General features: G+C 69.6%; 106 protein-coding genes, 1 tRNA gene and 1 pseudogene. 60 read left to right on the top strand and 48 right to left on the bottom strand.

The genetic code is table 11. The features are described 5' to 3' along the window. Positions 1-69: 69 nt before the first annotated feature. Positions 70-438: a MerR family transcriptional regulator gene (locus IEY55_RS09165; protein ID WP_189056132.1), complete on the bottom strand. Its 369-nt coding sequence runs from the start codon at positions 436-438 to the stop codon at positions 70-72. A 390-nt stretch (positions 439-828) separates the two neighbouring features. On the opposite strand from IEY55_RS09165, the gene IEY55_RS09160 reads away from it, so the two are divergent. Beyond that, a complete protein-coding gene (locus IEY55_RS09160; RefSeq protein WP_373289985.1) occupies positions 829-2,439 on the top strand; it encodes a peptide chain release factor 3 in 1,611 nt (536 codons plus the stop codon). Positions 2,440-2,560: 121 nt separating this feature from the next. After that, entirely contained in the window at positions 2,561-2,794 is a 234-nt protein-coding gene (locus IEY55_RS09155; protein ID WP_229686209.1) for a DUF2795 domain-containing protein, read from the top strand. A gap of 143 nt (positions 2,795-2,937) precedes the next feature. On the opposite strand, the gene IEY55_RS09150 is transcribed toward IEY55_RS09155, so the two are convergent. Both IEY55_RS09150 and IEY55_RS09145 read right to left on the bottom strand, forming a co-directional pair. Beyond that, positions 2,938-3,531 (bottom strand): hypothetical protein, encoded by a 594-nt coding sequence (locus tag IEY55_RS09150; protein ID WP_189055991.1) that lies wholly within the window; start codon positions 3,529-3,531, stop codon positions 2,938-2,940. A gap of 329 nt (positions 3,532-3,860) precedes the next feature. Then, on the bottom strand, positions 3,861-4,685 hold the full coding sequence (locus tag IEY55_RS09145) for a Cof-type HAD-IIB family hydrolase (RefSeq protein ID WP_189055989.1): 825 nt from the start codon (positions 4,683-4,685) through the stop codon (positions 3,861-3,863). A gap of 69 nt (positions 4,686-4,754) precedes the next feature. On the opposite strand from IEY55_RS09145, the gene IEY55_RS09140 reads away from it, so the two are divergent. The 3 genes from IEY55_RS09140 to IEY55_RS09130 are packed head-to-tail and all read left to right on the top strand — an operon-like array spanning position 4,755 to position 7,094. Next, positions 4,755-5,630, top strand: coding sequence for an LLM class flavin-dependent oxidoreductase (locus IEY55_RS09140; RefSeq protein ID WP_189055988.1), 876 nt, complete (start codon positions 4,755-4,757; stop codon positions 5,628-5,630). Next, positions 5,627-6,478 carry an alpha/beta fold hydrolase gene (locus IEY55_RS09135; protein ID WP_189055986.1) on the top strand — a complete coding sequence of 284 codons (852 nt, stop codon included), beginning with the start codon at positions 5,627-5,629 and terminating at the stop codon, positions 6,476-6,478. Before IEY55_RS09140 ends, IEY55_RS09135 begins: the two co-directional genes overlap by 4 nt. Next, on the top strand, positions 6,456-7,094 hold the full coding sequence (locus tag IEY55_RS09130) for an endonuclease (protein ID WP_189055984.1): 639 nt from the start codon (positions 6,456-6,458) through the stop codon (positions 7,092-7,094). The genes IEY55_RS09135 and IEY55_RS09130 overlap by 23 nt, the downstream gene beginning before the upstream one ends. A 78-nt stretch (positions 7,095-7,172) precedes the next feature. On the opposite strand, the gene IEY55_RS09125 is transcribed toward IEY55_RS09130, so the two are convergent. From IEY55_RS09125 to IEY55_RS09115, 3 genes are all read right to left on the bottom strand, one after another. Further along, complete coding sequence (locus IEY55_RS09125) at positions 7,173-8,165, bottom strand: peptidoglycan recognition protein family protein (RefSeq protein WP_189055981.1); 993 nt, start codon at positions 8,163-8,165, stop codon at positions 7,173-7,175. A gap of 164 nt (positions 8,166-8,329) precedes the next feature. Continuing rightward, positions 8,330-9,049 carry a DapH/DapD/GlmU-related protein gene (locus IEY55_RS09120; protein ID WP_189055980.1) on the bottom strand — a complete coding sequence of 240 codons (720 nt, stop codon included), beginning with the start codon at positions 9,047-9,049 and terminating at the stop codon, positions 8,330-8,332. Then, positions 9,046-10,224: a lysylphosphatidylglycerol synthase transmembrane domain-containing protein gene (locus IEY55_RS09115; RefSeq protein ID WP_229686208.1), complete on the bottom strand. Its 1,179-nt coding sequence runs from the start codon at positions 10,222-10,224 to the stop codon at positions 9,046-9,048. The genes IEY55_RS09120 and IEY55_RS09115 overlap by 4 nt, the downstream gene beginning before the upstream one ends. 309 nt (positions 10,225-10,533) lie before the next feature. On the opposite strand from IEY55_RS09115, the gene IEY55_RS09110 reads away from it, so the two are divergent. After that, entirely contained in the window at positions 10,534-11,631 is a 1,098-nt protein-coding gene (locus IEY55_RS09110) for a DegT/DnrJ/EryC1/StrS family aminotransferase (RefSeq protein ID WP_189055978.1), read from the top strand. Then, positions 11,628-12,665, top strand: a complete 1,038-nt coding sequence (locus IEY55_RS09105) for a Gfo/Idh/MocA family protein (protein ID WP_189055976.1) — start codon at positions 11,628-11,630, stop codon at positions 12,663-12,665. Before IEY55_RS09110 ends, IEY55_RS09105 begins: the two co-directional genes overlap by 4 nt. Before the next feature lie 43 nt (positions 12,666-12,708). On the opposite strand, the gene IEY55_RS09100 is transcribed toward IEY55_RS09105, so the two are convergent. The 7 genes from IEY55_RS09100 to IEY55_RS09070 are packed head-to-tail and all read right to left on the bottom strand — an operon-like array spanning position 12,709 to position 19,014. Next, positions 12,709-13,515, bottom strand: a complete 807-nt coding sequence (locus tag IEY55_RS09100) for a polysaccharide deacetylase WbmS family protein (RefSeq protein ID WP_189055974.1) — start codon at positions 13,513-13,515, stop codon at positions 12,709-12,711. Further along, the gene (locus IEY55_RS09095; RefSeq protein ID WP_229686207.1) at positions 13,512-14,126 is read right to left on the bottom strand and encodes an HAD family hydrolase; all 615 of its coding nucleotides are present in this window, start codon (positions 14,124-14,126) and stop codon (positions 13,512-13,514) included. The genes IEY55_RS09100 and IEY55_RS09095 overlap by 4 nt, the downstream gene beginning before the upstream one ends. Continuing rightward, on the bottom strand, positions 14,120-15,181 hold the full coding sequence (locus IEY55_RS09090) for an ATP-grasp domain-containing protein (RefSeq protein WP_189055970.1): 1,062 nt from the start codon (positions 15,179-15,181) through the stop codon (positions 14,120-14,122). Before IEY55_RS09090 ends, IEY55_RS09095 begins: the two co-directional genes overlap by 7 nt. Then, the gene (locus IEY55_RS09085; protein ID WP_189055968.1) at positions 15,178-16,368 is read right to left on the bottom strand and encodes a glycosyltransferase family 4 protein; all 1,191 of its coding nucleotides are present in this window, start codon (positions 16,366-16,368) and stop codon (positions 15,178-15,180) included. The genes IEY55_RS09090 and IEY55_RS09085 overlap by 4 nt, the downstream gene beginning before the upstream one ends. An 11-nt stretch (positions 16,369-16,379) precedes the next feature. Then, positions 16,380-16,856, bottom strand: a complete 477-nt coding sequence (locus tag IEY55_RS09080) for an acyltransferase (protein ID WP_229686206.1) — start codon at positions 16,854-16,856, stop codon at positions 16,380-16,382. After that, on the bottom strand, positions 16,853-17,848 hold the full coding sequence (locus IEY55_RS09075) for an NAD-dependent epimerase/dehydratase family protein (RefSeq protein ID WP_189055966.1): 996 nt from the start codon (positions 17,846-17,848) through the stop codon (positions 16,853-16,855). Before IEY55_RS09075 ends, IEY55_RS09080 begins: the two co-directional genes overlap by 4 nt. A gap of 26 nt (positions 17,849-17,874) precedes the next feature. Then, complete coding sequence (locus tag IEY55_RS09070) at positions 17,875-19,014, bottom strand: DegT/DnrJ/EryC1/StrS family aminotransferase (protein WP_189055964.1); 1,140 nt, start codon at positions 19,012-19,014, stop codon at positions 17,875-17,877. Between the two features lie 194 nt (positions 19,015-19,208). On the opposite strand from IEY55_RS09070, the gene lhgD reads away from it, so the two are divergent. Together lhgD and IEY55_RS09060 are read left to right on the top strand one after the other, a co-directional pair. Beyond that, positions 19,209-20,399: an L-2-hydroxyglutarate dehydrogenase gene (lhgD, locus tag IEY55_RS09065; protein WP_189055962.1), complete on the top strand. Its 1,191-nt coding sequence runs from the start codon at positions 19,209-19,211 to the stop codon at positions 20,397-20,399. Positions 20,400-20,908: 509 nt separating this feature from the next. Beyond that, positions 20,909-21,598 (top strand): hypothetical protein, encoded by a 690-nt coding sequence (locus IEY55_RS09060; RefSeq protein ID WP_189055960.1) that lies wholly within the window; start codon positions 20,909-20,911, stop codon positions 21,596-21,598. Positions 21,599-21,919: 321 nt separating this feature from the next. Here IEY55_RS09060 and IEY55_RS09055 read toward each other — a convergent pair whose 3' ends face one another. Next, positions 21,920-23,872, bottom strand: coding sequence for a PIG-L family deacetylase (locus tag IEY55_RS09055; protein WP_189055958.1), 1,953 nt, complete (start codon positions 23,870-23,872; stop codon positions 21,920-21,922). A 220-nt stretch (positions 23,873-24,092) separates the two neighbouring features. Between IEY55_RS09055 and IEY55_RS09050 the strand changes: the two genes are divergently transcribed. The 6 genes from IEY55_RS09050 (at position 24,093) to IEY55_RS09025 (ending at position 33,242) form a co-directional block, all read left to right on the top strand. After that, on the top strand, positions 24,093-26,156 hold the full coding sequence (locus IEY55_RS09050) for a DUF6541 family protein (protein WP_189055956.1): 2,064 nt from the start codon (positions 24,093-24,095) through the stop codon (positions 26,154-26,156). A 102-nt stretch (positions 26,157-26,258) separates the two neighbouring features. Then, the gene (locus tag IEY55_RS09045) at positions 26,259-27,365 is read left to right on the top strand and encodes a glycosyltransferase family 2 protein (protein ID WP_189055954.1); all 1,107 of its coding nucleotides are present in this window, start codon (positions 26,259-26,261) and stop codon (positions 27,363-27,365) included. Next, entirely contained in the window at positions 27,362-27,814 is a 453-nt protein-coding gene (locus tag IEY55_RS09040; RefSeq protein WP_229686205.1) for a GtrA family protein, read from the top strand. Before IEY55_RS09045 ends, IEY55_RS09040 begins: the two co-directional genes overlap by 4 nt. Beyond that, positions 27,811-30,051 (top strand): putative glycosyltransferase family protein, encoded by a 2,241-nt coding sequence (locus IEY55_RS09035; protein WP_189055952.1) that lies wholly within the window; start codon positions 27,811-27,813, stop codon positions 30,049-30,051. The genes IEY55_RS09040 and IEY55_RS09035 overlap by 4 nt, the downstream gene beginning before the upstream one ends. Positions 30,052-30,071: 20 nt before the next feature. After that, positions 30,072-31,265 (top strand): UDP-galactopyranose mutase, encoded by a 1,194-nt coding sequence (gene glf / locus IEY55_RS09030; RefSeq protein ID WP_229686204.1) that lies wholly within the window; start codon positions 30,072-30,074, stop codon positions 31,263-31,265. A gap of 3 nt (positions 31,266-31,268) precedes the next feature. After that, positions 31,269-33,242 carry a glycosyltransferase gene (locus IEY55_RS09025; RefSeq protein WP_308424737.1) on the top strand — a complete coding sequence of 658 codons (1,974 nt, stop codon included), beginning with the start codon at positions 31,269-31,271 and terminating at the stop codon, positions 33,240-33,242. Between the two features lie 282 nt (positions 33,243-33,524). On the opposite strand, the gene IEY55_RS09020 is transcribed toward IEY55_RS09025, so the two are convergent. After that, entirely contained in the window at positions 33,525-33,767 is a 243-nt protein-coding gene (locus IEY55_RS09020) for a hypothetical protein (protein ID WP_189055948.1), read from the bottom strand. 119 nt (positions 33,768-33,886) lie between these two features. Continuing rightward, positions 33,887-34,501, bottom strand: coding sequence for an SIMPL domain-containing protein (locus tag IEY55_RS09015; RefSeq protein WP_189055946.1), 615 nt, complete (start codon positions 34,499-34,501; stop codon positions 33,887-33,889). 909 nt (positions 34,502-35,410) lie between these two features. Between IEY55_RS09015 and IEY55_RS09010 the strand changes: the two genes are divergently transcribed. Then, on the top strand, positions 35,411-35,557 hold the full coding sequence (locus IEY55_RS09010; protein WP_189055944.1) for a hypothetical protein: 147 nt from the start codon (positions 35,411-35,413) through the stop codon (positions 35,555-35,557). Between the two features lie 506 nt (positions 35,558-36,063). Here IEY55_RS09010 and IEY55_RS09005 read toward each other — a convergent pair. Continuing rightward, positions 36,064-37,599, bottom strand: a complete 1,536-nt coding sequence (locus IEY55_RS09005) for a trypsin-like serine peptidase (RefSeq protein WP_189055943.1) — start codon at positions 37,597-37,599, stop codon at positions 36,064-36,066. A 246-nt stretch (positions 37,600-37,845) separates the two neighbouring features. On the opposite strand from IEY55_RS09005, the gene IEY55_RS09000 reads away from it, so the two are divergent. Beyond that, a complete protein-coding gene (locus tag IEY55_RS09000; protein ID WP_189055941.1) occupies positions 37,846-38,463 on the top strand; it encodes a phosphatase PAP2 family protein in 618 nt (205 codons plus the stop codon). A gap of 376 nt (positions 38,464-38,839) precedes the next feature. Here IEY55_RS09000 and IEY55_RS08995 read toward each other — a convergent pair whose 3' ends face one another. Both IEY55_RS08995 and IEY55_RS08990 read right to left on the bottom strand, forming a co-directional pair. Beyond that, a complete protein-coding gene (locus IEY55_RS08995; protein WP_189055938.1) occupies positions 38,840-39,622 on the bottom strand; it encodes an alpha/beta fold hydrolase in 783 nt (260 codons plus the stop codon). Positions 39,623-39,651: 29 nt separating this feature from the next. After that, positions 39,652-40,287 (bottom strand): GNAT family N-acetyltransferase, encoded by a 636-nt coding sequence (locus IEY55_RS08990; RefSeq protein WP_189055936.1) that lies wholly within the window; start codon positions 40,285-40,287, stop codon positions 39,652-39,654. Between the two features lie 69 nt (positions 40,288-40,356). Between IEY55_RS08990 and IEY55_RS08985 the strand changes: the two genes are divergently transcribed. Then, positions 40,357-40,626, top strand: a complete 270-nt coding sequence (locus tag IEY55_RS08985) for a hypothetical protein (protein ID WP_189055934.1) — start codon at positions 40,357-40,359, stop codon at positions 40,624-40,626. Between the two features lie 765 nt (positions 40,627-41,391). Here IEY55_RS08985 and IEY55_RS08980 read toward each other — a convergent pair. Then, positions 41,392-42,231: a hypothetical protein gene (locus tag IEY55_RS08980; RefSeq protein ID WP_189055932.1), complete on the bottom strand. Its 840-nt coding sequence runs from the start codon at positions 42,229-42,231 to the stop codon at positions 41,392-41,394. 835 nt (positions 42,232-43,066) lie between these two features. Here IEY55_RS08980 and IEY55_RS08975 point away from each other — a divergent pair. The 3 genes from IEY55_RS08975 to IEY55_RS08965 all read left to right on the top strand — a co-directional run bounded on the left by IEY55_RS08975 (position 43,067) and on the right by IEY55_RS08965 (position 47,797). Continuing rightward, a complete protein-coding gene (locus IEY55_RS08975; protein WP_189055930.1) occupies positions 43,067-44,917 on the top strand; it encodes an NHL domain-containing thioredoxin family protein in 1,851 nt (616 codons plus the stop codon). 204 nt (positions 44,918-45,121) lie between these two features. Beyond that, positions 45,122-45,442, top strand: coding sequence for a GroES family chaperonin (locus tag IEY55_RS08970; RefSeq protein WP_189055928.1), 321 nt, complete (start codon positions 45,122-45,124; stop codon positions 45,440-45,442). 78 nt (positions 45,443-45,520) lie between these two features. Continuing rightward, positions 45,521-47,797: a VanW family protein gene (locus tag IEY55_RS08965; RefSeq protein WP_189055926.1), complete on the top strand. Its 2,277-nt coding sequence runs from the start codon at positions 45,521-45,523 to the stop codon at positions 47,795-47,797. Positions 47,798-48,282: 485 nt separating this feature from the next. On the opposite strand, the gene IEY55_RS08960 is transcribed toward IEY55_RS08965, so the two are convergent. Further along, positions 48,283-50,115, bottom strand: coding sequence for an acyl-CoA dehydrogenase (locus tag IEY55_RS08960; protein WP_189055924.1), 1,833 nt, complete (start codon positions 50,113-50,115; stop codon positions 48,283-48,285). 189 nt (positions 50,116-50,304) lie between these two features. On the opposite strand from IEY55_RS08960, the gene IEY55_RS08955 reads away from it, so the two are divergent. Next, positions 50,305-50,454, top strand: a complete 150-nt coding sequence (locus tag IEY55_RS08955; RefSeq protein WP_189055922.1) for a hypothetical protein — start codon at positions 50,305-50,307, stop codon at positions 50,452-50,454. Positions 50,455-50,578: 124 nt separating this feature from the next. Here the strand turns inward: IEY55_RS08955 and IEY55_RS08950 are convergent, their stop codons facing one another. Together IEY55_RS08950 and IEY55_RS08945 are read right to left on the bottom strand one after the other, a co-directional pair. After that, entirely contained in the window at positions 50,579-51,310 is a 732-nt protein-coding gene (locus IEY55_RS08950) for an N-acetyltransferase (protein ID WP_189055920.1), read from the bottom strand. Between the two features lie 188 nt (positions 51,311-51,498). After that, positions 51,499-52,122, bottom strand: coding sequence for a LysE family translocator (locus IEY55_RS08945; RefSeq protein ID WP_189055918.1), 624 nt, complete (start codon positions 52,120-52,122; stop codon positions 51,499-51,501). A 106-nt stretch (positions 52,123-52,228) separates the two neighbouring features. On the opposite strand from IEY55_RS08945, the gene IEY55_RS08940 reads away from it, so the two are divergent. Next, positions 52,229-52,870 carry a GNAT family N-acetyltransferase gene (locus IEY55_RS08940; protein ID WP_229686203.1) on the top strand — a complete coding sequence of 214 codons (642 nt, stop codon included), beginning with the start codon at positions 52,229-52,231 and terminating at the stop codon, positions 52,868-52,870. Positions 52,871-52,950: 80 nt separating this feature from the next. Here IEY55_RS08940 and IEY55_RS08935 read toward each other — a convergent pair whose 3' ends face one another. From IEY55_RS08935 to IEY55_RS08925, 4 genes and pseudogenes are all read right to left on the bottom strand, one after another. After that, positions 52,951-53,283, bottom strand: a complete 333-nt coding sequence (locus IEY55_RS08935) for a YnfA family protein (RefSeq protein ID WP_189055916.1) — start codon at positions 53,281-53,283, stop codon at positions 52,951-52,953. A 210-nt stretch (positions 53,284-53,493) separates the two neighbouring features. Continuing rightward, complete coding sequence (locus tag IEY55_RS32955; protein ID WP_373289987.1) at positions 53,494-53,658, bottom strand: cyclophilin-like family protein; 165 nt, start codon at positions 53,656-53,658, stop codon at positions 53,494-53,496. A 64-nt stretch (positions 53,659-53,722) separates the two neighbouring features. Further along, a pseudogene (locus IEY55_RS32950) lies at positions 53,723-53,863 on the bottom strand (cyclophilin-like family protein); the annotation flags it as partial. 67 nt (positions 53,864-53,930) lie between these two features. Beyond that, positions 53,931-54,575: a 2'-5' RNA ligase family protein gene (locus IEY55_RS08925; RefSeq protein WP_189055914.1), complete on the bottom strand. Its 645-nt coding sequence runs from the start codon at positions 54,573-54,575 to the stop codon at positions 53,931-53,933. Between the two features lie 642 nt (positions 54,576-55,217). Between IEY55_RS08925 and IEY55_RS31960 the strand changes: the two genes are divergently transcribed. Continuing rightward, the gene (locus IEY55_RS31960) at positions 55,218-55,556 is read left to right on the top strand and encodes a DUF3995 domain-containing protein (protein WP_229686201.1); all 339 of its coding nucleotides are present in this window, start codon (positions 55,218-55,220) and stop codon (positions 55,554-55,556) included. Positions 55,557-55,624: 68 nt separating this feature from the next. Here the strand turns inward: IEY55_RS31960 and IEY55_RS08915 are convergent, their stop codons facing one another. After that, positions 55,625-56,035, bottom strand: a complete 411-nt coding sequence (locus IEY55_RS08915) for an SSI family serine proteinase inhibitor (protein WP_189055910.1) — start codon at positions 56,033-56,035, stop codon at positions 55,625-55,627. A gap of 159 nt (positions 56,036-56,194) precedes the next feature. Here IEY55_RS08915 and IEY55_RS08910 point away from each other — a divergent pair, with 159 nt between their 5' ends. From IEY55_RS08910 to IEY55_RS08900, 3 genes are all read left to right on the top strand, one after another. Further along, entirely contained in the window at positions 56,195-57,037 is an 843-nt protein-coding gene (locus IEY55_RS08910; RefSeq protein ID WP_189055908.1) for a M48 family metallopeptidase, read from the top strand. Between the two features lie 135 nt (positions 57,038-57,172). Then, on the top strand, positions 57,173-57,418 hold the full coding sequence (locus IEY55_RS08905; protein WP_189055906.1) for a hypothetical protein: 246 nt from the start codon (positions 57,173-57,175) through the stop codon (positions 57,416-57,418). A gap of 316 nt (positions 57,419-57,734) precedes the next feature. Further along, positions 57,735-58,301 (top strand): HDIG domain-containing metalloprotein, encoded by a 567-nt coding sequence (locus tag IEY55_RS08900; RefSeq protein WP_229686200.1) that lies wholly within the window; start codon positions 57,735-57,737, stop codon positions 58,299-58,301. 428 nt (positions 58,302-58,729) lie between these two features. Here the strand turns inward: IEY55_RS08900 and IEY55_RS08895 are convergent. Beyond that, positions 58,730-58,800: transfer RNA gene (locus IEY55_RS08895), tRNA-Gly, on the bottom strand. Between the two features lie 71 nt (positions 58,801-58,871). On the opposite strand from IEY55_RS08895, the gene dcd reads away from it, so the two are divergent. After that, complete coding sequence (gene dcd, locus IEY55_RS08890; protein WP_189055902.1) at positions 58,872-59,453, top strand: dCTP deaminase; 582 nt, start codon at positions 58,872-58,874, stop codon at positions 59,451-59,453. Positions 59,454-59,462: 9 nt separating this feature from the next. Here the strand turns inward: dcd and IEY55_RS08885 are convergent, their stop codons facing one another. Both IEY55_RS08885 and IEY55_RS08880 read right to left on the bottom strand, forming a co-directional pair. Further along, positions 59,463-60,461: a cation diffusion facilitator family transporter gene (locus IEY55_RS08885; protein ID WP_189055900.1), complete on the bottom strand. Its 999-nt coding sequence runs from the start codon at positions 60,459-60,461 to the stop codon at positions 59,463-59,465. Positions 60,462-60,525: 64 nt separating this feature from the next. Beyond that, positions 60,526-60,999: a hypothetical protein gene (locus tag IEY55_RS08880; protein WP_189055898.1), complete on the bottom strand. Its 474-nt coding sequence runs from the start codon at positions 60,997-60,999 to the stop codon at positions 60,526-60,528. 117 nt (positions 61,000-61,116) lie between these two features. On the opposite strand from IEY55_RS08880, the gene IEY55_RS08875 reads away from it, so the two are divergent. From IEY55_RS08875 to IEY55_RS08865, 3 genes are all read left to right on the top strand, one after another. Beyond that, positions 61,117-61,443, top strand: a complete 327-nt coding sequence (locus tag IEY55_RS08875) for a DMT family transporter (protein WP_308424740.1) — start codon at positions 61,117-61,119, stop codon at positions 61,441-61,443. 20 nt (positions 61,444-61,463) lie between these two features. Next, positions 61,464-62,060 (top strand): TetR/AcrR family transcriptional regulator, encoded by a 597-nt coding sequence (locus IEY55_RS08870; protein WP_229686199.1) that lies wholly within the window; start codon positions 61,464-61,466, stop codon positions 62,058-62,060. A 64-nt stretch (positions 62,061-62,124) separates the two neighbouring features. Next, positions 62,125-62,943: a DUF4097 family beta strand repeat-containing protein gene (locus IEY55_RS08865; RefSeq protein ID WP_189055894.1), complete on the top strand. Its 819-nt coding sequence runs from the start codon at positions 62,125-62,127 to the stop codon at positions 62,941-62,943. A gap of 239 nt (positions 62,944-63,182) precedes the next feature. On the opposite strand, the gene IEY55_RS08860 is transcribed toward IEY55_RS08865, so the two are convergent. Beyond that, the gene (locus tag IEY55_RS08860; protein ID WP_189055892.1) at positions 63,183-64,214 is read right to left on the bottom strand and encodes a S1 family peptidase; all 1,032 of its coding nucleotides are present in this window, start codon (positions 64,212-64,214) and stop codon (positions 63,183-63,185) included. 430 nt (positions 64,215-64,644) lie between these two features. Here IEY55_RS08860 and dnaK point away from each other — a divergent pair, with 430 nt between their 5' ends. Genes dnaK through IEY55_RS08840 form a run of 4 tightly spaced genes read left to right on the top strand, consistent with a single transcriptional unit; the run spans position 64,645 to position 68,864 of the window. Then, positions 64,645-66,498, top strand: coding sequence for a molecular chaperone DnaK (gene dnaK / locus IEY55_RS08855; protein ID WP_189055890.1), 1,854 nt, complete (start codon positions 64,645-64,647; stop codon positions 66,496-66,498). Next, positions 66,495-67,178: a nucleotide exchange factor GrpE gene (grpE, locus tag IEY55_RS08850; protein ID WP_373289984.1), complete on the top strand. Its 684-nt coding sequence runs from the start codon at positions 66,495-66,497 to the stop codon at positions 67,176-67,178. The genes dnaK and grpE overlap by 4 nt, the downstream gene beginning before the upstream one ends. Before the next feature lie 28 nt (positions 67,179-67,206). Next, positions 67,207-68,382 carry a molecular chaperone DnaJ gene (gene dnaJ / locus IEY55_RS08845; protein ID WP_189055888.1) on the top strand — a complete coding sequence of 392 codons (1,176 nt, stop codon included), beginning with the start codon at positions 67,207-67,209 and terminating at the stop codon, positions 68,380-68,382. A gap of 5 nt (positions 68,383-68,387) precedes the next feature. Continuing rightward, the gene (locus IEY55_RS08840) at positions 68,388-68,864 is read left to right on the top strand and encodes a heat shock protein transcriptional repressor HspR (RefSeq protein ID WP_189055886.1); all 477 of its coding nucleotides are present in this window, start codon (positions 68,388-68,390) and stop codon (positions 68,862-68,864) included. Between the two features lie 393 nt (positions 68,865-69,257). Here IEY55_RS08840 and IEY55_RS08835 read toward each other — a convergent pair whose 3' ends face one another. Beyond that, positions 69,258-70,358: an FAD-binding oxidoreductase gene (locus IEY55_RS08835; RefSeq protein WP_189056114.1), complete on the bottom strand. Its 1,101-nt coding sequence runs from the start codon at positions 70,356-70,358 to the stop codon at positions 69,258-69,260. 302 nt (positions 70,359-70,660) lie between these two features. Here IEY55_RS08835 and IEY55_RS08830 point away from each other — a divergent pair, with 302 nt between their 5' ends. The 4 genes from IEY55_RS08830 (at position 70,661) to IEY55_RS08815 (ending at position 75,069) form a co-directional block, all read left to right on the top strand. Further along, positions 70,661-71,467 (top strand): pyridoxamine 5'-phosphate oxidase family protein, encoded by an 807-nt coding sequence (locus IEY55_RS08830; protein WP_229686198.1) that lies wholly within the window; start codon positions 70,661-70,663, stop codon positions 71,465-71,467. Positions 71,468-71,594: 127 nt separating this feature from the next. Continuing rightward, positions 71,595-72,053 carry a MarR family winged helix-turn-helix transcriptional regulator gene (locus IEY55_RS08825; RefSeq protein ID WP_229686197.1) on the top strand — a complete coding sequence of 153 codons (459 nt, stop codon included), beginning with the start codon at positions 71,595-71,597 and terminating at the stop codon, positions 72,051-72,053. Between the two features lie 515 nt (positions 72,054-72,568). Then, positions 72,569-73,060: a MarR family winged helix-turn-helix transcriptional regulator gene (locus IEY55_RS08820; RefSeq protein ID WP_189055882.1), complete on the top strand. Its 492-nt coding sequence runs from the start codon at positions 72,569-72,571 to the stop codon at positions 73,058-73,060. Positions 73,061-73,137: 77 nt separating this feature from the next. Next, positions 73,138-75,069 (top strand): MFS transporter, encoded by a 1,932-nt coding sequence (locus IEY55_RS08815; RefSeq protein ID WP_189056111.1) that lies wholly within the window; start codon positions 73,138-73,140, stop codon positions 75,067-75,069. Between the two features lie 346 nt (positions 75,070-75,415). On the opposite strand, the gene IEY55_RS08810 is transcribed toward IEY55_RS08815, so the two are convergent. Further along, positions 75,416-76,990, bottom strand: a complete 1,575-nt coding sequence (locus IEY55_RS08810; RefSeq protein ID WP_189055880.1) for an alanine/glycine:cation symporter family protein — start codon at positions 76,988-76,990, stop codon at positions 75,416-75,418. Between the two features lie 362 nt (positions 76,991-77,352). Between IEY55_RS08810 and clpB the strand changes: the two genes are divergently transcribed. Further along, on the top strand, positions 77,353-79,947 hold the full coding sequence (gene clpB, locus IEY55_RS08805; RefSeq protein WP_189055878.1) for an ATP-dependent chaperone ClpB: 2,595 nt from the start codon (positions 77,353-77,355) through the stop codon (positions 79,945-79,947). 363 nt (positions 79,948-80,310) lie between these two features. Then, positions 80,311-82,080: a transglycosylase domain-containing protein gene (locus IEY55_RS08800; RefSeq protein ID WP_189055876.1), complete on the top strand. Its 1,770-nt coding sequence runs from the start codon at positions 80,311-80,313 to the stop codon at positions 82,078-82,080. 290 nt (positions 82,081-82,370) lie between these two features. Here the strand turns inward: IEY55_RS08800 and phoA are convergent, their stop codons facing one another. Next, a complete protein-coding gene (phoA, locus tag IEY55_RS08795; protein ID WP_189055874.1) occupies positions 82,371-83,777 on the bottom strand; it encodes an alkaline phosphatase in 1,407 nt (468 codons plus the stop codon). Between the two features lie 324 nt (positions 83,778-84,101). Between phoA and IEY55_RS08790 the strand changes: the two genes are divergently transcribed. From IEY55_RS08790 to IEY55_RS08765, 6 genes are all read left to right on the top strand, one after another. Then, positions 84,102-84,818, top strand: a complete 717-nt coding sequence (locus IEY55_RS08790) for a TtfA family protein (RefSeq protein WP_189055872.1) — start codon at positions 84,102-84,104, stop codon at positions 84,816-84,818. A 172-nt stretch (positions 84,819-84,990) separates the two neighbouring features. Next, a complete protein-coding gene (locus tag IEY55_RS08785; protein ID WP_189055870.1) occupies positions 84,991-85,770 on the top strand; it encodes an SDR family NAD(P)-dependent oxidoreductase in 780 nt (259 codons plus the stop codon). Between the two features lie 69 nt (positions 85,771-85,839). Beyond that, complete coding sequence (pyrE, locus tag IEY55_RS08780) at positions 85,840-86,442, top strand: orotate phosphoribosyltransferase (protein ID WP_189055868.1); 603 nt, start codon at positions 85,840-85,842, stop codon at positions 86,440-86,442. 217 nt (positions 86,443-86,659) lie between these two features. Further along, positions 86,660-87,049: a DUF2784 domain-containing protein gene (locus IEY55_RS08775; RefSeq protein ID WP_189055866.1), complete on the top strand. Its 390-nt coding sequence runs from the start codon at positions 86,660-86,662 to the stop codon at positions 87,047-87,049. Next, on the top strand, positions 87,006-87,665 hold the full coding sequence (locus IEY55_RS08770) for a TrmH family RNA methyltransferase (protein WP_189055864.1): 660 nt from the start codon (positions 87,006-87,008) through the stop codon (positions 87,663-87,665). Before IEY55_RS08775 ends, IEY55_RS08770 begins: the two co-directional genes overlap by 44 nt. A gap of 64 nt (positions 87,666-87,729) precedes the next feature. After that, entirely contained in the window at positions 87,730-88,902 is a 1,173-nt protein-coding gene (locus IEY55_RS08765; RefSeq protein WP_189055862.1) for a glycoside hydrolase family 76 protein, read from the top strand. 313 nt (positions 88,903-89,215) lie between these two features. Here IEY55_RS08765 and IEY55_RS08760 read toward each other — a convergent pair whose 3' ends face one another. Then, entirely contained in the window at positions 89,216-90,211 is a 996-nt protein-coding gene (locus tag IEY55_RS08760) for a LacI family DNA-binding transcriptional regulator (RefSeq protein WP_189055860.1), read from the bottom strand. 311 nt (positions 90,212-90,522) lie between these two features. On the opposite strand from IEY55_RS08760, the gene IEY55_RS08755 reads away from it, so the two are divergent. Both IEY55_RS08755 and IEY55_RS08750 read left to right on the top strand, forming a co-directional pair. After that, a complete protein-coding gene (locus IEY55_RS08755) occupies positions 90,523-91,437 on the top strand; it encodes a PfkB family carbohydrate kinase (RefSeq protein ID WP_189056109.1) in 915 nt (304 codons plus the stop codon). Then, a complete protein-coding gene (locus IEY55_RS08750; RefSeq protein ID WP_189055858.1) occupies positions 91,434-92,099 on the top strand; it encodes a nucleoside/nucleotide kinase family protein in 666 nt (221 codons plus the stop codon). The genes IEY55_RS08755 and IEY55_RS08750 overlap by 4 nt, the downstream gene beginning before the upstream one ends. Positions 92,100-92,417: 318 nt before the next feature. Here IEY55_RS08750 and IEY55_RS08745 read toward each other — a convergent pair whose 3' ends face one another. Beyond that, complete coding sequence (locus IEY55_RS08745; RefSeq protein ID WP_373289982.1) at positions 92,418-93,092, bottom strand: DedA family protein; 675 nt, start codon at positions 93,090-93,092, stop codon at positions 92,418-92,420. A gap of 90 nt (positions 93,093-93,182) precedes the next feature. Here IEY55_RS08745 and IEY55_RS08740 point away from each other — a divergent pair, with 90 nt between their 5' ends. Further along, positions 93,183-94,598, top strand: a complete 1,416-nt coding sequence (locus IEY55_RS08740; RefSeq protein ID WP_229686196.1) for an FAD-binding oxidoreductase — start codon at positions 93,183-93,185, stop codon at positions 94,596-94,598. A gap of 347 nt (positions 94,599-94,945) precedes the next feature. Here the strand turns inward: IEY55_RS08740 and IEY55_RS08735 are convergent, their stop codons facing one another. The 6 genes from IEY55_RS08735 to IEY55_RS08710 form a co-directional block, all read right to left on the bottom strand. Next, positions 94,946-95,680, bottom strand: coding sequence for a DedA family protein (locus IEY55_RS08735; protein ID WP_229686195.1), 735 nt, complete (start codon positions 95,678-95,680; stop codon positions 94,946-94,948). Positions 95,681-96,102: 422 nt separating this feature from the next. Further along, positions 96,103-96,321 (bottom strand): hypothetical protein, encoded by a 219-nt coding sequence (locus IEY55_RS08730; RefSeq protein ID WP_189055856.1) that lies wholly within the window; start codon positions 96,319-96,321, stop codon positions 96,103-96,105. 538 nt (positions 96,322-96,859) lie between these two features. Next, the gene (locus tag IEY55_RS08725) at positions 96,860-97,693 is read right to left on the bottom strand and encodes a class II fructose-bisphosphate aldolase (RefSeq protein ID WP_189055854.1); all 834 of its coding nucleotides are present in this window, start codon (positions 97,691-97,693) and stop codon (positions 96,860-96,862) included. 23 nt (positions 97,694-97,716) lie between these two features. Next, positions 97,717-98,856 carry an N-acetylglucosamine-6-phosphate deacetylase gene (nagA, locus tag IEY55_RS08720; RefSeq protein ID WP_189055852.1) on the bottom strand — a complete coding sequence of 380 codons (1,140 nt, stop codon included), beginning with the start codon at positions 98,854-98,856 and terminating at the stop codon, positions 97,717-97,719. Positions 98,857-98,991: 135 nt separating this feature from the next. After that, a complete protein-coding gene (locus tag IEY55_RS08715) occupies positions 98,992-99,924 on the bottom strand; it encodes an ROK family protein (RefSeq protein WP_229686194.1) in 933 nt (310 codons plus the stop codon). 48 nt (positions 99,925-99,972) lie between these two features. Continuing rightward, complete coding sequence (locus IEY55_RS08710) at positions 99,973-100,845, bottom strand: SIS domain-containing protein (protein ID WP_189056102.1); 873 nt, start codon at positions 100,843-100,845, stop codon at positions 99,973-99,975. Positions 100,846-100,983: 138 nt separating this feature from the next. Here IEY55_RS08710 and IEY55_RS08705 point away from each other — a divergent pair, with 138 nt between their 5' ends. From IEY55_RS08705 to IEY55_RS08685, 5 genes are all read left to right on the top strand, one after another. Beyond that, a complete protein-coding gene (locus tag IEY55_RS08705) occupies positions 100,984-101,769 on the top strand; it encodes a DeoR/GlpR family DNA-binding transcription regulator (RefSeq protein ID WP_189055848.1) in 786 nt (261 codons plus the stop codon). A gap of 428 nt (positions 101,770-102,197) precedes the next feature. Further along, positions 102,198-103,496: an ABC transporter substrate-binding protein gene (locus IEY55_RS08700; protein WP_189055846.1), complete on the top strand. Its 1,299-nt coding sequence runs from the start codon at positions 102,198-102,200 to the stop codon at positions 103,494-103,496. A gap of 3 nt (positions 103,497-103,499) precedes the next feature. Beyond that, a complete protein-coding gene (locus IEY55_RS08695; protein ID WP_189055839.1) occupies positions 103,500-104,462 on the top strand; it encodes a carbohydrate ABC transporter permease in 963 nt (320 codons plus the stop codon). A gap of 17 nt (positions 104,463-104,479) precedes the next feature. Further along, positions 104,480-105,391 (top strand): carbohydrate ABC transporter permease, encoded by a 912-nt coding sequence (locus tag IEY55_RS08690; RefSeq protein ID WP_229686193.1) that lies wholly within the window; start codon positions 104,480-104,482, stop codon positions 105,389-105,391. Positions 105,392-105,432: 41 nt separating this feature from the next. Beyond that, a complete protein-coding gene (locus tag IEY55_RS08685; RefSeq protein ID WP_189055837.1) occupies positions 105,433-107,310 on the top strand; it encodes a DUF5107 domain-containing protein in 1,878 nt (625 codons plus the stop codon). 162 nt (positions 107,311-107,472) lie between these two features. Here the strand turns inward: IEY55_RS08685 and IEY55_RS08680 are convergent, their stop codons facing one another. After that, the gene (locus IEY55_RS08680; protein WP_373289981.1) at positions 107,473-108,054 is read right to left on the bottom strand and encodes an RNA polymerase sigma factor; all 582 of its coding nucleotides are present in this window, start codon (positions 108,052-108,054) and stop codon (positions 107,473-107,475) included. Positions 108,055-108,114: 60 nt separating this feature from the next. Here IEY55_RS08680 and IEY55_RS08675 point away from each other — a divergent pair, with 60 nt between their 5' ends. Next, positions 108,115-108,396: a YciI family protein gene (locus IEY55_RS08675; protein ID WP_189055833.1), complete on the top strand. Its 282-nt coding sequence runs from the start codon at positions 108,115-108,117 to the stop codon at positions 108,394-108,396. A 10-nt stretch (positions 108,397-108,406) separates the two neighbouring features. Here the strand turns inward: IEY55_RS08675 and IEY55_RS08670 are convergent, their stop codons facing one another. After that, positions 108,407-109,339, bottom strand: a complete 933-nt coding sequence (locus IEY55_RS08670) for an aldo/keto reductase (RefSeq protein ID WP_189055831.1) — start codon at positions 109,337-109,339, stop codon at positions 108,407-108,409. A 425-nt stretch (positions 109,340-109,764) separates the two neighbouring features. Between IEY55_RS08670 and fbaA the strand changes: the two genes are divergently transcribed. From fbaA to IEY55_RS08650, 4 genes are all read left to right on the top strand, one after another. Next, positions 109,765-110,799: a class II fructose-bisphosphate aldolase gene (gene fbaA, locus IEY55_RS08665; RefSeq protein WP_189055829.1), complete on the top strand. Its 1,035-nt coding sequence runs from the start codon at positions 109,765-109,767 to the stop codon at positions 110,797-110,799. Between the two features lie 114 nt (positions 110,800-110,913). Further along, positions 110,914-111,339 (top strand): DUF3151 domain-containing protein, encoded by a 426-nt coding sequence (locus IEY55_RS08660; protein WP_373289980.1) that lies wholly within the window; start codon positions 110,914-110,916, stop codon positions 111,337-111,339. 10 nt (positions 111,340-111,349) lie between these two features. Next, on the top strand, positions 111,350-111,979 hold the full coding sequence (locus IEY55_RS08655; RefSeq protein ID WP_229686192.1) for an SRPBCC family protein: 630 nt from the start codon (positions 111,350-111,352) through the stop codon (positions 111,977-111,979). A gap of 170 nt (positions 111,980-112,149) precedes the next feature. Continuing rightward, a complete protein-coding gene (locus tag IEY55_RS08650; RefSeq protein ID WP_189055823.1) occupies positions 112,150-113,241 on the top strand; it encodes an FUSC family protein in 1,092 nt (363 codons plus the stop codon). 204 nt (positions 113,242-113,445) lie between these two features. On the opposite strand, the gene IEY55_RS08645 is transcribed toward IEY55_RS08650, so the two are convergent. From IEY55_RS08645 to IEY55_RS08635, 3 genes are all read right to left on the bottom strand, one after another. Then, positions 113,446-113,700 carry a hypothetical protein gene (locus tag IEY55_RS08645; RefSeq protein WP_189055821.1) on the bottom strand — a complete coding sequence of 85 codons (255 nt, stop codon included), beginning with the start codon at positions 113,698-113,700 and terminating at the stop codon, positions 113,446-113,448. Positions 113,701-113,841: 141 nt separating this feature from the next. Further along, a complete protein-coding gene (locus tag IEY55_RS08640; RefSeq protein ID WP_189055819.1) occupies positions 113,842-114,480 on the bottom strand; it encodes an HNH endonuclease family protein in 639 nt (212 codons plus the stop codon). Between the two features lie 126 nt (positions 114,481-114,606). Continuing rightward, positions 114,607-115,290, bottom strand: a complete 684-nt coding sequence (locus IEY55_RS08635) for a hypothetical protein (RefSeq protein WP_189055817.1) — start codon at positions 115,288-115,290, stop codon at positions 114,607-114,609. Positions 115,291-115,343: the final 53 nt, after the last annotated feature.

Below are 115,343 nucleotides of genomic sequence, written 5' to 3'. Positions count from 1 at the left end.
GCGGGCTCGGTTCCCCTCCGCCGACGACACTTCCCGCGCTAGTACCTGTGCGGCCGGCGTGGTGATCAGTCAGCGCAAATGCGACCGCAGCGTGGCCGCGAAGTCCTCGGCGATCCGCAGCTGGGACCGCAACTGCTGCACCCGCTCCTGGGCCGAGGACCAGAACTCGGCCAGCCGGCGCAGGTGCTTGTTTCGCTCCGGTTCCTGCTCGGCGCCGGACAACGCGTCCAGGATCGTCAGCAGCTCCCGCATCTCCTCGAGCTGGAACCCGAGCGGCTTCATCCGCTTGATCAGGTTCAGCCGCGCCACGTCGGGCTCGGTGTAGAGGCGGAACCCACCCTGGCTGCGCGCGCTGGGCGTGACCAGGCCGACCTCCTCGTAGTAGCGGATGGTGCGCAGCGACAGGCCGGTCCGCTCGGCCACCTCACCGATCTGCATCCGCCCGCCCACGAGAATCCTTTCGTCACAGCACCCGGCCATCCCCGTCCCACCCCGGTGACAACCGGTGGGTCGGACAGGGGAACCGCCATTGTGACCCAGGCCGGGCGCGGCGACCTCGTCCTTGTAGTCGCACCCGGCCGCCGGGCCCCGGTTGAGAGGGGGACCCCGGTAGCTGGCCGTCCGGTCGCCCGGTCTGGCAACGGGGTCACGAGGGACCGGGGCGCATCCGCGCCGACCCCGGGGGCATACTACCCTGACGTAAGGGTAGAGTTGTCCCAGGGTCCGGCAGTGCCGTTGGCTGACCCTTCGTCCGTGCTCCATGCCCTGCCCCGACCAGCCCCTCGCGTCCGAGAACCGTTCCCCATCCTGGCGAGCCTGCGTATGTCGATGACCACCGGTGCCACGAGCACGTCCAACGCCGATGTCGTTCGGGAGGCCGCGCGTCGCCGCACCTTCGCGGTGATCAGCCACCCCGACGCCGGCAAGTCCACGCTGACCGAGGCGCTCGCCCTGCACGCGCAGGTGATCGCCGAGGCCGGTGCGGTACACGGCAAGTCCGGGCGCCGGGGCGTGGTCTCGGACTGGATGGACATGGAGCGCGCCCGGGGCATCTCGATCACCTCCGCCGCACTGCAGTTCTCCTATGGCGACGCGGTGATCAACCTGCTCGACACCCCGGGCCACGCCGACTTCTCCGAGGACACCTACCGGGTGCTGTCCGCCGTGGACTCGGCCGTGATGTTGCTGGACGCGGCCAAGGGCCTGGAGCCGCAGACGCTGAAGCTCTTCGACGTCTGCCGGCACCGCAACATCCCGGTCATCACCTTCATCAACAAGTGGGACCGCCCGGGTCGCGACGCCCTGGAGCTGTGTGACGAGCTTCTGGAGCGGATCGGGCTGCAGCCCATGCCACTGACCTGGCCGGTAGGGGACTCCGGGCACTTCCGTGGCGTGCTCGACCGCCGGACCGGCGAGCTGATCCGCTACCACCGCACCGCCGGTGGCGCCACCATCGCACCCGAGGAGCGCATCGGCGCCGAGCGGGCCGCGGCCGAGGAGGACGCGGACTGGCTCCGGGCGTGCGAGGAAGCCGAGCTGATGGCGGCATCCGGCGGCGAGTTCGACCCCGACCAGTTCCTGACCGCCAAGGCGACGCCGGTGCTCTTCGGCGCCGCGGTGCTGAACTTCGGCGTCCGCCACCTGTTGGATCTGCTGGTGGAGCTGGCGCCGCGGCCGGCGGCGCGGCACGACGTGGACGAGCGCCCGCGTGCGCTGGACGCGCCGTTCTCCGCGTTCGTGTTCAAGGTGCAGACCGGGATGGATCCCGCGCACCGGGACCGGGTGGCGTTCGCCAGGGTCTGTTCGGGAGTGTTCGAGCGCGGGATGGTCGTGACCAACGCGGCCACGGGACGGCCGTTCGCCACCAAGTACGCGCAGCAGGTCTTCGGACAGCAGCGGAGCACGCTGGACGTGGCGTTTCCCGGTGATGTGATCGGTCTGGTCAACGCCACCGCGCTGCGCGTGGGCGACACCCTGCACGACGGGAAGCCAGCGGTGCGGTTCCCCGGGCTACCCAGCTTCGCGCCGGCGCACTTCGCGGTGGCCCGCGCCGCCGAGCTCAGCCGCTCCAAGCAGTTCCGCAAGGGCGTGGCGCAGTTGGAGCAGGAAGGCGTGATCCAGGTGCTGCGCTCGGACCGGCGGGGTGACGGGGCGCCGGTGTTCGCCGCGGTCGGGCCGATGCAGTTCGAGGTCGCCGCGCACCGGCTGGAAGCCGAGTTCTCCTGCCCGGTGCGGCTGGAACACCTTCCCTACACCGTGGTGCGGCGGCTGACCGACCCCATGCACCGGAACCTGGTCAACAGCGCGGGCCGCAGCGAGGTCCTGAGCCGCAGCGACGGTGTCGAGCTGGCGTTGTTCACCGACCGGGTCGCGCTCAACGTGGCCCAGCGCCAGTACCCCGACCTCGCGGTCGAGCCCCTGATCGCCGGTACCGAGTAGGTCGGGTAATCGTGCCCGGGCCCGGGTTTCGCGCGGAAAGGCCGGCAGGACGCAGTGACGTTCGACCCTGTTTCGGCCTGTCGGTGCAACCCTACCGCCGCGTCAGATTAGAGTCGGGCTCGTGGCGAACCCGAACCTCACCACGCCGGTGACTCGGATCGAGATCGTTGATGCAATCGGGGGCGCTTTTGTCGCCTCGCCCGTCACTGCCGCGGACCTCGTTGCCGCTGCGGATGACGCGCACGCCCGCCCGGAGGTCCTGCAGACCCTGCGGCGACTGCCCGCACGCACCTACCACTCCCTGCGTGACCTGTGGGAGTACCTCGGCGACATCCCGGTCGACGTCGAGGACTGACCGCAGCCGCGTCAGGCGCGCGATCACTCCCGGGCGTGGCCTTCCCACGCCGGGGCCGTGATCGCGTGAAACGGTTCCGGGGTGGGCACGCTTCGAGCGCCCACCCCAGGGTCCGTTGCACCCAGGAAATGTCAGGTGTGCGACTACCGGAGGGGCTTGACCTCACCGGTCTTGACGTCGACCCCGACAAAACCGTCGGCACCAGGATTGAAAATGAACAGCGGGTTTTCGATCACCGGCCACGTCAACGGGTGACGAAGAACGACGGACTTGTACGGGGCGGTGTAGCCGGCCTTCTTCAGGAGCTTGTCCGCCTGCTGGGGCTCCATGCCGATGGGCATGGTGAGGACTCGGTCGCCCAGCCACGGGTGCGGCACCACGGTGAATGGTTGAACCTCGCCGCCCACCGAAGCATCCACCAGGACCGTGACCTGCCGGTTGTCCTTGACCGCCGTGTAGACGAAGTTCCAGGTGGAGATCGACTGAACACCTCCACCCGGGGTTTTCGCCCGGACTTCCAGCAGCGATGCACCGGGGTACTGCGCGTGCACGCGCTCGGTCACGGTACTGGTGAGCTGGGAGAAGGCGAGCTTGGGTTGCTGCGCGCTGGCGGCCGACGCCGCGTTGGGGCCGTTTTGTGGTGATGAGCTCTCGGCCGCGAAGGCGCCGGCGGCGGTGGAGAACGACAACGCGGCCGTGATAGCGCCGGCGGTAATCGCGCGAACAGATCTCGACATACCCGACATACAGATCCCTTCTCGATGGCCGGACCGGAAGTGGATCTTTCTCGGGCTCTGTTGATCTCGTACAGGCCCGCCCGGGTGAGATATGCCTAACGACCATTGGCTATGGCGTGGGAGGTGGAACCGGAGTAAGCGAAAGCACGGGACTTCGGCGTGACCGGCGGCGTACCGCCGACGCTGACTCAGGTGCAGGGTTGGACAGTCCCGGTGTGCGAACGAGTGTCGTGCGCTCTCGCGGCTGATGTGCTGGGCTGGTCGGAAGGGCGAGCCGGTCCAGGACCGGCGTTCGAGGAACACAGGTCCCACAGCGCCGAAGTACCCGGTTAGAACCAGCGTTCGAGGACCTGGGCGACGCCGTCCTCGGTGTTCGGGCCGGTGATCTCGTCCGCGACGGCGAGCACCTCGGGATGCGCGTTCGCCATCGCCACCCCGTGCCCCGCCCAGGCCAGCATCGCCAGGTCGTTCGGCATGTCCCCGAACGCCACCACGTCGGCGGCGGGCACGCCCAGCCGCCCGGCGACGGCCGCCAGCCCGGTCCCCTTGGTCACCCCGGGCGGCGACAGCTCGAGCAGCCCGGCCCCGGTCGAGAAGGTGATGTCCACCGCCGACCCCAGGGTGTCCCGGGCGACGGCCGCCATCTCCACGCTGACCATGTCCCGGTGCCGCACCAGCAACTTGATCGCGGGATGCCCCAGCACCTCGGCCGGCGGCGCCTCGTCCGAATCGGCGTCCGGCCAGGCGTGCTCGTAGTCCGGCTCAGCCAGGAAGTGCCGGTACCGGTTCTCCGCCCGGAACTGCCCCGCACCGTTCGTGATCCGCTCGACCGCGAAGGCGCAGCCGGGCATCGCCTCGCGCAGGGCCAGGGCGGCGTCCTGGAGCAACACCGGCCCCAGGGTGATCGCATTCAGCACCCTGTCCTCGGCCGCGTCGTAGAGCACCGCGCCGTTCGCACACACCGCCAGGCCGCCCACCCCGACCCCCCGGGCCACCGGCTGCACCCACCGCGGCGGCCTGCCCGTGACCAGCACGAACGGCACCCCGGCCGCGGCCACCCGCCGGACGGCCGCCGCCGTGCGGGGCCGGACGCGCTCCATCGGATCGAGCAGCGTGCCGTCGACGTCCGAGGCAACCAGCGCTGGTTTCTCCACCTCACCATCCTGCCTGTGCGGCGGAAATCATGCGGCCCGATGTGAGGGGCACGACTAGGTTCCGATCACGTGCGCTTCGGTATCGTGATCCTCCCCGAGCAGCGCTGGTCCACGGCCTCCCGCCGGTGGCGCCACGCCGAGGAACTGGGCTTCGACCACGCCTGGACCTACGACCACCTGGCCTGGCGCTCGCTGGCCGATGGCCCCTGGTTCGGCACGGTCCCCACCCTGACCGCGGCCGCGCTGGCCACCTCGCGGATCCGGCTCGGCACCATGGTCACCTCGCCCAACTTCCGGCACCCGGTGGCCTACGCCCGGGAGCTGCTGAGCCTCGACGACATCTCGAACGGGCGGTTCACCCTGGGCGTGGGTGCCGGCGGTGGGGGCTTCGACGCCACGATCCTCGGCCACGACCCGCTGCCCCCGGCCCAGCGTGCGGCCCGCTTCGCCGAGTTCGTCGAGTTGCTGGACCGGCTGCTGACCGAGGACCACGTCACCTACCAGGGTGAGTACTACCGGGCGGCGGACGCCCGGACCCTGCCCGGCTGCGTCCAGCAGCCGCGGCCGCCGTTCGTCATCGCCGCGAACGGCCCGAAGACCATGCGCCTGGTCGCCCGCTTCGGAACCGGATGGGTGACGGTCGGCCCGTCCGAGCGGGACGACACCGAGAAGTGGTGGCGCGGCGTCGCCCAGCTCTCCGCCCGGCTCGACGACGTGCTGGTCGCCCACGGCCGTGACCCGTCCGAGCTGGAGCGTTACCTCGGCCTCGACTCGGCGGGCCCGGCGTTGGCCAGCGTCGAACACTTCGCCGAGGCGGCCGGGCGGGCGGCCGGGCTGGGCTTCACCGACGTCTACGTCCACTGGCCCCGGCCGGAAGGGGTCCACGCGGCCGACGAGCGGGTGCTCGAGAAGGTGGCCGCCGACATCATCCCGGCGCTGCGGTGACGGCCGGCCGGCTACGGGTTGGCGGGGCGGAGCTGGCCTGGGAACGGGCCGGCTCCGGGCCCGCCGTGGTGTTGGTGCACGGGTCGGGGGACAACCACCGGAGCTGGGATGCCGTGGCCCCGGCCCTGGCCGAGACGCACACCGTCATCCGCTACGACCGGCGGGGCCACTCGCGCAGCAGCGCGCCGCCCGGGCAGGGATCGATCCGCGAGGACGCCGCGGACCTGCTGACGGTGGTCGACGAGCTGGCCGGCGGCTCGGCCCACCTCGTTGGCCACTCCTACGGCGGTTCGGTCGTCTTGCTGGCCGCCGCCCACCGGCCCACGGCCGCACGCAGCCTCCTCGTGCACGAGCCACCGCTGTTCGCACTGGTCGACGAAGGGACGCGGGCCGAGGCAGGGCGGTGGATGCGCCAGGCGGCAGATCTCCTCGAGGCCGGCGACGCCGAGGCTGGCGCCCGAACCTTCGTCGACCACGTCGGCTTCGGCCCCGGAAGCTGGGCGGAGCTGTTCGACGACGACCTTCGGGCCACCGCGGTCGCCAACGCCCACACCTGGCTCGACCAGCACCGCGACCCGGACCGGCTCGCGGTCGACCCGTCGGCCCTGGCGGGCTCGGGCGTGCCGGTAACCGTGACGACGGGTACCGCCACCCCGCCCACCTACCGAGCCGTGGTCGCGGCGTTGCGGGAGAAGCTGCCCGGCGCCGCCGTGGCGCGGGTGCAAGGTGCGGGGCACGCCCCACACCTGAGCCACCCGGAGGCGTACGTCAACCTGCTCCGCGCCCGGCTGCGTGACGACCGGCGCTCTCGGGTACTCCCCGGACGTGACCGGGGACAAGGTTCGTGAACTGCTGAAACACGCGGGACAGACGTACGCCGAGGAGGCGGGCATCCGGCTCGCCGACAAGCCCGCCCCGCTGTACCAGCTCCTGGTGCTGACCGTGCTGCTGTCCATCCGGATCAAGGCCGATCTCGCGGTCGCCGCGGCACGCGAGCTGTTCGGGTCCGGCTGGACGACCCCGAAGAAGATGCGACAGGCCACCTGGCGGGAGCGGGTCCACGCGCTCGGCCGCGCGCACTACGTGCGCTACGACGAGAGCACCTCCACCCGGCTCGCGTCCGGCGCGCAGATGGTGCTCGACGTCTACGACGGCGACCTGCGCAAGATGCGGGAAGCAGCCGGCGGCGACGTGCGGGAGCTGCGGCGCCTGCTGAAGAAGATGCCCCGCATCGGGGACGTCGGAGCCGACATCTTCTGTCGGGAGGTGCAGGCGGTATGGCCCGAAGTGCAGCCCTACTTCGACAAGCGGGCCCTCGAAGCCGCCGCCCGTCTCGGGCTACCTCGTGATCCCGAGAAGCTCGCCAAGCTCGTGGACGACAGCGAGATCGCCTCCCTGGCTGCGGCGCTCGTCCGCACGACGCTGGACAAGCACCTCAGCGAAGAGCTGAAGATCGCAAGTTGATCGCCTTGTAGCGAAACAAGTTTCGCCAGGGTACTCCCGAACGCAGCATCGGAAGTTGTTGCGAGGCAAGGCACATGTTCAGCCTGGCATCAGCTCTGCGATGCGGTGTCGTAGCCAGTGGAGGTGACGGTAGCCGCCATCACCCGGACACTCGGTCGGGTTGACGTCGCGATGGGCGAACACCGTGTGCAACGTCAACTGTGGAAAACGCGGCGGAAGTCCGACCGTGCCACGCGGGTCCACACCGTGGATCGGGAACTTCCACGCGAGGAATGAGGCCAATGCCTCCAGTGCCGCAGGAGTCGGAGGAGTCCCACGGTGATCGCCAATCAGCGAGACACCGGTGGTGCCCTCGTTGAAGTTCAGCGCGTGCGCGCCCCACACTGCCGTGTCCAACCCACCAAAGCGTCCCTCGTAGACCCTGCCGTACCTGTCGACCAACGCGTGGTATCCGATGTCGCACCAACCAAGCGCCTGCACGTGATAAAGGTAGATCGCGCGCACGAGTTGAGGCGCTTCCTCGGGCGAGTAGTCGTTGGTGCCCGCCGAGTGGTGCACGGTCGCCGCGTAAACGTTGTCCGCATACTCCGGCTCCCAACACATCAGGCTCTCGTCGGCACCCCACTCCTCCCGCGTGATCACACCGGCGTCGTTCTTCCGCGGCGAAACGTCCCGGAGAAGCCGCCCGGGATCGATGAGCACCGCCGAAAGCCGGCCCGAAACCGCCATGTCCGCCCTGACCTGGAGTCTGGTCGCCGAACCGGTCCACACCGGCTCACTCGCCGGATGCCCTTCATCGGGCTCGATCTCGAACCAGCGCGTCCACCCCTGTCCTGGGGACCCGGCACGGATCCGCAACCCCGGGGGCCGCTGCCCCGGCCACCGCAGCCCCACCATCGAGAACTGCCGACCGTCGCCGACCTCAGCGCCGTTCCGCTCGACCAGCCCAACGTCGAGCGTGCGCAGGGGGGAGACAGAACGATCCACGCGACCAGGTGCGTGCGCTGCGGACGCCGTGGTCAGCAGGAGCACCGCCGCAAGTACCCGAAGAACCACGAACATCGGTCGCATCAGGCACCTCCCGCAGGTCCGGTGTGTGAACGGACATACCCACGGAGGGTGCGGAAATTGTGCTTCGAACGGTACGCACTCGCACCACGAAAGGTGACGTAGGGTAAAAACCGACTACTCTCCGGAATTGAATGCGAAGAGTAGTAGACGTAATTGCACGGATGTCATTCGGCGGTTGCTGTCGCAGACACCAGCGGCCGGCTGGGCTCCGCCGCGGACCACCAGGCAAAAGCTCTGGTAAGAACGCTGGGCACCGCATCGGGCAGCACGGGCTCCGCATACGCCGCCGAGAGCAGCCGAACCACGTCTTCCGCGATCCCGACGCGGGCCATTCCCGCCACGTTCACACCCCGCAACCGGGCCGGGGAGCCGTAAACCTTGGCAAAGGGCGGCACGTCCCGCGTGACCGCGCTACCCATGCCCACCATCGACCCCGGTCCAACCACACGACGTTGGTGCACGACCGCGTTCATCCCCACGTTCACGCGATCGCCGACCCGCACGTGCCCACCCAGGCTCACGCCGGCGGAAAGGGTGACCCGATCGTCAACCAGGCAGTCGTGGGCGACGTAACAACGGTTCAGGAGCCAGCAGTCCGAACCCACCCGCGTGCTGCGGTAGCTGCCCTGATGAATCGTGCTCAACTCGCGCACCACGGTCCGGGGGCCGATCTCCACGCCCGCCCACTCCGATCGCGCCTCCCAGCCCGCATCGTGTTGCGCGGTCGTCAGTTCCGGCGGTGTGCCAATGACGCATCCGGGGCCGATCCAGCAGTCATCGCCGATCCGGCACGGCCCGAACAACACCGCGTTCGGGCCTACCACGACCCGCTCGCCCAACTCGACACCGGCTCCGACCACCGCGTTCGGGTGAACCTGCGTCACGCCGTCCCCTGAACCGGCGAGGCAGCAACGGAAGAAGCGGGCACGGAAGAAACCGGAGCGGGCGCCCGCCACCGCGCCAGCAACGCGGCACCGCCCGCCATGGCCAGGTCAGCCACGGTGAACATCATCCGTGACAACGCCGCGAACGCGCCCGCCTCGACCACCGACATCCCGCTCGCCAGCAACGCGGCGACCACAACCGCCTCCCGCGCGCCCAAACCGGAGGGCAGCAAGAAGGCGAACATCCCCACAACCAAGCCCATCGCCATCGCGCCGATGCACACGGTCAGCCCAGACCATCCCCGCGCACCCAGCGACGTGGCGAGCAACCACAGATGCAGCCCGAACAGCGTGTAGGACAACAAGACCAGGCCCAGTGCGCGCAGCACCACTGGCCACTGGAGTGGACGCTCGAGCGGGGATCGGCGGAGCAGCCGCAACACCCGCGACGCACCCCAGCTCAACACCCTCGGATGCAACGCCGCCAGCCCCACCGGGAGCAGCAGGAAAAGCCAGAGCGTCTCGGGATGGTCGGTCAGCGCCACGGGCAGGGCCAGCAGGCCGAGCACCAGCGAGCCCACCACACCGATACCCACGTGCAGCAACGAAGCGGTGAAGATCCGCGCCCTGGGCAGCCCCACCGCCCGGCCCAGCTCCATCTGCAGCAGGTAGGCCCACACCGAGCCGGGCACGTACTTGCCGAGCTGGCCGACGAGCATGATCTGCGCACCCCGGAACGTGCCCACCGGCTCACCCAGGTCGTCGACCACGACCCGCCAGCTGACGGTGCCGGCGACCAGGCCGGCGAGCAGCGCGAGCATGCTCGCGACCAGCGCCGGGCCCGGTACGGCGAGCACGGTCGCCCACACCTGGTGCCAGTGGGCGACCAGCGCCCACGCCGCCCCGGCGAGGACCAGGACGAGCAGGCCGCGTCGCAGCAGGACACCCGCCTTCCCGGCGGAGGCGCCCTCCGGCCCGACCGTGTCGGCCGCTTCCCGGGCACGCGCCGACGCCGTGCCCGAGTCGGCTACCTCCGTGGTGAGTGCGGGGGTGGCGGTGGAGAGGTCACCTGACGCCGGAACGACCGCGAGTGCGCCGGAAACCGGGCTGGCCGCGCCCGGGGGCGCGGTGCGGCCGTACGCCGGCCGAGGCAGGACTGCCTGTTCGATCGTCAACGGATCCTCCGCTTCAGCCACCCCGGCGCGAACCACCGCAACAGGCACGCGATCTGGGGTGACGTAGGCCGGTTGTCCCGGGCTCGGCAATGTAGCCGAGGCCCAAAACCGGCCCGCAGCAGGTCCAGATGCCCGATGAACTGCGAAAACAGGACCCGATTGTCGCCCGTTCGGATGGAGCTTGCGGAGAAGGTCGCCTCGACTGACTAACCTTCCGTGGTCGATCGGTCGCGTACCGTGCGCGAATCGTTCGGTGCCGGCGCGCGCCGGCCACCCCTGTCGGCGGCCCCCTGCTGGAAGCGAACGAACATGATCCCAATCACGGCGGTGGACGTCCGGGACTCCGAGCCCCACGTCCTGGCGGTGCTCCGCTCCGGCATCCTCGCCCAGGGCCCGATGGTCGAACGTTTCGAGGCGGCGGTCGCCGAGATGGCCGGCACCCGGCACGCGGTCGCCGTCGCCAACGGCACGGTCGCGCTGGCCGCGGCGTTGCAGGCGCTCGGTCTGGGCCCCGGTGACGAGGTGGTGACCTCCCCGTTCACGTTCGTCGCCACCCTCAACGCGATCCTGGGAACCGGGGCCACCGCGCGGTTCGCCGACATTCGCGAGGACGACTTCTGCGTGGACCCGGACGCGATGGCGGCCGCCATCGGCCCGAACACCGCGGCGCTGCTCCCTGTTCACCTCTACGGCCAGTCCGCCGACATGGGTAAGATCGAAGCGGTCGCCGACGAGCACGGTCTGCACCTGGTCGAGGACGCTTCCCAGGCGCACGGCGCGACCTTCCAGGGCCGTCCCGTGGGGGACTTCGGAACCGGTTGTTTCTCCTTCTACGCCACCAAGAACGTCACCTCCGCGGAGGGCGGCGCGATCACCACGGACGACGACGCGCTCGCCGAACATCTCCGCCTGCTGCGCAACCAGGGCATGCGGCAGCGCTACCGGTACGAGCTTGCGGGGTACAACTACCGACTGACCGACCTGCACGCCGCCGTCGCCATCCCACAGCTGGAACGACTTCCACGCCTCGTGGCGCAACGGAAGGAGAATGCCGCCCGGCTCAGCGCCGGACTCGCCGAGCTGCCGGGCCTACGGGTTCCCCGCGAGCTGCCCGGCCGCTCCCACGTCTGGCACCAGTACACCGTCCTGGTCACCAACGACGCCCCGGTGACGCGGGACGAGCTGGCTGCCAGGCTCGCCGAGCTGGGCGTCGGCAGCGGCGTCTACTACCCCCGGGTGGTCTTCGATCACCCGTGCTACCGAGAACATCCCAATGTCATTGCGGCGGAGGTGCCGGTGGCGGCGAGAGTTGCCCGGCAGTGCTTGTCCATACCCGTGCACACCGCGCTCAGCCACGCGGATGTCGATACCGTGATCGCCGCCGTGCGTGAGGTATTCGCCGCATGAGGAGCGGCAACGGCGCCAGAGCCAGGGTTCTGCTGGTGGGCTGCGGTTCGATGGGGTCCCTGCACGCGCGCGTGATCGCCCAGTCGACGCAGGCCGACCTCGCCGCGGTCGTCGACCCGTCTCCGGTGGTCGGTCGGGCACTGGCGGAGCGCTTCGGCGTGCCCTGGTTCCCCGAGATCGATCTGCTCGACCAGGTCGAGGCCGTGGTGCTGGCGTCGTCGACCGAAACGCACCACGAGCTGGCCCAGCACGTGCTCGAGCACGACATCCCGCTCCTCGTCGAGAAACCCGTGTGCGCCGACCTGGTGTTGACCGAGGACGTCGTGCGGCTGGCCGAGCGCCGGGACGTGCCCCTGATGTGCGGGTTCCTGGAGCGCTACAACCCGGCCGTGCTGACCGCGCTACCCCTGCTCCGCGAACCGGTGCACGTCAGCGCCGTCCGGCACTCGCCGTATGCGCCACGGATCCGCACCGGCGTGGCATGGGATCTGCTCGTGCACGACGTCGACCTGGCGATCCAGGTGTTCGGCGGTGTCGAGCCCGCCATGGTGCAGGGCACGTTCGGCTACTTCCATCCGCTGTCCGGATCGGAGGCGGAGGACGTGGCCGAGGCCGTCCTGTCCTTTGCCGACGGCGCACTCGCGACCGTCTCGGCCAGCCGGATCGGCCAGCGCAAGGTCCGGTCGCTGGTGATCCATGAGGTGGGCCGGCTGGTGGAGATCGACCTGCTACGCCGGGACGTCACGCTCTACCGGCACGTCTCGCACGAGGCCGTCAGCCCGGACGGGCTCGGTTACCGGCAGCAGGCCGTCATCGAGATCCCGGAGCTGGTGTCCTCGCGGGAGCCTTTGGCCAGCCAGCTCGACCGGTTCCTCGGTGTGCTGTGGGGCCGGCTGGACGCGACGACGGAACGCCGTCGCATCCTGCCGGCGCACCGTGTGGTAGCTCGCCTCCGGGAAAGCGCCGTATGGACGTCCGAACGTGCGCGATCCGGGGTCCGCACGCAGGCTCCGGAAGGCATTGGCGTGTACTGATCGTGTACAAGTACCGTCGGCACGCGCCCGAGTCGAGTCGTGGTCAGCCGGCCGCGGTCGGCGGAGCCAGGACGGGCGCGGTCGCCTGAAGCTCCTCACTCGCGGCGACCAGCCGCGCGACCTCGTCACACAGGTCCTCGAACGAGTACCAGTCCGCACCATCGTTCCGAGCGGCGGCAACGACCGCCTCGACCGCGTCCCGCACGCCGAAGCCGGGATGCGCCGCCAGCGGACCGTCCCCGTTGTAGATTGCCTCCCGACGCGTGTCGTAGAAAGTCATCCTCGGACTGTTCAGCGCGATGTGGACCGGGTGCACGTTGAGGATCTTCAGGCCCGGGCACGCGAGGGTCCGCCGTATCGGGGAAATCTCTCCGGCCCCGGGAAACAGTCGCATCCACACGTCGTCCTCGAACCACACGGGCAACCGCACGATGCCGCTGGCGTGGACCATCGGCAGCAGATGACCGGAGAACGCCGAGGGGAACTGCGAGTCGAAGCGGATCCCGGCATCGGCCAGGGCAAGCCACGCCTGATAGCTCTCGCTGAACCCGTGCGAGCGGACGGTCCGAACCCCGGGGAGGAAGCCGGCCAAGTGCGCCACCACCGCTCGTGGATCGGAACCGTGGGAGGAGCCCGGAGCGAAGTTCGGGTGCCAGCCACGGGTGATCGCGCCGGCTCTCGCCGCCTCGTCCAGCGCCGGGGAGGGATTGGTCTGAAACACGTGCAACGGCAGATTGGCGGCATGAGCCCAGTCGAGAAGCGCCCGCGTCGCCCACTCCGGCGCCCAGTCCTGGTCGGCGGTGAGCGAGAACCGTCGTTCCGTGACCAGGTGCCCCCAGGGAGCCGTCATCGGCACGGCACACCTCCCAACTCGGCGAGCAACTCATCCGCGGAACGCACCGGCTCCGGGGAGCCGGTGCCAGGGGCGACCGGCACGAACCGCAGGGGTGGACGGCCACCGCTGACCAGATAGGCGTCGACGGCCTGCCGGTCCACCCGACCATCCCCGACGAACGGCAGGGAAACATCCGCGGGGAGCCCGAAAACCGCCCGCAGCAGGGGATCGGCGGACGGCTTGAGGTCCGCACATTCGTCCCGGGTGACGTCCCGCCCGTCCCCTCCGGGAAGCAGGCCCTCCGCGCGGAGGGCCTGCACGCAGGCACGACCATTGCTGGTCACCAGTCGGATCGGGGCCGCGAGCAGGTCAGGACGGACCAGCGGGCGGGCCGTGGAGCGGGCCCATCGCACCTCGTAGGAGTCGATCAGCGTACGCGCCCCGGCCGCACCGCGTCCGGCCGCGCACAGCGCCCGGTACATCGGAAAGATCCCGAAGTGGTGTAGGAGCACCCCCTCGGCCTCGGCGAGGGCACGCAGCCGCGCCCTCAGCTCCGCCAAATCGTCCGCAGGTGCCCCGAGATCCACGAGCGTGCCGTCGAGATCGAAAAGTGCCGCAATCACCATTGCTCGATTCGCTTGTCCGGCAGGACCGTGCGCCAGGTGCGCACCAGCTCCGTGCCAATCTTGGGCTGGGGAACGACGAAACCCTCGCCGAGTGCATGCTTGACGGCCAGATAGGGCATGTTCACCCCGGCGGCCACGGACAGTCCGATCGTGCCCGGGATGCGCGGGTTGACCTCCATCAACCGAGGCACCCCGGATGCGTCGCAGCGTAGCTGCACGTTGACCACGTAACTGAGGCCGAGCAGGCGCACCAGGTCTTCGGCCACCGCGGCCACATCGGGTCGCTCCACCACGACGGCGTGGGTGGCGAGGCCGTAGTGGGTGGAGAGCCGATGCCGGACCACGGTGGACAGCGGTCGGCCCCGGTCGCACAGCACGTCGACGCTGTACTCCTCGCCGGGCAGGTACTCCGCGAGGTGTGCGGGAGGTAACTCCTCGAGCTCGACCAGACCGTTGAGGAGGTCGTCGTAACGGATTCGTAGGTTGTCGCGGTCGAACAGGCGCGCCATGCGACCGTGCTTCGGATCGACGATCTTGACCCCGGACGCGCCCGCTCCGTGGTTCAGCTTGAACACGAACGGACGCTCCGGCCAGCCGAGCGCCACGGCACCCGCCTCGACTTGTCGCAGGCTCCGTACCGGCACATAGCGCGGGCACGGAATCCCGGCCGGGCGACACATCTCCAGCAGTGCCAGCTTGTCGTTCGCGACACCCAGCGCCTCCGGGGCGGACGTCGCGGTCACGATCCCGTGCTCGGTGAAGAAAGGTGCCCATCGGGCGTAGAACGGCTGATCCTCGGTCGACAGTGGCAGCAGAACATCGACCCGGTACTGCCCGGCCAGTCCCAGGATCGCCGCGATCAGTGCGTCGGGCTGGTTCCGCTGCGGTACGAGTGCTGCATGGTCGGCGAGGTACAGGCCGGGGGCGGACTCGCGGACGTCCACACCGACGACTGTCACCTCGCGTTCCCCGGTTCCCTTCAACGCCTCCAGAACCGACGGGAAACCGTCGTTGCCCACGCTCGTGGCCAGGACCGTGATGGGTCGCGTACTCACCGGCCCACCCCCACCATCTCCGCGAAGACCGCAAGGTGCTGGTCCACTACGGCGTCCAGCGTGAACCGTTCCTTGATGAGCTGCTGGGCGTGCTCGGCGACCTGGGCGCGAGCACCCTCCGGGTCCCGGACGATCTCGATGATGGTCTCCGCCAGGGCGAGGTCATCACCGAGCGGCACCTGGAACAGGTGCTTGCGGTCCACCAGATCGATGCCGGGAAAGTTGTCCGCCCGCACGGCGGCGACCACCGGAACCCCGGCGGCCATGCTTTCCAGGCTCGCCGTGCCCAGCCCACATCCCTCGAGGTCGTGTACCTCCAGCGCGGCCGTGGCCAGGTAGTGCGGCACCTCGGCGCGTGGCACCGCGCCGACCGGCACGATCGCCTCCCGAACCCCGAGTTGCTCGGCGAGCTGGAGGAACTCGTCGTAGTAGACGCCGCCCACCACGAGCACACGCAGGTCCGGGACCTGGCGCAGGATGGCCGGCAACGCCCGCACCAGTGGCAGCCGTGCCCGCTGCGGGATCACGTGCCCGAGTGAGACGATCAGCGGTGCGTCGCCCAGACCGTGCCGTTCCCGCACCAGCTTCGCGTTCCCGGCGGAGACCCCCTTCGGATCCACGCCGACCGGAATGTAGTGCAGGGCGCGGATGGCGTCCCGGTACCGCGCGCGGATATAGGCGTCCATGATGCTGTCCATGACCACGAACCTGGGCCGGTAGCGTTGCAGGATCGGGTGCACGAGCAGGCCGTCACCGAGCCGGAAAGCTTTCTGGTACAACGGCTTCGGGCTCTCCATCCTGGTGTGGACGCTGAGCAGCACCGGCACCCCGCGGCGCCGCGCCCACCAGCCGGTGACCCAGGTCAGGTCGAAGAACTGGCCGTGCTGGTGCACCACATCCGGGCCGAAGTCGTCCAACACCCGACGGACCTGCCGGGGCAGGGAGGGGCGCAACGTGTAGGCGATGTCGAAGTTGACCGCGAGCTTGGTCCGGGGCAGGGTCCACGACGGCAGGCGGACGATCCGCAACCCGTCCCGGGCCTCGACGTCCGGACAGTCCCGGTAGCCGGCGGTCAGTACCAGCACCTCGTGCCCGGCCGCGGCATAACCACGAGCCAGCGCCTCGGAGAGGTGGGAGCTGCCGCCCGGCCGGGGCGGGAAGAAGTTGTTGACGACCGCGATCCGCACCTGGGGCTCTCCTAGCTGAAGACGGCTGTGTGCAGGGGTTCGAAGCGCACCTCGGACCCGTCGACGACGACCCGCGCGGTGGGCCGTGCCGGCACCCCGACGGCCAACGTGCGGGCAGGAATGTCGGAGCAGACGACCGCGCCGGCACCGACGACCGCCTGGTCGCCGATCGTCACTCCCATCAGGACAACGGCGTGGGCCCCGAGGAAGACCCGGTCGCCGATACGGACGGGCGCGCGGTCGACCTCGGGGCAGGCCCGGCCGGTGACACAGCGCCGGACCGTGCTGTGCGTGTAGATGTGCACCCCGCAACTGATGTCGCACCCCGCGCCGATGGCCAGCCCGCCCGAGCCGTCGAGCACGGTGAACGCCCCCACCCAGGTACCGGGCCCGATACTGGGCTCCCCGATGATCCAGGCGTGCGGGTTGTACGGGTTGGCCGGGATACCGTGATCCACTTCTGGCTGGAGGTTCCCGTGACCGATCACGATGTGCTTGACGGTGCGGGAGTTCGCGGGAGCCGATCGGGTGCGGGTGTCCGGCGAGAACCCGCTGGGGTTCGGCGGACGAGGTCGGCCATGCCGTCCTCGATGCTGACGGTTGGTTGCCAGCCCAGGACCTCCCGGGCCCGGCGGATGTCCGCGGCCCGCCGGGAGACCAGCACGTCGCGCGGGTTGAACTCCGGTGTCACGTCCACCCCGACCGCGTCGATGAGGATCTTCGCCAGCTGGGCGACCGAGGTGTCCACTCCGGTACCGAGGTTGATCGGCATGTTGCCGCGCTCGGACTCCAGTGCGGCAACCACGCCGCGCGCGATGTCCCGGACGTGGATGAAGTCCATCGACTGCTCGCCCCTGCCGTCGATGACCGGCGGCTGCCCGTTCCGCAGGCGGGCCACGAAGTGGTTGATCACCGACGTGTAGTAGGCGGTGGGCTTCTGTCCCGGGCCGTAGACGTTGAAGAACCGCAAGGCGATCCACGAGAGTCCGCGCTGACGCTGGTAGAAGCGCAGCAGGTCCTCGCCGGCCCGCTTCGCGATGCAGTAGGGCGTCAGCGGGTTCAGCTCGTCGTCCTCGTGCATCGGGAGCTTCCGCGGCTCTCCGTAGACCGATGCCGAGGACGCGTACACCAGGCGACGGATCCGGTGTTCCGCGGCCGCGGCGAACACGTTGTGGTTGCCGACCATGTTGATGTCGATCGACTCGTACGGGTCGGCCTGGCTCTTGTTGATCGACACCGCCGCGAAGTGGATGACGTGGTCGCACCCCCGCATCACGCGGTACACGGCTCCGCCGTAGCGGACGTCCTGGTCGATCAGCTCGACCCTGCCGGTGGCGGCCAGCTCCGCCACGCGGTCGCGGTCGCCACGGAACATGTTGTCGAATATGCGGACCCGGTAACCACGCTCCAGCAACAGGGGAACGACGTGCAGGCCGATGAAGCCGGCCCCGCCGGTGAAGAGGACGGTACGGGAGGACATTCGGGGTTTTTCTCCTGTCGGCGTCGTCATCTCGGTCGGGCTGCCGCGACCGCGGCGCGGACGGCGGCGGCAGCTTGCTCCACCTGGTCGTCGGTGAGGTTGGCGTGCATGGGGATGGCCAGGTGCCGCCGGAAGAGGTCGGCGGAGACCGGGCACGGATCGGTCCGCCCGTAGACGGGCTGAAGATGTGAGGCGTAGGTCCCGAAGGTGCACTGGACACCGTGTTGCCGGAGGTGCCGGGCGACGGCGTCACGGTCCGTTTCCGGCGTCAGGGTGAGCACGTAGGACTGCCAGGGATGGGTCCGGTCGGGGAGTTCGACCGGCAGCCGCACCTGTTCCACGTCACCGAGGAGTTCGGTGTAGGCCCTGGCCACCCTTTGCCGGGCGGTCAGCAGTTCCGGGAGCCGGTCGAGCTGTGCCAGCAGGACTCCCGCCGCGACATCCGACATCCGGTAGTTGTGGCCCGCATCGGAGAACATCGGCACGGCCAACTCCACCGAGCCCGCGCGGTCCAGCGCCGGTTCCACGCCGTAGCTGTGCAGGGTGCGGGCCCGTGTCGCCAGCTCACCGTCATCGGTGACCAGGGCGCCACCCTCGCCGGCGGTGATGCCCTTGCGGCCGTGGAAGCTGAACGTGGCCACGTCGGCGAGCGCGCCGGCGGGCCGGTCGCGGTAGGTGGCACCGGCCGCGCAGGCCGCGTCCTCCATCAGGAACAGGCCGTGCCGGTCGGCGATGGCACGCAGCTCGTCGTAGTCGGCCGGCTGGCCGAAGGAGTCGACGGCGATGATGCCGATCGTGCGCGACGTGACGGCGGCGTTGACGGCGTCCGGATCGATCGTCCAGATATCCGGCCGGACGTCGACGAACACCGGGGTGGCACCCGTCCACACCACCGCGTGCCCGGTGGCGGGGAAGGTGTAGTCGGCGACGATCACCTCGTCCTCGGGCAGCGCGCCCAGCGCCAGCAGTGCAAGGTGCAGTGCGGCGCCACAGTTGGCGGTGGCCAGTGCGTGCCGGGTCCCGGTGCGGTCGGCCAGCCGCTCCTCGAACCGCCGGCAGGTCGGCCCGGCCCCGGCCAGCCAGCCCGACCGGAACACCTCGGCGACCGCGGCCAGCTCCGCGTCACCGACGGTGGGCTGGCCCAGGGGAATCGGTGGGTGTGACATACCTCTCCCGCGGGTTGGTCCGGACGGAGTCTAGGCATCATGGAGTAACGGAACCAAAACCGGATGTAGCCGAACTGCTCGGCTGCGGGCTTCGCTGCGCGCCTTGCCGGTGCGATGCTCACTCCGCCCGTCACCTCGCGGTGACGAGCCGTAGTCTGGAGGGGTTCCAGTCCCCACTTGGAGGTGGTTCGCGGGTGCCGCACGTCGCCGTGGTCGGGGGAGGAATCGTCGGGCTCGCGGTCGCGCACGAGCTGGCCGTGCGGCGCGGTATCGCGGTGACGGTGCTGGAGAAGGAGGCCCGCTGGGGCGCCCACCAGACTGGGCACAACAGCGGCGTCGTGCATGCGGGGCTGTATTACCGGCCCGGCTCGCACAAGGCGCGGATGGCGGTGGCCGGGAGCCGGTCGATCGTCGGGTTCGCCCGGGAGAACGGTGTGCCCGTCGAGGTGTGCGGAAAGCTTGTCGTGGCCACCGGTGAGGCGGAGCTGCCCCAACTGGCGACCCTGGCGCGACGGGCGGAGCGCAACGGCGTGCCCGCGCGGTGGATCTCGACGGCGGAGGCACTGGAGTACGAGCCCGAGGTGAGCTGCGTGGCCGCGCTCCGGGTGGAGAGCACCGGGATCGTCGACTACGGCGGGGTGTGCCGCGCGTTCGCCGACCGGCTGGCCGAGCGCGGGAACGAGCTGCGGACCAACGCCGAGGTGTTGGGTATCCGGGGCCGGAACGGAAGCGTGGAGCTGGCAACGGCGAACGGGGTGGTGCGGGCCGACGCGTTGGTCAACTGCGCGGGCCTGCACAGCGACCGGGTGGCGCTGCTAGCCGGGCTGCGGCCGAAAGCACGCGTCGTGCCGTTCCGCGGCGAGTACTTCGAGTTGCGGCCCGAGCGGCGGCACCTGGTCCGCGGGTTGATCTACCCGGTCCCGGATCCCGCGTTGCCGTTCCTCGGCGTGCACCTGACCCGAATGATCGACAGTAGCGTGCACGCTGGGCCGAACGCGGTGCTGGCGTTGCGCCGGGAGGGTTACCGCTGGCGGGACATCTCCGCGCGGGACATCGCCGAGGTGGTCCGATTTCCCGGCACGTGGCGGCTGGCGCGCCGCTACCTGCGGACCGGCGTGAGCGAGGTCGTCCGTTCGATGTCGCGGAAGCGCTTTGCGGCCAGCCTGGCCCGGCTGGTACCCGCGATCCGGCAGGCGGACCTGGTGCGGGCGGAAGCCGGTGTCCGGGCGCAGGCGATGCTACCCGACGGTTCGCTGGTGGACGACTTCCTCTTCGAGATCGCGCCGCGTCAGGTGCACGTGCTCAACGCGCCGTCTCCGGCGGCCACCGCCAGCCTGGAGATTGCCCGCCATGTTGCCGACCGGGTGGTGCCACACCTGGACTAGGGCTTCCCCCGCCGGCACTGAATCCACAAGGGACTGTCGCATCCGGTGCCAGTCCACGTGGTTCGGTCGGGTTGGCTTGTGGCGCGGACGGATGAGGGTGTCGACTCTCTCGAGCCCATGCGGAGGACGATCTTCAGCGTGGGCTGTGACGCCCGCCGTGCCGGTCGGTGATCGTCCGATCGGAACCTGCGGGCTCGCACCCCATCAGCAAATATCAGCAAGAAGCAGTAAGGGGGCCAAATGTCCTGCAGCCACGTGCCCCACGAATGACACCCCCATACGTTCGTTGGTTACGTCACAGCCCTTGCTTTTGGCTTGATTGCGCGGAAGCTGGAGGCATGGCGACAAAAACAGAAGTAGCCGCAACCCATAAGGACGAACCATTTCCCATCGGCATACCTCCTTTTGGGGGAGCCATCGGGCGAAGTTTCCTGTGGTGGGCTACGTCGACGGTAAGGGCGGTTGTCGCGCTGGGCGCGACCCTGCGGGGTACCAAGGTCTTCCACCCCGTGGGTTCGCTGTTCGAAGGCGAGCTGGTCATCGGCTCCGGCGCCGCGCCTCCTTCGGTGGCGCAGGTGCTGTCCGGGCAGGACCCGCACACCGAGGAGCGGAAGACGCTCCCCGTGCTGGTGCGGCTGTCCAAGGGCGTGAACACCCCGGGTGCGCTACCGGACGTCCTGGGGCTCACCCTGCGGATTCCGCCGGTGGGCGGTGCCGCTGACCCGACCGACATCCTGTTCCTGAGCTCGGGCAGGTTTGCCCTGACCCGGTTGGCGTTCCTGCCCGCCCTCGACTGGACCGGTTGCGTCTACAGCACCGTCCAGCCTTACCGGATCGGTGCCCGGCTCGTGTGGTTGGGTGCTTTTCCGGAGCAGACCGACCGAATAGTCAGTAGCTCCGTCGATGCGGTACGGGAAGCGGTACTGGGACAGCCGCTGGTTTTCACGATCGCGGCGGCCGAGGCATGTCAGCCGTGGCGTCCGATCGGTCAATTGGTGGTTCGTCATCCGCTGCCGAGGGAGGAGGACTGCGCCGTCTCCTTCGACCCGTTGCTCAACTCCCACCCCGTGCTGCGGCCGGCTCCCGAATGGCTGGCCGCGATCCGCGCGGCGGCCTACGCAGGTTCCCGACGGGCACGGGGAGCGTCCCTCGAGTCGCTGCGGATCCTGCCCAAGAGAAGCAGGACGGCGACAGGCTGAGTTGAATCCCGTGGCCGCACAACGTCGTGCGGCCCACCTCCACTGCGGACCGAAAGAAGCGCACGTGCGCGACGGCTAGCCTCGTGCCGGCTCCAGTGACCCGCACCGAGCCCGCCGCGATGCCGGGCCGCGCTTGCTCCGGCTCGAGGCGCTTTCCGTATTCGGTGGTCCGGTCCGGGTCAAACAGACCAGAAGCTGGCTGCGCGATACCCAAGCATGACAGGCAGCCGACCATCCGGGCCGAGCAGCAATTCCACCTGGTTCCGGTCTGGCGACGGGTGACTGATGCCCAACCGCTGTTCCGAGTTTCCCGTTCTCCCGCTAGCTTCCGGCGGTACGCCATCCGGTGAACTGCGACTCGGGTGTGGGTGCGTACTGCACGTTGACGAGCAGCCGACTGGCCGGGCCGAGCGTCAACAACACCACCCTGCCGTCCCGTGCGGTGATCGCGACCGGCTCGTCGACCAGGCTCCCACCCAGATCCGTCCATGGCCCAGGCGGCCCCGAGGAACCCATCCGCAAGGTCCGTCCCCTGCCGTCCGCGCCCCGCCCCACGAGCAACAGGTCCGAGCCCGCCGCGGCACCGGCAACCGATCCCGGCCCACCCGGCACCGGCACCATCTTCGTGGACCACCGGCCGTCACGATCCTGCCGCCCCACGAACAACTGCTGCCCACCGGCCGCCGTCACCAGCACCGCCAACCGGTCGCCGAACCGCACGGCAACCGGCGGCCCACCCGGCTGCACCCCGCGTATCGGTTCACCCGGTGCGAAGGAACGCCCAGACTGCGTCCACCGCAGCACTCCACCCGGCGCCGTGGCGAACACCTCGACCGTCCCGTCAGCCCGCGTGGCCGCCGTCACCCCGGCCCGAACCTCGCTCCCACCCAGATTCAGCCACTCGCCCCAGCTGCCGCTGGTGCACACCCGCGCGCTCACCCCACCGCGCGCGTTCCGGATGACCAGGACCAGCCGTCCCGCACCGTCCACCGTCACCACCGGCTGCCCCACCTGGGAGGCCGCCACCGACTCCGGCACCACCGGGCCGTGCGCTCCGGGCGCGCCCAGCGGTTCCCACACCGAGTTCCACCGGCCGTTCGGCTTGAGCTGGCTGAGCCCCACCACCTCGTGCGTGTCCAGCCGCCGCCCGAACAACCGCAACCGGCCCTGCCGGTCGGTCACCACCGACAGGCCCGGCGCCAGCGGCCCACCCGGATCCGCGAGGGAGACCGGGCCGGACCACCCGTCGCCCTCCTGCCACCACGTGACGGCCTGTCCCGACACCACCGCGAACGCCTGCAACCTCCCGTCCGCGTTGTGCCCCACCCACGACGAACCCAGCGGCCAGCGGTAGCGCATCCGCCGCGGCCAGACGTCGTAGGCGCCCTTCGTGCTGACCCACGGGTCGTTCTTGGCGTAGGCGCGGAAAACGTCGAGTTTTTCTTTCTGCTGCTCGGGAGAGAGGTTGGGCGGCACCACCTCCACGTTGTAGTTCCGGTAGTTCCGGACGACGAACCGTGCGTCCGCCCCGGAAACCCGGTACGTCCGGAGCGCTTCGTCCATCAGCCGTGCGGTGACGACGTGGTCCGGATGATCGTTGAAAGGGCGCCAGTTCCGCGTGTAACGGCTGTCCGGCTGCGGGTCCTGGGTCCGTACCACTGTCGGCTGGAAGCGGCGAAGCAACGTCACCAGTGCGTCAACGAGTTCACGGCGGCTGTAGCTCGACGAACCAGGCACCGTCGCCCCCTGTGGTACGACAGTGCCCACACGGAGCGACTTCGACCGATCTTTCCACAGCCGCAGCAGAGCGTGTTTGCCTCCCGTGGCATTCGGGTTGTTGTCGTCGGGGAGGTTCAAGAAGACCAGCTGTACCCGGGGCTTTCCCCGCAACGTGTACAGCTCGGCCTGGTGCTGGTCGCCCAACCGCAACGGCTCCCCCGACCAGTCGTCCGCAACCCCCGCCATCGCCGCGTACGCCGCGCGCGCACCGGCCTGCCGCCCGGCGGCGTAACGCCCGACATCCCGCGCATTGGACTCGCCAGCGGTGAGGAACACCGTCACCACCGGATAACCGCCCCGGATCGCATCCTGCACGTCGGGGTTCATGAACAGGATGTCGTCGTCTTGGTGCGCGACCACCTGGAGGTACCGCGTACGGTCCGGTTCGGCGGGCCGCGGCACGGGTGCCGGTTCGGCCGGTGCGCACGCCAGCATGAAGCCGGCGAGCGCCAGCGCGACCAGGACCCGGTAGGGGTGGGACATCGAACGGGACATCGAAGCGGCGGCTCTTCTCCTCGACGTGGTGCTCCGAACGAGGGAGACGCGTTCGCCCGCCGGACGGTTGCGACCGAGTGAACTGCGTCTCTTGCCACAACCTGCAGCGGGAAATGACCTCGAACCTCACCTCATTGGGGAGCGCGGTATCGCACGATCGGGAACCGGTATTCGGCCCTAACCTGTGTCGCGCAAATTCCCGACACGAATGGTTCCCTCCATGTCGTTGGCAGACCTGTTCGTGCTGGTCACCGCCCTACTCGTCGTTCTGCTCCCGGGTATGGCGCTGCTCGCCGCCTGCGGGGTGCGAGGCCACTTCTGGTGGATCACCCTCGCGCCGGCGGCAAGCGTAGGCGTGGGCACGCTGGCCGCGACCCTCTGTGTCCCGCTGGGGCTGGGCTACGGGGCGGCGCAGTTGGCCGTGGTGACCGCCGGACTCGCCGCGATCGGCGGCACGCGGTGGTGGCGGGGCCGCCGCCTCTCCTCGCCGGCCGCGGTCGTCCGCGCAGGTTCGCGATGGCGGGTGGCCGGCCGCGTTGCGGCCGGTGTCGGCGTCGGGATGGTCGGGCTTGCCGCCCTCGCCGGCGCACACTCCTGGCTCCGCGGCATCGGCCCGCTGTCCACCGTTCCGCAGGAGCACGACACGATCGTGCACACCCTGCTGACCTCCTACATCCAACGCACCGGCAACGGGGCGCCCTGGCAGTCGCTGCCCGTCGACGTCCTGACCGGGACCCCGGTCAACCCGTACCCGAACGGACTGCACCTGCTGTCCTCGGTGGCCGGGGTCCTCGCCGGCCCGATTCCCGGCCTCAACGCGGTGACGGTGGTCTTTCTCGGCGCCGTGTGGCCGGTCTCCGTCGCGGCACTGGCCTGGTTCGCCGCCCGACGGGCCCGGCTCGGCGGGCCGGCGGCGCTGCTCACCGGCGGTGTCGCCGCGGTCGTCGCAATCGGGCTGTACCGGCCGATGTACCTGTTGTCCCAGATCGGCGGCGTGCTGCCCAACGCGGCCGCCCTCGCCGTCACCCCCGCGCTGGTGGCGGCGCTGCTCTCGCTGCCGCGCAACGGATGGCGGGAGTGGCAGTATCCCCTCGCCGTCGGTACCGCCTGCGCCGGAGCCGTGGCCCTGCACCCGAGCGTTGCGGTCTCGATCGCGCTGACCGTCGCCGCCTGGCTGGCCGGGGACACCTTGGGGCGCGGTGGCTGGTTCCGGCTCCGGGAACGGGTACTCGCCATGCTGCCGGTGGTCCCGGTCGTCGCGGTGGTGACCGCGCCGGTCCTCGTCCACGTGCTCGGCGCCGCCGAACACACCAGCACCTTCCCCCCCGACATCGGACGCACACCGACCGAGGTGGCGGTGGGTCGCGTGTTCGGCCTGGTCTACGGTGGATACGTCGACCTCGCGCCCCGCTCGTCGGGACAGCTCGCGGCCGCGGTTCTCACCCTCGCCGGCGTCGTCGCGGTCCTCGTCCTGCGCCGGCCGCTGGGGTTGGTCACGGCGTGGGCGATCTGGGCGGCGCTGGCGATCGTGATGTACCTGCGTGCCGGTACCGGTGCCATCTCCGTGATTGGTTCCTTCTTCTACAACAGTGTCGAGCGGTTGGGCGCGCACATCTGGTTGCTGGTGCCGACGCTCGTCGGCCTCGGCCTGGTGGTTCCGACCGTGGCGCTGGCTGTCCGACTGCGACGGTCGGTCCGCCCCGCCCCGGTCCTCGCACTCACCACGGCGGGAGTGGTGTTGCTCACGGCCGGTTATTCGGCCGGTCCCACCCGGTCGTATCTGCGGGTGGACCAGAACACGGTGGAGAGCCGTTACCGGCTGGCCCACTTCCACCGGGTAACCGACGACGACCGGAAGGCGTTCGACTTCCTGGCCGAGCACATCCGCCCGGGCGAGCGGGTCCTCAACTCCGCCAACGACGGCTCCACCTACGGCTACGTATACCGCGGCCTGCCGGTGGTCAACGTCCTGCCGATGGGTTCCCGGTACTCCGAGCCCACCTGGCGGCTGCTGCAGTCCTTCCACCGGTATCCGGACGACCCGGGAATCCGTCGAATGCTGGTGGAGCTGAACATTCGGTGGGTCTATGTCGATGACAAGGCACCGGTCATCGGTGCCGCGGGCTCGCCGCACAACTGGACCGGCAACGAGCTGTACTACGATCGGGCGCCGGGGTTCGCCGGGCTGGAGGAGCTTCCAGGATTAGTGCGTACTTTTCGTAGCGGATCGGTCACCGTTTATCACCTGGATGTCGATCTATTGCGTCCGATTGAGACGAATTAGTAACGGCGTGTATCCACAGGACCGCTTTCTGGCTCGCGGGGGCTCCCGACCTCCTGGCCCGGTCAGACGAGCCCGTCCGCGGTGTGTCGTCGAGGGAGGGGCATGCGCCTTTCGGTAGTTGTTCCGTGTTTCAACGAGGAGCGCGGGATCGAGCGACTGCATGCCGCACTCGTCGCGGTGTTGCCCGACATCACCGAGGACTTCGAGGTCCTGCTGGTCGACGACGGCAGCCGGGACGGCACGCTGCCGGCGATGCGTCGTGTCTGCGTGAGCGACCCCCGTTTCCGCTACATCGCGCTGAGCCGGAACTTCGGCAAGGAGGCCGCCATGCTGGCCGGCCTCACCCATGCCACCGGTGACGCCGTGGCGATCATGGACGCCGACCTGCAGCACCCGCCGGAGCTGCTCAGCCAGATGATCGAGCTGCTCGGCAGCGGGTACGACCAGGTCATCGCGCGGCGCACGCGGCAGGGCGAGGCGCCGGTCCGCCGCGGTCTCTCCAGGCTCTACTACCGCGTGATCAACAAGGTGGTGGACGTCGAGCTGGAGGACGGGGTCGGCGACTTCCGCGTGCTCTCCCGCCGCGCGGTGCGTGCCCTGCTGTCGCTGGGCGAGTACAACCGGTTCTCCAAGGGCCTGTTCTCCTGGATCGGCTTCGACACCGCGACCGTCGACTACGAGAACGTGCAGCGGGAGCAGGGCGAGAGCAAGTGGACCCTGCGCAAGCTGCTCAACTACGGCATCGACGGGGTCGTCTCCTTCAACAACAAGCCGCTGCGTGCGGCCATCTACCTCGGCGGCCTGGTCACCCTGTTGTCCTTCGCCTATGCCGGCTGGGTGGTGGTGGACTCGCTCGTCTCGGGCGTCGAGGTCCCCGGCTACGCCACCACCATGCTCGGTGTGGCCGGGTTGGGCGGGCTCCAGCTGCTGTTCCTCGGCGTCATCGGGGAGTACCTCGGTCGGATCTACTACGAGACCAAGCGTCGTCCGCACTACCTGGTGAAGGAGAGCAGCAACGGCGTCGACGGGCCGGCCGCGGTGTTGCTCGGGCGCAAGGACGACCTGGTCAGCCGCTTCGAGCGGGAGTTCGACTCCGCGCCGGACGTCGGTGGCCCACAGGTGGTCACCCGTCGCCCCGGGACCAACCTGAACTGGGAAACCTCCGACGGCCCAGGCGCCCCGCTGTTGGGGGAAGGCTCCCACCCGTGACCACGAGCACCACGTCCCGCCTCGCCCGGATGTTCCGGTTCGGGCTGGTGGGAGTCCTCAACACGGGCGTGTACTTCGGCCTCTACCTGCTGCTCCGGCTGGTGGTTCCGTACCTGGTCGCGCACGTCCTCGCCTTCGTGCTGGCGATGGTCGGCTCGTACTTCCTGAACTGCTGGTTCACCTTCCGCATCCGTCCCACGCTGCGGAAGTTCCTGCTGTTCCCGCTGTCCAACCTGACCAACTTCGCGGTGCAGACCGGCGGGCTCTACCTCCTGGTCGACGTCATCGGGATGGACGAGCGCTACGCGCCGCTGCTGGCCGCCGCGGCAGCGATCCCCATCACATTTCTGGTCGCCCAACTGATCCTTACCGACCGTCCCCGCGTCCTGGGAACCGAAGTCGCAACGAGTCCCAGCCGAGAAGTCCGAGAAGTGGAGAAGGCCCCGTGACCGCCGTGTCCGACCCGCCCGCCGTCGAGCCGGTCACCGTCCCGGAGGTCACCTCCCCCACCCGTGGTTCCCGCTGGCGCGGGATCCTCGCCGGGACCGCGGTGTGCGTGCTGGTCGGCCTGCTCGCCCAGGTGCCGGTGCTGTACAACCGCGTCTTCTACTTCTGGGACGACAGCTCGGCCCAGTTCGTGCCCATGTGGCGGGCGCTGGGGCAGGGCATCCTGTCCGGTGGCTGGCCGCCCATGCTCGACCTCGACGCGTGGATGGGCGGCAACCTCGCCGGCGAGGCCATGTTCGGCACCTGGAACCCGGTCAACGCCGCCAACTACGTCCTGGCGGCGAAGATCGACGACCTCGCGGTCACCGCGACGGTCGTGAAGACCGAGTTCCTGGTCCTGCTCGCGCTCGGCGTCTACCTGCTCTGCCGGGAGTACGGCGCCGCGCGCTGGGCGTCCTCGGTGGTCGCCGTGGCGTTGCCGTTCAGCGGCTTCACGCTCTACTTCGAGGCCGCCACCTGGGCCGCCGGCCTGATGTCCTTCGCCTGGGTCCCGTGGGTGTGGTGGGCGGCCCGGCGGATGGCGCGCAACCGGTCCTTCACGCTGCTGCCGTTCGCGCTCGGGGCGCTCGCGATCACCGTCGGCAACCCCTACGGCCTGCTCGGCGTCTGTGTGGTGTTGCTGGCGCTCATGATCGAGTTCGCCGTGCGGCGTCACTGGCGGGCGGTGACACGCCTGTTCGTGCTGGGGCTGACCCTGGGCGGGGTGGCGCTGCTCGTGTTCCTGCCGCTGATGGGCAACGTCGCGGTCAGCTGGCGCACCGAGAGCCGGATCTTCAACGACGACTTCCTCCGGCCCGACCTCAGCGACCTGCTCGGGATGAGCGTCCCCGGCACCGCCGCCCAGATCCGGTCCTGGGCGGGCGGCGCGGTGCGCATGGAGACCCCGGCGATGTACTTCGCCTGGTTCGCCCTGCCGATCCTGGCCTGGGTCGACTGGAAGGCGGTGCGGTGTCGGGCGAAGGCCCTGGTCTCGCCGCTGGTCGTCACCGTCGTGTACCTGATGTGCACGCTCGGCCCGTCCGAGCTGTGGATGTTCCGCTGGCCGCTGCGCCTGATCGAGTATGTCTACCTGCCGCTCGCCGTGCTGCTGGCGGTCCTGCTCGGCAGCGGCCTGCGCACCGACCACCTTCGCCGGCGGATCGCCGCCTGCGGGGCCATCGTGCTGGGCGGCACCTACCTCAGCATCGCCGCCGGGCCGGATCGTGTCCTCCGGTACGTGCTGGGCGCGGCGATCGTCGTGGTCCTGCTCGCGGCCGCGGTGCTGCTGTCCCGCCGGGGCGGTCGTCCAACGGCCGTGGCCCTGCACCTCGGTACGGCCGTGGTGCTGTTCCTGCAGCTCCACTGGTTCCCGGGCAACCTGAGCGTCGCGCAGTTCGGCTTCCCGACCTCGGTCACCCAGCTCCAACAGGACTTCGCGCGGCGGTACCAGGGCACGGTCTTCCAGGTGGCGGACGTGTCCGCCGCGGTCAGCACCGACAAGGAGCGGAGCTGGCGGTACGTGCTCTTGGGCAACATGTACCGGGCGGCGGGCGTGGCCAGCACCACGTCCTACACGGGCATGGGGAACAAGACCTTCTCCGCGACGCTGTGCATGAACCACCTCGGCTCCACCTGCCCGGAGGCGTACCAGGTGATGAGCCGGCCGACCGAGCTCGGCCCCTCGCTCTTCGACCTCATGCGGGTGGAGACGATCGTGGTGCAGCGGGCGCTGGTCGACGATCCGAAGCCGCCCGCCGGCTTCATGGTCACCGAACGCAACGACCTCGTCACGGTGCTGCACCGCACGGCTCCGCTACCGTGGCCGGAGGGACGGCTCTCGCAGGCGTCGCCGAACCTGCGGGTCACCGCGGACGCCAGGGACCACCAGCGGGCCGAGGTACTGCAGATCGAGCGCTCCGGACCGGGGCGGGGCACGCTGGCGTTCGCCCGGCTGGCCTGGCCCGGCTACCGGGCCGAGATCGCCGGGCGCGAGCTGCCGGTGCGGTCCGGCCCGGCCGGGCTGCTGGTGGTGGACGTGCCACCGGACGTGGCCGGGGGTGAGGTCCGGCTGCGCTGGATCCCGCCGGGGCTGGGCGTGGGGCTGCTCGCGCTCGGGGTGTCCGCCCTGGTCGCGGCGGGTGTGTCCGCCTTCCAACTGCGTGCCCGCCGGCACGGCACCCGGATCGAGGAGGAGAAATGACGTCGGTACCCTGGCGCCCCGTGAGCGTCGCGGGCTACGACCTGATCGTTGTCGGCTCCGGGTTCTTCGGCCTGACGGTCGCCGAACGGGCAGCCACCCAACTCGACAAGCGCGTCCTGGTGCTGGAGCGGCGCCCCCACATCGGTGGGAACGCGTACTCCGAGCCCGAGCCGGAGACCGGCATCGAGGTGCACAAGTACGGTGCGCACCTCTTCCACACCTCGAACAAGCGGGTGTGGGACTACGTGAACCAGTTCACCGAGTTCACGAACTACCAGCACCGGGTCTTCACGATCCACCATGGCCAGGTCTACCCGATGCCGATGAACCTGGCACAGATCTGCCAGATCGTCGGCCGCTACCTGACCCCGGACGAGGCCCGGGCCTGGGTGGCCGAGCACGCCGCCGAGGTGGACACCGCGAGTGCGACCAACCTCGAGGAGAAGGCGATCTCGTTGGTCGGCCGGCCGCTCTACGAGGCGTTCATCCGGGACTACACCGCGAAGCAGTGGCAGACCGACCCCAGGGAGCTGCCCGCCTCGACCATCGCCCGCCTGCCGGTGCGCTACAACTTCGACAACCGGTACTTCAACGACACCTACGAGGGCCTCCCGGTCGACGGCTACACCGCCTGGCTGGAGCGGATGGCCGACCACCCCAACATCGAGGTGCGGCTCAACGTCGACTTCTTCGACGCGCGCGAGGACCTCCCGGCCGGCACCCCGGTGGTCTATACCGGACCGCTGGACCGTTACTTCGGCTACTGCGAGGGCGAGCTGGGCTGGCGCACCCTGGACTTCGAGTCCGAGGTCGTGCCCACCGGTGACTTCCAGGGCACCTCGGTGATGAACTACGCCGACGCGGAGGTCCCCTACACCCGCATCCACGAGTTCCGGCACTTCCACCCCGAGCGGGCCGACCGCTACCCGCGGGACAAGACGGTGATCGTCAAGGAGTACTCGCGGTTCGCCGAGGCCGACGACGAGCCGTACTACCCGATCAACACCGCCGAGGACCGGGCGAAGCTGGAGCGTTACCGGGAACTGGCCCGCAAGGAAACCGCCACCAACAACGTGTTGTTCGGCGGTCGGCTGGGCACCTACAAGTATCTTGACATGCATATGGCGATCGGGTCGGCGTTGACGATGTTCGACAACAAGATCGCCCCCTACTTCACCGAGGGCCGCGCGCTCGACGGATCGTTGGAGGACTGAGAGGTGACCCAGCAGGCCGGCAAGACACCGCCGTCGACGGCCGAGGCCGCGCCGGACAGCAAGCTCAGCGATGTGGCCTCGGCCCGGGTTGCCGCCCGCGGGGTGGTCGTCCCGGCGAACCGCGTCCTGCAGCGAGTCATCCTGCCGCGGGACGAGGACCCGCTGGACGTCCGGCCGCTGTACCTCGACGAGCCGCAGAACGTGCACAGCCACGTCGGCTCCCGCCGGGCGATCACGGTGCCGCCCTCGGCCCGGGTGTCCTTCGCCTCCTACTTCAACGCCTTCCCCGCCAGCTACTGGAAGCGCTGGACCAAGATCGAGGAAGTCGTGCTGCGGCTGGCGGTGCGAGGCGCCGGCCGGGTCGACGTCTACCGCTCCAAGCCCAACGGTGACATCGTTCACCTGCACGGCAAGGCGGTGCGCAGCGTCAAGAGCTGGAGCAGCCTGGAGTTCCGGGTGGCGCTGGCGCCGTTCGAGGACGGCGGCTGGATCTGGTTCGACGCCTTCACCGACGACAGCCAGCTGGAGATCAAGGAAGCGGCCTGGACCACCGACCAGGACCTGCCCGAGCAGAAGCTGTCGGTCGGCATCTGCACCTTCAACCGGCCCGCCGACTGCGTCACCGTGCTGGCCGCGCTGGCCGAGGATCCGGCCGTGCTGGACGTGGTGGCCAAGGTCTTCGTGGTCGACCAGGGCAACCGCAGGGTGCGCGACCAGGAGGGGTTCAACGCCACCGCCCGCAAGCTCGGCACCCGGCTCGAGGTTCTCGAGCAGGAGAACATGGGCGGCTCCGGCGGCTTCACCCGCGCCCTCTACGAGGGTTTCGAGAAGACCGACACCGAGCAGATCGTGCTGCTCGACGACGACATCCGGCTGGAGCCGGAGAGCCTGCTGCGGGCCAACGCGTTCGCCCGCTCGCTCGCGCAGCCGGTGATCGTCGGCAGCCAGATGCTCAACCTGCAGGCGCGGTCGCGGCTGCACAGCATGGGTGAGGTCGTCGACCTGTCCAGCTGCATGTGGCGGGCAGCCCCGGGGGCGGTCACCGACCACGACTTCAGCGAGGAGACGCTGCGGGAGACCGAGGAACTGCACGCCCGCATCAACGCCACCTACAACGGGTGGTGGATGTGTCTGTTCCCGCGCGAGGTGGTGCGCCGCTCCGGCCTGCCGCTGCCGTTGTTCATCAAGTGGGACGACTCCGAGTACTCGTTGCGGGCGCTGGAGAACGGCTTCCCGACGGTCACCCTGCCCGGCTCGGCGGTGTGGCACATGCCGTGGACGGACAAGGACGACGCCACCGACTGGACGGCGTACTTCCACGTCCGCAACCGGCTGATCATGGCCGCGCTGCACAGCCCCTACGACGTGCGGGCGACCCTGCTGAAGCAGGGCCTAAAGCTGTCGCTGCGGCACCTGCTGTCGATGGAGTACTCCACGGTCGCGGTGCAGCAGAAGGCGATCGAGGACTTCCTGGCCGGGCCGGAACGGCTGTTCGAGTCGCTGCGCAGCGCCCTGCCGGAGGTGCAGAAGCTGCGCAAGAACTACGCCGACGCGCAGATCCTGCCCTCGGCACGGGAGTTCCCACCGCCGACCTTCGACATGGTGCGCGCCGAGCGGCTGCTCAGGCCGCCGGTGAACCCGGCGGTGATCGCGGCTCGCGCGTCGAAGGCGTTGCTGCACAACCTGAGTGACCCGGAGCCGAGCGCGGCGGACCGCCCGCAGATCAACATCCCGGCGACCAACGCGCGCTGGTTCCTGTTGGGCAACCTGGACAGCGCGACCGTGTCGAACGCGGACGGCAGTGGCGTGGCGTTCCGTCGCCGCGACCCGAAGGTGTTCCGTCAGCTCGCGGCCAGGGCGGTGCGGAACTACCGGCGCCTGGTCAAGGAGTGGCCGCGGCTGAAGGAGCAGTACCGGGCGGCCCTGCCGGAGCTGTCCTCGGTGGAGTCCTGGCGCAAGGTGTTCGAGAACGACTGATCTGTTGGTCTGAAACGCCTTTGTGGAGCTGACGCGCAGGTGCTGCGCGGTGGACGTGCGGTGCTCGTACACCGGTACCCGGTTGGCAACCACGAGTTCCGTCACCGGCGACACGTAGCGGCGATCGCTCGTGGTCGCCTCCGGTGGGCGCTGTCCTCGTGTTCTCTGTGACACGTCGTGGCACGGCGCGATCAGCCGCTGTGCGGTTGCCGGATCTTGTTGCCGGGCCTGAGCTTCTGCCGCCTGCTCCGTGGGTTCACGCGGCCGGTCGTGGTCCGTGTTTCATCGGTTGTAGCCGACGGTTCCCTTGGGCACGCCTTCGGTCGTGATGTAGGCGGCGACGACGTGCGCGAAGTTGACCGCCATCGCGGTGCCGTCCGCGCCGGTGACGTTCTGCGTGACCCCGCTCCGGAGGTACTGGCTCAGCCGGGGCTCCGCCTCGGCGGCGCCCTCCGGGGACAACGCGAGCCAGATCTCCCCGCCGCCCACCACGTACAACACCAGGGCTTGCTTCGAAGTACTCATGTGCCCACGGGATCACGCCGAGCGTGCCCGGCGGAAGGGTTTTCGCCGCCGGCTGAGGGGCTTCCGCCCAGGGCTGAACCCGGCCAGCGGCCGGCCCGGCTCGGTGGCCGGGCGGCGGGTCAGTCCAGCAGCGACCAGGCGGTGGTGCAGCTCGCCGAGACCGTGACCAGCTGCGGCTCCAGGTTCAGGTTGCTGACGTCCACGGACTCCTGGTGGGCGCGCGGCGCGGCGGCGGCCATCGGGGCGAAGCCGCCCCCGCCCTCGTAGCCGTCGCTCAGCCGGAGAAGAGGGCCGAGGCGGGTGCCGAGCGCGTCGGCGTAGCCCTCGGCACGGCGGCGTGCGTCCGCCACCGCCTCGCGCTGGGCGTCGCGGACGGCGTCGGCGTCGTCGGACAGCTCCCAGTCGGGGCCGTTGAAACTTGCTGGTTCGGCCGTGAGCAGCCGGCTGACCAGGTCCGCCAGCACCGTCAGGTCGGAGACCCGCAGCACGTAGTGCTGCTCGGCGCGGGCGCCGACCATGCGTCGGCGTTGCCAGTTCTCGAAAACGGACAGGTGCCGGGAGCGCACCTCCACCGCGCTGGTGTCGAGCAGGGTCTCGACATCGGCGAGCCGGGCGTTGAGGGCGTTCACCGCCTCGGCACGGGTGTTGCCGGTCGCGGCGAAGCTCACCCACAGCCGCGCGCGGTCCGCAATGCGTTCTACTTCGCCGGATCCCTTGGTCACGACTTCAGCCATATTGCCAGCCAACTCTGATCGTGAAGTGCCCGCAACCGTCCTGAACCGATCGGCGGCAGGCGCGGAGAAGAGGCTGAGCGATCACCGGTCTCATTGGCGGTGGCGGATTTGCGCCGGTTGTGCGTCCTGTCCCCGACAGACGGTCGATCGGAGTTCGGGGATTTCGGGGTGGGGCGGTGATCGCTGCTGCTCGTGCGCCGAACATGCACCGTCGAGCGGTTCCGAGTTCGGTGCCTGCTTCTGGGGAGCAAGCGGGATGCTCGGCTGATTCCCCTTCGGTGAGAACGTGTCTGGACAGTGCGCCGCGATGAGGGTCCCAGCCAACTGATCTTGGTCCGCGGTGCGCGGGTGCGCCGCGGACGACAGATCGGACGAGCGGTCGGGCCGCCTTCCCCGATGGCTGCACATCGACAACGTCACGGGCACTACACCGCCCTCGGCGGCCCTACCTGCCAGCTGCCTCCGCACCGGACAGAACACCTGGGACTCCCCATGGGCGGAGCGCGGATGTGCTGGCCCCGCCGTGGGGCTGGCCCGTCTCTCAACTGGCCTGCGGTGCCTCTTCTCCCCGCAGCGGTTTTCTCGGCTCACGATGTTGCCGGCTGCTACCGCCCCGTCCGTCCCAGCAACGAGCCTGGATGCGTTTGAGTCGATCAGTAGTGCCGCACGCTGTGCACGCTCTGTCGCGGCACGTTCACCCGAGCACCTTTCCCGACGTTACCGCCTGTTCGTCAAATCACAGGTTTGACCGAAAGACAGCCGGGGTTTCCTGGTAGATCGCCGATGAATCGTCGGTCTGTGCCCCAGCTCACCGAAGAATCGGGTGCAAGCACTCGTTTCGATGTTGCATACTGGTGGAGCACCACGAGACAGGTGGACATCCCAACGCCAAGGGGGCGAAAGAACCCGATGAACCTGGCCGCGAAGCTTCGTGCCCGCCGCGCCAAGTCCCGGACCCGCCGCGCAGTCGCGCGTGCCATCGACTCCGCCGCCACGCCGGCGCTGCGGCACGAACTGATGGTGATCGCGCAGCAGCAGGTGAACTCCCTCCGCTGAGGAAGGTTCGCCGCGATGGCCGCCCACCCTCGACCGGGCATGCCCTCGCCGTCGCGGCACCCGCGGAGGCTCGAGCGGCCTCGGTGCACCTCCCGCGCACCGAGGCCGCTCTCCTTTCTTGGTGTGCTCGATGTGGTGAAAGTTGAAAACCGTGCGTTGTCGCTCGCGCGGCAGTGACCTGGGTCACAAACCCCTTCGGGTGTAACGCAAAAGAGTGGCGGAGCGATGTTCCTAGCGACCCCGCGGTGCTGTCGGACCCCCGACCTGGCAGCACCGCGGGGTATCCCATTTCTCGGGGACGGTAAGGATCGCCGAACGTGTTCGAGTTCGGCCGACGTTTTTGATCTCGCTGCCGGCCGTCGGCACATCGGGCGGTAATTGATCATTTCGCCCTGCTCGGCGGCAAGCTTGCGGCTGATACGGCCTGGTCGAGCGGAATTGCCGGACGGTCCGCATACGAAACGGCCGGGCACGTCTCACCCGCACCCGGCCGTTCCCACCACGCATCAGCCCAGGTCGAGCACCTTGGGCTTGGTCTTGTTGTCGGCGTGGTCCAGGCCCACCGCGCAGTACCGCCACGGCGCCTCGGACTTCTTCAGGTACGTCGGGATCCGGAAGTAGGGCCGGTAGCCCTCGGGGTCGGCGCAGTCGGTCTTGTCGCGCGGGCCGTACTTGATCTCGTAGCCGGTGATCTCCCACGGCCGGAAGATCGGGTCCACGCGCCAGCCCTCATCCATCTCCCACACATCCAGCTTGGTCTCCACGGTGGGCGGAGTGTCATCGACGCGCAGCCCGTCCATCGAGGCGAACCGGTGCGGCTGCCAGCCCTCGCCGTACTTCGGGGACGGACCGGCAACGACGCACAGCACGTAGAAGTTCTCCCGCTGCGGCACCGGGTCGTCGAACACCGGTCGGTCCTGCAGCGAGAAGACCTTCCCGTAGCCCTTGGGGTCGGCGCAGCTCCCGGCGCCGAACGGGATCACCTTCGCCTGCGCGTGCGTGAAGCCCTTGCCGTCCAGCTCGGTCTTCCAGCGCGCCGGAGCCAGACCGCCGTCCTGCTGCGGCACCTTCGACTTGGTGGCAAGGGTGTAGTCGGTGGTGGTGATCCGCTGGCCGGGGTCGAGCTGGCACCTGGGCGCACGCAGGTCGAAGCTGCCGCCGACGAAGCAGCCCGCGAACGGGGCGACGCGAATCGCGTAGGACATGCCCTCCTTGGCCACCACGCCGTCCGGCTTGGCCTCACACGGCCGGCCGAGCATGCACTCGCCGAGGTAGCCGCGCTCCACGGTCGTGTTGACCAGGGCGACGATGCGGTCCTTGTCGGCGCGCACCATCGGCGACCCGGACGAACCCCCCTTGATGCCCTTGCAGTTGTTCGGCAACGAGTCGTGCCACAACCACTGGCCCTCGGCGACGTTCGTGGGGGCGCCGACCTGACACTTGGAGTACCGCAGGTAGGTCTCGCCCGGCGGGGTGCCGTTCAGCGGGGCGTGCACCAGCTCGACCGGGGAACCGGACTTGGGCGTTTCGGCGTCCAGCCGCATCGGCTCGACGTCGATCTTGGCGAGCTCGCCGTAGGTGGTGTCGAGTTCGATGACCGCGACGTCGACCGACTTCATGGTGGCGTACCTGACCTGCTTGACGCCGAAGGTGCGGTGCTCGTCCTTGGTGTCGATGAAGTACGCCGGGGTGAAGCGCCAGTTGGCGCGGCCTTCCTCGGCTGAGGAGTCGACGCGCACCTCGTTGGTGCCCATGCTGTCGGACACGCAGTGGCCGTTCGTGACGATCAACGCCTTCGCGTCCGCGCGCACCTTCCCCTCGCCGGCGACGACGGTCGCCGTGCAGTGGACGCCGTTCGGGTTGACCAGCCGGCCGGTGGCGTGGAACCGGGCGGCCACCGGGTCGGTCGAGTACAGCAGCGGCGCGTGCTCACCCTGCTCGGCATGGGCCGGGGTTGCCAGCCCGAGCAGTCCGCCGACCAGCGCTGTTGCCGCGACCAGGGCACTACTGCGCGCGCGGTGCGCACGCTGGGTGTGACTCATGTTCTCCCCTCGATCAACGGGACCGCCGTGCGTGGGCGGCCCGTCCCCTGCGCGGTCGCTACGGGTTTGCGACCGCGGTGCCACAGGGCACCGGTTGATCTACGAGTGGGGGAACTCGAACCTCACCCGGAGGTGTTGGAGGACACACGTTCCGTGACCGGGGTGGCCAGGATCGCGCGGCGCATCCCTGCCACGATCACCTACGGTGGAAGCACCGGATGTTCATGGAAGCGGGGTAGCCGAGTTTTGAACGACCTGGTATTCGGCGCGATCAATGGGCTGGCGGGCGAAAGCCCCGCGCTGGACGCGGTCATGCGGTTCGCCGCCGGGCCGCTGATCTACGTGTTGTTCGTGGTCGGGGCGGCGGTGACCGTGCTGGCCATGCGGGGCCGGAACCGGGTCGAGAACCTGTGGCTGGCCGGGCAGGTTGCCGCCGCGCTGGCGCTGGGCTTCGCCATCAACCGGGTGCTGCGCTGGATGGACCTGTCGCAGCGGCCGTTCCAGACCCGGCCGGTGCACCAGCTCATGGCGCACGCGCCCGGGACCTCGCTGCCCAGCAACCACGCCACCGCCGCGCTGACGGTGGTGCTGGTGGTCGGCCTCTTCGCGTCCGCGGCGTGGGGCCTGGCGCTGGCCGTGCCGGCGCTGCTGATCGCGGTGTCCCGTGTCTTCGTCGGGGTGCACTGGCCCGCCGACATCCTTGTCGGGGGGCTTGTCGGCCTGGTTGCCGTGTTTGTCGTCCGGTGGGGGGCCGGGAAGCTGCGTGAGCGGTACGCGAACTCGTCCGACTCGTCCGATGACCAGAGCCCGCCGGGAAAAGGCCCTGACCAGGACGCCACCGTCGTCCTGCCCCGGGTGAGCTGACCTGTTCGGAAAGTGGTGCGGACCACAACCGCGGTTGATCTCCCTGCCTTCGTACGCGGTTCGGCTGTGCGGGGCCTGAGTGGCTCCGGAAACCGGCATCACGGACATTGGCGGGCAGCGGGCGGCCGAGCACACTGATGGCCTTCGCTCCGTGGCACCGAATGCAGGCCGGCCTCCCCGGCGGGCGCTACCAATTGGGTTCCGCAGTTTCCGATGTTGCCGGCAGCCCGATTCGGTGGCAAGCCGTCGAAGACGAGTGCACTGCTTGTCCGTGGTGCTGGTGGCTGTTCACGGCCACCAGCACCACGAAGGCCGGGCGGCCGACGAGTGGTTCGGGCTGAGGGACCCGATCCGAGGTCAGCGACCGCTCGGCAACTCAGTCCTCGAGAAGGAAATCGCGGAGCAGGGTGGCGAACTCGTCCGGCCGCTCCGCCATCACCGTGTGCCCGGTGTCCAGCTCCTCGTACCGGCTGCCGGGGATGCCCTTGTGCAGGTCCCTGCTGTGCTCCACCGGCACCATCTGGTCCTGGCCCAGGCCGATCACCAGCGTCGGCACGGTGACCAGGTGAACCCGGTCCCGGATGTCCGCCCGCAGCGCGAGGTCGATATGCCGTCCGGTGCCGGGCGCCGGCGCCGCGCTCGCCAGCGAACGCGCCAACCCAGCGTGCCCGAGCCGGTCGAGGTACGCCGCGCTGAACCCGGTCAGGTGCTGGAGCCGGACGAACAGACTGCGGTCGTTCTCCCACAGCTGCCGCCACAGCAGGAAGTTGAGCTGCTGGCGTGGGTCGTCATGGCGCACCCAGCCACCCACCAGGACGAGCCGTCGCACGAGCTCTGGATGCTTCGCCGCCGCGGCGGCGGCGACCACCGCCCCGAGCGAGAAACCCACCAGATCGACCGGGCCAGCCGTACCGGCCTGCCCCACAGCCGCGACCTGTTCGACGAGCATGTCGAGGGTGAGCGGCCCGCCACCGTCGGTCGTGTTCCCGCTGCCGGAGAGGTTCGGTGTCATCACGGTGCGCTGGTCGCTGAACCTGTCGACCAGGTGGCTCCAGTTGCTCTCCGCGTCACCGCTGGCGCCGTGCACGAGCACGAGACCAGGCCCCTCACCCGTGACGCCGTACTGCACTGTGCTGCCAGGAAGCCGGACGGATGGCATATCTCATTCCCCAGGTCGGATTCGACTACTCAGAATCTGCAACGCGTAGGCGGCGGCTCGCCGACCGCGCGTGGCAGGTGGAGCGCGATCTCGCCGCGCGCCGGCGTGTTCTCGTAGAGCGAGAGGACGCAGAACTCGAAGCCCAGGCGCTGGTACGCCCGGATCGCGGGCACGTTCACGTTGCTGGTTTCCAGCCAGAGGTGCGTGGCCCCCACCTCCCCAGCCCGAGCCAACACACGGTCGACCATCGCCCGCGCGACGCCCTGCCGCCTCCGCACGGAGTCCACGAAAACCTCCTCGACCACCAGCCGCCGGTTCCAGCGCTGGTAGCTGGTCGCGAGGAAGCCGACCACCGCGCGATCGACGACGGCGACCACCGCGTGGTCCCGTCCCGGGCTGGCGAAGTCGAACGGATACTCCCTGGTGACCCGCCGGGGTGTCTCCCGGAGTACGAAAGCGCCGTCTACGTACCGGACGTCGAAGACGGTTTCGGTGCTGAACTCGCGGTTCACCCGAAGGACGGCGTCGCAGTCCCGGGACAGGTCCACGTCCCGCACCAACATCGGTTCCCCCTCCGGCGCTCCCGGTGCCCCGAACGTCTCAACCACCGGACCCGCCAGATGTTCCCGACGTAACCGCCAGATCCGCTGTCCGAGCGCTTCCATGACCACGAACGTCTGACGATGCGCCCCGCTCCCTCGTCTCGAAACACGTTCTTGTGCACCCTGGCCTGCATGACCGGACCGGAGCACTACCGCATTGCCGAGAAGCTGTTGAACCGAGCTGAGGAAGGAGAGGAGACGCCACACCTGATCCAGCTGGCACAGGTACACGCGACCCTTGCGCTGGCCGCGGCGGCCGGCTTGAACGACGCCAAGAACGGGCTGCCGGGCGCGGACGGCGGAAGCTGGCGAAAGATTGCTGGGGAGCGCCGTGGCGCCGGAGCGCCGAGTCAGGCCACTCCGAGCACGACCGTCCCGGTTGAGGCGTCAACGCCCGTCTGATCCAGCCGAGCCCACCCGAGGCCCGCGTCTCGGGCGGCGGAATGCGGTCGCGCGGACGTGGTGTTGTCCGGTGGGGTGACCGCGTCGACGCGTCGTGCCGGGTCCGCGTGCCCGGACCGCGCCCTCACTGGTGGGCCGCGGCTGGTTGAACACCGGTGGCCGGAAGATCGGTCTTGCCGACCTGCGCGGCAAGGTCATACTGCTCGACTTCTGGATCTTCTGCCGCGAGGAGCGTCAACCTCTGCGTCAACCTCGCACAATGCAGGTTGACCAGGTATGCGTTCGGGGCGTTGTCCGGGCTACCCGATGGCCGGAAGCTCATGCTCGCGTCTGGTGGACTGCCGGTCCTGCGTGCCTACCGCGGCAGGTCTCGCGAGATCTCCCCGTGAGTGCCGGTGAAGAGCGTTTGGTCTACGGGGAGTCCATGCGCGTCATCGTCTTGGCGGCGATCGACCGGGGATGTGCGTGCTGGGAGGCTTGGCCCAGAACAACACCCATGTCGCCAACCAGCAACATCGTCGTGGGTGCGCGGGCCTGAGGCAGGCCAAGGCAAATGATGTCCGGTCGCCCGCCCGGGGAGGGTTTCCATGGCCAACAGTGAGGGAATTCGGGAGGTTCGGCGCCGGGTGCGTGCCGACGCCGAACCTCCCTTCCGCGCGCGTGGCCGTCGACGGTCAGCGCGGTGAAGGTCGCTGGACCGGGCAGCAGGAAGTTGCTTCATGCCCGACAGGTTGGAGCGAGACTTGGGCCTCACGAGTCTCGGACTCAGAGACAGACAGGCGAGGTGAGCAGTCGCCAACCACCGGCGATCTTCAACATCTTCTGGATTCGGGTGCCAGCGATGAAGCTTGGCACCCAGTCCGGGCTGACGACGAGGTGGGTCAGGTTGCCAGCCGCTTTCAGGTCGGTGACCCGGACCGGGCTTCCCGAGTCGCCGAAGATGGCCGCACCATCCCAGCCGTAGGCGTCGTCGTTCCACGTCAAGGCCACGCCCGGCCGAGGTGTGCCACCGGTGCCGATGGCCAGTCCGTGGCCGTAGTGCGCCACTGTTTCAGGCCCGGAACCATCGTACTGGCCGCACGGGCCACCGATGACGGCGGTGGTGGGACTTACCCAGGACTGAAGTTCGGGTCGGATCCCAACGAGGGCGAAGTCATCCCCTATCCCGCCATCGTGTGTTACGACGACCTTGCCGATCTCCACCAGCACCGGGTTACCGCCGCCCGGCGCCAGAGTCAGGAGTACGACCTCGTCCCCGACCTTGTCGACGCAATGCCCGGCAGTGCCGATCCCGAACCGGCCACCCTTTGTGAAAACGAAGTTCATCGTGCACCCGGCGGGTGAGATCATCCAGCTACCCGGCCGGATGCCCACCTCGCTGGGCAGGGGCGCGTCCGTGGGCGCGGGCACCGGCTGGCCCGCCGCATCGTCCACTTGCTCCTGCAGCTCCGCGGTGTACCAGTCGGGGCGCTTGCCGTGCAGCGGAATGGCGTAGCCGTCCCCGTGTGGTACAGCATCCGATGCACCGGAGAGGTCCACCTCTCTCGGATCTTCTCCGACCTCGAATGTGGGCGTCGTGACAGCCGCGGGTGCCAGCGGGCTCACGATGAGGGTTGTGAGGACCACCAGAGCTGAAACGAGGAAGCCGCTTTTCGGGTTCTTTCTCAATACCGGTCTCCTTCGAGAACGCCCAACATGAGTGATGGTGCAGGTGTCGAAGCCGGAAGTGGCCGGAATTGGCCTCGTCTTGGTGGCGAGTACGAAACCAAGCCCAGGAGACTGGATGGTGGACCTGCGGTGCAAGAGACTCTACCCGATCAGGCGTCGATGATCTTCGATTGCTTCCCGTTTTGAGAAGCGGGTGATAGGTTGGCTCTTTTCCGCATATTGTTGTTCGCTGCCCTCGGGGGCTGCCGCGGAGACGGGGTCTACGCGGATGGCTCCGATCTCCGCCGTGGCCGGTCCCGACCCTCTCGCCATGTGGGAGTGAACGCGCGACGCCGGTCTGCTATGTGTGGTAGCGGGTTTCCGTTGATGCGGTACATCACCCGTTGCCCGAGGCGGTCGGTGTGCGGAGCACGTTCGCGTGAGCTGAACCCGAGGAACCCAGCGCCGGACGTCCCCGGGTCAGCAATCGTGGTGATGCCGTTGAACCACAACAAGTCCCGCAAGACGTGCATCCAAAAATGGGGGTCGGACCAACCAATCGATGTGTTTTCTGTCCCGGTCGGCGCAGTCCGCCGCCACGAACGTGGCAAACTTGTCACTTGATTCGGCGAGTTCCATCGCGATCGCCTAGACTAATCCATGCCCTCTCCACTCTCGGTCATGTCAGCAGGGTTGTGGGCTGGCCGCTGTGCCGTTGATAGCTGTCGCACGCGCACCCTTCTCACCATCTGGGAGTGGAACACGCGACACCAGTCCGGGCGTTCGAGCTCGTGTGACCACTTCCAAGCGTGCCCGCGTTCGTGCCCCCGAGCTGGTCGGACGCGGTTGGCTCAACACCGGCGGCAGGTCCTACGAGCTGGGCGACTTCCGAGGGCGCGTCGTGCTCCTGGATTTCTGGACCTTCTGCTGCATCAACTGCCTGCACGTGTTGGACGAGCTGCGGCCGCTGGAGGCCGAGTTCGCCGATGTCCTGGTGACCATCGGCGTGCACTCGCCGAAGTTCGCGCACGAGGCCGACCCGGGCGCCCTCGCCGCGGCGGTGGAGCGCTACGAGGTCCACCACCCGGTGCTGGACGATCCCGAGCTGACGACCTGGCAGTCCTACGCGGTCAAGGCGTGGCCAACGCTGGTCGTGGTCGACCCGGAGGGCTACGTGGTGCACGTCGCCGCGGGCGAGGGACACGGCGAGACCCTCCGCCGCGTGATCACCGAGCTGGTCGCCGAACACGAGGAGAAGGGCACGCTGCACCGGGGCGACGGCCCCTACGTTCCGCCGCCCGCCCGCGAAACCGCGCTGCTCTTCCCCGCGAAGATCCTCGCCCTGCAGAACTCCCTGCTGGTTTCCGATGCGGCGCACCACTCGCTGGTGGAACTCGCCACGGACGGCGAAACCGTCCTCCGCCGCATCGGATCCGGCCGTCGTGGCCGGGCCGACGGCGTGCCAACCGATGCGGAGTTCTCCGAGCCCGCCGGCATGACGTTGCTTCCACCCGACATCGCGGCGTGTGTTGGCTACGACGTCGTGGTGGCCGATACCGTCAACCACCTCCTGCGTGGCGTCCGGCTCGCCGATGGCCAGGTCACCACGGTGGCGGGTACCGGCGAGCAGTGGCGAGACGGTGCTGACAGCGGCCCGGCCCGCGACACCGACCTGACCAGCCCGTGGGACGTCGTGTGGTGGGAGCCGGCCGGTGGGGTGGTCATCGCCATGGCGGGCAACCACACGCTCGGCCACTTCGACCCGGTGCGGTCGACGGTCCACCGGTTCGCCGGCACCACCGTCGAGGGCCTGCGCGATGGTGCCGCCGAGGACGCTTTCTTCGCCCAGACCTCGGGACTGGCCGCCACGGATGACCGGCTCTGGCTCGCCGACTCGGAAACCTCGGCGCTGCGTTGGGTCGAAAGGACCGACGACGGCTTCGCGGTCCGGACGGCCGTTGGCACCGGCCTGTTCGATTTCGGCCACCGCGACGGCCCAGCCGACCAGGCCCTGTTGCAACACCCGCTGGGTGTCGCCGCGCTCCCCGATGGCAGCGTCGCGATCTGCGACACCTACAACAACGCCATCCGCCGCTGTGACCCCGCGAACAACGAGGTGTCCACGCTGGCGACCGACGTCGCCGAACCCACCGGCGCCGCACTGGTGGACGGCGAGCTGGTTGTCGTGGCCTCGGCCGCGCACCGGCTGGAACGCCCCGTGCCACCAGGGGTGTCCGCCCAGCTCGTGGCGGGTGCCGCACAGCAGGTGCGGCGGCCGCCGAGCACGGTGGCGACAGGTGAGTTGGAGCTGGTGGTGGTGTTCACCCCACCATCCGGCCAGAAGCTGGACGACCGCTATGGCCCGTCCACCCGGCTCGAGGTCACCTGCTCCCCGCCCGATCTGCTCGTCGAGGGCACGGGGGACGGGACGGAGCTCACCCGGCGGCTTGTGGTGTCCGACACCGTCGACAGTGGCGTACTCCACGTCGTTGCCCAGGCGGCGAGCTGTGACGACGATCCCGTCGTGGAGCACCCCGTGTGCCGGCTCACCCGGCAGGACTGGGGTGTTCCGGTGCGCGTGGCCCCCGCGGGCCCGCGCCGGCTCGCCCTGGTCATGGGCGGCCTGGACGACACCGCTCGGTGACGGGCGAAGCGAGCATCGCGTCGGCAAGGCGCGCAGCGAAGCCCGGAGCCGAGCAATCCAGCACAGTTCGGTGACGGGCGAAGCGAGCATCGCGCCGACAAGGCGCGCAGCGAAGCCCGGAGCCGAGCAAACAAACCCAGCGTGAGTGCCGCGAGCCCACACATACCCGAGTGGGGCATCGAAGGTGGGAAGTAGACTCCCGGAGTGCCTGATGCCAAGCTCGAGATCCAGATGCTGCACGACCGGGTCATGGTTCGGGTCTCGCAGGAGGCGGGCGAGCGCCGGAGCAGCGGGGGCATCGTCATTCCGGCCACCGCCCAGGTCGCCAAACGGCTGGCCTGGGGCGAGGTCTGTGGCGTTGGCAACCACGTCCGCACCGTGAAGGTCGGGGACAGGGTGCTGTTCAACCCGGAGGATCAGTACGAGGTCGAGGTCCAGGGGCAGCCGTACCTGGTGCTGCGGGAGCGCGACCTGCACGCGGTCGCCAGTGAGCGCACCGAGCACGGCACGGGCCTGTACCTGTGAGGCCGTGACCTGCCCGTGACGGACAGCCGGTAAGCAGGCACGTATTCACCCCGTTGGCTTACTTGAGAAGGGGGAACGGTGCCGGAGGAGCAGCGGAGGGAGACCGAAGCGGAGCGCACCGTGGTGTTGCCGGTCCACAGCGGCGAGCAGCCCGGGACGAGCATCCCGCCAGCCGGCACAGACCAGCCGGCCGAGCCGGACAAGTCCGCACGTTCTGCGCAACGACCGGACCCGGACTCCACGGCCGACCAACCCACGGAACGCACGTTGGTCGTGCCGGTGACGAGCCAGCCGGTGTCCTCCGCCGAGACCACCGCGGAGGTCAGACGCGAGGCCGACGAGGAGTCCACCGCGCGGCAGAGCCCGGTCGTCGCCTGGCCTCCGGATCTTCCCACCGAGGTGGCCGAGCCGGCCCTCTCGGAGAGCGAGCGCACCGTCGTGATTCCGTCGGTGGGCGCCGCCGCCCCACCGGCCGCCCCGGCCGCGCCGACCTCTCCGGCGCCCGCCACCCCGATGCCGCCTCCCGGCGTTCCCACGGTGCCGGTCGGGTCCGGATCCGACGCGCCGACGATGGTTTCGAGCACCGCCCCCACCGCGCTCCTCACGCGACCGGCTCCCATGCCACAACAGGACGAACCCGGCATGCCGGGCGAGCCGGGCCCGGATGAGGCGCGTCGGCGCCAACTGAAGAAGGCGGGTGTCGTCGCCGGGGCGGTCGCCGGTGCGCTCGGCCTGATCTACGGTCTCGACCTCGCGCTCAGTCAGGGCACCGTGCCCCGCGGGATCGCCGTAGCCGGTGTCGACGTCGGCGGCATGGACCGGTCGGCCGCCGAGCAGAAGCTGCGGGACGAGATCGGCCCGCGGCTGGACCAGCCGGTCGAGCTGCAGGCTGGCGACGTGCCGACCACCCTCGACCCCAAGGCGGCCGGCCTGCGGATGGACTGGCAGCGGACCCTCGACGAGGCCGGTGAGCAGCCGCTCAACCCCGTCACCCGGCTCACCTCGTTCTTCACCACCCGCGAGATCGGCGTGGTGAGCGACGCCGACCGCGAGCAGGTCGCCAGGACGCTCGATGAGCTGCGCAAGCAGACCGACCGGGAGCCGGTCGAGGGCACGATCCGTTTCGAGGGCGCCACTCCCGTACCGGTGGATCCCAAGCCCGGCCAGAAACTCAACGTTCCCGAGGCCATCGACACGCTGTTGACCGAGTGGGCCTCCGGCAAGGCCGTGCACCTCCCGATCAGCACCGTCGACGTGAGGACCACCAAGGAAGACGTGCAACGGGCGCTCGACGAGGTGGCCAAGCCCGCCGTGTCCGGCCCGGTGACCATCAAGGGCGACGGCAAGGACGGTGTCCTCGAGCCGAAGGACATCGCGGCCGCGCTGTCGTTCGTGCCGGCCAAGAACGGTGGCCTCGAACCGAAGCTGGACACCAAGAAGCTGGCAGAGGTGCTCAAGCCGCAGCTCGCCTCCACGGAGGAGAAGGGCGAGGACGCCCGGATCGTCATCGAGGGCGACAAACCGGTGGTCAAGCCCTCCAAGGATGGCCGCGGCATCGACTACGACAAGACGTTCGAGCCGCTACCGGACGTCCTCAAGCGCACCGACAACCGCGAGCTGAAGGCGGAGTACGCCGACCAGCCAGCCAAGCTCACCACCGAGCAGGCCCAGAAGCTCGGCGTCAAGGAGGTCGTCGCCGAGTTCACCACCGGTGGTTTCGCCCCCGACTCCGGGCACAACATCAGGCTTGCGGCGGAGTCGCTGAACGGCGCGATCATCAAGCCTGGCGAGACGTTCAGCATGAACAAGCACACCGGCCCGCGCACCGTGGCGCAGGGCTACATCCCGGCCGGGATCATCAACAACGGCAAGCCGGACACGGCCGTTGGTGGCGGTGTCTCGCAGATGGCGACGACGCTGTACAACGCCTCGTACTTCGCGGGGATGACGGACATGGGCCACACCCCGCACAGCTACTGGATCAGCCGCTACCCGAAGGGTCGCGAGGCCACGATCTTCCAGAACCCGGACGGCAGTAGCGTCATCGACCTGCGGTTCCGCAACGACTCCAAGACGGGGTTGATGATCCAGACCATCTGGACGCCGTCGTCGATCACGGTGCGGATGTGGGGAACCAAGACCTACGAGGTGACCTCCGACATCAGCGACGAGTACAACCACACACCGCCGCCGGAGAAGAAGGTCAAGGGCGACAAGTGCCACGCCAGCAACGGCAGCCGGGGCTTCACCGTGACCGACACCCGGACCATCAAGGACCTCGACGGCCGGGTGATCAAGAGGGAGAAGAAGACCGTGCGGTACGACGGTAGCCCGAAGATCATCTGCGAGGGCTGACCGGCACGAGGATGTTGGAACAGGCCCGCCGCCACCACGCGGCGGGCCCGTTTCTTCTTGTGGGTAGGAAGGTTGCGGCAGGGACAGCGGCGAAGCTGCAGCGGCACCGCGGAATTGGGGGCCGCTCGTGGACGGTTGGCGCGATCTTGCTCCGCGAGAGGAGTAAGAGACGCATGGGCGCCGGTTGAGGTTCCTCGGATCCAGCGTGTTACGGACCGACACCTGGATGGCTCTCGAGTGGCGCGGCCCGGTTCCCGGACTGGCACCTGCTTGCTGCGAAGAGGCGGCTCGCCGTGAGTCGGGGAGCCCGCCTTCTCTCGGTGGGGCGCCGGCTCGCCGAACCGGTATGGCTGGCGCAACCGCGAGCCGGATACCGATCCCTACGGGGTTGAAGCGGCTCCGTCCAGGCCCCGAACAGACGGGAAGGCGGGATGGTCGGCGATTGGGGCCGGGACCATCCCGCCTTCGTTGCTCGAGGAGTCAGGTCAGAACGCGGCCTCGTCGACGTCCATCAGGCTGTTGTCCGCGGCCTCGACGATCTTGCGGCGGGCGGACAGCTCCGGCAGTACCGACTTGGCGAAGAACGACGCCACCGCGACCTTGCCCTCGTAGAACGGCTTGTCCTTGGCGGAAGCGCCGTTGTCCAGCGCCGCCAGCGCGATGTCGGCCTGCTTCAGCAGCTGCCACCCGACGAGCAGGTCGCCGGCGCTCATCAGCAGGCGCACCGAGTGCTGCCCCACCTTGTAGAGGTTGCGCACGTCCTCCTGCGCGGAGGTGAGGAAGCCGATCAGCGCGCCGAGCATGCCCTGCACGTCCTCCAGGGCCTGCCTGAGCAGACCCCGCTCCTCCTTCAGCCGGCCGTTGCCGCCCTCGGCCTCGAGGAACTTCTGGATCTCGCCGGCGATGTAGGCCAGCGCCTGGCCCTTGTCCCGCACGATCTTGCGGAAGAAGAAGTCCAGCGACTGGATCGCCGTCGTGCCCTCGTACAGGGTGTCGATCTTGGAGTCGCGGATGTACTGCTCGATCGGGTAGTCCTGCAGGAAGCCGGAGCCGCCCAGGGTCTGCAGCGACTGCGCCAGCAGCTCGTAGCCGCGCTCGGAGCCCACGCCCTTGACGATCGGCAGCAGCAGGTCGTTGACCCGCTCGGCCAGCTCGGTGTTCTCCCCGGCCGCGATCCGGTCCTGGAAGCTCGCGGTGTAGAGGTACACCGCCCGCAGGCCCTCGGCGTAGGCCTTCTGCAGCATCAGGCTGCGCCGCACGTCCGGGTGATTGATGATCGAGACCCGGGGCGCGGTCTTGTCCGTCATCCTGGTCAGGTCGGCACTCTGCACGCGCTCCTTGGCGAACTCCAGCGCCGTCAGGTAGCCGGTGGACAGCGTGGCGATCGCCTTGGTGCCCACCATCATGCGCGCGTACTCGATGACCTGGAACATCTGCGCGATGCCGTCGTGTACCTCGCCCAGCAGCCAGCCCTTGGCCGGCACGCCGTGCTGCCCGAAGGTCAGCTCGCAGGTGGTGGAGACCTTCAGGCCCATCTTGTGCTCGACGTTGGTGACGAAGGCGCCGTTGCGTTCGCCCGGCTCACCGGTTTCGGGGTCGAACAGGAACTTGGGCACCAGGAACAGGCTCAGGCCCTTGGTGCCCGGCTTGGGCTCGATGCCCGGCCCCTCCGGCCGCGCCAGCACCAGGTGCATGATGTTCTCGGTCATGTCCTGGTCGGCGGAGGTGATGAACCGCTTCACGCCCTCCAGGTGCCAGGAGCCGTCCTCCTGCTTGACGGCCTTGGTTCGGCCGGCACCCACGTCCGAGCCGGCGTCCGGCTCGGTGAGCACCATGGTGGCGCCCCAGCCGCGCTCGATCATGAGCTTCGCCCACTGCTTCTGCTCCTCGGTGCCGTTGCGGTACACCACCGTGGCGAAGCTCGGCCCGGCCATGTACATGAACAGCGCGGGGTTGGCGCCGAGGATCATCTCGTAGGCGGCCCACCGCACGGTGGACGGCATCCCGAAGCCGCCCAGTTCGGGCGGCAGGTCGAGGCGGTACCACTCGCCCTCCCAGGCCGCCCGGTAGGACTTCTTGAACGACTCGGGCAGCGTGGCGCTGTGGGTCTCGGGGTCGAACACCGGCGGGTTGCGGTCGGCGTCGGCGAAGGACTCCGCCAGCGGTCCGACGGCCAGGTTGTTCAGCTCGGTGAGCACGCCCCGGGCAGTCTCCTCGTCCGACTGCTCGAACGGCCCGGCGCCCAGCCGCTCCTGGACCTTGAGCACCTCGAAGAGGTTGAACTCCAGGTCACGCAGGTTGCTCTTGTAGTGGCCCATCTCGTCAGCTCCCGTGTACGTGCGGGTCGCCCGGCGGGGCACGCCCCCTTACTGACCGGTAACAACAAGAATATTACCCGCCAGTAACCGACGGCAAGTGGGTGACCTGAGACTCATGGCACTACGCCGGGCGGAGCGCTACTCGCGTCCCGACCGGCGGAACTTCGTCCCACGGGTGGCCGGCGCCACATGCTCATCGACACCGGCGGTCTGCTGGCAGCCGGCGATCAACTCCGCTGGCCGGTCGTTGGCAGGGACCGGCTCGGCCACCTCCCCGGCCGCCCGCTCCGGCCGCCGGCACCCTCCCGCCGGCTGCTGCGGCAACTCTGGGCGCGGTGACTGGTCGATCGGCTTCGGCGCGGTGCGGCTGCCTCCCCCGACGTCATCGATCCTGCCCGACTCTCAGCAGGCCCCACATGGTCCACAGTGGATAGATCAGGAGGCGCGCGGTGGCGGAGTTCGATCAGCCGATGTGATGTCGGATCCACACCTTCGGCTCGACGTACACGGCATAGTCGTGCTCGACCGAGACCCGCACCGGCGTCAGCGCCTGGGGCACCTCGACCTCGCCGCTGCGGTCGAACGGGAGGCCGGTCCACTGCCGCCACTGTTCGAGGCTGCCGGCGATCACCCTCGACGCCGGGCAAACGTGCAGGACCTCCGCGCCCAGCCGGACGTGCACGCGGAGCCAGGGATCGTGCGGAAGCCCGTCCGGGCGCCACCGTTGCACGTACTCGGTCAACGAGGTGTGGGGCTCCAGGTGCTTGCCGCTCGGGCGCAACGGAACGAACAGGTCGCGCAGCCCGAGCCGGGCCGCGTTGTCGCGCAGTCCCACGGCGATCCGGCTGGACAGGCCCTGGCGCTGCCGGTCCGGGGCGACCACGATCTCCAGCGCGGACGCGGCCGTCGGCGCCCGGCCCGCCTGCGCGTCCCGCACCGACTGGCCAACGATCGCGTCCGAGCCCTGTGGCGGAAGGCTCACCACGTTGCCGTCCCAGGCGAACGGGACGCTGTGCCCGCGCCCGACGACCTCGTGCCCCTCCACCAGCAACACCTGGTACTCGGGGAAGCGGGCGAAAACCACGTCCAGCAGCGCGGCGGCGGGGTCGTGCACCAGGAAGGCCGGCCACGCGGCATCGAGATCCCAGGCGGCCTGGCGCAGGTCCGGTCGGTCGGCAAGTGTCACGACATCCATCGCGCCAGTCTTCGACGAGCCGGGACCGAGCGCCACCCGTTCCGCTCGGGCGGCGGGGCGTGCCGCGGCGGATGGCCGAACCCACGGCACCTCCCACCTCCGGTGCGGTGTTCCCGCGCGTCCGCTGAACCTTCGAGGTGATTCCCTGCACACCTCGCCCCGACGGATGGCCGGACGCGCTCGCCGGCTCAGGCGGCCGCGCGGCTGAGGGTGACCAGTCGCAGCCCCATGGCCACCAGCACGAGGCCACTGAGCTGGTCCAGCAGGGCACGCACCCGGGGCTGGTCCAACACCCGGCGAACCGCGGCCACCGCCAGCACGACGACGGCGTACCAGGAGGCGCTGATCAGCATCTGCACCCCGGCAAGGACGGCCGTGCCGGTCAGCACGTCACCGCTGGCCGGAATGAACTGCGGCAGCAACGCGAGGTAAAGGGCGGCTGCCTTGGGGTTGGACACGTTGGCGAGGAAGCCCGCACGGTAGGCGGAAAAGAGCCCGCGGGCGGGCGCACCCGTCCCGGGTTCGGCGGCCGGGGCGCGCCGGGAGCGCCGTAGCGACTGGATACCCAGCCAGCACAGGTATGCCGCACCCACCACCTTGAGGACCACGAACGCCACCTCGGAGGTGCGGATGAGGGCGGTGAGACCGAGAACCGAGGCACCAGCCCAGAACACCAGGCCCGTCGTGTTGCCGGCGATGGTCGCCAGCCCGGCACTCCGTCCCACGCGCAGCGCCTGGTCGAGGATCACGGCGAGGGAGGGGCCGGGGGCGAGGACGACGGCGAGGCAGGTCAACACGAACGGTACGGTCACCAGATCCACCCGACCAGTCTTCACGGGGTGACCGCCGTTTAGGGCGAGAGGGTGACGTTGTGCGAACCGCCACCGAAGGCCGTTCGCCGATGTTTATGGTGAGCGCGTGATCAAGTCACTCGCGAGAGCGCGTCGGGCGACCGCCGACGACCTCCCGGCGATCGTTGGCACCCTGACGAAGGCGTACGCGGGCTACCCGTGGATGTCGTGGACGATCGCGGCCGACGACCATCACCGCCGGCTCCGCGCCTTCCAGCTGCTGTTCACCGAGCAGATCGCCTTCCGGTTCGGGGAGGTCTGGATCGCGCACGGCGGCTCGGCGGTGGCGGTGTGGACGCCGCCCGACGCCGAGGTGCCGGACCACGTGATGGCCGAGTACCAGGCCAGGGCGGAGGAGATCCAGGGCGAGCGGGCCGCCGTGGCTGCCGCATCCCAGATCCTGTGCCGGCCGCACCGGCCGCAGGAGCCGCACTGGTTCCTCGGCCCCGTGGCGGTCCAGCCGAAACTACAGGGACGCGGGCTCGGCCGCGCCGTGCTCAAGCCGGGGCTCGCCGCGGCCGACGAACAGTGGCGCCCCTGCTATCTGGAGACCTCCTCGGAACGCAACCTCCGCCTCTACCGTCACCTCAACTTCCAGGTGACCAAAGAGCTGACCATGCCCGGCGGCGGACCCCGGGTGTGGTGCATGCGACGCGACCCCCAGCCGACCAAGATCTCGCCGGAGCCCGACGAGTCAACGGTCGGTTAGCGTTGTGGGACAGGAGGATCGAGGTGTGGCCGGGCTGATCGGCAGCTGATCCTCGTTGTCCGCCAAGGAAATGCGTGATCTCAGGTTCGTGGGGCGTACATGATGACCGCGACACCGATGAGGCATAGCCCCGCGCCGACGAGATCCCAGCGGTCGGGCCGGAAGCCGTCCGCCACCACGCCCCAGAGCAGCGAGCCGGCCACGAACACGCCACCGTACGCGGCAAGCACGCGACCGAAGTGCGGATCCGTCTGGAAGGTGGCGACGAACCCGTAGCCCCCGAGGGCGAGCACGCCGAGGCCGGCCCACAGCAGTCCGCGGTGCTCCCGGACACCCTGCCAGACCAGCCAGGCGCCGCCGATCTCCAGCAGGGCGGCCAATGCGAAGAGCAGTATGGAACGGAGGACGGTCACCGCCCCAGGCTAGGCAGCCCGCGGGCGGTTCCACCGACGCGGGGCAGGCCGGAACGGTGCAGGCCAGGCTGGCCCGGGCCGTCGACCGGGGGCGGACGCTCGATCAGTGCGCCAACACCACGGCCACCGCGAGGTCGGGACACCTGCGGGAGCCCGTGGACGCGGCTGTTTTCCAGCGATCGGAAAAAGATAGGTGTGTCGAGCCGGGGGCTAAGCCTCGGTCACCGTGATGCGATCGCCGGCTCGGACCGACGCCATCACCCGTGGGTCATGGTCGAGCTTCCCCATCAGGTTGGCGGCCGAGGCCAGGCGGCATCCGGTGTCCCGCGAGATCGGGGTCGGGCCGAAGGGCACCGCCAGGCAGCTCCCGGCCAGCCAGAAGCCGACCGTGCCGGCGTCGACGATGTCGTGCGCGTCCGAGCTCGGGGTCGGCGTCGAAGGGCAGCTCGAAGTACACCTCCTCGCCCCAGGTCCCGGCCCTGGCGCGCACCGGGAGGGCGGCCAGCAACGCCCTGCTGGTCGGCGTGTCACGCAGCGTCGCGGTGGCCGTTCCCGCCGGCCAGGACAACCTGATTCGCACAGCGGCAGCTCCCTGCCGTCGCGGGGGACGACAGCCGCCGTTACACAGAAATGGAATACAGATTTCTCTATACAGAAGTTCGGAGCGGTGCGGACGCCAGGTTCTGCCACTCGTACATGTGGTGGTCGCGACCCAGCACCACCAGCGACGCGGCCGTGACCGGCACCTCGACCTGCGGTGCGTCCACACCGGAGAGCATGGCCCGCGCGAAGACCGCGTTGGCCGGCGCGTTGGCGTAGGCCACGCTCACCTGCGGCACGGGCTCGGTCGCCGCGGGCACCCGGTCCGCGCCCAGGACCTCGGCGACGGCCTCCCGGATCGCCGTGCGCACCGGTTCCAGCGCCCCGAGCGGCCGGGCCGGCAGGACCAACGCCTCGCTGGTCAGCCGCAGCTCGTGGAAGGTGAGCGTCAGCGGCCCCACCTCCGCGAGCCTGGGCGTGACCGCGTCTGCCACGCGCGTCGCCTGGTCCGGGGTCACCTCGTCGGTGAAGCCGACGTCCTGGAGCGGCAGGTGCAGCCACTCCAGCGGCACCAGGTCGAAGCCCTCCAACGCGAACATCGCTCCCTGGTAGCGGCTCACCAGCCGATGCAGCTCGGGCCGCCGGGCGAAGGTGAGGAGCCAGGTATAACAACGCCGCCCGTACCGCCAGCCCGGTCGCCACCACCAGTGGCTGCGCAGGGTGTCGACGGGGCCGCCCGGATCGCTGCTCATTCTTCGATCGTGCCCCCGCGGCCGGGCAGCGTCACCCCTGCTGTGGTCAGCCCTACTCTCCACTCGACCGGGCGAGGGAACAGTGCCAGCTGATCGGGGGGCCACATTGATCACGAATGACGTAGCTGACCGCGGTCGGCATGCCCGATTGCTCCCAGCCTGGGTGCCCTATGTGGCCGCTCTCGACATGCTTGTGTACGCGGCGGCGAAAGCTCATTTCGCCGCGGAAGGCCGCATCGGGGTCCCTGGTGGCCCTCCGGTCGCTCCGGAGGCGTACGAACAGTACAAGCCACGTGTGGTTACGGTCAGGCTGGTCTGGCGTCTGTGGGCGTCCTGGCGGCGATCCTGGCGTTGGCGACTATCCGTCCCTGGGGACGATGCGTACCGCGCTGGGTGATGATCCCGGCGCTGGCCGTGCAACTCACGCTGAGCGCGGCGGGAGCCTCCGTGGTCGCATCCGCGCTCGCGACGAACCCCTTCGAATGGTCGCGGGTGGTGTTCCTCGCGCACGCCACCGTTGGACTCGCTGCGTGGCTCTGGCTCTCCTGGGCGTACGCAAAGCGGAACATTGCCTTCGCTCCGCCGCTTCCCCGGCAGTGGCCAGGCTATGCCGCATGCGCGCTGACTGTCGCATATGGACCCTTGAAACTGTACTGGGCGTTGGGCGGTACCTCGCTGCTCCGTGAGGCACCACTGCCGCGGGAGACCATCGATCGCCTGCTCGCCCGGGAGCCGTGGCTCGTCGGATGGGCGCTGTGGGCCACGGTGTTCCTTGCCGTGTTTGGTGCTGTCCTCGCTTTGGCGATGGCGCGTCCCTGGGGCCAGCGTGCTCCCCGGTGGCTTCTGGTCGTGCCAGCAGCGCTCGTGTCGGTAGCGATGACCACTCGAGCGCTGCTGGCGACGACGATGGACGTACACGTCTCCCTTGGCGAGCCCGCAGAAGACATTGCCCACACCGCACGGTGGGACTTCGTCTTCTAATCACCCTACTTTCTGGTGTGGGGTGTCATGTGGGGGTTCGCCGTATGGAGGCTGTTGCGAAGCGACTATCAGAAGTCGAAGATGGCTTCCTTCTCGCTGATCAGCTGACACGGATTGCCGAAGGTCTTCGGTCCGTATTGCACCCGCCCGTTCTTCAAGGCAACGACGGTGACCGGTTCGTACTGCATCGTGCAGAACTTGCCCTCGGACTCGTCCACGGTGGCGATGGTGCCGTGCTGCCTGATGAGCCGGCACGCCTCGTACGGCTTGGGGTGGCTTCCTCCCGGCGGGTCACAGGTCAGGGTGGCGCGGCGCGCCACCGCGGGGTCGATCTTCTCCCCCGGCGAGACGATGAGCTTGTAGACCGCGTGCGACCCGCCACCCCCGCCGCCGTCCTCGGCCGCGTGGGCGGCACCGGCGGTGAGGGGAAGAAGGGAGAAGGCACCCAGGACGAGGGCAAGCCGTTGAAGTTTTCTCACGTCCGCCCAGTCCACCCGGTGGCCGTCCCCACTGCAAGGGTTGTCACCGCTTCGTCGGACGCCCAATCGTGTTGCCCATGGCGCACGGCGTAGCTCTCCTCCGCAATCAGCCCAAACCCGTGTGAAAACGCAACATCCGGCTCTTGCTCTTGCCCAGGCATGGCCCGACCTCGCGCTGGGCAAGGGGCTGCTGTCGCGCTGGAGCGGCAGCACGCGGACGACCTACCAGGAGTCCAGGTCACCCCCGAGGAACAGCCCGAGCTGTGGTCGCTGGTTCGCTGTCTCGCCGACGAGGTCGGCACTCGCCCACCGGACGAGATCCGGCTCACCGGTGATGTGAATGCGGGCGTCAGCGAGGAGACCCGACTCCTCGGGCTCCGGGTGAGCCGTCGCCGGATGTTCAGCGGCACTCCGCTGCTCGCCGGCCTGACCGAGGCACAGCTCATATCGGTACGCGCACACGAGCTGGGGCACTACGCCAACCGCGACACGCGGCTTGCCGCGGCCTATTGCGGTCGCCGGGTGATGGCACGCACGGTCGCCCAGCTCGCCACGGGCCGCTGGTTCGAGCTGGCGTTGGCAAAGCTGTTCACTTACTACGCGAACCTGTACCTCGCGGTTTCCAGCGCCGTCTGCCGGAAGCAGGAGTTGGCGGCGGACGCCGTGTCCGTCCAGGTGGTAGGGCAGGACGTTGCGGCATCGGCACTCCGGGAAGTCCACGTGGTCGATGCCGCCTGGGATCTCTTCATGGCACGGTACGCCACTGTCGCCTGGGACGCCGGCTACCTGCCGGGCCGGATCGTCGACGGCTTCTCGGCGTTGCTGACCGACCCCAAACCTGGGGAGCAGTTGGACAGGATCCGGCAGGACCCCGCCCGTAGGCGAGACATTCCCCTACGACTCACACCCGCCCTTCACCACGCGCCTGGTCGCGATCGAGGCACTTCCCGCGGCACCGGGCTACGCCGGGGATGTTCGCTCCGCCAGGGCGCTCGTCCGTGACTCGACTCAGGTCCTGGACACGGCACTGCTCTCCTGCCTGGCAGCCGAAGCCAAGAGCAAGCAGCGAGTCGACTGGGAAACCCTGGTGAACCACGGTATGCGGCACGACACCACCGAGGCGGTTACACGGCTTCTTTGGACGGCAGCCCGGATCGTCGGCGTTCGCCGTCGCTCGGCGCCGTTCTCGACGCACTGGACGCGGGCCGAATTGCCGAGCTTTCGTCGTCGAAGGGAGGACCGGCCGAGGGTGCCGGTCCCCGCGCGCGACGCGAGTTCGCCCGCCCCACCGTCCGCAAGGAACTCAGTGCCCTTGTGGCGCTGGCGCTGGTTGACGTCGGCGTGGCCAGCTGGGACCTGCCTGGTCGGGCCCGGTCCAGCTGATCGCCGACGACGAGTACGCCGAGGGCTTGGACCGGCTCCTCGACGCCGCCGTCGCCGACGACGGGCACACGACCGGTCCTGCGCGCGAGACTCGCCGCGGCGGGCGTCAGCCTCGACTACAGCCCGGTGCCCGCGGTCGTGCCGCCGATGGCACCCGCCCGCTGAGCCCGCCGTCTCCCATTCGACGAACCGGCGTCGAGAGGTCTGGTCTGGGCGACTCATGGTGATCCACTCGGTTGATTCGCCATGCCGAGTGCGGTGGAAAAGTCTGCGCCTGCCGAGTGGCGTCATCTGGCGGAGTGCCTACGGTGAACCCGTGGGTGAGCTGGTGACATGGGCATACGAGCTGGCGCGGGAGAAGCTGGCCGTGGCCCTGCCTCGCCGTTGGCAGCACGTGCAGGGCGTGGCGATGGAGGCGGTTCGTATTTCGGACGTCTTCGAGCCACACGGCGAGCTCTTGATCGCCGCAGCCGTGCTCCATGACATCGGCTACGCACCAGATCTGGCGACAACGGGATTCCACTCGCTCGACGGCGCGCGCTACCTCACGGCGAGCGGTGCGCCAGAGCGGCTCGTGAACCTGGTAGCCAACCACTCGTGCGCGAGGCTTGAAGCACAGTTGCGGGGCCTCGCGGCGGAGCTGGCGGCATACCCGGACGAATGCACTCCGGTTCGGGACGCGCTGTGGTACTGCGACATGACCATGACACCCGACGGCGAACCGTGTTCCTTCGACACACGAGCTGAGGAGATCCATACACGCTACGGGCCGGAACACGTGGTGAGCCAGTTCATGGCGCAAGCTCGGGACGAGATCCGCGCTGCGGTGCAGCGCACGAAAGAAACCCTCGTCCCCACGGGCCTCGACACCTGGGACCACTAGTACGGAAAGTACGGTTCGGCCCCGTTATCGAAGCCGTGCTCGATCCAGAGCCGGATCAACGGGAAACTTAAACCCCAGACGGGATGGAGCAAGAAGGCGCGGGTGCCCTGCCGAGGTCCAGCAAGGTGGGCGTGCCAGGCCCCCAGCACAGGCCAACAGAGATGGCACAGAAGTCAAGGTCGGGTGCCAAGGCCAGGCATCGGGTGAGCTCCGGACAGGCCGTCGAAAAACAGGCTCCAAGCCCCAGCCGGCCAGCCGGGCGGGCGAAAAAGACCGGGGTGACACAGAATGTGGGGATCCGGTGCCAAGCCAACTGCCGGAGGGAGTCCGGGGGCCTACCCCGGGTGGGGTGTGGGGGCGACGCCCCCACAAAACAATGCGGAGCGCCACGACTCGCGCCCTCCGCGAGCACACGTCACCCCAAGCGGAGCGGGCGACGGGAATCGAACCCGCGTCTACAGCTTGGGAAGCTGTCGTTCTACCATTGAACTACGCCCGCCAGAGGCATGGTGGAGCATACACGGTCCTGGGGGCGGGTTGTCCAACCCGGGGGGCGGTTACGCTGGACACGTGCTGCTGAGCGACCGTGACCTGCGCAAGGAGGTCGAGGCGGGGCGTCTCGTGATCGACCCGTTCGAGTTGGAGATGCTCCAGCCCTCGAGTATCGACGTGCGCCTGGACCGCTTCTTCCGGGTTTTCGACAACACCAAGTACACCCACATCGACCCCTCGCTGCAGCAGGACGAGCTCACGTCGCTGGTCGAGAAGAAGGGCGAAGAGCCGTTCGTGCTGCATCCCGGCGAGTTCGTGCTGGGTTCGACCTACGAGCTGGTGACGTTGCCGGACGACCTGGCCGGCCGGCTGGAGGGCAAGTCGTCGCTGGGCCGGCTCGGCCTGCTGACGCACTCCACGGCTGGTTTCATCGACCCCGGCTTCTCCGGCCACATCACGCTGGAGCTGTCGAACGTGTCGAACCTGCCGATCACGCTGTGGCCGGGCATGAAGATCGGCCAGCTGTGCCTGTTCCGGTTGAGCAGCCCGGCCGAGCATCCGTACGGCTCGTCCCGCGCGGGCTCCCGTTACCAGCACCAGCGCGGCCCGACCCCGTCCCGCGCCTATCTCAACTTCCACCGCACGGACACCCGGCGCTGACGCCCGGCCTCACTCGTGCCCACGCCGGAAGACGTCCCCGTAGCGGGCCAGGACACGCGCCCGTAGCTCCTGGTCGGTCCGGGGCACGGGCTCGAGGAAGATCTCGTCCAGCTCGGCGAACTCCTCGGTGAGGTCGCTGGCCAACCGCACGCAGGTGCGCTCCAGCTCGGCCACCCCAAGCGCGTCGTCGAAGTCCACCCGCGCGCACAGCAGGACGTGGTCGGTGCCGGTCACCATCGTCAGCAGGTCGACGACGGCGGTGACCTCGGGCTGCTCCCGTAGCCACCGGTACACCGCCCGCACCAGGTTCGGGTCTGCCTGCTGTCCGATGAGCAGTCGCTTGTTCGTCCGCCCCAGCGAGTAGGCCACGACGGCTAGCAGCACCGCGATCGCGATGGACGCCAGCCCGTCCCACACCGCCGAGCCGGTGAGGTGGTGCAGGCCGACGCCGGCGAACGCCAGCAGCAGCCCGATCAACGCGGCGCTGTCCTCCAGCAGCACGGTCCGGACCGTCGGGTCGTCCGAGTACCGCAGGTACTCCCGCGGCCGGCGACCCTCCGCCGCGGCCTCGGTCCGCACCTGCCGGATCGCACGTCGCCACGACACGATCTCCATCGCGAACGCCAGCGCGAGCACGACGTAGCCGACGGTGGGCCGCAGCTGCTCCGTTCGCTCGCCGGTCAGGGCCTCGATGCCCTGCAGGAAGGCGAACACCGCGCCGGAGGCGAAGATCGAGACCGCGGCCATGAGCGACCAGAAGTACCGCTCCTTGCCGTACCCGAAGGGGTGGCGCACGTCGGCCGGCCGCGCGGATCGCCGCAGCGCGGTGAGCAGCAGGACCTCGGTGAACGTGTCGGCGACAGAGTGTGCCGCCTCGGCGAGCAGTGCCGCGGATCCGGTGATCGCACCCGCGACCGCCTTCATCGCGGCGATGCCCAGGTTCACCAGCAACGCGAGCACCACGGTGAACGTGCTTCCGCCACCGTGTCCCTCCTGGTCGGCCGCCACGTCGAGCACGGTATGGGCGCCCGGGGCCAACCGCAGGGCGGCCGTGCACCGTGCCGGGGCCCGGTCAGAGCTCGATGTGGACGAGCTTCACCTCGACCGGGTGGTGCCAACGCAGCACGACCCATTCCGGCCGCGCGGTGATCGAGGCGAACCACTCGTCCATGTCGAGTTGCTCCACGCGGCTGTGGAACCACCAGCTCTCGTGCTCGTCGACCTCGGCCAGCTCGGGCGTGGTGAAGAACCGCATGGTGCAGCGCAGCTCCACGTAGCGGGAGGTCGTGCCGTTGCTGGCGCGGACCCCGAACCGGCGGCCGAGCACCAGGCTGACCGCGGGGCGCCCGCGCAGCTCGTCCGGGCCGAACCGGTACCGGAGGCCGTCGCTGGTGGGCTTGGCCGGCGACTCGAAGTGGATCTCGGCGAAGGTGCGGAAGATCCGCAGCGCGCCGTCCGGGCGCAGCTGCTCCACGACCAGGCCACGCGCCGCCAGGAGGTGGTGGAACGTCGTCTCGGCGATGTGGAAGGGCGGGTCGTCCGGCACATGACCATCGTGCCTGCTACCCCTGCCCGGCACTGGGCAACAGCCCGTGGACACCGATCCGGAACTGGTGGCGATCTGCCGGAAACTTGTGGGACGATCGTTCCAGTAGTGAAGGGGGTGGCGATGTACCTGCTCCTGGCCCTGGCCATCGTGTCCGAGGTGACGGCCACGGTAGCGCGCAAGCTTTCCGAGGGTTTCACGAGGTGGCTACCCTCGATCTTCGTCGTGGTCGGCTACGCCGCCGCCTTCGAGTTCCTGGCCAGCGTCCTCAAGGCCGGCATGCCGATCGGCGTCGCGTACGCCGTCTGGGCGGCCGTCGGCGTGGCCCTGGTGGCCCTCATCGGTGCCCTGTTCCTGGGTGAGAGCATGACCTGGCTGCAGGTCGGCGGCCTGCTACTGGTCATCGCCGGGGTGGTCGCGCTGGAACTCGGGAGTGCGCACTGAGCCGCGAGGAGAGCCCACGGGTGGACGGTCGCCGCGCGAAGGGGGAGCGTCGCCGCCGGGAGATCATCGACGCCACGTTGCGCGTGATCGAACGGGACGGCGTGGCCGGCGTGACCCATCGCGTGGTCGCCCGCGAGGCCGGCGTGCCCACCACCGCCACCACCTACTACTTCTCCAGCCTCGACGACCTGCTCGTCGCCGCGCTGACCACCGCGGCCGAGGACTACGTCAGCCAGGTGCTCGGCCTCGCCGGCGAGGCCCTGTCCACCAGGGACAGCGCCGCCGCACTGGCCGACCTGCTGGCCGAAAGCGCCGGCCCACGCCGTGGTCGCACCATCGCCGAATACGAGCTGCACCTCCTCGCCGCGCGCCGACCCGCACTGCGGCCGGCGGCACGCCGCTGGATCGAGGTCATGCGGGAGCTGTGCCGCGAGCTCTTCGACGACGAGGCCGCCTTCCGTGCGCTCATCGCGGCGGTCGACGGCCTGATGGTGGAGGCGTTGGTCGCGGACGAGCCGCCCGGGGTCGAGGACTTCCGGCCCGTACTGGAGTACCTGATCGGGCCGCGGACCCGGCTTCCCGGCCCGAACCCGTCGGGTAGCCCGACTGTGGAGTGAACCTCGCCGCCGACCCTTGGGCCAGCCATGATCATCTGGGCCGGAACGGGAAAGGAGGCGGTTGGTGCGACGCGTCGCGTTGCTCCTCGGAGGGCTTGTGCTGGCTTCGTTCGCGCTCGGTGGTTGCGATGTTGTCGAGTACCGGAAGCTCGCGGACGACTCGACAGTGCTGGAGTGGGTCACCAAGGTCCGGATCGAGGGAGGTGCGGGCGGCATCGACCTTCGTGTGGGGGAGCGGACTTCCGTACATCGAACTGTGTCCTATATAGACATTCGACCACCTGTGCTGCACCGGGTGGAGAACGAAACCTTGGTCCTACCAACGACTTGCGGTCCGCACTGCAGTGTCCGCTACACCGTCACCGTGCCGGCAGGCACGTCAGTGGGCGGTTATCTCGGCGCCGGTGATCTCACCCTTGCCGGTGCCGCAGCGGTCGATGTCGAGGTCGGTGCGGGAGATGTCGTCATCCGGGACGTTACCGGCCCGGTGAACGTGGAGCTGCGCTCCGGAAACGTCACTGTTGAGCGTGCCGGCGGAAACGTGGGAGTTCGCGCGAGTTCAGGCCACGTCGAGCTGGTCGACGTCACCGGACAGAGCAACGTCGAACTCCACTCCGGTGACGTGTCGGGCCGTGGTCTTCGTGGCGTGACAAGGGTGCGGGGCAGCTCGGGGGACATCACCCTGCACCTGGCCGAGCCGCGGTCTGTCCGGGCCGAGACGATGAGCGGGGACGTGCGCCTCACCGTGCCGCGCGGCCCGTACCGGGTGGTCACCAAGACCTTCGGTGGCAGCGAAACCATGGGACTGCAGGCGGATCCGAGAGCGGAGAACACCCTCGAGGTCCGCACCGCCAGCGGAAACATCGTGATCAACACGGCGTGAGGGAGCAGACCGAGCCGCGTCCACTCGCATGTGAGTTGACTGTTGGGAAAACCAATGGGTGGCGTGAAGTCCAGGAAACCACCACGACAAGCGGCGAGTCAGGACAGCAACCGACCTTCCCTACCCTCTCCGTGAGCGCAGGTCCGGGTGAGTAGCAGGCGGTGCCAGCGCACAACACTCGCCCCGTCCGCCGGTGGTGCTGCGTTGTGAGACGTTCGCCAGAAGCGGGGGAAGCGGGGTCAGAGCACGAACAGACGGCCCGTGCTGTTCGGTGCCACCAGAAGGACGTACCGGTCGGCCAGGTCGGGGAGGACGTCGGTCACGAGAGGCTCGGCGGCGGTCTCGTTCGGGCCACCCGAGCGGGCCGGGCAGCGGCCGTCGGGTCCCCGCTGGCCGCCGTGCACCACGCCTACCGCGCGGGTGCCGGAGAGCACCGGACCGCCGCTGTCCCCCGCCTCCGCGCAGGCATCGTGCATGAACACCTGGAGCAACCGGGGCTCGCCCCCGATGGGCCGGCTGCGCACCCGGACCGCGGTCTCGGTGACCGTCCCGCAGGTCCAACCGGTGGTTCGGCCGGCCTTGCACACCGGCATTCCCACCACCGGCTCGACCGCCCCGCTCACCCACACCCGCCCGCCGCGGTGGTCATCCACCTCCGGGCGCGCTCGGCCGCGGAGGCGGATGACCGCGTAATCGTCGCCCTGCCCACCCGAGGCCAGGTCGTCGGAAACGATCCGGTCGAACTCGCCAACCTGCCTTCCGGCCTGCGAGAACACTGGTTCTCCCGGGCGGCCGCAGTGGCCGGCGGTGAGCATCGCCGTCCCGCCGTCGCGGCCCCGCAGCACGAACCCGGCCGTGCACCGGGCGGACCGGCCGTCCCGGGAGGTGGAGATCCCCTCCCCGGCGCGGAGGAAGGGGACCACCGCCTTCGGGGCGGCCGGTCCGTGCGCGGGCGTGGGGACGGCCCGAACGGCGGTGCCGGGCACCTCCGGCACCCGGGTCCCGGGCCGGACGCCCAGCACGAGCGTCCGCGTCGACCCGTCGAACCGGGCGTGCCGCAGGTCCGGTCCCAGCCGCTCCCGCAACCTGCCCAGCGCATCGGCGGCGGCACCGGCCGCGGCCGCGGTCGACAGGTACTCGGGCGGGGAGAGGCCCAGGTCACGCCGGATGGCCGCGGTCAGGTCGGGGGGCAGCTCGGCAGCGTCCGCGGGCGGGCTGGGCAGTACGCCCGCGAGCACCGAGACCATCGGGACGAACCAGGTCCAGCGCACCCGACCACCTCCGCCTCCGCAGCCATTCCTCGACCCGGTGACCCGCCGTGACCCGGCGACCGCGGGGAGCAACCTACTCGCCCCTGCCCCTCACCCTGTTCAGCTACTGATCATCGCGACCGTGGGGCGTGCGGACCGGCCCGAAGAGTCGCCGAAGAGTCACGGTGCGCGCCGGATGCGACCTGCCGTACGACCGCTGTGCCCGACGCCACTGCCCGCTCCCCGCGTCCTGCTCCGGGGCCGGTCCGCGCGGCCTCGGGAACACGGCCGCTCCCTTGTCCGTTGGACTTTGCAGAAGATTGAGCGCGGCGGGCTCAAGTCAGGTTTGACGACGCGGGGTCGGCGCGTCCTAAACTTGAGTCGGCGTCACTCAAGGCAAGACGAGGGCGTCGGCTCGGCATTGTGATCAAGTGAGGTGGAGGGACTATCCATGGCGCGAGCGGTCGGCATCGACCTGGGGACGACCAATTCCGTCGTCGCCGTCCTCGAGGGCGGTGAACCGACGGTTATCGCCAACTCGGAAGGTTCGCGGACGACCCCGTCCGTCGTGGCGTTCGCCAAGAACGGCGAGGTTCTGGTTGGCCAGCCCGCCAAGAACCAGGCGGTCACCAACGTGGACCGGACGATCCGGTCGGTCAAGCGGTACATGGGCTCGGACTGGAAAACCGAGATCGACGGCAAGAAGTACACCGCGCAGGAGATCAGCGCACGGGTGCTGATGAAGCTCAAGCGCGACGCCGAGGCGTACCTCGGCGAGGAGATCACCGACGCGGTGATCACCGTGCCGGCCTACTTCGAGGACGCCCAGCGGCAGGCCACCAAGGAGGCCGGCCAGATCGCCGGCCTGAACGTGCTGCGCATCATCAACGAGCCCACCGCGGCCGCGCTCGCCTACGGCCTGGACAAGGCCGAGAAGGAGCAGACCATCCTGGTCTTCGACCTCGGCGGGGGCACTTTCGACGTCTCCCTGCTGGAGATCGGCGACGGCGTGGTCGAGGTCCGTGCCACCAGCGGTGACAACCACCTCGGCGGCGACGACTGGGACCAGCGGATCGTCGACTGGCTGGTGGACAAGTTCAAGGGCTCGCACGGCATCGACCTGACCAAGGACAAGATGGCGATGCAGCGCATCCGCGAGGCCGCGGAGAAGGCCAAGATCGAGCTGTCGAGCTCCTCGACGACCAACATCAACCTGCCCTACATCACCGTCGACGCGGACAAGAACCCGCTGTTCCTGGACGAGACGCTGTCCCGGGCCGAGTTCCAGCGGATCACCTCCGACCTGCTCGACCGGTGCCGCGCGCCGTTCCACAACGTGATCAAGGACGCCAGCATCAGCGTCGGCGACATCGACCACGTGGTGCTGGTCGGCGGTTCCACCCGGATGCCCGCCGTCACCGAGCTGGTGCGCGAGCTGACCGGCGGCAAGGAGCCGAACAAGGGCGTCAACCCGGACGAGGTCGTCGCCGTCGGCGCCTCGCTGCAGGCCGGCGTGCTCAGGGGTGAGGTCAAGGACGTCCTGCTGCTCGACGTCACCCCGCTGTCCCTGGGCATCGAGACCAAGGGCGGCGTGATGACCAAGCTCATCGAGCGCAACACCACGATCCCGACCAAGCGCTCGGAGATCTTCACCACCGCCGACGACAACCAGCCATCCGTGCAGATCCAGGTCTTCCAGGGCGAGCGGGAGATCGCGGCCTACAACAAGAAGCTCGGCATGTTCGAGCTCACCGGCATCCCGCCGGCCCCGCGCGGCGTGCCGCAGATCGAGGTCACCTTCGACATCGACGCCAACGGCATCGTGCACGTCTCGGCCAAGGACCTTGCCACCGGCAAGGAGCAGGGCATGCAGATCACCGGTGGGTCCGCCCTGGGCAAGGACGAGATCGACCGGATGATGAAGGACGCCGAGGCGCACGCCGAGGAGGACCGCCGGCGTCGCGAGGAGGCCGAGGTCCGCAACCAGGCCGAGACCCTGGTCTACACGACCGAGAAGCTGGTCAAGGAGAACGAGGAGAAGATCCCGGCGGAGGTTCGGGAGAAGGTCACCTCGGCCGTGGCCGGCGTGCAGGAGGCCCTGAAGGGCACCGATGTCAACGAGATCCGCACCGCGGTGGAGAAGCTGAACACCGAGGCGCAGGCCATGGGCCAGGCCATGTACGCCCAGGCGCAGGGCGCGGCCGGTGACGCCACCGGTGCCGCGGGCGCTGCCGGCGGCCAGGCCAAGGCCGAGGACGACGTGGTGGACGCCGAGATCGTCGACGAGGACGAGAAGAAGAAGTGACGCAGCCACAGCATGAGGGACAGGAGGAGCCCCGCGTGGTGGTCCGCGACCGCCGACGGATCGACCCGGAGACCGGAACGGTGCGTACCCCGGACGCCGGCGAGCAGCCGGCGCCCGGGGAAGCGGCCGCTCCCGCCACGGAGCCGGCCCCGGCCGACGACCACACCGCGGAGCTGAAGCGGCAGCTCGACGAGCGCACCGCCGACCTGCAGCGGGTCACGGCCGAGTACGCCAACTACCGCAAGCGGGTGGAGCGCGACCGCGAGCTGGTGGTCAACACGGCCAAGGGACAGCTGGTCAACGAGCTGCTGGCGGTGCTCGACGACTTCGAGCGGGCCGAGCAGCACGGCGACCTGAACGGCGCGTTCAAGGCGGTGGCCGACAAGATCGTCGACACCCTGACCAAGGCCGGGCTGGAGCCGTTCGGCGCCGAGGGGGACGAGTTCGACCCGGCGGTGCACGAGGCGGTGCAGCACACCACCTCGCCCGACGTGACCGGGCCGACCGTGTCCGTGATGCTGCGCCGGGGCTACCGGTTCGGCGAGCGGGTGTTGCGGCCCGCGCTGGTGGCGGTCACCGACCACGAGCCGGAGCCGTTCACCCCACAGGCGCCGGTGGCACCGGGCATCCCGGAACCACCGACAGCCGGGGACGCCAAGGAAACCAACGGCGAGAGGTGAGCGAGACGAAGGGAGGGAGGGACGTCCGGTGAGTGCGAGGGACTGGGTCGACAAGGACTTCTACGCCGAACTGGGCGTCCCTCCCGACGCCTCCGCCGACGACATCAAGAAGGCGTACCGCAAGCTCGCCCGTGAGCTGCACCCGGACGCCAACCCCGGGGACACCAAGGCGGAGACACGGTTCAAGTCCGTGTCCGAGGCGTACGGGGTGCTGTCGGACCCGGAGAAGCGTCAGCAGTACGACGAGGCCCGCCGGATGTTCGGGGGCGCCTTCCGCCCCGGCGGGGGCGGCTTCGGCGGTTTCGGCGGCGGGGGCAACGCCGGCTTCGATTTCGGCGACCTGTTCGGTGGCACCACCCCCGCTGGGGGTGGCGGCCTGGGTGACCTCTTCGGCAACCTGTTCGGCCGTCGCGGCGGGGCGGGTGCCAGCCGTCCGCGTCGCGGGGACGACGTGGAGACCGAGGTCCGCATCGACTTTATGGACGCCGTCCGGGGTGCCACCGTGCCGCTGCGACTCACCAGCCCCGCCAGCTGCGGCACCTGCGGTGGTACCGGTGCGCGACCGGGCACGACGCCGCGGCAGTGCGCTCTCTGTGGCGGCAGTGGCCTGGTTACGCGGAACCAGGGTGCCTTCGCGTTCAGCGAGCCGTGCCGGGACTGCCGGGGCACCGGGCGCATCATCGACGACCCGTGCGTGGAGTGCGGCGGGGAAGGCGTGAGCACCCGAACCCGAACCCTGAACGTGCGGATCCCGCCTGGCGTGAACGACGGGCAGCGAATCCGGTTGCCACACCAGGGAGAACCGGGTCGCAACGGCGCACCCGCCGGTGACCTCTACGTGCGGGTGCACGTCAACCCGCACCGCCTTTTCGGGCGCTCCGGGGACAACCTGACGCTCACCGTGCCGGTGACGTTCCCCGAGCTCGCGCTCGGCACGACATTGACCGTGCCGACGCTGGACGGGAAAGTGACCCTGCGGGTGCCGGCGGGCACGGCCAGCGGCCGGGTGATGCGGGTGCCGGACAGGGGCGTGCAGCGGCGCGACGGCGGCAGCGGTGACCTGCTGGTCACCCTGCGGGTCGAGGTGCCGCAGCGGGTCGACGGCAAGGCCAGGGAGGCGTTGGAGGCGTACGCCGCCGCGACCGAGGGCCACGACCCGCGCGCCGAGCTACGGGCGTTGCTGGAGACGCGCGGAGGGGAGTGATCGGCGTGAGCGGCCGGCAGGACAGCAGCGGCTTCCCGTTCCCGCCCGGGGCGGACGAGGACACGCCGGTGTTCGTGATCTCGGTGGCGGCACAGCTGGCCGGGCTGCACGCGCAGACGCTGCGGAGTTACGACCGGATGGGCCTGGTGTCGCCGGGGCGCGCGCCGGGCGGTGGCCGGCGTTACTCGGCGCGGGACATCGCGTTGCTCCGCGAGGTCCAGCGGCTCTCCCAGGAGGAGGGGGTCAGCCTCGCGGGGATCAAGCGGATCATCGAGCTCGAGCGCGAGGTCGACCTGCTGCGTGCGCAGGTGGCGGAGTTGACCGAACGCCTCACCGAGGCGCACGAGGAGCTGTCGGCCGCCCATGCCGCCGCTGAGCAGGCGGCGGCCGCGGTGCATGCGTCTTACCGGCGCGAGCTGGTCCCCCTGCGAAACCGGCAGCAGACCGCACTGATGATCTGGCGCCCCAACCCGCGGTCATAGAGGTGAGCTGACTCGCCCGGAGAAGGCGCGGGCGCTGGTGGGTCGAGCGAGCCGCGGCCGGCGTTCGTGCTGATGCCCTACCCCGGCAACGGACGCAACGACCGTGCGCCCCTCCTGACGCCTCTTCGCCAAGGGGTCCTTCCTCGGGGTCGTTCGGGCGTTGTCTCCTGCGTTGCGGACCGCACTTGCGGTCCGAATCCTGCGTAGTCGGGCTCCTTCGCGGCGCGGCGGGAAAGCCGTGGATTCGCCGAGCTGCCAGCGCGTCTGGCGCTGATGCGAGGCATGGCACGGAAGCGGCGGATTGCCTTGCGGACGTGCGATTGGCAGGTTCCGGTCAACACGACCGGGGACCCCCGCACCTACGGCGGCCAGGGGCGGGGGTCTCGGTAGTGCTCAGTCCAGCGTGAAGGGGTCGTACCTGATCCGGTCGAGGGGCGTGCCGGCGACCAGCATCCGCGACACGGTTGCCCGGATCATCGCCGGCGACCCGCAGACCAGGACATCCCGGTCGGCCCACGCCCCGTACCTGGTGACCACGTCCGCAAGGGTGCCGTGCTCGGCACCGACCACGCCCCGCTCGTTCTCCAGCACCGGCACGACGGTCAACCACGGGTTGCCCATCGCGATGCGCTGCAGGTTCTCCAGGTCGTAGAGGTCCTCGCGGGAGCGGCCCCCAACGAACAGGTGCACCCGGGGGTTCTCCCCCCACTGCGCCATGTCGTCGAGGATCGAGCGCATCGGCGCCACACCGGTACCGCCCGCGACCATCAACAGGTCGTGCCCGGTACGGCGGTCGTAACCGAGCCGCCCCATGGGTGGCCCGACCCGCCAGACGTCGCCGACCCGGCTGTGGCCGACGATCGCCCGGCTGACCCAGCCGTCGGTCACCGAGCGCACGTGGAACTCGATGACCCCGTCCTCCCGCGGCGCGTTCGCCGGGGAGAGGTACCGCCACAGCCGGGGCCGCTGCGGCACCTCCACGCTCACGTACTGTCCCGGTCGGTAGGGCACCTGGTACTCCGGCTGCAGCCGGATCACCGCCAGGTCCCAGCTCAACCGCTGGTGATCGACCACCTGGGCCGGCCACCACGCCGGGTTCTCGTCGGAGGCGGCGGCCTCCTGCATGGTGCGGGCCATGATCGCGTACGCCTCGGCCCAGGACCGTTCGACCGCCGGTGTCCAGGAGTCGGAGAACTTCTTGATCGCGGCCAGCAACGCGGTGCCGACCGCCTCGTAGTGCTGTGCCACGACGCCGAACTTGCGGTGGTCGCGGCCGAGCTGTCGGAGGAAGGGGATCAGGTCGTCGGGGCGGTCCACCATCTGTACGACGTGGACCAGTGCACGCAGCAGCCGGCTGCGTTGCACCTCCATGTTCACCGGGAACAGCTCGCGCGTGTTCGGCGCGATACTGAACAACATCCCGTAGAAGAACTTGGCGACTTCGTCCGCCCGCGGCTCCACGGCCGCAAAGCTCTCCCGGATCATGCGCACCATGGCGCTGACACCGGAGGGGGGTTCGCGGCGCGGGGGCGGGACGGGGCTGAGCACGGCGTTCGCGGTCATGGTCCGGGCGCAGTCTTCTCCAGGTTGTCCGGTGCGCCGGCGAGGCGCGCCGTTGCCGTCGTGATGCATCCCCCGACAGGGGAGGACACTAGCTCCTCGTTCAGCCTCCGTGTTCCTTGATGCCACCTTCGGGTGTTCTTGCACTACTGCCAGTAGATCACTGTTGCGGAGGACGGGGGAACATCCCGGTTGGGTGTGGGTCCGTCAGCCCAGGCCATGACACGGTTAGGCACGTGACCCCCGACACTCTGGTCCCGACTGGCACCGCCAGTCCCGATTTGTTGGATCTTGAACTCGCGGAGACAACGGTGTATCCGCGCCGCGCCCCGCTTCCCCCGCGGCGCCAGGTCTCCTCCGACGTTCCGCCCGACCCGTTGCGCGCCGAGAGCGGGCGACTTCCCGGCTCCCGCGGGGAACACCTGCTGCAGTGCGCCTACGGCACCGGGGACCGGGCCCGCCGGTTCTACGAGCAGCAGGTGCTGGACCGGCTCAACCAGGCGATGGTCGAGTTCGTCGGCAGGATGGACATGGCCTTCGTGGCCACCGCGGACGGCTCCGGCGAGTGCGATGCCACGTTGCGCTGCGGACCGCCCGGATTCATCCAGGTGCTCGACGAGCGCCACCTTGCCTACCCCGAGTACCGGGGGAACGGGGTGATGGCCAGCCTCGGCAACATCAGCGAGAACCCGCACATCGGGATCCTGCTGGTGGACTTCGTCACCGACCTGATCGGGCTGCACGTCAACGGCCTGGCCCGCATCGTCGAGGACGCGGACCTGCGTGTCGTCCATCCGCACCTGCCCACCGACCTCGAGCGGGGTCGCGCTCCCGAGCGGTGGGTCGTGGTGGAGATCGAGGAGGCATACATCCACTGCCGTAAGCACATTCCGCGGATGGCTCCGGTGGTGCGCAACCGGGCGTGGGGCACCGACGACGCCCGGCGCAAGGGCGGCGACTACTTCGGCGCGAAGGCGGACAGCAAGCCGTGGTCGCACGCGCCCGAGCGGACACCGGCGACAATCAGGAGCGAGGCCATGTAGTTCGGTCCGGCCAGGGCCCCATACAACCGTGGGGCCCTTGACGGACATGCCGCCGCTCCGCACGGTTCCTGGCTGGGGTCGGCCGGAGGTTGGCCGTGACATTCCAGGTTGGGAAGCGGGAGGGACCGTGGTCGAGGTGACCAACGGCGGGGAGGGTGGCCGCCGCGGCGCGGAGGAGGCCGTCGAGCGGGAGCTGGCCGTGTTGTTCCGGCGGGCGCGCAGCGTATCGATGTCGCTCGCGGCGAAGGTGCACCCCGGTCTCGACTCCGCGGCCTACGGCCTGTTGGTGCTGATCGACGACGCCGGCCCGTTGCGTGGCTCCGACGTGGTGGAGCGGCTGGGGCTGGACAAGTCGACGGTCAGCCGGCAGCTCGGCGAGCTGGTGTCCCTGGGCCTGGTGGAGCGGGTTCCGGATCCCTCGGACGGCCGCGCCCGTCTGGTACAGCTCACCCCGGTGGGGCGGGAGCGGCTGCACGACGTGCGTTCCGAACGCCGCCGGCAGGCCCGCGAGCACTTCTCGAGCTGGCCTACGCAGGACCTCGAACAGCTCGCGCGGCTCCTCGCCCGCCTCAACGAGGTCCTGTGAGGACCGCGGGAGGACTACGGGGCGAGATCCGCGATGGCGCCGCGGTCGTCGGTTGCCCGTGCGGTGTTCGGGCGCGCGGTGACGCGCGACCACCGCGGCCAGCGGGCTCGCCGTAAGGGGCTTGGCGCGGGCCAAGCGCTTGCGCAGACGGCGCCCCCTGCATGCCAAAAAAGCATGAGCGTGGGGTGCGAGTCACGCCTGCGGGGTGGACTCGGCGCGTGTCGTTCAATTCCGCGTTCGTGTTGCGACAGATCGGCGCCCTGGATCCATTGAGATGCCAGAACTGAGGTGCATGCGCTGATCTTGGTGGGGGCGGCAGGGCCGAAACGGGGCCGGTCATGTGTGCACTTGCAGCCCGCACTTCATGATCTAGGTGTCTCGAACGCACCGAACTGCCGCGTCGGTGCGTGCTGCTGTGCTGCCGGGCAGTGGGACGACTGCGTGACCCGGTAGACAGTTGCCGATCCCAACTATTGGCGTATAGTTGTGTACGGCAACTAAGGAGGTGGCTCGGGATGGAGACCACGTCCCACGGTTGGCTCGATCTCGCCCGGGAGCTGCGTACGTTGGGCCAGCTCATCCACGCCGGTCGGCAACGCGCCTGGTCGTCCTCGCACGGCTTGGCCCCCGCCGTCGCCGGCCTGCTCGCCGAGCTCGCCGCGCACGGCGAGTGCCGCATCTCGGCGCTGGCCCGGCACCGCCTGGTCGACGTGTCGGTCATCAGCCGGCAGATCGCGCAGCTGGAGCGCGCCGGCCTGGTCGCCCGCCGCCCGGACCCCTCCGACGGCCGGGTCGCGCTGGTCCGGATCACCGAATCCGGGCGCGAGGCACTACGGCACTGGCGTGACGCGCAGATCAGCTGGCTGCACCACGCCCTGTCGAAGTGGGACGAGGGCGCCGTCCGCACCGCCTGCGCGGTCCTCGGTGCGATGAACGACGAGCTCCACGAGGCCCTCACCGCCACCGGGCCGACCGAACTCACCGACGTGCTGGAAGGAATCACATGACCACCGCTACCGGTACCCACCAAGCCACAGCACACGCCCAGGCGGGCGCTGTGGACGGTGCCGGTACGGCGACGCCCATGGCGCACCGCGAGGTGCTCAAGGCGTTGAGCGGGCTCCTGCTCGCGTTGCTGGTGGCCATCCTCAGTTCGACGATCGTGGCCAACGCGCTTCCCACGATCGTCGCCGACCTGCACGGCACCCAGGCGCAGTACACCTGGGTCGTCACCGCCACCCTCCTGGCCTCGACCGCCACGACCCCGCTGTGGGGAAAGCTTTCCGACCTGTTCAGCAAGAAGCTGCTCTACCAGGTCGCCATCGTCATCTTCAGCATCGGTTCGGTCCTGTCCGGCCTCTCCGAGTCAATGGGTGTCCTGATCGGTTTCCGTGCCCTGCAGGGTGTCGGCATGGGCGGTCTCCAGGCCCTGGCACAGGTGGTCATCGCCGCCATGGTCAGCCCACGCGAGCGTGGGCGCTACAACGGTTACACCGGCGCCGTCATGGCCGTGGCCACGGTCGGCGGCCCGTTGGCCGGCGGTGTCATCGTCGACACCCCGTGGCTCGGCTGGCGGTGGTGTTTCTTCGTCGTCGTTCCCCTTGCCGTGCTGGCCCTGGCCGTCATCGGTCGGACGCTGCGGCTGCCGGTGGAGCGGAGGGAAGTTCGCATCGACTGGGCCGGCGCCACCCTCATCACCGGCGGCGTGAGCCTGTTGCTGGTCTGGGTCTCCTTGGCCGGCAGGGACTTCGACTGGCTGTCGCTGACCACCCTCGCCTACCTGGCCGGCGCGCTGCTGTGCCTGCTCGGCGCGTTGATGGTCGAGGCACGCGTGGCAGAGCCGGTCATCCCGTTGCGGCTCTTCCGGGACCGCACCATCGTCCTCGCTGTCACGGCGAGCGTCGCCGTAGGCGTCGCGATGTTCGGCAGCTCGGTCTTCCTCGGCCAGTACTTCCAGCTCTCCCGCGGGTTTTCGCCCACCAAAGCCGGCCTGCTGACCCTGCCGATGGTCGCCGGGCTGTTCCTGGCATCCACCGTCTCCGGGCAGATCATTGCCCGTACCGGACGCTGGAAGGCGTTCCTCGTCGGTGGCACGGTTCTGCTCGTCGCCGGCCTCGGCCTACTGGGCACCATCGATCACGGGACGAACCTGTGGGTGATCGGGGTATTCCTCCTGCTCATCGGGGTCGGTATCGGAATGTCGATGCAGAACCTGGTGCTGGCGGTGCAGAACAGCGTGCCGGCACATGACCTCGGCGCGGCCAGCTCGGTGGTGACGTTCTTCCGCTCGCTGGGCGGTGCGGCCGGTGTGTCCGTGCTGGGCTCGGTGTTCGCGACCCGCGTGACGGGCCTGTTCTCCGAGGGCCTGTCGAAGCTGCACCTCCCGGCTGGCAGCGGATCCGCCGGGGGCGGAACGGTGGACATCGCCCATCTTCCCGGTCCGGTACAGGGGATCATGCGTGCGGCCTATGGCGACGCGGCCGGTACGATCTTCGCGATCGCCGCCGTCCTGGCCGTGTTGTCGGTTGTCGCCACCTTGCTCATCAAGGAAGTTCCGTTGCGGACCAGCAGCGTCACCGGTTCGGCTCAGCCTGCTGGTCATTCGGGTGGCCAAGGGTCCACGACGGACGGTTCCGTCCACGAACCTGTGGATAATGTCCAGGAAATTGTGGACAACTCCGGGTCCGATGTGGACAACTTGTTGCGACACCCGGGCGATCGGCGTGCGCCGGTTGTGGATGAGCAGACGACACAGCGAGTGATGGGCCTGCTCGAGGCGGCGGAACGGGTGCTCGTCACGGCCCGCGCCGAAGCGGACCGGATCGTCACCGACGCCCGGGCGGAGGCCGAACACATCCGACGCAACGCCGAAACAGACGTCCGCCGCGGCAACGGAGGCACCCCGGGCTTGGCGCGGCGGATGGCCGTCAACGGCGCGATCCACCCGCTGCACAACGGATACGCCGATACCGTGAGGACCCCGGGACGGAAGTCCGGACGCCACCGGGCGAACTGACCCGGTCATGATGCCGCGGAGTCACAACGGTGGATTTCTGCTCGTCTCCGGGCTTCGCTGAGCACCTCGTCCCCTCGTCACGATGCTCGCTTCGCCAGTCACCTCGCGGTGTGGGGTTGCTCGCCCTGCGGGCTTTGCCGTGCGCCTGTCGCTGCGTTACGTGCTTGCGTCGCCCGGCACCGAGCTGTACGGCAACGGCCCGGTGACGTCACTTCGTCGTGACGTCACCGGGCCGTCACCACCATGGCCTGTCCGACCCGGCAAGACGGACAGCCCCGGTGCTGGCCGGCCGGTGGCGGTTGGGAAGATGCCCTCTCCTCCGCCAGCCGCCGCGGCGGCAGGCCGGTCAGCCGGTCTTGGTCAGCTCCCGGTCGCGCAGCTTCTGGCGGAAGTCCGCCAGTTCCCGCTTCACGATCGGCGCCATCAGGTACAAGCCGATGATGTTGATCAGTGCCAGCACGAACAGCACGGCGTCGGCGAAGTCGAGCACGCTGCCCAGGGTGAGCACCGAGCCGATCACCACGAACGCGCAGACGATGAACTTGTAGGTGTAGACGCTCGTCTTGCTCCGACCGAGCAGGTGCGTCCACGCCTTCTCGCCGTAGTACGCCCATGTGAGGATGGTCGAGACGGCGAACAGGATCACCGCCACCGTCAGCACGTACGGGAACCACGGCAGCACGGTCGCGAAGGCGTCCGAGGTCAACGTCACGCCGTCCGGCGTCGGCTCACCCTTCGCGACCGCCTCCCGCGCCGCCTCCCAACTCGGCGTGGATGCGATCACGATGGTCAGCGCCGTCATGGTGCAGATGACCACTGTGTCGATGAACGGCTCCAGCAACGCCACGAAGCCCTCGGTGACCGGATGCCTGGTCTTCACCGCCGAGTGTGCGATGGGGGCCGAGCCCAGTCCGGCCTCGTTGGAGAACGCGGCCCGCTGGAAGCCGATGATCAGCACGCCGACCGCGCCGCCGGCCACGCCCTTCGGTGCGAAGGCGCCGCCGACGATCTCGCCGATCGCCCCCGGCACGTGCCGGAGGTTGGCCAGGACGACCACCAGGCAGGCACCCACGTAGAGCACCGCCATGGACGGGACCAGCCGGGCGGTGACCGCCGCGATGGACTTGATACCACCGATGATCACCAGCGCGACCACGCCGGCCAGGACGAGCCCGAAGACCGTGGCGGCGCCGTCGCTGCCGAGCAGGCCGGTCTCACCGCCGGTGACCGAGCGCAGCTGGGCGAAGCTCTGGTTGGCCTGGAACATGTTGCCGCCGGCGATCCCGAAGAACAGGATCATGACGGCGGCACCCGCGGCCAGGACCTTGCCCACACCGCTACCGCGCTGGCCGAACCGCTCGACGAGGCCCTTGCGCAGGTACTGCATGGGGCCACCGGAGACCGAACCGTCGGGGTGGTGGTCCCGGTACTTCACGCCCAGCGTGCACTCCACGAACTTGGTGCACATGCCGAGCAGACCGGCAACGATCATCCAGAAGGTCGCACCCGGGCCACCGATGGTCACGGCGACCGCGACACCGGCGATGTTGCCCAGGCCCACCGTGCCGGAGACGGCGGCGGTGAGCGCCCGGAAGTGCGAGACCTCGCCCGGGTCGGACTTGTCCGCGTACTTGCCGCGCACCAGGTCCACGGCGGTCTTGAAGCCGCGGAGCTGGATCAGCCCGAAGTAGGCGGTGAAGATCGCACCTGCGATCACCAGCCAGGCCACGATCCAGGGGAAGGCGACCCCGAATACGCTGACCTCGGCGAAGATGAACTTGGACGTGACCTCCGCGACGGGGTTGAAGACGCTGTTGATGACCTCTTCGATCTGAGAGAGGGTTCCTCCCTCGGCCGCGAGGTCCTCCTGAGCGGCCGCGGTGGCGGCGATGACCGGAAGGTCGGCTGCTGGTGGTGACATAGCGTGACAGTGCATCGGGTAAATCGGGCCAGGACAAGCCCCCATTGGGTTAACCGTGGTTTCTATCACATAACGCTTAGTATCTGACCTTTATTCAACGTCTGTTGTTGGCCAATGCCCCACGGTGTGTTCCCCTATTCGGTCCTTCTCTCACGTCCGATCGGGCGCCTCCCCGGCGGTCATCGGCCACCCGATGTGGCCCTCCGATGGGGGTGGAAAGCCGTCGTGCGGGATGGTCAGCCCGACCGACGTATTGAGTGGAACAGACTCAACTTTTCTGACGTTAGAGAGGGTAGACGGCCGCTTGACCAGCGCGTGCGGACGGCGGCCGGCACCATGTGCACGCGCCGACGAGGTGAGGGATGGACGCTTTCAACCCGACGACGAAGACCCAGCAGGCGATCTCCGCCGCTGTACAGGCCGCCACGGTCGCCGGCAACCCCGACGTGGGGCCGACGCATCTGCTCGGCGCGTTGCTCGCGCAGACCGACGGCGTGACCGCCCCGCTGCTGTCCGCGGTGGGCGCGGACCCCGCGCAGGTGCGCACCGAGCTGGACCAGCTCGCCGCTCGGCTGCCCTCGGCCACCGGCGCCACCGTCGCCGCCCCGCAGTTCTCCGGCGAGGCGGTCCGCGTCCTCGACCATGCCCAGCGGCTGGCCACCGAGATGGGCGACGAGTACGTCTCCACCGAACACCTGCTGGTCGGCCTCGCCGCCGTCGGTGGCCGGGTCGTCGACCTGCTGCGCAGGCACGGCGCCACCCCCGAGGCGCTGCGCGAGGCGTTCGGCAGGGTCCGCGGCTCGGCCCGGGTCACCACCCCCGACCCGGAGGCCACCTACCAGGCGCTGGAGAAGTACGGCGTCGACCTGACCCGACGCGCCCGCGAGGGCAGGCTCGACCCGGTGATCGGGCGGGACGCCGAGATCCGCCGCGTCATCCAGGTGCTTTCCCGGCGCACCAAGAACAACCCCGTACTCATCGGCGAGCCCGGCGTCGGCAAGACCGCGATCGTCGAGGGGCTCGCCCAGCGGATCGTGGCCGGCGACGTCCCGGAGTCGTTGCGCGGCAAGCGTGTCGTGGTACTCGACCTCGGCTCGATGGTCGCCGGTGCCAAGTATCGCGGCGAGTTCGAGGAACGCCTGAAGGCCGTGCTCAAGGAGATCACCGACTCCGCCGGTCAGATCATCACCTTCATCGACGAGCTGCACACCATCGTCGGTGCCGGCGCGACCGGTGAGAGCGCCATGGACGCCGGCAACATGATCAAGCCGATGCTCGCCCGTGGCGAGCTGCGCATGGTCGGCGCGACCACGCTCGACGAGTACCGCGAGCACATCGAGAAGGACCCGGCGCTGGAGCGCCGCTTCCAGCAGGTCCTCGTCGACGAACCGAGCGTGGACGACACGATCGCCATCCTGCGCGGCCTCAAGGAGCGTTACGAGGTGCATCACGGCGTGCGCATCACGGACACGGCGCTGGTCGCCGCCGCCACGCTCTCCGACCGCTACATCACCGCACGTTTCCTTCCGGACAAGGCGATCGACCTGGTCGACGAGGCCGCGTCCCGGCTGCGCATGGAGATCGACTCCCGGCCGGTGGAGGTCGACGAGGTCGAGCGCGCGGTGCGCCGCCTGGAGATCGAGGAGATGGCACTGTCCAAGGAGGACGATCCGGCCTCCAAGGACCGGTTGACGGCGTTGCGTGCCGAGCTGGCCGAGAAGCGCGAGGAGCTGTCCGCACTGACCGCCCGCTGGCAGAACGAGAAGGGCTCCATCGAGCGCGTCCGCGACCTCAAGGAGCAGCTGGAGCAGCTGCGCGGCGAGTCGGAGCGGGCCGAGCGCGACGGCGACCTCGGCCGCGCCGCCGAGCTGCGGTACGGCCGGATTCCCGCCCTGGAAAAGGAACTCGAGACGGCTACCGAGGCCACCGCCGGTGACAAGCTGATGCTCAAGGAAGAGGTCGGTCCCGACGACGTCGCCGACGTCGTGAGCGCCTGGACGGGTATTCCCGCCGGGCGGCTGATGGAGGGCGAGACCGCCAAGCTGCTGCGCATGGAGGACGCGCTCGCCGAGCGCGTGGTCGGCCAGGCCGAGGCGGTGCGTGCGGTCTCCGACGCGGTCCGGCGGGCGCGTGCGGGCGTCTCCGACCCGGACCGCCCCACCGGCTCGTTCCTGTTCCTCGGCCCGACCGGGGTCGGCAAGACCGAGCTCGCCAAGGCGCTCGCCGCGTTCCTGTTCGACGACGAGCGCGCCATGATTCGCATCGACATGAGCGAGTACGCCGAGAAGCACTCGGTGGCCCGGCTGGTCGGCGCCCCGCCCGGCTACGTCGGCTACGAGCAGGGCGGGCAGCTCACCGAGTCGGTGCGACGGCGGCCCTACAGCGTGATCCTACTGGACGAGGTGGAGAAGGCGCACCAGGACGTCTTCGACATCCTGCTGCAGGTGCTCGACGACGGGCGGCTCACCGACGGCCAGGGCCGCACGGTCGACTTCCGCAACACGATCCTGGTGTTGACCTCGAACCTGGGCTCGCAGGCCATCGCCGACGCGAACCTGTCCGAGCGGGACCGCAACGATGCCGTGATGGCGGTGGTGCGGCAGCACTTCAAGCCGGAGTTCCTCAACCGGCTGGACGACGTGGTGATCTTCCACGCGCTGTCCACCGAGGAGCTGACCTCCATCGTCGACATCCAGGTCGGCAAGCTGGCCGAACGGCTGGCACAGCGCCGGCTCACGCTCGAGGTCACCCAGCCTGCCAGGGACTGGCTGGCCATCAACGGCTTCGACCCGGTGTATGGGGCGCGTCCGCTGCGTCGCCTGCTGCAGAGCGCGATCGGCGACCAGCTCGCCAAGGAGCTGCTGTCGGGCGCGATTCGGGACGGCGAGACCGTCCTGGTCGACGTCACCGACGACAACTCGGGCCTGGTCGTCTCGCCCGCCGAGACGGCTGCCTGAGAGGAGCAAGGGTTCGCCGCGGCCGGTTCCGGCCGCGGCGAACCCTTGCTCGGCCGATATCCGCACGGTTACGTACCGCCGCTGATGGTGATCGCCCGCTTGGGCTGGCCACCGAGAAGTTCTGTTGAGTGGAAATTCCGTGACCAGGGGTGATCCCATGAGCGTGCTGGTCAGAAGGGTGGTGCCGGTTGATCTCGGAGAGTGACCGATGCAACCCGATTGCAACGCTTCCGGCCCCCCACACGTATCAAGGACGTGGGAGACCATCTCGCGTCAGAGAGCCAGACGGACACGCGGAAGGTACGACGCAAACGGCGGTGGAGGACCCTCCGCCGCGTTCTGCTCGCCGTCACCCTGCTCGCCGTGGGCTCGGCAGCGGTGGCGCTGTGGGTGGCCTACGAAGTCTGGGAGGTGCCGGACCCCGCCGAGGTGGCCGCCGCCCAGAACCAGACCGTCACGCTCTACTACTCCGACGGCAAGACGGAGCTGGCCCGTATCCAGCCCGAGGACGGGGCTCGTACCCTCGTTCGCCTCGACGATGTCCCCAAGCACGTGCAGGACGCCGTGCTCGCCGCGGAGAACGCCTCGTTCTGGACCGACGATGGCTTCTCCTTCAAGGGAATCCTCGGTGCCGTCTACAACAACCTACGTGGTGCCGATGGTGGTGGTTCAACCATCACCCAGCAGTACATCAAGAAGGCCACCGGCAAGGAGGAACGCACCCTCACCCGGAAGATCCGGGAGTTGGTGCTGGCCAAGAAACTCACCGACACCTACGACAAGCGCGAGATCCTGGCCGCCTACCTGAACACCGTCTACTTCGGACGGGGTGCCCACGGCATCCAGGCCGCTGCCAAGGCATACTTCGGCAAGAACGTGCAGGATCTCACGCTCAACGAGGGCGCGTTGTTGGCCGGTGTGATCCAGAGCCCTACTTTCTGGGATCCCGCGGTGGACAAGGTGAGCTCGGAGAACCGGTGGAACTACGTGCTCGACCGCATGGTTGACGCCAACTTCCTGCCCGGCACCGAGCGCGGGCGGGCGAGTTTCCCCAGGACGGTGCCGGTCACCTCGCTTCCCGGAAGCCGACTGCACATCCGCACCCAGGTGCTCGCGGAGCTGGAGAAGTCGGCCAAGATCAACCTCGACGAGGCGCAGCAGCACGGCTACAAGATCGTGACGACGCTGGACAAGGACGCACAGGGCCGCACCGAGAACATCATGCGCGAGGTCATGGCGGGCCAGCCGGACTACCTCCGGTCCGCGTCGGTCTCCATCGACCCTCGGACCGGCGGGGTCGTCGCCTACTACGGCGGTGCCGACGGTGTTGGCATCGACTACGCGCAGACCCTGCAGGAGCCGGGCACGTCGTTCGCTCCGTTCGTGCTGGTGGCGGCGGGGCAACGTGGGGTGCCCGTCGGTCAGTTCGAGATCGGCACGGGACGCACGGTCGAACTGGCGAAACGTGTCGGTCAGGGCCATGTCGCCGATGTGGCACACGAGTCGGGTATCCCACGAGAGGTCCTCGGGCAGCCAACAATCGTCAACCCCACCGCGGAAATCGCCATCGGAGGTGGGAAGACCTTCGCCCGGCCGTTCGACATGGCCGCCGCGTACGCGACCCTTGCCGCCGAGGGCATGCGTACCCGACCGCACTTCGTGAGCAAGGTCCTCGGGCCGGAGGGTGACGCACGCTACGAGTTCAAGGACAACGCGAAGCCCGTGTTCGACACAAGGAACCCCAGGAGGAACGCGTTCATTGCCCGCCAGACGACCGCGACGCTGGCCACCACGGACACCGGTCTCCCCAACGTCCTACCGGATCCGCTCGCCGTGGCGGTGCCGGGCGTCCTCCGGTTCGGTTCGGACGGTGAGGTGGCCAAGGCGTGGACCGTCGGCTACACCCCGCAACTCGCGACCGCGGTCTGGGTGGGCTCCGACAAGTTCCGTCCCATCAAGGGCCGCTACCGCGAGCCCGGCAGCAGGGAACACGACATCACGGGCCGCGACGAGCCGGCGGCTGTGTGGAACTCGGTCATGCGCCTCTATCACCAGCAGCGGAGCGCACCGACGGAGCCACCCCTAGCACCCCTGGCGCGACCGGGTCTCCCCACCGTTACACGCCCCCGCTAACGGCGTAGGCATTGCTGAGGCGGCACCTCGGGGTGCCCCTGATGAGGCCCCCGAGGTGCCGTCGTAATCCACAGCCGCCGAAGTTGTCCACAGGCCACGATCTTGTTCTTGCTGCCCATCTCCGCAGCTCAGTAAGCTCGCCATGGGCTGCGCAGACCCAGGGCGGGCGGGGGCTGTCTTCTGACAAGGCAGGTGCTCGAGCCGGAGATCGCGGGGCGCCGGGCCGATGCTCCAGCCGGTCGCCGCGCCCGGGTGAGCACGGCGACCGGTTCATCTGGTTCGCGCTCGTGCTAGCGCAGGCTGAGCGCGCGGCTGACGGTGTGGAAGACCTCGGTCTGGTCGGTCACGCCGACGACGTTCGCGGCCTGCGGCCCGTACCCGGCGATCCGAACCTGCGTTCCCGTGTGCTCCTGCGAGCGGCCCGCGACGCTCGTGCCGTAGTTGATCGTCATGGGCACGCCGTCCCTGGTGACCAGCGTCGCGGTCTGGCCCGGGCTCTGCGCGTCGTTGGGGATGATTTGGCTGGTGTGCCCGTGATCGGCGGTCACCAGCACCAACGTGTCCGGGTGGCTGCGGGCGAACGCCGTCCCGGCCGCCACGGCCTCGTCGAACCCGACCGTCTCACCGATCTGGCCACACGGGTCCGCAGCGTGGTCCTGCTTGTCGATACTGGCACCTTCGACCTGCAGGAAGAAACCCTTACCGGCGTTGCCATCCTGACGATCGAGCAGGTCCAACGCCTTGCGCGTCATGTCGGCCAGCTTGGGCGCACCGGCCGGCAGGTTCGGGTTCGCCTGGCAGGTGCCCGGCGGGGTACCGCCCACGCGCGCGGCCGGGCCGGTCCACTGCACCTCCATGTTCCCGTCGGCGAACAGCCCGAGCAGCGGCCTGTCACGTCCGGCCCGCGCAAGACCGTCTGCGTCGGTCACCGACTGGTAGCCGGCCGCGGTCGCCTGCTCCAGCACCGTGCGCCCCTGGAACTCCCCAGCACGCACCTTCTGGTCGAAGTAGTTCTTGCCGCCGCCCAACAGCACGTCCGGCCCGGTCTGCACGAGCTGTTCGGCGATCGAGCCCGCGCCACCGTTCTCCTTGGCGTTGCTCGGGCACCTGGCCATGGACTCCGGTCCCTTGCAGGACCGGTCCACCACGTGCGCCCCGAGCACCGCGGGCGTGGCGTCCTGCACCTCCGCCGTCGTCACGTCCCCCGTGCGGTACCCGTTGCGCTTGGCCAACTCCAGCAGCGTGGGAACCGGGTTGCCGTAGGCGTCGACCGAGATCGCGCCGTTGTAGGTCTTCTGCCCGGTCGCCCAGCCCGAACCCGAGGCGGCCGAGTCGGTTACGTAGTCCGGCTTGCTCGGGTCGCCCTTCTGCACGGAGTAGGTGGTGTAGGCACCGGTGAGCGGCAGCTCGTCCATGGCCAGTCGCCCGGCCGCGCCCCGGGCGTAATTCCGTGCCGCGGTGATCTCCGAGTCCCCCATACCGTCACCGATGAAAAGGATGACGTTGCGTGCCCTGCCACCCCGGATCGCGTTGCGTACCTCCGAGGTGCGGTCGCCGGACGCCTGCAGCGTCCGGTCCTGCGGACCGGAGTCCTGCGCCAACGCCGGCACGGCCACACCCAGCGTCACCACGAGCGTGCCCACCGCCGCTACCCACCGGCGCCGCCGCGACAACCGACAATCACCTGGACGAACCATTGACTGACCTCCCCTGTCGGAACGGCGGTAGCCAACGCCAGGCGGTGGGGAGACGCGTGGCGACGCGGTGGCCGGACCGAGACGGCACGATGAACTCTGGGCGGCATCGACACATTTCCGCCCGGTTCGCCTCGATTGCGGCTTTTCCAGCGCCCGTGCGAATGGCAACCGCCGTCGGCGGGACCCATGCCACCCGAATGGCGGGGCGAGGACGGGGGTACGGATGCCGCCAGTGAGCCGCGAACCCGATCACCCGACACACCCGGGGGCCACTCTCGGTCGGTGATCTTCGCGATCAGGCAGCACGCCGCTACCCTTCGAACCGTGGGCGTACCGGCTTGGGTCTGGTTCACGATCGCTGCCGTCGCGGCCGGGGCGGGTCTGGCACTGCTGGCCGCGGACCGGGCCCAGCGGACGGCTCGCAACCGCGAGCGCCGCCGCTGGGCCGCGCTGCGTGGCTGGCAGTTCACCGAGTCCGACCAGGTGCTGCCCACGCGCTGGCAGCACGGCCTGATCGCGGTCACCGGTCGCGGGACCGGCCGCGACGTCGTCACCGGCTCCACGTTCACCGCCGACGGTCGACGCCTCGTGCACGTGCTCGACCACGAGGTCAATGGCCGGACCCACGCGGTGATGGTCGCGGTGCACCGCCGCCGGCCGCTGCCGACCGTTGTCGAGCTGTGGCTGCCGAGCGTCCCCGTCCCGCGCGAGGGGGAGCTGGATCTCCTCGGCCCCGTCGGCGACCGGTACGCCTTCGTCTCCGACATGACCTCGGCCCGGCCGCTGATCACCCCCGACCTGGTGGACGCCGCCGACGAAATCGGCGACGACGTCACCGTGGTGTGGCTGGAGGACGCGTGGGTCGTGGCCGCCGCTCCGCCCAGCGCCGGCCCGGCCCGGCTCGAGCGCTTGTTGCGCGACCTCGGCGAACTCGCCGACATCGTCGACCCGCTGGACGGCGAGGACGACGAGGAGGACCGGGTGTTGCCGTCGAACGTCCGCGAGCTGCCACGCGCGGGACGCGCCGTGCCACCCGCCTGACGAGGCCCGTTCGACGGCTCGGCGAACGAGTGCCGTAGCCCTTCTCACCTGAGACTCTCGGCGAAGCGATGCACCAGGGCCGGGCAACCACGTGGCGTGAAGATGATCTCACCCCTGGTGAGGCGCCGGGTGTGGGCTCCCGCCGGGTCGCCGGAGTCGATAGCGTCGCAACATGCCTACCGCGCTCGTCACCGGAGCCACCGCCGGCATCGGCGCCGCCTTCGCGCGCCGGCTGGCCGCCGAGGGCTACGACCTGGTCGTCGTCGCCCGCAGCGTCGACCGCCTCCAGAGCATGGCCGCCGAGCTGCGGGACCGGCACGGTGTGCAGGTCGAGGTGCTGCCGGCTGATCTCAGCCAGCCGGCGGACCGCCAGCACGTCGCGGACCGGCTCGGCGGGGCGGAGCAGCCCGTCGAGATCCTGGTCAACAACGCCGGCTTCGCCACCAAGGGCGAGTTCTGGGAGAGCGAGTACTCGGACCTGCACGCCCAGCACGAGGTCAACGTCACCAGCGTGCTGCAGCTCAGCCGCGCCGCGCTGCCCAGCATGCTGCGCCGCCGGCGGGGCGCGATCATTAACGTCTCCAGCGTCGCTGGCTTCTTCTCCGGCCGTGGCTCCACCTATACGGCGAGCAAGGCGTACGTGACCGCCCTGTCCGAGGGCCTGGCGAACGGGCTGCGGGGCAGCGGGGTCCGCGTTGTCGCACTCTGCCCCGGCTTCACCCGTACCGAGTTCCACCAGCGGGCCGGCATCGACATGAGCAGGTCCCCGTCCTGGGCGTGGCTGGACGCCGACCGCGTAGTGCACGACTGCCTTGCTGACCTCCGGCGCGGGCGGTCGTTGTCCGTGCCCGGCCTGCAGTACAAGGCCGTGGTAGCGATGAGTCGGTTCATCCCGCGCCGGCTGCTCCGCCGGCTGTCATCCGGGACCTTCGGCGGCCGGGGCCGGAGCTGAGGCCAGGCTGTCGCCAGCGCGCACGCCGACTCTGCGTCAGGTGGCTCCCAGCCGTGACGAGCAGGGCGGATGCTTCCACCGTCCACCCATGTGCAACGCTTGTGCCTCGTGGGTACGCCGCAAGTCGACGCATCGGCCAAGGCCGAGCTGGCCCGTCTGGTGACCGAGCTGGCCGTGGTGCACGGCAGGGTCGTGCTCTCCTCAGGTAAGGAGGCCGACTATTACGTCGACCTGCGCCGGGCCACCCTCAACCATCGTTCTGCCCCGTTGATCGGCACGCTGCTGCGGCAGCTCACCGCGGACTGGGACTACGTCGCGGTCGGTGGGTTGACCCTCGGCGCCGATCCGGTGGCCTGCGCGATGATGCACTCCGCCGCGGCCGACGGGCAGGCCCTCGACGCGTTCGTGGTGCGTAAGGCAACCAAGCAGCACGGCATGCAGCGCCGCATCGAGGGCGCCGAGGTGTCCGGGCGGCACGTGCTCGCCGTCGAGGACACCTCCACCACCGGTGGCAGTGTGCTGACCGCGGTCGATGCGTTGCGGGAGGCAGGTGCCGAGGTGGTGGGGGTCGCCACCATCGTGGACCGCGCCACCGGTGCCAAGGAGGCCATCGAGGCCCAGGGGCTGGGCTACCGGTACCTGCTCTCGCTCACCGATCTCGGCCTGGCCTGAGAGAACCTGTCCGGAGGGTGCTCCCTGGCGGGGCCCGTCCGCTGATCGTGGCCCGCGGCGCAGCACGGCCGCCAACAGCCGTGATCGAACGATCCATCGTGTCGCTCCAGGGCCTTGGCGTACTTGCTCGACCACCTGCCCGGACGCTGTCGATCACCTGTTTCGTTGATCGGCTGGGCAACCCTGCCCGACTTACGCTGATCAGCGGGAGGTGGCCATGGCCGGGCTGCTCGCCGACATCACGATGGTGGTGCACTTCGGGTTCCTGGTGTACGTCGTGGTCGGGGGATTTCTGGCGTGGTGTTGGCCCCGCGCGGTCCTGCCGCACGCCCTGGCCACTGCATGGGGCATCCTGATCGTCACCGACCAGGTCGACTGCCCGCTCACCTGGGTCGAGGAGTACCTCCGGCGCCAGGCCGGCCAACCCGGGCTGCGCAACGGCGGGTTCATCGACACCTACGTGGCGGGCGTCCTGTACCCGGAGCAGTACGCGGGGCAGATGGAATTGCTCGCCGTGCTGGTCGTTGCGGCGTCGTGGGTCGCGGGATACCTAAAGTGGCGCGATGCGCGACGAACAGGAACCCGGACCCACGGAGTGGGGGTCTGACCAGCCCGGAGTCGGGGTCGGCCCGTGGCCTGGCCCGTGGCCGACCGACGACCGGTTTGACCCCGAGCTGCTGGCTCACGGCGACCACCGCAACGTGGTCGACCACTACCGGTACTGGCGGCGGGAGGCGATCGTCGCCGATCTCGACAGGCGTCGCCATGACTTCCACGTCGCCATCGAGAACTTCCAGCACGATCACAACATCGGCACGGTGGTGCGCAGCGCGAACGCCTTCCTGGCACAGGCGGTGCACGTCGTCGGGCGACGCCGCTGGAACCGGCGCGGCGCGATGGTCACCGACCGGTACCAACACATTCGCCACCACACCGGGATCGGCGGACTCGTGCACTTCGCACGCGACCACGGCCTGTCCATTGTGGCGGTCGACAACACCCCGGGTGCGGTACGGCTCGAACGCACCGAACTGCCGCGTCGGTGCGTGCTGCTGTTCGGACAGGAGGGACCTGGGTTGACCGACGGCGCGCGGGATGCCGCCGAACTCGTGGTGTCGATCGCCCAGTTCGGATCGACGCGGTCGATGAATGCGGGTGTTGCGGCCGGAATCGTCATGCACGCCTGGATTCAGCAGCATGCTGATATGAACACGGCTTGGTGAAGTTCTGGAACCGCCGCGCCCCGTCACGGTGTTGCTGGATCGGTCCAGAACGCACGATGAGCACATGACCGAGCAGTCGGTGGCGAAACAGCCCCGGCTGTGGGCGGCCCGAGCGGGGGTTGCGGAACGCGCCATCTACGCCAGGCACCTGCGCCGGGTCTGGGGGCTGCCCGGGACCGCACTCGGGGTCACCCGGTGGCCGGCGACCTACGGTCAGCGACTCCACGGCGTGTGGAACTACTGGTGGCAGGCACACCTGCTCGACTGCCTGGTGGATGCACAACTTCGGAAACCCACTCGGCGTCGGATGGCGACGATCCGCCGGCTCATCCGTGGCGTCCACGTGCGCAACCTCAACAAGTGGGTCAACGATTTCTACGACGATGTCGCCTGGCTCGGGCTTGCGCTGCAACGCGCGGGTGCGCTGCTCGGCGAGTGGCACCTTGCCGCGCTCACCGAGATCGTCACGCAACTCCGGACGGGCTGGACGGACCACGCGGGTGGCGGCATCTGGTGGCGGCGGAACGACGATTTCAAGAACGTGCCGGCGAACGGGCCGGCCGCGATCCTGCTCCTACGCGTGGCCACGGACGGTTCCGGCGTCGGTGAGCCGGCTGACCTCGCCCGCGCCCGCGCGATCGCGAACTGGATCGAACACAACCTGATCGATCCCGCAACCGGGCTCGCCTGGGACGGGCTGCACGTCGCGCCGGATGGATCGGTGCGCTCGGTAGAGAAGAACGTCTACACCTACTGCCAGGGCGTGGTGCTCGGTACGTACGTCGAGCTGGCGGACGCGACCGGCGAGCAGATCTGGACCGAGCGGGCGGTGCGCACGATCGATGCGATCAGTACACACCTGACCGACCAGGGCGGGGTGTTGCGCGGACACGGTGGCGGAGACGGGGGACTTTTCACCGGGATCCTCGCGCGTTACCTCGCCCAGGCCGCGCTACGACTCTTCGACGAGGACGAGGAGCGTGCGCTCGCCGCGCGCCTGGTCACCACGTCCGCGGAAGCAGCGTGGCGGAACCGTGGCGCTGCGCCCGGCGGACCGCTCTTCGGCGCGGACTGGCTGGTTCCCGCGACGGTTCCGGTGCGGGCGTATCCGCATCGGCTGCGCCCCGATGCGGCAGCGAGCGCGTTGGTTCCGGAGCTGGACCTCTCCGTACAGCTCGCGGGTTGGATGCTGCTGGAGGCATCCGCCTTCCTCGAGGCGCATGACTTCGGAAACTGAGGACGGCAGAAGCGCGTCCGCAACTGGTGCCAGCACAGCATGGAGCGGGTTGCTGCTCGTGACAAAGCAGGATGCTGCTTGTTGCTGAGCGGGCGGGAGCCGTGTTCGGCGGTGGTGGGAGACGCCCAGGGGCGGGCCGCTCGGTGTCCCTGCCGTGGAGGCTGGGTGTGCGCGTCGCGGCATGTGCCTGTCGCCGGTCCGGCGTAAGGCCGTTCGACGCACGCGACAGCCGACCAGTGGCCCGGCGGGTACCGATCGAACAACGGGCCGGTCGACGCGGAGGTAGCTCCGGGTGGGCGGGCCCAGCTAGGAGTCAGGTGGGGCAGCCGCAGGAGTTACGGTGCATGAACTTGGCAGGGAGGCGCACCGTGCGTGGCGGTTGCTCGGGCTCGGCGATGCGGGACAGCAGCATCCGCACCGCAGTACGCCCGATGTCCGCGATCGGCTGCGCCATCGTCGTGAGCGGCGGGTCGACCAGATCCGCCCATTCCACCTCGTCGTATCCGACCACCGCGATGTCCTGGCCGACCCGGACACCCAGTTCCCGTGACGCGTGAAGCACCCCGACCATCATGCTGTTGTTCGCCGCGATCACCGCGGTGGGCGGGCTCGGTAGCGACAGCAGCCGGCGCAGCGCCACCTCAGCGGGCTTCACCGCCGATCCACCCGACGCCATCAGGTCCTCGTCCAGCTCCAGCCCGGCACGTCGCAACCCCAGCCGGTACCCGTGCACCCGCTCGCTGCTGGTGGTCAACCCGGCCGCGCCGGCGACCAGCCCGATCCGGCGGTGCCCCAGGTCCACCAGATGCTCGACGAGGATGGCCGTGGCGCCCACGTTCTCCGGTCCCACCTGGTCCAGCAGCCCCGCACCGGGCAGGCGGTCCACCAGCACCGTGGGCACCTTCAGCTGCCGCAGCTCCGGAACCACGGTGTCCGCCGCCCCGGGCGAGGGCGTCAGCAGCATGCCCTCCACGCGACGCGCCCGCAGTGCCCGCACCGCCGCCTGCTCCACCTCCGACTCGTCGTGGGTGTCCACGAGCAGCAGCGTGTAGCCGGCACGCGCCGCCTCGCCCTCGATCGCCTGGATCAACTCGGAGAAGTAGGGGTTGGCCACGAGCGAGATCGCGACCCCGAGCGACCTGGTGCCGCCGGTCGCGAGGGAGCGCGCGATCGCGTTCCCGGTGTAGCCGGTGGCCGCGATGGCGTCCAGCACGCGGTAACGCGTCTCGTCCGCGACCGCACGCGTGCCGTTGACCACGTGCGACACGGTCGTGATCGAAACGCCGGCGAGCTGAGCGACATCGCGCATGGTGACCACGGGTGCAAACGTTTGCGCAAGCGCTTGGCGACAGTCAACTTCCACGGCTACCGTCCCGCCACCGACCGGAAGGACGTGCTCCACCTCGAGCGCCGGTCGGGGAGCGGGGCGAGCGGGTACCCAGCTACCGGAGCGCACCAGCCGGGGGCGTGCCCCCGCTCACGCGGGTGACACGGGCACCATGGGCGGATGGGTCGCCCGGTCGCCGCACGGCGGCGAGATGGGCGACAGGCGGCGGAGGAGGTGCGCGGGGTGGTGCGCAAGGCTGCGGCGAGCTCGCCGGAGGACTGCGGGTGAGGGCGGTGTTGCTGGTCGGGTTGTGCACCGTCGACCTGGTCCAGCGTGTGACGGAGCTGCCTTCCCCCGGACAGAAGGCGCAGTCCCTCGTGGCCGATCTCGCCGCCGGGGGGCCGGCCGCCAACGCCGCCGTCGCGGTGGCCGCGACCGGTGGGGATCCGACCCTGGTCACCGCGCTGGGACAGCACCCCCTCGCCGCGTTGGCCCGAGCCGATCTCGAGCAGCAGGGCGTGCGTGTCGTGGACCTGTCCCCGGAGCACGCGGCCGCTCCCCCGGTCAGCGCCGTGATGGTGCGGGAGTCCGATGGCGAGCGCACCGTCGTGTCCCGCAACTCCGCCGAGATCCCCGCGCACCCCGACGACGTGATCCCCGACCTCGTTGCGCGGTCGGCCGCCGTGCTGGTGGACGGGCACCACCCCGAGATCGCGCTGGCGACGGCGCGCGAGGCTCGGCGGCAGGGCGTACCCGTGGTGTTGGACGCGGGGAGCTGGAAGCCGGTCCTCAACGAGCTGCTGCCGCTGGTCGACGTCTGCGCGTGTTCCTCGGCGTTCACCGTGCCCGGGCCGACGCGGTTCAGCGCCGCGGTGCACGGCTTCGGGGTTCCCGTGCTGATCCGTACCGCCGGACCGGAGCCGGTCACGTGGAGCTGCGTGTATGGCCACGCACCCGACGGCACCCCACTCGTGGTGGGCGGCCAGGTGCCGGTGGCACCGGTGCCGGCACGGGACACACTCGGCGCGGGGGACGTCTGGCACGGTGTTTTCGCGCTGGGGGTTGCCTGTCTCGGCCGGACCCCCGGACCGGCGGAGCTGCCCGGGCTCGTGGGTGCGGCGAACGACGTCGCCGGGCTGCGAGTGCAGCACGTGGGCCCGCGCGCCTGGGTGCAGCCGGTGCGGGAGCAGGGCAGGGGAGGGGAATGAGCACGGCTGGCGAGGCACGTCCGGGCAAGCCCGGTTTCGAGGAGCTGGTGGCTCGGGCCGAGCGCCTCATCGCGGGTGGACGGCGGGCGTTGCTGGGGATCACCGGGCCGCCGGGTGCGGGCAAGTCGACGCTCTCCGAACGCCTGGTGGCCGCACTCGGGAAGCGTGCGGTGCTGGTCGGCATGGACGGCTTCCACCTCGCCCAGCGCGAGCTGGACCGGCTGGGCCGCGCGGAACGCAAGGGAGCGCCCGACACCTTCGACGGCTACGGCTACCTCGACCTGTTGCGCCGGCTACGGAACAACGGTCCGGGCGTGCCGGGGGCAGCCACGGTCTACGCGCCCGAGTTCCGCCGGGAGATCGAGGAGTCGGTGGCGTGCGCGGTGCCGGTGCCACCGACCACCCCGCTCGTCGTCACCGAGGGCAACTACCTGCTGCTCGACGAGGAACCGTGGAAGTGGGTGCGCGACGTCCTCGACGAGGTGTGGTTCCTGGCCCCCGACGAGGAGGAACGGATCAACCGCCTCGTCGCCCGCCACCAGCGCTACGGCCGCAGCCCCGACGAGGCCCGTGACCGGGCACTGGGCTCCGACCAGGCCAACGCGGAGCGCGTCGCCAACACCCTCGGCTCCGCAGATCTGGTCCTACCGGACATCTACTGAGTCCGGAACGCGAACCCAGCCCGACGAGGCGATGCTGCGCAAGGGATTCGGGGCAGCCTCTGTCGGCCCTGAGCAGGGAGCAGGGACGGTGACAGCTCGCCGGGCCGACGTGCCCTGCTGCGACTGGCTGGACCAGATGCTTGGGGGAGATCAACGCGAGGTCGGTGCCGTCGGTGAAGGGATTGATCCCCGCCCCGCCGTGAGCCGCACCCGGCGAAGCGGCCTCATGCCGGTTCCCCTGGCAGCACAGGCGTGCTGCGGGTGCGTGCAGGAGAAGCTGTGCGGTAGCCAACGGGGACAGACCTCAACAGAGACGGATCAGCCGTCGAGCTGGGCCGGGTCCACCACCTCGACCGGCTTGCGCATCTCCTGCCGGTACCGCCACAGCCCGTAGATCGTGCCGCCGATGACGAAGGTGACGAAGCCGATGACCGCGGTCGTCTTGAGCCAGGGATAGTGGTCCAGCAACCCGGCTGCGTAGTAACCGATGAGCATGAGCGTGGGCGCCCAGAGGAACGCGCCGACCACACTCGCCATCAGGTACTTGCGCCGGTCCATACGGGCGGCACCTGCCAGCAACGGGGCCAGGGTGCGGATCCACGGTAGCCAGCGGGCCACCATGATCGCCCAGACCCCCCACCGGTCGAAGAACTGCTTGGCGCGTTCCAGGTGCTCTCGGTTGAGGACCTTGCCGCCCCGGCGTGCGATCAGTCGCACACCCGTCCGCTCGCCGATCACGTAGCCCACGTGGTTACCCGCCACCGCCACCACGGTGACCGTCACGGACAGTAACCAGATGCCGAGCTCGTGATTGTGATGCGACAACACCACGCCGGCGGTGAGCAGGAGCGAGTCTCCCGGCAGGAACAACCCGACGATGAAGGCACACTCGGCGAACACGAATCCAAGGACGACCAGCCACACCACGACCGGGCCCGCCGTTTCCAGCGGTCCCCACGCCAGCTGGCCCGCCCCCGCCATGTCGCTGCCCACCCGTCCGAGACTAGGCGGTCGCCCCGGTCCACTGGCCGGAATGGTGAGGGAGGTGTGGTCGAACCGACCACCGAGACTACGGTGGGTCAGGTGAACACCACACTGGGCGATCACCTGCTCGGCGAACTGAGGGATGCGGTGGGCGCGAACGGCCTGCTGGCCGATCCCGATGTCGTGCTCGGCTACCAGCGGGACATGATGCCGCTCGCCCCGGCCGGGACACCCGGTGCCGTGGTGCTCCCGTCGTCGACCGAGCAGGTGCAGGCCGTGGTTCGCGCCTGCGCGGCGGCCGGTGTACCGATCGTGCCCCGTGGCGCGGGCAGCGGGCTCTCCGGCGCGGCCAACGCCATCGACGGCTGTGTCGTGCTCGCGACAACCCGGATGAACCACATCCTCGAGGTCGACCCGGACAACCGCCTGGCCGTGGTCGAGCCCGGCGTGGTGAACCGCGACCTGCGGGGCGCGGTCGAGAAGCACGGCCTGTTCTACCCACCGGACCCCTCCAGTTACGACTGGTGCACCATCGGCGGCAACCTGTCGACCAATGCCGGTGGCCTGTGCTGCGTGAAATACGGCGTCACCACCGACTCGGTACTCGGTCTCGAGACCGTTCTGGCGACCGGTGAGCTGCTGCGCACCGGCCGCCGCACCGTGAAGGGCGTCGCCGGCTACGACCTCACCAAGCTTTTCGTGGGTTCCGAGGGCACGCTGGGCGTGATCACCCAGGCCACCCTCGCGCTCCGGCCGCTACCGCAAGCCCCGGCCACGCTGGTCGCCACGTTCGGTTCCACCGCGGCCGCGGGCGCCGCGGTGAGCCGCGTGGTGCGGGAGGGCCTGGTCCCGAGCCTGATGGAGATCATGGACCAGGCGTCGATCCGCGCGGTCGAGCAACACCTGAGCACCGAGCTGGGGGCGGGGACCGGCAGCGCCACGTTGCTCATCTGCCAGTCCGATGGGGGCGGGGAGACCGCACGCCGGGAGATCAGGGCGATCGAGCAGATCTGCACCGACGTCGGAGCCGAGCTGGTGCACTGGACCGACGACCTCGAGGAGGGGCGGATGCTGCTGGCCGCGCGCCGCGCGGTCCTCCCGTCGCTGGAGATCTATGGGGCGTGGCTCACCGACGACGTGTGCGTGCCACGCACCAGGATCGCCGACCTCATCTCCGGCTGTGCCGAGATCAGCGAGAGATACGGCCTGCTGATCGCGGTGGTCGGGCACGCTGGGGACGGCAACATGCACCCCACGATCACCTACGACCCCGGCTCGGAACGGGAGTTCGCCAAGGCCCACCAGGCGTTCGACGAGATCCTGGCGCTCGGCCTGTCCCTGGGCGGGACGGTGACCGGGGAGCACGGCGTGGGCAAGGTGAAGCGGGAGTGGCTGGCGCGGGAGATCGGGCCGGTGGGCCTGGGCGTGCACCGCGCGATCAAGGCGGCGCTCGACCCGGGAAACCTGTTCAACCCCGGCTCGATGTTCGCCCTCTATGACGAGGACAAGGACTAGCGCGTTTTCCGACGGTCACACTTCCGCTGACGCGGCGGGAGCAATCCGCACGAACCCCGGACATCGCACACCCGGGTGTTCGGTGTCCCCCAACCCGTCGGCTCAGTGTCGGCTCAGTGGGAGGACAGCCCCCGCCCTCCTCGGGGGCAGGCGCCCCGCGACCAGCCTACTGAGCTGCGGAAACGCAAAGCAAGAACAAGATCGTGGGTTGTGGATAACTCCGAGGCTTGTGGATCGACTCCTGCGGCCCGCCTCGGCTGCCGCCCGCAAACGACCGGTGCGGAGGACCGCAAAGTCGAGGGGCCGTGCCACTGGCGGCACAGCCCCTCGACGACGACCCTTTCGGCTCAGACGCGGGGAATCTCCTCGGTGGCGGCGTCCATCTCTGCCGCCGCGGCGACCGCCGCCTTCTTCTCCCGCCGGTTCCGCACGTACTCGACGATGATCGGGAGCACCGACAGCAGCACGATGCCGACGAGGATCGCCTCGATGTTGTTCTTGATGAACGCGATGTTGCCCAGGAAGTAGCCGAGCACCGTGAGGCCGGTGGCCCAGGCGATACCGCCGATGACCGAGTACGTGAAGTACTTCTTCGGGTCCATGCGTCCCACGCCGGCCATCGCGGTGATGAGCGTCCGCACGATGGGCACGAACCGGGCGAGCACGATCGCCCGCGCGCCGTGCCGTTCGAAGAACTCGTGCGTCTTGTCGACATGTTCCTTTTTCAGGAACCGCGAATCCGGCCGGTTGAACAATGCGGGGCCGACCCGCCAGCCGATCGCGTAGCCGCAGACGTTGCCGAGCAGCGCGGAGATCGTCAACAACAGGCAGACGAGCCAGATCGGTGCCGGCCAGTCGCCGACCTGGATCGCGCCCGCCGCGGTGAACATGCCTGCCACGAAGAGCAGGGAGTCACCGGGGAGAAAGAAGGCGAAGGCACCGCACTCGACGAAGACGATGAGGCAGAGCCCGATCAGCGCGAAGGCGCCCATCGAGGTGATGATGTACTCGGGCTGCAGCCACTGCGGACCGAGTGCGAGCGGGGCGGCCGTGCTCGCGACGGCGGGCAAAACGGTCGTCACCCCGCCCAAGGTACCGGCACTCGTTGAACAGGCACCGCGCGACCCTGAGCCGTTTCCCGGCCACGCAACGTGAAGCAGCCACTGGAGCAGGCATGACACCGGTTACCGGGACGCGGCAGGTGACCACCGCGGAACGTGGCGGTCGGTGTCCGGAGCTACCGGCGTCGGTGGTGGCAGGATGCGCGTACCCCTGCGCGTATCCCGCAGCCGGGACCAGCCGGAGAACAGGATCGAGCGCCGGTGCCGTCCCGCCGGAAAGGCCCGCCGGAGCGGGTACGGCCGCCGCCATCCCGCCGACGGAGCATGATCAAATGGCGCCAAACCGCCAGCCACCCGGCGTCCTCCACATCGGGCCAGCCTTTACCCGGGACGTGCCTTCCCCGAGCCGGTGTCGCTGGCCGGGGCATCACCGACCACCGCGGTCAGAGCACGGAGATGAGCCCGATGACACACCCGACGGCGAGCCCGAGAAGCACCGCCAGCAGCAGAACCCAACGGGCCGCCAGGGGCGCCTCTGCCGGCGTCTCGCGTGGCGGTGGCGGGGGCTCGGGGCTCGGTGGGGGCGGAGGTGACCCGTTGGTGACTGCCTGCGCCCGCAGCGCCTCGGCGAGCAGCCGCTCGGGATCGTCCGAGGTACTCACGGTTCCTCACGGTAGCGGGAGGGCCCGGATGCGGCGGCTTCCCGCCCGAGCCAGCTCGGAGCAGGTGTGGAGGCTTGCGGCTGCCTTGGCTCGGCCGTGAGCAGCCGGCGCTGTGTCTCGGCATTCACCCTCGAGACACGCCTTCCCAACACGTTCTCGGACCGGCCCAGGGCGAGGAACAACGCCGCCGCGTGCCCCGGGCCACCGGACGGTCGCGCCGATGTAGGCGCCGATCCACCCCTGCGGTGCGATGGAGCGGGCCATATTTAACCGATGAGGCCGCCCACACCGAACGGAGGGCCGTAGCCGACCGCCCTGACACCGGAACGCCGAAGACAGGGCTGGCAACAATGCCAGCTTGTGGCTCCTCGGGGATCTCGTGCAGGCTCCGGCGAGAGCCGAGTCCCACCACCGGCAGCGTGGATCTCTCCTTCAGCCGGGGCCGGGGCGGCCTTCTGCGCGCGATGCCGTGCCCGCCACATCTCGACTGGTCCGACCCTTGGGACTGCCGCCTGGTGGGAGACGCCACCTCCGAGGCTCAGGCTCTGAGTACGCCGAGGAGACGTGCCACCTCATCTGCCACGGCCTTCCGGCCGGGCGCAACGTACTTCCGGGTGTCGACGACGTCGGGGTACTGGTCTAGATAGCCCCGGACCGCCCCGGTGAACGCCTGGTTCAGACTGGTCGCGATGTTGACCTTGGTCATGCCGGCCGCTACCGCCCGCGTGAGGTCGGCCTCGGGCACGCCGGACGAGCCGTGCAACACCAGCGGCACCGGCACCGCCTCCCGTAACCGCCCGATCAGATCGAAGTCCAGGGCGGCATTCTTGGTCACCATCGCGTGGGAACTGCCCACCGCGACCGCCAACGCGTCCACGCCGGTCGCCGCCACGAACGACCGAGCCCGCTCCGGATCTGTGCGCGCACCGGGCGCGTGCACCCCGTCCTTCCCCCCGACCTCGCCCAGCTCGGCCTCGACGTACACGCCACGAGAGTGGCAGTGCACGACCACCTCGGTGGTGGCGCGCACGTTCTCCCCGTACTCCAGCTTCGAGGCGTCGAACATCACGCTCGTGAAGCCCAACTCGACCGCCTCGTGCGCGAGACCGGCGTCTTCGGCGTGGTCGAGGTGCACCGCCACCGGCACCGACGACCGTCGCGCCACCGCCAGCGTCGCCAGCCCGATCGGCTCCAATGCGCCGTGGTAGCGCACGCAGTTGTGGCTGATCTGCAGGATGACCGGGGCGCCCGCCCGCTCCGCCCCGGCCACGAGCGCCTCGGCGTGCTCCAGCTGGATCACGTTGAACGCGCCGACGCCGCGGCCGGCACGGGCGGCGGCGTCGACGATCTCGCCGGTCGGGGTGAGCGGCACGGGCTACCTCCTGGTCGGTCGCATCACTGGGAGACCCAGCTCCCGCGGTGCATGACGCGGCGCAGGCGCAGGTCGTCGTCGAGCACGGCGAGGTCGGCGGCCAGCCCGGCCCGGATCGCCCCGGTCTCCCCCGCCAGGCCGAGCAGCGCGGCCGGCCGCGTGGCGGTCGCCTCGACCGCCGCGGGCACGGTCAGCCCGCAGGACCGCACCAGGTTCCGAAAGGCGACGTCCATCGTGAGCGTGCTACCGGCGAGCGCGCCGTTGGCGAGCGTGGGAACCCCGTCCCGCACCGTCACGTCCAGCTCGCCCAGAACGTAGGAGCCGTCCGGCATCCCGGTTGCGGACATGGCATCGGTGACCGCCAGGGTTCGCGCCGTGCCGGCATGTCGCGCAGCCAGCCGCACCATGGTGGGTGCGACGTGCACGAGGTCGCAGATCAGCTCGATGCTGACGCGCTCGTCGTCGAGCAACACACCGATCGGTCCGGGCTCGCGGTGGTGCAACGGGCGCATGCCGTTGAACAGGTGCGTGGCGACCGTCGCGCCGGCGTCCACAGCGGGCAGCACCTGCGCCTCGGTGGCGTCGGTGTGCCCCAGCGCGGCGATCGCGCCTTGATCGACGAGCTGGCGCACCGCCTCGACAGCGCCCTCCAACTCGGGCGCGAGCGTGCACATCCGCACCGTGCCATGGCCCGCGTCGAGCAGAGCCTGCACGTCCACGCGCGCGGGCGGTCGCAGGAGCGCCGGGTCGTGCGCGCCGCAGCGGGCGGCCGACAGGAACGGGCCCTCCAGATGGACCCCGGCGACCAGCCCGTCGGTGACGAGGTCGACGAGCACGGCCACCTGCTCGGCGAGTGCGGGGATCGGCTCGGAGACCAGACTCGCCAGCAGTGTGGTCGTGCCGTGGCGGCGGTGGAGCGCCACCGACGAGGCGATCTGCTCCTGCTCGCGGCAGCCGAACGACACCCCGCCGCCACCGTGGCAGTGGATGTCGACGAAGCCCGGAACCACCCACTGCCCGTCGAGGTCGACGACGGAGCCGTGACCACCGGCCGGCTCACCCGTGCCGACGCCGGAGATCCGGCCGCCGGACACCTCGACCCAGCCGTTGTCCAGCACCCCGTCCTGGGTGACGACGGTGCCGCCCCGTAGCAGCATGCTCATCGGGCCTCCAATCGACGGATACCCCAGTCGCGCGGCTGGGGGTACGCGGTCCCGGGACCCCTTGTCGCCGGAACCGTGACGCGGGAAGCCCGGGCCGCGTGACCCGAGGCCGCCCACCTGCGAACACCAGAAGGCTCAACGCGCCTCCAGCAGATCCAGGGCCAGCAGGGCGGCGCCGAGGCGGCCGGCGCCGTCGCCCAGCTCGGCGAGCCGCAGTTCGGGAGGGCGTTGGAAAGTCATCAGCTCGTTGAGCCGCCGGCCCAGCGGTTCGGTGAGCAGCTCCCTGGCCAGCGCCAACCCACCCCCCAGCACCACCACCTCCGGGCCGAGGATCGTGCAGGCGAGTACAAGCGCCTTGCCCAACGCGGTTACCGCTTCTTCCCACACCGCAACGGCATCCTGGTCGCCGGCACGTACCGCTTCCGCGACGTCGACCGCGCCCCGAACCTCGCGCCCGCTGCGTCGGGTGTAGCGGCGGGCGATGGCGGCGGACGACGCGACCCGCTCCAGGCAGCCGCGCTGACCGCAGCCACACGGTTCCCCGTGGCCGATGTCGATGTGCCCGAGCTCGCCGGCGTAGCCGCCAGCGCTGTGGACCCGTCCGCCCACGACAATGGCGGCCGCGATCCCGGTACCGATCGGCATGATCAGCGCGTCTCGATGGCCCCGGGCCGCGCCCAGCCGTAGCTCGGCGAGCCCGCCGGCGCGCACGTCGTGCCCGAAGGCCGTGGGCAAGCCCGTCCTGGCCGTCAACAGCTCGGCGAACGGTGCGTCGCGCCAACCGAGGTTCGCCGAGTACACGCCGACACCGCGCTCCTCGTCGACAACGCCGGGCACGACGACGCCCACGGCCTCGACCTCCCGGCCGCCTTCCCGACGCAGCTCCTCGACCAGGTAGAGGACGAGGTCGACCACGGCGGCGACGGTGGTCCCGGAGTCGGCACGCCTGGGCGTCGGCCGCCGGTGCTCGGCCAACGGGACCGCCGCCGCGGGCCGGCCGCTGACCAACGCGGCCTTCGTCTCGGTGCCGCCGACGTCGACGGCGACCACGGTGCGGGTGGATGCCACGCCTGCGATCCTGCGCCATCCACCCACCATTGGTCTACACCACCTGTGTCAGGCGTGGTCCAGGACCACCGAACGGGTCAGATGCCGCGGGTGGTCCGGGTCCAGGCCGCGCCGCCGTGCCAACGCCACCGCGAGCCGCTGCACCAGCACCAGCTCCGCCATCGGGTCCCACCGGCTGCCGCGGAACACGCCACCGGTCGCGGCGATCTCGTCCGGCAGTCCGGCCGGGGACTCCCCGAGCACCCAGGCCACCCGGCCCGGCCCGGTGACGCTGATCGGCCCGTGCCGGTACTCCATCGCCGGGTACGCCTCAGTCCACACCCCGGCCGCCTCCCGCATCTTCAACGCCGCCTCCGCGGCCAGGCCGCAGGTCCAGCCCCGGCCGAGGAAGGTGAACTGCTCGGCCTCCAGCAGCTCGGGCGGGAGCGGCTCGGCCAGCACGCGCTCGGCGTCGGCCGCGGCGGCGGCGAGCTCCGCCCCCACCGAGGCCCGCAGCAGTGCGAGCGCCGAGGTGGCGAACCGGGTCTGCACCACGGAGCGCTCGTCGGCGAAGTCCAACGCCACCACCGCATCCGCCACTGACCCGACCGGCGTGTCACCGTCGGCCGTCAACGCCACCGTGGGGATGGTCCCGCGCAGTTCACCCAGCACGTCGAGGACTTCGGTCGTGGTCCCCGAGCGCGTGATCGCCACGACCCGGTCGTACCGTCGACCCCGGGGGAACTCGGAGGCGGCGAAGGCGTCGGTCTGTCCCCGCCCCAGCCCCTCGCGCAGTGCCGCGTAGGACTGCGCGACGAACCAGGACGTCCCGCAGCCGACGACGGCGACCCGCTCGTTCCGCCCGGGCATCACCTCCTCGACCTGTGCGGCCAGGCCGGCCGCGCGCCGCCAGCAGTCGGGCTGGCTGAGGATCTCGGACATGACGAACGGTTGCTCGGCCACCGCCGCCTCCCAGGTGCGTGTGTATGCGCGTAACTGCGTACAAACAGTCACGATTGTGCACGCCCAAGCAGTCGCCCGTCGAGGCGTCATGCGCGATCATGTGCGCGGAGGTGACCGGTGAACCGCTACGAGCGCCTGAACGCGCTGCTGGAGATCCTCGCCGACCGTGGCCGGATCGAGGTCGACGACATCGCCGAGGAACTCTCGGTCTCCGCGGCGACCATCCGCCGCGATCTGGACCATCTGGCCGAGCAGCAGTTGCTCACCCGCACGCGCGGCGGGGCCGTGGCGCACGCGGTCTCCTACGACCTGCCGCTGCGGTACAAGAGCATGCGGCACGCCGGGGAGAAGCAACGCATCGGCAAGGCCGCCGCCGCGCTCGCCTCCCGCGGCTCGGTCGTCGGGCTCAACGGGGGCACCACCGCCACCGAGGTCGCCCGCTCACTGGCCACCCGGGCTGATCTCGGGCCGGGCGAGGGGGACACCGCGATCACGGTGGTCACCAATGCCCTGAACATCGCCAACGAGCTGGCGGTGCGCCCACAGGTGAAGCTGGTGGTCACCGGGGGCGTGGCCCGGCCGCAGTCCTATGAGCTGATCGGTCCGCTGGGCACCCGGATCCTCGACGAGCTGACGCTGGACATCACGTTCCTCGGGGTCGACGCCGTTGACCCACGGTCCGGCGCGAGCGCCCACAACGAGGGCGAGGCCAGCATCAACCGCCTGCTCGCGGCGAGAGCGCGGAAGGTGGTCGTGGTCGCCGACTCGTCGAAGATTGGTGCACCGGCGTTCGCACGCATCTGCGCGACCGACGAGATCGACGTGCTCGTCACCGACTCGGACGCGGCGGACGGGGACGTGCGGCGCTTCGAGGAACGCGGGGTGCAGGTCCTGCGGGTCTGACCACGTGCCCGGAGAGCGCGCCCGGACGGGTGCCCGGCCCCACCGGTCGTGGCCCGCGGCCCGCAGCGTGGACGCGGACAGCCGAGATCGAGCGATCAGTCGGGTCGGTCGAGGACTTCCACTGGCGCGGACAGTCCAGCGTTCCTTCGTAATGCACCGCGTGGGGGCCGGCTCCACACGACCGAAAGACATGGACCGGTTGCCAGGCCATGGACCCACGCCGTGGTGGGCGCTTGGGGGCGGTGGCCAGCCGGGTCTCGACCGTCGCCGATCGGCGCTTGTCCGCGGGCGCGAGACGTGCTCAGGTTTGTCCGGTGCAACCTGGTAACAGGTTCCGCTCCCTAACTGTTGACTCTTGCTCGTTTGGTGGGGAATATGAGCGAAATCGCGCACCCGATCGCGTGATTTAGCCCACCCGAGGGGGAGACATGGTTCGGTACGGCTCCCGCACTCGCCGTCTCTCCGCCGCCCTGCTGGCCGGCGCCCTCACCCTGTCGCTCACCGGCTGTGGCTCCTCCGGCGGTCGGGACGAGAACGTGGTGACCTACTGGTCGATGTGGAAGGAGAACGAGCCGCAGGCCCAGGTGCTTCACCAAACCGCGGCGGCGTTCGAGCGCGACACCGGAACCAAGGTCGACATCCAGTGGCAGGGCCGGGACGTGCTGAAGAAGATCGTCCCGGCGTTGCGCGGCGGCGAGGTCCCGGATCTCGTCGACCAGGACCAGAACCTGATGCGCGCCACCCTCGTCAGCTCCGGCGCCTACCGCGATCTCACCGGCCTCTACAACTCCCCGGTCAGCGACGGTCGCAAGGTTTCCGACGTGATCGCCCCCAGATACGCCGACGCGGTCAAGAACGACGGCAAGCCCTTCCTGGCGCCCTACGAGGTGATCGGCTACGGCCTGTGGTTCGACGCCAGCCAACTTCCCGAAGTCGCGGCGAAACCACCACGGACCTGGCGTGAGTTCGTTGAACTCCTTGCGCACCGCAAAGCCGCCGGCCGTGCCCCACTGGCCCTCGACGCCGACATCGGCCAGTACAACAATCTGTGGACCACGGGCCTGTTACAGGGTGCCCTCGGCGCCGAGCAGGTCAACCAGCTGGCCGCCGATCACTCGGGCGAGGCGTGGCGCAGGCACCCCGGGGTCCGCCCGGTGCTGGAGGAGATCGCCACACTGGTACGCGACGGCTACTTCGTCCCCGGCTACAACGGAAGCAAGTGGCCGGCGATCCAGGAGAAGTGGGCGCAGGGCGAAGCCGACTTCCTGCTCATGGGCAGCTGGGCCCCGAGCGAGACCGGAGCCAAGGCCCGCCCCGGTTTCCAGTACCACTTCGCGCCGTTACCCACCCCCGGCGACCAGCGGTACGTGCCGGTGGAGAGCATCGGGTTCGCGATTCCCGCGCGGGCCCAGCACGCGGGGAACGCCGAACGGTTCATCGCCTACGTGTTGCGAGACGAGCACCTCGGCAAGATCGCCACGGTTGCGAAGAACCTCACCCCGAACCCCGAACTCCCCGCCCCACCGGAACTCACCAGCCTGGCCGAGGCCGCCGAGCAACTCCACGTCGCCCGCAGCGAGGACGGGATCCAGGCCGATTATCCCGGCTACACCGAGGAAGTCCTCTGGCCGGTGAACAACCAGTTCCTCAAGGGACAACTGGACATCGAGGGCTTCTTCCAGCAGCTGAAGGAGAAGCAGGCCAACTACTGGAAGAAGAAGGGGTGAACCGTGAGCGCCCCCGCCCTTCGGGCCGCCAGGGTGGAGCCACGGCGACAGGTCGTCCGTGCCGGGTCTGCATTCACACCGCTCGGACGGCGCCGGCGCCGGTTGTTCTGGCCGTTCCTGCTACCCGCACTCGTGACCTACCTGGGGTTCTTCATCGCCCCGGCGGCGGCTTCGATGTGGATCAGCTTCCACCGCTGGGACGGGGTGGGCGAGATGAGCCCGCGCGGCCTGGACAACTACCGCACCCTGCTCGGCGACTCGGCGTTCCTCGGCGCCTTCGTCAACACCATGATCATCCTTGTCCTGGTGGGTGCCTCGACGTTCGCGATGAGCTTCGCGCTCACCATGGTGTTGCGCGACATGCGTGGCCGCCGCTTCGTCCGCGCGGTCCTGTTCTTCCCCTACATCGTCGCGCCGGTGGTGCTGTCGGTGCTGTGGGGATTCCTGTTCCGCAGCCCGGAAGGGCTGTTCAGCGCCGCGTGGAACGCCCTCACCGGCAGCCCGGGCCCGAACTGGCTCGGCGAGCACCTGTTCGCGGTCATCCTGGTCGGCCTGATCTGGGTGAACACCGGTTTCTACACCACGATCATCATGGCCGGCGTCGACCGCATCCCGCCTGACCTCTACGAGGACTGCGCCCTGGCCGGTGCCACGGCGTGGCAACGCTTCCGTCACGTCACGCTGCCGCTGTCCTGGGAGGTGGTGGCCACCGCTGCGGTCCTGTGGACGATCTCCTCACTGAAGATCTTCGAGTTCATCTACGCCTTCGGCGGCACCACGAACGACATGCCCACGCTCGAGGTATGGAACAGCGCGCTGTTCGTGTACGGCTCGACGTTCGGCGGCCGGGTGCCGCAGTACCAGTTCGGCTACGCCTCGGCCTCGGCGGTCGTGACGCTGGCCGCCATGACCGTGCTCGTCGTCCTACTGCGCCGCCTGATGCGGCGGGAAGCGGTGCAGTTCTGACTCGGAGGTGGATTCTGGTGGTCGCGGAGCGGGTTCCGGTGCAGACAGCGCGATCGCCGCTGGCAGGCGGGCCGCGGCGTGGACGCGACCGGCGCCGCGGTGAGCATGGTCCGCTGCGCCGGCTGGGCACGGTGCTGGTGTGGCTGTTGGCGGCCTTCAACATCGTGGTCCTGCTGTGGATGTTCCTTGCCGCCCTGCGGGACCACACCGCCATCTTCCGCTCACCGTGGGGACTCGACACTTTCGGTCAGTTCGGCAACTTCGTCAAGGCGTGGACGGACAGCAACTTCGGGCAGGCCGCGCTGAACACCGTTCTGCTCGTGGTCGGAGCATCCGTCGTGGTCGTACTGCTCTCCGCCCCCGCTTCCTACGTGCTGGCCAAGAGCAGGAGCCGGATGTCGGGCGCGATGGCCGTCTTCTTCGCCATGGGAATCGGCATCCCGGTGCAGGTCATCATCATCCCGCTGTTCGTGATGATGCAGGAGGTCCACCTGGTCAACACCCTGACCGGGTTGTTCGTCCTCTACGTCGCGCTGTCCGTTCCCTTCACCGTCTTCCTGTTGAGCGGTTTCTTCGGCTCACTGCCCGAGGAGCTCGAGGAGGCCGCCGCGATCGACGGCGCCGGCGCCATCCGCACCTTCGTCCAGATCGTCCTGCCCCTGGCCCGCAACGGACTACTGACCGCGCTCATCCTCAACCTCATCGGGCTGTGGAACGAGACGTTCATCGCGCTAGTCTTCATACAGGACAGCGCGAAACAGACACTGTCCCTGTCATTGCTGGGGTTCCTGCAGACACAGCAGTACTCGGGCGCGGACTACGGAACCTTGTTCGCCGGCGTGTGCATCCTGGTGCTTCCCATGCTGGCCCTGTACCTGTGGCTCGGCCGGCGGATCATCGAGGGTATGACGGTTGGGGCCGTGAAGTGACCCGGCTATGGACCGACAGCATTCGGCTTCCGATCTCCGCGGTGGGGCCCGAGAACCCGCTGCCGCCACTCGCCGGGATGCTGGATCCGCCGTACAAGCCCGACTTCTCCGAGGTACCCGACGAAATTGAGAACGGAGCCCGCTACGGACAGGTCAGCACGGTCGTGCCCTACCTCGTCCAGGACGGGTACCAGCGGTCGCCGGAGATGACGACCACCGACGCGGTGGTGCTCGAGAACGCGCGCCTGCGCGCGACCTTCCTGCCGGGATGGGGCGGAAGGCTCTGGTCGTTGATCGACAAGGATCGGGACCGAGAACTCCTGCACGTCCCGGCGATCGTGCAGCCGGCCAACCTCGCGCTCCGCGGTGCGTGGTTCCCCGGGGGCGTGGAGTGGAACATCGGCACCCGGGGACACAGTCCCTTCACCTGTGATCCCGTCCACGCAGCAGTGGTGGCTCACGTTGGCGGCCCGGTGCTGCGCATGTGGGAGTACGAACGCATTCGCGGGGTGGTCTTCCAGATCGATGCGTGGCTTCCCGAAGACTCACCGGTACTGCTCGTCGGGGTGCGTATCCGTAACCCCTCGTTGGATACGGTCCCGATGTACTGGTGGTCGAACGCCGCCGTAGCCCAGCGCGACGACCTGCGTGTACTGGCACCGGCTACTCGCGCGTTCCGCACCTCCTACCGCGGCCAGCTGGAGTGCGTGAACGTTCCTCTCCAAGTCGGGGAGGACGCGTCACGGCCCCTGCGAGCCCGCACAGCAGCGGACTACTTCTACGACCTGCCGGCCGAATCGAGCCGGCCCTGGATCGCCGCGCTCGACACAACCGGTTACGGCCTGGCGCAGATCTCGACGCCGTTCCTGTCCGGCCGGAAACTGTTCGTGTGGGGGGAGACCGTCGGAGGACGCCATTGGCAGGAATGGCTGGGTGGCCCGCACCCCACTCCATACTGTGAGATCCAGGCAGGACTTACGCGCACCCAGTATGAGCACCTGCCAATGCCGCCGGAAGCGGAGTGGGCCTGGGTGGAGGCGTACGGGCCGGTGACGGCTGAGCCCAACGCTGTCCATGGAGCCGACTGGTCGGCCGCGCTCGCCGCGGTGGAGGACGTGCTGCCACGACGGGAACTCCTTGATGGTGCCTTTGCCGAGTTTCGAAAGAACGCCGACCAGCCACCACAGGGCATGCTGGGCCACGGCAGCGGATGGGGCGCGTTGGAGGAGATCCGACGCGAGCGCGCCGGAGAGGCACCCCTGTGCGGACCCGGGGCCCCGTTCGGCGGAACCTTGGGGCCGGCACAGTGGCCGTGGTTGACGCTCGTGGATACCGGCGAACTCCCCGAACCCGCCCCGGAAGATGTCCCGGTTTCCTACATCCTCGGTGCGGACTGGTCGTCCCGGCTCATGCGGTCACCCCAGCATTGGGCTACCTGCTACCACCTGGGAGTGATCGCCCATGCGGGCGGCGACCTGGAGACCGCACGTCGCTACTACGAGACCTCGCTGGTCCATGTGGAGACCGCGTGGGCGTGGCGCGCGTTGGCCCTGGTCGACTCCGTCCACGGCGGGAAGGCCGACGCTGTCGAGGGGATGCTGGCCGCACACACGCTCGCCCCCGGCATCCGGCAACTCGCCGTCGAAGCCGCCGAGGCGCTGATGACCGCCGATGAACCGAAACGAGCGCTGCAACTGATTGCCGAGCTACCCGCCACGGTCGCCGGGCACGGCCGTGTCCGACTCACCCGGGTCCGGGCCGCCCTTGCCGCCGGGCTTCGCGACGAGGCGGCACGGCTGCTCCGCGGGGGCATCGAGGTGCCCGACCTCCGGGAGGGCGAAGTCAGCCTCGACCAGCTGTGGGCCGAGGCGTGCCCAGGTGAGCCGCTACCCACCCGCTACGACTTTCGGATGAAGTGAGCAGCCCGGGTCGGGCAACCGCAAGCCCGGCAGGCAAACCAGAAACTGGCGACAAAGAAGGAAAATCGGTGGAGTGCCCGAGTGCGGGGCGTTTTACCCGTACTCCACCCAGAGATTGTGCTTGGTAGGTCAGGAAAGCCGCGCGGACAGGTCGTGGCGCGGTCAGCTGTTGGTCATGATCTTCTGCAGCGAATCCAGCGCCCGGCTCGCCGTGGACTTGACCGTGCCGCGGCTGATGCCCGTCGCGGAGGCGATCTCCGCCTCAGTCAACCCGCCGTAGTACCGCAGCACCAGCACCTCGCGCTGCCGCGGCGGAAGCTGCGAGAGTGCCGTCACCACCGCCTGATGTTCCGCCGTCAACATGGCCAACGACTCTGCGGAACGTGCCGTCGTGGCGTGCGGCGGCGTGTACTCCCGTGCGGTCTTGCGCCGGCGCAGCACCGAGCGACTGCCGTTGACCACGGCGGTGCGCAGGTAACCGACCGCCGCCGCGGAGTCACGCAACCGTGACCAGTGCCGGTACAGGCCGGTGAACGCCTCCTGCACCACGTCCTCGGCGGTAGCGGCGTCGTCGACGAGCAGGATCGCCAGCCGCACCAGCCGCATCCGGTGCTGCCGATAGAGGTCCTCCAGGGTCAGCGGCCCGCTGGCCGCCGCCGGTTCCCGGTCGAGCGTGCGCAGGTGCCCGAGCGTCCGCTCGACCGTGCGCTCGACCCCCTGCTCGTCACTGTTCCGGCCGGTCACCTGCATGACGGTACCTGTAGCGTCGCCACGACCGAGCCACCCGCCAGTGAGGAGGGCCATATGACCCGGTTCGTCGTCGAGCTGGCCTACGGCGGCCGCGAGCGGCTGCTCGCGGTGCGCCCCGCGCACCGCGAGTACTGCCGGCAGCTGGCCGAGCGCGGGATCTTGCTGGCCGCGGGGCCGTGGGCGGACGACACCGGGTCGATGCTGGTCTACCAGGTCGCCGACGCCGACGAGCTGCGCCAGGTGATCGACGCCGACCCCTACACGAAAGCCGGCGTGATCGAGCGCACAACGGTCCGGGAGTGGAAACCCCTCCTCGGGACGTGGCCCACCGCCTGAGGGGTAGCGGTCAGGACGAGGCCGTGGTGAGCCTGTCCAGCTCCTCGGGCGTGAGCGCGAGATCCACCATCGGCAGGATCTCGGCCAGCTGTTCCGTCGTCCGCGCGCTGGCGATCGGTGCGACCACGGTCGGCTGCGCCGCCAGCCACGCCAGGGCGACCGCTGCCATCGGCGTGCCGTGTGCCCGCGCGATCTCGTCGAGCGCGCCGAGCACCCGCGCGCCCCGCTCGTCGAGGTACTGGGCGGCGCGACCGGATCGGGCACTGCTGATCTCGGCCCCGGGTCGGTACTTGCCCGTCAGGAAGCCCGAGGCCAGTGCGAAGTACGGGAACGACGCCAGCTTCTCCTGTGCCACCAGGTCGGCCAGCTCGCCCTCGTACTTCGGCCGCTCCATGAGGTTGTACTCGGGCTGGAGTGCGACGAACCGGGCGAAACCCTCGCGGTCGCTCACGGCCAGCGCCTCGGCGAGCCGCGGCGCCGAGTAGTTCGACGCGGCCACATGGCGGACCTTGCCCTCCTTCACCAGCGCGTCGAACGCCGCCAGGGTCTCCACCAGCGGGGTCTTCTCGTCGTCGCGGTGCGCGTAGTAGAGGTCGATGTGGTCGACGCCGAGGCGGCGCAGCGAGTTCTCGGCCGCGGAGCGGATGGTTCGGGCATCCAGGCTGTCGTACCCGGAGAGCATGCCCACCTTCGTCGCGACGACGATCTCGTCCCGGTTCCCGCGGGCGGCCAGCCAGCGACCCAGGATGGTCTCGGACTCCCCACCGGAGTTGCCCTCGACCCACTCCGTGTAGACGTCAGCGGTGTCGACGAAGTTGCCGCCGGCGGCCGCGTACGCGTCCAGCACGGCGAAGGACTCCTCCTCGCCGGCGGTCCAACCGAACACGTTGCCACCGAGGCAGAGCGGGAAGACGTCGAGAGTGGTGCCGGAAATATTGGTCACGTATCTAACCTAGATGTGGACGCAAGTAGGTTTCGGGGTTCGAGTCAGTCCGGGAGTTCCACCCGGTGGCAGAAGGTGAAGCGGACCCGCGCCGCTCCTGGCGGCCCTCACGGCCGGCCGGCGGCCCGGGTAGTGCCGAGATCCATGTCGATTCCGGTCGCTCCCCGTATGCCGAGATCAGCGAGCTGCCGTGGCCGTCGCCGGCTTCCGCGGGGCGGGCAATTGGCACTTCCGAGTGAATCCGTTCAGCCGAGCCGGTCCGTGCCGCCCCCGATCGGCGCAGCCCGCACTGGATCGTGCCGACCAGCGGCGGCGGGTTGCCGCAGGTCGTCGCATGTCAGCTGGGCCGCCGCCGGGCCTCACCCGGACCGGGAAGGCTCGTAGGATGCGCAGAAAACGGCAGGGCCCGCCAAGGAGGACGACCGATGCCCATCGCGACCCCCGAGGTCTATGCGGAGATGCTGGACCGGGCCAAGGCGAACAGCTTCGCCTACCCGGCCATCAACGTGACCTCGTCGGAGACGCTCAACGCCGCACTGCGCGGCTTCGCCGAGGCCGAGAGCGACGGCATCATCCAGGTGTCCACCGGCGGTTCGGAGTTCCTCTCCGGCACCAAGGTGAAGGACATGGTGACCGGCGCGGCCGCTCTCGCGGAGTTCGCGCACGTGGTCGCCGCCAAGTATCCGGTGAACATCGCGCTGCACACCGACCACTGCCCGAAGGACAAGCTGGACGGCTTCGTCCGGCCGCTGGTCGCGCTGAGTAAGGAGCGGGTGGCCGCCGGGCAGCACCCGCTGTTCCAGTCCCACATGTGGGACGGCTCCGCGGTGCCGCTGGACGAGAACCTCGAGATCGCCGCCGAGCTGCTCGCCGAGTGCGCCGCCGCCAACATCGTCCTGGAGATCGAGGTCGGCGTGGTCGGCGGCGAGGAGGACGGCGTCGCCAACGAGATCAACGAGAAGCTCTACACCACGGCCGAGGACTACCTGAAGACGGTGGATGCCCTCGGTACCGGCGAGAAGGGCCGCTACCTGCTCGCCGCCACGTTCGGCAACGTGCACGGCGTCTACAAGCCGGGCAACGTCAAGCTGCGTCCGGAGATCCTCAAGCAGGGGCAGGACGTGGTGGCCGAGAAGCTCGGCCTGGCCGCCGGCTCCAAGCCGTTCGACCTGGTGTTCCACGGCGGCTCCGGCTCGCTGCTGGAGGAGATCCACGAGGCGGTCTCCTACGGCGTGATCAAGATGAACATCGACACCGACACCCAGTACGCCTTCACCCGGCCGATCGCCGGCCACATGTTCACCAACTACGACGGCGTACTGAAGGTGGACGGCGAGGTCGGCAACAAGAAGACCTACGACCCGCGCAGCTACCTCAAGCAGGCCGAGCAGGCCATGGCCGCCCGGGTGGCCAAGGCGTGCGAGGACCTGAAGTCGGCCGGCCGGATGATCGCCGGCTGACGATCGGGTTGCGTACCGCGGCCCGCCGGCGCACTGCGTGGCCGGCGGGCCGTCGTCGTCGAAGGCGGCTGCTCCGGCCGGTGGAGTCCCGCGACCACCCGGTCGTGAGGCACCATGTCGGGCATGACGTTGCACGGCAACCTGCTCGGTCCCGAGCCCACCCTGCTGCCGGAGAACCCGGAGCCGCAGGCCGCCCTCGAGCGGGGTGAGGCCCCCGCCGACGTGGCCCGCGCCCACCCCGAGTTCAGCGCCGCCTGGGCCGCGCTCGCCGAGCGGGCGCTCGCGGCCGGCGACCCCGTCGCCGGCTACGCCTACGCCCGCACCGGCTACCACCGCGGCCTGGACCAGCTACGCCGCGCCGGCTGGAAGGGACACGGCCCGGTGCCCTGGTCGCACGGGCCGAACCAGGGCTTCCTGCGGGCGCTGGCCGCGCTGGCCCGGGCCGCCGCGGAGATCGGGGAGGAGCCCGAGTACGAGCGGTGCCGGCAGTTCCTGGCCGACAGCGACCCGGCCGCGCCCGCCGCGACCGGGCTGACCTGAGCGGGTGGCCATGGTCGCGCCGATCACCAGGTTGCGCCCGCGGTCCGCGCACTACTACCGGTTCCGGACCCGCTGGCTGGTGCCCGGCAACACCGCCGAGGTGGCCGACGTGCTGTTCGACCCAGCGGACCTGGTCCGCTGGTGGCCCTCGGTGTACCTGGCGGTGCGGCGCATCACCCCGGGTGCGCCGAGCGGCGTCGGCGCCCGGTACGACCTGCACACCACGGGCTGGCTGCCCTACCAGCTGCGGTGGCGGATGCACGTCACCCGGCGGGAGGCCAGGCGGACCCTCTTCACCGCCACCGGCGACCTTGCCGGCCGGGGCGAGATCCGGCTGCGGCAGCGTGGCCCGGACGTCGAGGTGAACTTCGACTGGCGGGTCCGGGCGAACAAGCCGCTGCTGCGGCATGTCTCGCCGGTGCTGAAGCCGATCTTCGCCGCCAACCACCGCTGGGCGATGGCCAGGGGTGAGCGGAGCCTGCTGCTCGAGCTGGAGCGGCGCCGGGCACGGAACGCGGACGAGCTGGCCAGGGTGCCCGCTCCGCCGCGGCGAACGCCGATCGGCATCATGCCGTTCGCGGTGTCGGCCGGTGCCATTGCCGGGCTGCTGTTGACCTTGTGGGCTTTCCGACGTCGCTGAACGTCCTTTTTTGTGCCACCCCGTCGCCTTTGCGCGGGCTGTTTTTCTCGTTCGTACCACTCTTCCGCCGCCGGTCGGCCGCTGTGTTGTGGGGCGTCCCGCGGGCCGTGCGCTGACCTCGTAGAACCCTCATCGGACGCGGGTGTGGGCCAGGCGCGAGAATCACGGCCGTGGACGGGGTGCGCGAGGGGATCCGGCGTCGGGCGCGACGGTTGTACCGGAACGCGTTGCCGATCCTGCAGTGCTCGATCGCCGCCGCCCTGGCCTGGCTGGTCGCGAAGGACGTGGTGCACCACGAGCGACCGTTCTTCGCGCCGATCGCGGCGGTCATCGTCCTCGGCGTCTCGCTGGGGCAGCGGTTGCGCCGGGTCGTCGAGCTGGTGGCGGGGGTCAGCGTCGGGATCGGCGTGGGGGACATGCTGATCTCCCAGATCGGGTCGGGGCCGTGGCAGATCTTTCTGGTCGTGGCGCTGGCCATGGGCACGGCCGTGTTGCTCGACGGCGGCAGCGTCATCGCGTTGCAGGCGGGTTCCTCCGCGGTGCTGGTGGCGACGTTGCTGCCACCGCACGAGAGCGGCGGTCTCGACCGGATGGTGGACGCGTTGATCGGCGGGTTCATCGGTCTTGCTGTCACCGCGTTGCTGCCGGCCAACCCGCTGACCGTGGCGCACCGGTATGGCAGGTTGGTGATCAGCGAGCTGGCGGCCGCGCTGCGCGGAGCCGCGGAGGCGGCTGTGGAGGGGGACACCGGACACGCGGCCGCCGCGCTGAGCCGGGCGCGGGGCAGTCAACGGCTCCTGGAGGACTTTCGGGCCGCCCTGGAGACCGGGTCGGAGATCGCGACCATCGCCCCGATCCGGTGGCGGCGGAGGGGAGAACTGGAGCGGTACCAGGCCGCTGCGGTGCCGCTGGACTACGCGATGCGCAACACGCGTGTGCTCGTGCGGCGCACGCTCGCCGCGCTGCGGGACGGGGAACCTGTCCCGGCCGGCCTGCCGGGTGTGCTGCGCACGCTTGCCGAGGCCGCTGAGAGCTTGCGGGACGAGCTGGCGGCGGGAAAGGAACCGGTACAGGCGCGGCGGGTCGCACTGCAGGCGGCCAAGGCGGCTACGGGTGAGCTGGCCGCCGGCACCGGATTCTCCATGCGTGTCGTGGTGGCCCAGCTCCGGTCGATCGTCGTCGACCTCCTGCAGGCCACCGGTGTCAGTCGCGACGACGCGGTTTCCGCCCTGCCAGCCCTCAACCGCCCCGGAAAGCAGTGAACGCGTACCACGATCTCGGAGCGGTGAGACCAGCCCGGGCGGCTAACTCACTCCGAGCCGAGTAGTGGGAGTCAGTGCCTCGCCGCGACCTGCCCAGCGCCGCCGTGGAAGCGAGGCGGACCGTGCGCGGGATCTCCCTCGGCGCTCGCGGATGTGATGGGCACGATCGCCGGGCCGGGGCGAGCCGCGTAGCGGCGCCGCCGTTCAGCCGAGCGGGCGGTGGAGGACGCCGAGGAGCGCCGTGTGGATCGCGTCGTGGTCGCGGGGATCGTGCAGCTTCACCTCCGCCGCACTGATCCGGTACCACTCGTCGGCTCCGGCGTAGCGGATTTCGACCGTCACCATGCCGTCCTCGGTGTGGCTGGTGCGCAGCTCCAGGTCTCCGGTGATGACCCCGACCTCATCGGTCATCACCCCACCCGGGGCCGCCTTGAACTCCGAACTGCGTTGGCTGCTCATCACACCAGGATGGCCGAGGGGCCGCCCCCTCGCGCCACGACGCGTCCCGGTGCTCTCCGCCGAACCACGCCAACAAAGCCAAACGCGTGGGCCGCCCACGCCCGAAGACGCCAAACGGCCCACGCGCCAGGGAAAGCCAGTTCAGCACCGGCCGAGCATGTCCGAGAGCGCACCCTTCTCACTGGACGTGATCGTCAACGAGTACTGGTGCTTCACGTGCACCCACATCCGCGCGTAGGTACACCAGTAGGACGTCAGCGGCGGCTTCCACTGGTCCGGCGACTGGTCGCCCTTCGCCCGGTTGACCGTGTCCTTCACCGCAATCAGCTGCGGGTCGTCCAGATCGTTGGCGAAGTCCCGCCGCTTCGCGGTCGTCCACGACGACGCCCCGGAACGCCAGGCGTTCGCCAGCGGAATCACATGGTCGATGTCAATTTCCGATGCCGAGGTCTGCGTCGAACCGTCGTACGCGCTGTACCAGCGACCCGACACCGCGCGGCACTCCGAGTCGGTCCGCACGTTGGTCCCGTCGCGCTTCAGCACGGTCTCCCGGGTGTTGCAGGCACCGGAAACCGTGATCCAGTGCGGGAACTTGTCCCGCGAGTACCCGGTCATCGAGCCCGGCGCGGCAACCCGCAGGGACGCCAGCTCACTCCTGGCCGTGGCCGCGCTCGGAATATTGGGCGGTGCCGCAGTGGCCTCGCTCGGCTGCGCGAGCGCGACGGCGGCCGAGAGCAGGGGTACCGCGAGCAGAGCACGTAAGACTTGCTGGAACGCCATCCGGACCTCCCCAGAATCGTGATGGCCTCCTACACAGGGTGAGAAGACAGTCACCCGTGCGAATGGCGGCTGTGATTCAGAAGAGTGACGTGTCCATGTCCGGATCGGGAACCCTGCGTTCTTCGGTCACCCGGCGCCGCGCGCCAGCCGCAGGTCCTCGGTGTGCCGGTACCAGGTCCACTTGTCCATCAGCCGCGGGTGCGACACACCGTCCTTGACCACCCGCGCCGGGACGCACCCGATCTGCACGGCACGCCCCGTCGTCGTCGACACCCGCTTACCCAACAGCCACCGGTGCACGACCCGCACGACCAGGCCGGCACCCCGCTCGGGGTCCGGCGTCACCTCCAGCCGCGACGCCTGACCACGCAGCACCCGCTCGTCATCGCAGTAGGCCACGCCCCGGATCGGGCTCAGCACGCCCAGTCCCACGAGCACCCCACCGGTGTCGTCCCGGATCAGCGGCACCTGGTCCGGCTCGCCCGCCAACGCCACGGCCACCGCCTCGCCGGGCTCGGCCGGCAGGCTCCACAGCCCGGCCACCTCCGAGGACCGATCCGTCGGCAGGTAACCGACGACCACCTCGGCCAGCCGCTCGGTCCGCAGCAGTCGCAGCACGACGGCGGCCAGGTCCGCGTCGGTGCCGACCACCACCAGCCGGCGCCCGCCCAGCTCCCGCAGGACCGGGTCCACGGCCGCGCGGTCCGGGGTCGCCGGCACCTCGTGCACCGGCATGAAGTCACGCAGCGTCAGTGCCGCCCACGGTCCGTGCTGTGACGCCGTTCCGCAGGAGAGTGCGACCACATCCATCGTCTGGCTCCTGGTTTACCCTCATCCACCGGCATCGCTCGTCGAGTCCGACT

The sequence above is a fragment of the Longimycelium tulufanense genome, from assembly GCF_014645795.1.
Taxonomy (GTDB): domain Bacteria; phylum Actinomycetota; class Actinomycetes; order Mycobacteriales; family Pseudonocardiaceae; genus Longimycelium; species Longimycelium tulufanense.
Note: the sequence above shows the minus strand (reverse complement) of the source record. Positions and strands in the feature narration are given on the sequence as shown.

Coding starts and splice junctions, on each gene's coding strand:
- IEY55_RS09165 (WP_189056132.1), bottom strand. CDS start 438: ATGCAGATCGGTGAGGTGGCCGAGCGGACCGGCCTGTCGCTGCGCACC.
- IEY55_RS09160 (WP_373289985.1), top strand. CDS start 829: ATGACCACCGGTGCCACGAGCACGTCCAACGCCGATGTCGTTCGGGAG.
- IEY55_RS09150 (WP_189055991.1), bottom strand. CDS start 3,531: ATGTCGAGATCTGTTCGCGCGATTACCGCCGGCGCTATCACGGCCGCG.
- IEY55_RS09125 (WP_189055981.1), bottom strand. CDS start 8,165: ATGCGACCGATGTTCGTGGTTCTTCGGGTACTTGCGGCGGTGCTCCTG.
- IEY55_RS09110 (WP_189055978.1), top strand. CDS start 10,534: ATGATCCCAATCACGGCGGTGGACGTCCGGGACTCCGAGCCCCACGTC.
- IEY55_RS09105 (WP_189055976.1), top strand. CDS start 11,628: ATGAGGAGCGGCAACGGCGCCAGAGCCAGGGTTCTGCTGGTGGGCTGC.
- IEY55_RS09100 (WP_189055974.1), bottom strand. CDS start 13,515: ATGACGGCTCCCTGGGGGCACCTGGTCACGGAACGACGGTTCTCGCTC.
- IEY55_RS09095 (WP_229686207.1), bottom strand. CDS start 14,126: ATGGTGATTGCGGCACTTTTCGATCTCGACGGCACGCTCGTGGATCTC.
- IEY55_RS09075 (WP_189055966.1), bottom strand. CDS start 17,848: ATGTCCTCCCGTACCGTCCTCTTCACCGGCGGGGCCGGCTTCATCGGC.
- IEY55_RS09070 (WP_189055964.1), bottom strand. CDS start 19,014: ATGTCACACCCACCGATTCCCCTGGGCCAGCCCACCGTCGGTGACGCG.
- IEY55_RS09055 (WP_189055958.1), bottom strand. CDS start 23,872: ATGTCCCGTTCGATGTCCCACCCCTACCGGGTCCTGGTCGCGCTGGCG.
- IEY55_RS09050 (WP_189055956.1), top strand. CDS start 24,093: ATGTCGTTGGCAGACCTGTTCGTGCTGGTCACCGCCCTACTCGTCGTT.
- IEY55_RS09045 (WP_189055954.1), top strand. CDS start 26,259: ATGCGCCTTTCGGTAGTTGTTCCGTGTTTCAACGAGGAGCGCGGGATC.
- IEY55_RS09020 (WP_189055948.1), bottom strand. CDS start 33,767: ATGAGTACTTCGAAGCAAGCCCTGGTGTTGTACGTGGTGGGCGGCGGG.
- IEY55_RS09015 (WP_189055946.1), bottom strand. CDS start 34,501: ATGGCTGAAGTCGTGACCAAGGGATCCGGCGAAGTAGAACGCATTGCG.
- IEY55_RS09010 (WP_189055944.1), top strand. CDS start 35,411: ATGAACCTGGCCGCGAAGCTTCGTGCCCGCCGCGCCAAGTCCCGGACC.
- IEY55_RS09005 (WP_189055943.1), bottom strand. CDS start 37,599: ATGAGTCACACCCAGCGTGCGCACCGCGCGCGCAGTAGTGCCCTGGTC.
- IEY55_RS08995 (WP_189055938.1), bottom strand. CDS start 39,622: ATGCCATCCGTCCGGCTTCCTGGCAGCACAGTGCAGTACGGCGTCACG.
- IEY55_RS08990 (WP_189055936.1), bottom strand. CDS start 40,287: ATGGAAGCGCTCGGACAGCGGATCTGGCGGTTACGTCGGGAACATCTG.
- IEY55_RS08985 (WP_189055934.1), top strand. CDS start 40,357: ATGACCGGACCGGAGCACTACCGCATTGCCGAGAAGCTGTTGAACCGA.
- IEY55_RS08960 (WP_189055924.1), bottom strand. CDS start 50,115: ATGGGCCACTACAAGAGCAACCTGCGTGACCTGGAGTTCAACCTCTTC.
- IEY55_RS08955 (WP_189055922.1), top strand. CDS start 50,305: ATGCTCATCGACACCGGCGGTCTGCTGGCAGCCGGCGATCAACTCCGC.
- IEY55_RS08950 (WP_189055920.1), bottom strand. CDS start 51,310: ATGGATGTCGTGACACTTGCCGACCGACCGGACCTGCGCCAGGCCGCC.
- IEY55_RS08925 (WP_189055914.1), bottom strand. CDS start 54,575: ATGAGCAGCGATCCGGGCGGCCCCGTCGACACCCTGCGCAGCCACTGG.
- IEY55_RS08910 (WP_189055908.1), top strand. CDS start 56,195: ATGGCCCGACCTCGCGCTGGGCAAGGGGCTGCTGTCGCGCTGGAGCGG.
- dnaK (WP_189055890.1), top strand. CDS start 64,645: ATGGCGCGAGCGGTCGGCATCGACCTGGGGACGACCAATTCCGTCGTC.
- IEY55_RS08835 (WP_189056114.1), bottom strand. CDS start 70,358: ATGGTGCGCATGATCCGGGAGAGCTTTGCGGCCGTGGAGCCGCGGGCG.
- IEY55_RS08820 (WP_189055882.1), top strand. CDS start 72,569: ATGGAGACCACGTCCCACGGTTGGCTCGATCTCGCCCGGGAGCTGCGT.
- IEY55_RS08815 (WP_189056111.1), top strand. CDS start 73,138: ATGGCGCACCGCGAGGTGCTCAAGGCGTTGAGCGGGCTCCTGCTCGCG.
- IEY55_RS08810 (WP_189055880.1), bottom strand. CDS start 76,990: ATGTCACCACCAGCAGCCGACCTTCCGGTCATCGCCGCCACCGCGGCC.
- clpB (WP_189055878.1), top strand. CDS start 77,353: ATGGACGCTTTCAACCCGACGACGAAGACCCAGCAGGCGATCTCCGCC.
- phoA (WP_189055874.1), bottom strand. CDS start 83,777: ATGGTTCGTCCAGGTGATTGTCGGTTGTCGCGGCGGCGCCGGTGGGTA.
- IEY55_RS08785 (WP_189055870.1), top strand. CDS start 84,991: ATGCCTACCGCGCTCGTCACCGGAGCCACCGCCGGCATCGGCGCCGCC.
- pyrE (WP_189055868.1), top strand. CDS start 85,840: ATGCTTCCACCGTCCACCCATGTGCAACGCTTGTGCCTCGTGGGTACG.
- IEY55_RS08775 (WP_189055866.1), top strand. CDS start 86,660: ATGGCCGGGCTGCTCGCCGACATCACGATGGTGGTGCACTTCGGGTTC.
- IEY55_RS08770 (WP_189055864.1), top strand. CDS start 87,006: ATGCGCGACGAACAGGAACCCGGACCCACGGAGTGGGGGTCTGACCAG.
- IEY55_RS08765 (WP_189055862.1), top strand. CDS start 87,730: ATGACCGAGCAGTCGGTGGCGAAACAGCCCCGGCTGTGGGCGGCCCGA.
- IEY55_RS08760 (WP_189055860.1), bottom strand. CDS start 90,211: ATGCGCGATGTCGCTCAGCTCGCCGGCGTTTCGATCACGACCGTGTCG.
- IEY55_RS08750 (WP_189055858.1), top strand. CDS start 91,434: ATGAGCACGGCTGGCGAGGCACGTCCGGGCAAGCCCGGTTTCGAGGAG.
- nagA (WP_189055852.1), bottom strand. CDS start 98,856: ATGAGCATGCTGCTACGGGGCGGCACCGTCGTCACCCAGGACGGGGTG.
- IEY55_RS08710 (WP_189056102.1), bottom strand. CDS start 100,845: ATGTCCGAGATCCTCAGCCAGCCCGACTGCTGGCGGCGCGCGGCCGGC.
- IEY55_RS08700 (WP_189055846.1), top strand. CDS start 102,198: ATGGTTCGGTACGGCTCCCGCACTCGCCGTCTCTCCGCCGCCCTGCTG.
- IEY55_RS08675 (WP_189055833.1), top strand. CDS start 108,115: ATGACCCGGTTCGTCGTCGAGCTGGCCTACGGCGGCCGCGAGCGGCTG.
- fbaA (WP_189055829.1), top strand. CDS start 109,765: ATGCCCATCGCGACCCCCGAGGTCTATGCGGAGATGCTGGACCGGGCC.
- IEY55_RS08660 (WP_373289980.1), top strand. CDS start 110,914: ATGTCGGGCATGACGTTGCACGGCAACCTGCTCGGTCCCGAGCCCACC.
- IEY55_RS08655 (WP_229686192.1), top strand. CDS start 111,350: ATGGTCGCGCCGATCACCAGGTTGCGCCCGCGGTCCGCGCACTACTAC.
- IEY55_RS08645 (WP_189055821.1), bottom strand. CDS start 113,700: ATGAGCAGCCAACGCAGTTCGGAGTTCAAGGCGGCCCCGGGTGGGGTG.
- IEY55_RS08640 (WP_189055819.1), bottom strand. CDS start 114,480: ATGGCGTTCCAGCAAGTCTTACGTGCTCTGCTCGCGGTACCCCTGCTC.
- IEY55_RS08635 (WP_189055817.1), bottom strand. CDS start 115,290: ATGGATGTGGTCGCACTCTCCTGCGGAACGGCGTCACAGCACGGACCG.